The following is a 113659-nucleotide window of genomic DNA, read 5'->3' as shown; positions in this document are numbered from 1 at the left end:
GTAACCGATCTTCGGAGCCAAAGCCGTGACGAGCATCAGCGAGCGCTCGAGACCGGCGCGGATGTTGTCTTCCCTCGGCTCGATGCCGGCGACGCAGTTTTCGGTGAACGATACCGCGGCATCGCTCATCAGGCGGACCGATTGCAGGAAGTTGTAGGCCATTACAGGATTGTAAACGTTCAGCTCGAAATGCCCTTGGCTGCCGGCGAACGATATGGCGGCATTGTTGCCGAAAATCTGAATGCAGACCTGCGTGAGGGCCTCGCACTGCGTCGGGTTAACCTTGCCCGGCATGATCGACGAACCGGGCTCGTTTTCGGGGAGCGATAGTTCGCCGAGGCCGGAACGAGGACCCGAACCCAGCAACCGGATGTCGTTCGCGATCTTGAACAGCGACGCGGCGACGGTGTTGATCGCGCCGTGCGAAAACACCATCGCATCGTGCGCGGCGAGAGCCTCGAACTTGTTGGGCGCCGATTTGAAGGGCAGGTGCGTGATCGACGCGATGCGCTCCGCCACCAGCTCCGCGAAGCCCTTCGGCGCGTTGAGACCGGTACCGACTGCGGTGCCGCCCTGCGCAAGTTCCATAAGGGCCGGGAGAGTCTGTTCGATACGTGCAATGCCGTTCTCAACCTGCTGGGTATAACCCGAGAACTCTTGGCCCAACGTCAACGGCGTCGCGTCCTGCGTGTGCGTGCGGCCGATCTTGATGATGCGCGACCAAGCCTGTGCTTTGTCGTTCAATGCGTTGCGCAACTGCTGAAGCGCCGGAATGAGCCGGTGCACGACCTCTTCCGAGCACGCGATGTGCATCGCCGTCGGATAGGTGTCGTTGGACGACTGGCTCATGTTGACGTGATCGTTGGGATGCACGGGCTTTTTCGAGCCCATCTCGCCGCCCATCATTTCGATCGCGCGGTTCGAGATGACTTCGTTCGCATTCATGTTTGACTGCGTACCCGAACCCGTCTGCCAGACGACGAGCGGGAAATGATCGTCGAGTTTCCCCTCGATGACTTCCTGCGCAGCCTTGACGATCGTATCGCCGATCTTCGGATCGAGCCTGCCGAGCGCCATGTTCGTCTCGGCCGCGGCGCGCTTGACGACGCCGAGCGCGCGAACGATGGGAGCGGGCTGCTTCTCCCAGCCGATCTTGAAATTGCCGAGGCTGCGCTGAGCCTGCGCGCCCCAATAACGATCGGCCGCGACGTCGATCGGGCCAAAGGTGTCGGTTTCGGTGCGCGTCTTGCTCATGGTGTGCTCGGTCCCGTTGATGGTTCGCGGACGAAAATTTTCGTGCTTCGTCGCGCATGGGGCGCGCTTTGTCGAGCGTTTTCATAAGCAACAAGCTGGCAGGGAACGGACCTATGCCATGCCTCAGTCATCCCGGCGCAGGCCGGGATCCCGCCAATGCGCAGCAAATTTGCAATTGCGGTCCGCCTCGGAACAAGCCGCCGCTGCCATTGTGTTGAAGCTTGTCTGGTTGCCGGAATTTGCCGGCATGGCGGAAAGGGCAATTATGTCGCCTCCAACCGAGGGTCTATAGTCTCCGTCGCCAGGAGCTTGAGGAGGAGGAAACGCTATGCCGAAGTATCTCGTGCAGGGTTCCTACACCGACCAGGGTCTGAAGGGCCTGCTAAAGGAGGGCGGCTCGAAACGACGTGCTGCGGTAGATCGACTCGCCAAGGAGATGGGCGGCAAACTCGAAGCATTTTATTTCACTTTTGGCAGCGACGACTTCGTCATCATTCTCGATTTGCCGAGCAACATGGACATGGCAGCCACCGCCATTGTCGCCCAGGCCAGCGGCACGGTGAAGTCGCGGGTCACGGTCCTCATGACTTCCGAAGATGTGGACCAAGCGGTGCAAAGAAAAGTCGATTTCCACCCGCCCGAGTAAAGGGGCGGCGTTCATCATCGAACGCACGAACTCATGCAGGAGTCGTGTCGAAGACGCGCAGCTAAGTCATGCAGTCTGTGCCCCAGTACGCCATTCGCGAGCACGGATGCGATCTCGCGGTCGAGGCTCGCCCCGCCTAACGGCAGAGATGCTCACCGGCACAATTCGACCCTACAGCGGCATTGCCGTGAACTCTTGGCCAACCTGCAATAGTCTCGTGCGGAGCAGATTCGATTCGGGCTTGTCATCGGAGGGGGAGCGGCTATGCGGATCAAACTGACGCTAGCGATCATCGCGAGTTTCGTGGCGCCGCCGGCCGTCGCTGCTGATGGGCAGTTGCCAGGACAAGCCTCACCGGCGCGCGGTGTCTACCTCGGCGCATTCGGCGGCGGAGGCTTCGGCACCGCCACGGACGTCAACCAGCTCGGTACGGCCTTTTTCCCCGAGGTTGCCGGAGGTCCGTTAGCCGTCAATGCTCGGGGGCGGACCGACAGCGGCGGTGTCGGGTTCGTTGGCGGACAGGTCGGTTATGAATTTTCGCACGGCTCGGTGTTGCCTGCCTTCGAGATCGAAGGTCTCTATCTCGCCAACGGGACCCGCCGCGCGACGCTGGAAAACCCCACTGACCGGCTTCCCGAACATACGTTCGACGATGCCTTCCCGATGAGCAGCTCCGTTGTTCTGGCGAATCTGGTTGTCAGCTTTCCAACGTCCTACCCAGGCGTGACGCCCTATATCGGTGGCGGCGTCGGCGGCGCCCGCGTCGCCATCGATGGCGCGAATTCCCTCCAGACCAACCCGGCGGAGGCCGGCATCAACCACTTCAACTCCGGCGCCGATTCATCTGCCTGGACGTTCGCGGCACAAGCCAAGGCCGGTGTTCGCGTCGCCCTTAGCAGCAACGCCTACGTGTTCGGTGAGTATCGCTACCTGTACGTCGGCTCCGTCGATCAGATTTTCGGGCCCACGGTGTACGACACCCATGTTCCCACCAGCTCCTGGACGGAACGCTTCGGCGATACGTCGTATCACCTAGGAACCGCCGGCATCGGGTTCAATTTCTAGTTTGACCGCCATGGACCTGCCGACGGGTCTGGTGTCTCGACGCTGCCCGGCGGCTCGACCACATCGCGCATCATAGCCGGCGCTTGCCGGCGTATCTTCTTTGCCGTTGAGGGCACGAGCTCATGCCCTTCGCGCGTGGAAAGATGAGCGTGAGTATGCGAGCCCCTTCGGGTGCGGGGATAAGTTTGAGGGGACGTTCTGCGGCGATGGTTAGCGGCGCAGACTTACATCTGCTATGGGCCGGAACGGACATCAGTCCGCTTGTGATCCTTCAAGGGCAATAACGCGCCCCGGCAGACGCATTGAAGGGTTTGGCGCAACAGAAGATGGCCCAAGAGGACAGTGTTCCCAATGGGCCGATGGATCCTGTGAAATAGGTTTGAGGTAGCGGCGCCCAACGGGGTGTTGTTGCGTAGGAAATGTCATGATTTCAGAGCAGCTAACGATCGCAGATCGAAGCCTGACGCGTGCCGAAGTTGAAGCCTTGGCGCGAAAAGGCACGCCAATGGCGTTGGCGCGATGTGGACTTGAGGAGGTCGATTTGTCGGGCCTCGATTTGCAGGGGTGGCATTTTGCGAGCTGCAGTCTCAAAGGGACAAGGTTTGTCGGCGCGAAGCTGGAGGCTACACGGTGGACCGGCGGTCGAGGAGGCTTCGCTCAATTTACCGGCGCAGATTTACGAGAAGCGGTGTTCCGCTCGGTCGACTTCAACAATAGTGATTTTCGTGGAGCCAGCATGGGCTCCGCGTCTTTCGTAGGTTGCAAGCTTACCGGCGCTAACCTCAGCGAAGTCAAATCTCTTGATCTTCATTTCGAAGAAACTCTGCTGGCAGGAGCGAAGCTTCACAAGTTCAGCTTCCGCAAAGCTCATTTGAAGCAGCTAGACTTCCAGCAGGCCGATCTGAGGCAATGCGACTTCAGAGACGCAGTCTTCGAACAATGCAGCTTGCGAGATGCAAACCTCGTCGATGCTCGATTTGAAGGCGCGGATCTGAGGGGAGCGGATTTAGGTGGGGTGCGCCTAATGGATGCGAAACGTTTCAAAGGGGCCGTGATTTCGCGTGCGCAGGCGAGCGCCCTATTGGGGGAACTCGGCCTCAAGGTCCAATAGGATCGACTTATCGGAATATCCTGCTGTGCTGAAGTACACTCAGGTCATGAGCAGCCGTGACGCGGGCTTACCCAGGTAACGTCACCACGAGAGGTCCGTTACGCGTTGCGACGACGGTATGCTCGTATTGCACGGTCGGCGCTCTGGGGCTGCTGAAGAGGGTCCACGCATCGCCAGCTTCTGCCCACTCCGCGCCGCGCGAAAGAAGCGGCTCCATAGCGAGCGGTGTTCTCGACCTTCGAATGTCCGAACAAGAGCTGGGCAACGCAAAATCCGTCAAGTCTCCAAGGATTATTCCTCGATCTGGCTGTCCCTCCACTTTTTGACATGTGGGATGCGGGGAACGATCACCGCGTAGATTGAAGCAATCACTGCGATCGCATACCAGCCGATGCCGATGGCCATGCCGATAGCGGCAGCAAACCAGATTGCGGCAGCCGTCGTTAGGTTTCTTATGCTGTTGTTCTCGCTCTTCAAGATCATACCGGCGCCCAGGAAACCAACGCCCGAAACGACTTGAGCGGCGATACGGGCAGGGCTGTTGGGATCGGCGACCGTAGATATGAATGTGAACAAGCAAGCGCCCGCCATCACGAAGCAGTGCGTGCTGATGCCGGCAGGTTTGTTGCGAAGCTCACGCTCCACTCCGATGATGATGCCGAGCGCCAGACACAGGGCGAGCTTGATAGCAAAAACAACCTCAAGGCCAGTTAGCCAACTGGTCATGCTCATTCCCTTTTTTGATGTCGCTGATCGGTCAGATTTGGTTAGCGCTCAGGCCGAGCTTTCGCCCAAGCCGACGTAGATAAGTTTGCTCGCGAGTTCGGCAAGGGGTCAAGTTCTGTGGGTGAGACAGCTTTGATGATCTTTGCTGTGCAAATCAGAACATCAATGCTCTTGCGTGCGTGGAAGGCCCTCGGCGTTGTGCGCCAGGGCCGGCGACCACTGCGCGACGGCAATTCGCGGGATTGCCGCGGCCGATGGAACAGTATTGAAGCAGGCTCTGCCTTAAGCCGAGGTCAAGAGAGGTCGCGAAGAGAGTCCGTGAGCACGAGAACATCCAGCCGTTATGACGCAATCATACTGGGCGCAGGTGCGGCGGGGATGATGTGTGCCCTCACGGCGGGCCAGCGCGGACGCAAGGTGCTCTTGATCGACCATGCTGACGAGCCGGGGAAGAAGATCCTTATCTCGGGCGGCGGCCGCTGCAATTTCACCAATCTCCACACGCCGCCCGAGCGGTATCTGTCAGCCAACCGCCACTTCGCCAAGTCGGCGCTGCGCCGCTATCGCCCCGAAGACTTTATCGCCCTGGTCGAGCGCCATCACATTTCTTGGCATGAGAAAACGCTCGGGCAGCTTTTCTGTGACGGCTCGGCCCGGCAGATCGTCGCCATGCTCCTCGAGGAGTGTGCCAAAGGACAAGTCGAGCTGAGGCTTGGCCACGCTGTGCAGGAGGTCGAGCACGCCGATGGGATCTACCGCGTCAGCTGCGGTGATGAGGCAGCCTGCGCGCCTGCACTCGTGATCGCAACGGGTGGCCCGTCCATACCGAAAATGGGGGCGACCGGGTTTGCCTACGATCTTGCCCGGAAGTTTGGCCTCGCGGTTCTCGCGCCGCGACCGGCGCTTGTGCCGCTGACGCTTGGGAAAGACGAGACGCTGTTCCAGTCGCTGTCGGGTGTCTCGGCCGATGTCGCTACGCGATGTGGCAACGTCGCATTTCGCGAGGCTGCGCTATTTACCCACAAAGGGCTATCGGGCCCGGCTATACTGCAGATCTCGTCGTACTGGACGCCCGGCGAGGAGATCGGGATCGACTTTCTGCCGCAGGTCGGATCGTCCTGGCTTGTCGAGGCAAAGCGCAGCAATCCCCGTTCCGCGCTGCGCTCCGTGCTGGCGCATGCATTGCCTGCGCGCCTCGCCGAAGCTCTGGCCGAGCGCTCCGGCCTCAGCGGAGAACTCGCAAACATTCCCGACCGGACACTCGAACAGACTCAGCGGCGGATTTCCGACTGGCGCTTTCGCCCCACCGGCACGGAAGGGTTCGCCAAAGCCGAGGTGACGGCCGGCGGGATCAGCACCGGCGAACTGTCCTCGCAGACCATGCAAGCCAGGAACGTTAGCGGGCTTTACGCGATCGGCGAAGCGGTCGATGTGACCGGTTGGCTTGGCGGCTATAATTTTCAGTGGGCGTGGGCCAGCGGCTGGGTCGCCGGGCACGCTCTTTAGGTCGCTGCCCATCCGATGCTGTCGCGCCAGAAGTCGGCCTAGGTATCGGAAGCGGTCGTCCATGCGCTCGATCGACGACGATTGTGACGGGCCTTGGCCCTTGCGTCCGCTACTTCTTCCTGAACTGATCCAGGCTCAGGATCTTGGCGCCCTCGGGTGCGGGCTGCTCCGCAGCCTCGCTATCGCCGCCGTCTTTCGGAGCTTCCTCTCCGGCGCGCGACGCGGGCTCCGGATTGGGCGGAACGGAATTCGCGGACTTCACGGCAACGAGCGTCGGAGCGCTGTTCGGCACATCCTTGTCGCCGCGGGCCTTGCGAGGCGCTCGCGGCTTTTTGGTTTGCGTGCGCGGCGCATCCGTTGCGTCGACGACGTCGTAGGTCGCGTCCGCGGTGACCGCACGCGGCACGGGCGGCGCGTCGCGATCGCTCGCTTCCTCATCGAACTGCAGGCCGTAGCGAACGCTCGGATCGATGAAGACCTTGATGGCGGCGAACGGAACGACAAGTCTTTCGGGAATGCCGTCGAACGTGAGCTTGACCTCGAACCGGTCCTCCGAAACGATCAGATCCCAGAACCGGTGCTGGAGCACGATCGTCATTTCGGTCGGATATTTTTCCTTGAGCCGCTTCGACAGGATCACGCCCTGCGCCTGCGTATGGAACGAGATGTAGAAATGGTGCTCGTCGGGCAACCCGGTCTTGACGACCTGCTGCAGAACCGCGCGCACGACGCCTCGCATCGCCTCCTGTTGTAGCTTTGCGTAATCTATGGACGGCCCCGATGCCATGCCTCAGCCTTCAATTCGCTAATTCTTCGTCTGACCTCTGAAATCAGATTTGCCGTCCCGTCAAGTCCCGTCCCGTCCCGTCGAGTCCGAGTGCCAGGGACATTCTGAAGGGACGCAGTAAAGTAGTGGAGGGCTTCTGTTGCCCGGTGCCCTCCGGACCGCGCCTTATCCTGCTACGGATAAGGGCTTCAAGTTCAGGCTATTCGCACTGCATTACGCAGCGAGAGCGGCCTCAGCATAGTTGTCATTGGCAACTATTCTGTAAGACCCGATAACGGTGGTATCATGCCGGGCAAAAGCTAAGTCCTTTACGCCTTCGTCGATCCTATTTCGCCCCCATACCTACCGGGCCTTTCGGCCGGCTCCCCGAAGGGGAGTCGAAAGACCCCAGCGAGAAAATGGTGGAGGCGCCGGGTACCGCCCCCGGGTCCGATCGGCTTATTACGACCGCGTTTATCGCCATAGCTGGCAAGCCAGCAGATCGAATATAGGGTGCAATGCTTTCGAACAAAAGCGTTTCCGCGCCTATGTGCTCGCCGTGACGAAGAAATCTGTGATCGGCGCAGCGACGATTGGACAGAGCGATTGGTGAACAAGTCCCCCGATTTTGGGCGCTGGGAGCCGTGATTGATCGTGACGCGCTCGCGGCCGGGAGAACTTCGGCCCAAGAAATTATAGAGTGAGCGTATCGTCGCAAGATAAGGTCCCGGTCCCGCCGCCCGGTCCCGGCCCGGGTGTCGGGTTGCCTTTCGGCTCGAGCCTAAATCGAGTGCCCCAACGTCGAGGTACAAGATCACGTGCAAAATCGAACTCAGATTTGGAAATGGGTGGCGACCGGTGTCTGCCTGGCGGTCGCGATCGTCGTACTGGCGACGGTTTCGGGCTACGGCGCCGCCGCCGTCTTCGATATCTGGAGCCAGATCAAAGAGCCTCGCGCCTTCGCGGCCGGCGAACCCGAAGCGCTAATGACGGGACGCGTCGCCATATCGCTCTTCGCTTTTCAGGTGGTGACGGTCGCCTCTGTATTTCTGGCCAATGCGCGCCGCAGGCGCGTTGCGGGCACGCCATTTTTGAATTTCGACATGCCGCCGGGCGGCATCAAGACGCTCGCGCTCTCCGTCGTCGTGCTGATGGCGCTCGCGATGCTCTTTGCCTCCTTTGTTTTCGTGTTCAATCCGGACGCACTGCAGCACGATCTCCAGCCCTTCGCCGAGATGATGAAATCGCGGACGTGGTGGCTCATTCTCCTCGCTGCGGGGATCGGAGCGCCGCTCGCTGAGGAATGCCTGTTCCGGGGGTTGCTCTTCGGAGCGCTAAGGCCGTCGCCGTTGGGGTTTACCGGCGCGGCGGTCGTCACCGCGGTGACGTGGGCCCTGCTGCACGCGAATTATTCGCCCTACGGCGTCGCCGCGATTACGCTGATCGGACTTTATCTTGCGTGGCTTCGCGAGCGCACCGGGTCGCTATTGACTCCGATCGTCTGTCATGGCGCCTACAACTCGCTGATCATCCTTTTGATGGCTTTCTCGGCCGCGGGATCGTTCGACTAGGTAGGCGAAAAGCCCCACCGGAATCGATCCCCGCTCCAGAATCGATTAGTGCTCATTGAATGCAACAATACCTCGACCTGCTGCGCCGCGTCAGAACCGAAGGCGCGAAGAAAACCGACCGCACCGGCACCGGCACCCTTTCGGTCTTCGGCCACCAGATGCGCTTCGACCTTTCGGAAGGCTTCCCCCTCGTCACGACGAAGAAGCTTCACCTGAAGTCGATCATCGTCGAGCTGCTATGGTTTCTGTCTGGCGCGACGAACACCCGGTATCTGAAAGAGCATGGCGTCAGCATCTGGGACGAGTGGGCGGACGCGGAAGGCAATCTCGGTCCGGTCTACGGCAAGCAGTGGCGCAGCTGGGAAGCCCCCGATGGCGCGACCATCGATCAAATCACGAACGCCGTCGACGATCTGAAGCGCAATCCGGATTCGCGCCGCATCATCGTGACGGCGTGGAATCCGGGCGACCTGTCGAAAATGGCATTGGCGCCCTGCCATTGCCTTTTCCAGTTCTATGTCACGGACGGTAAGCTTTCCTGCCAGCTCTATCAGCGCTCGGCAGACGTGTTCCTCGGCGTGCCGTTCAACATTGCGAGCTACGCGCTGCTGACGATGATGATGGCCCAGGTGACGGGACTGAAGCCGGGAGATTTCGTCCACACGTTCGGCGACGCGCACCTCTATCTCAATCACCTGGAGCAGGCGGATCTGCAGCTGTCGCGCACACCGCGCGCGCTCCCCGGGATGAAGATAAACCCCGCCGTGTCATCGATCTTCGACTTCAAATACGAAGACTTCGAGCTGACAGGCTACGATCCGCACCCCCACATAAAGGCACCAGTGGCGGTTTAGCGGCGGTTAGTGCGTGCTTGAGGTTTGAATATCGCGGGGCTGCGGTTTGGTATCTTTTTTGGCGTCCGTCATCACCGCCTGAAGTTCCTCCGAGCCCTTGAGAGGCACGACCGCGGTAACGATGTCATTCTGGTCGTAGGTCACCTGAGCGCTCATTGGCGTTCCGTTGAAATAGCCCTCAGTCGGCGTTCCAACCGCTTCCCATAAGCCCATCGTGAAGACGTCAGCTGCGCCGTGCAGAATGGCCCGGCCTGCCTTGGCGCCACCGCTGTAGCCCTGAGTGAAACTGAAGATATCGGTGCGAACGCCTTTGTCTGTCTGGGTGCTGACAGGCGGCCCCAGTTCCGCGATCAATCGCGCCCTCGGCTGACCAGCCGACAGGACGTTGAGGTCCTTCGCGTTGGGTTGGTTCGCAGCCATGTAGACAGCGCATCCGCCCCCTGTGAGGCCGGTCAAAAAACACGCGGCGGTGACCGCAAACCCTAAGACCAAGCGCCGCTGCATTGCCCCACGTTCCCCGATTGTCCCCGTTTTGAGACTAACGCTAGAACGTACTCCGCACAAAGAGCAAGTTGCCGAAAAGATCGTTTCAACGAAAATCTCCTTTCAGCCGTTCATTTCATCGGTTTGCTTCTTGCCGCTGCCGTTGCTATGCGATCCGGATGAATGACATAACAGTTTCCCTAATCGTCGCCGTCTCCGAGAACGGCGTCATCGGACGCGACGGTGGCTTGCCGTGGCGGCTCTCATCCGACCTCAAGACGTTCCGTCGCCTCACGATGGACAAGCCCATCATAATGGGCCGCAAAACATTCCAATCGATCGGTAAGCCGCTCGACGGTCGCGATAACATCGTCGTCACGCGAGATCCCTCATTCGAGGTAGCCGGCGTCTCGACGTGCGAGACCGTGAGCGATGCGCTGACCCTTGGACGCGTTCTCGCGAAGACGCGCGGCGCCGAGGAGATCATGGTTATCGGCGGTGCGGCAATCTATGATGCGGCATTTCCCGTCGCAGATCGGGTCTACTTGACCCGCGTTCATGCGGTAGTTGACGGTGACCGTCATTTCGCGCCGCTCGACGCCGCCCAATGGCAAAAAATCGGCGAGGAGGCGCTGCCAAATGGCCCTCGCGACGACCATGCATCGACGCTAATCGTTTACGATCGCCTGAAAACATCGGCCTAAGAAGCGACACGCCGCACTTGAAGGCCTGCGCAAAGCCACCAAATTGGAATTAGCCAAAAAAAGCGGAATTTGCGATCGATCGGGCCCTGCCTTATAAGCTCCCGCGAAATCTCTTTTAACGACGTGGCTCAACCCTTTGTGGTGCATGTCTAACAATCGGCGACAACGATTTGTTGCCGGCGTATTCAAAGCGGGGGTCGCGATTTCACTCTTCAACTCAAATTCAATGAGGCCCTGAGTTATGCCCTGGACGAGTCAAGGCGGTGGCGGCAACCCCGGTGGGAATGGCGGCCGCAAGGGCGGTGGTGGCCCGTGGGGTCAAGGGCCCTGGGGCCCGTCCGGCGGTGGTGGCGGCGGCGGTGGCAAAGAACCGCCCGATCTCGATGAAATTCTGCGCCGTGGCCAGGATCGCGTGCGCCAAGTGATGCGCGGCGGCGGCGGCAACGGCAACGGCAGCGGCAACTTGGGCGGCGGCGTACCGAAACCTTTCCTTTTCTTGATCGCGATGCTGCTGCTTGCAGGCGTCTCGTTCTACGGCTTCTTCTTCCGCGTCAATCCGGACGAGCAGGGCATCGTCATGCGGTTCGGCAAGTTCGACCGGTGGGAACCGGCGGGCCTGCATTTCCGTTGGCCTTATCCGATTGAGGAAGTTCGTCTCCCGAAAGTTACGCAGCAGCGTACGATCGAAGTCGGCGCCGGCCGCAGCGTTATTGGCGGCCAGGACAGCGGCTTGATGCTGACGGGCGACGGCAGCGTCGTCGACGTTCGCTTCGTCGTTTTCTGGCGCATCAGCCCTGAATCGGATCCGGCAACCGGAGAGACGGGCGTCGAGCAATACATGTTCAACATCGCGCAGCCCGAGACGACCGTTCGTGAGGTCGCCGAGAGCGCCATGCGTGAAGTTGTGGGTCAGTCGGCCCTTCAGCCGCTTCTGACTGGCGGCCGTCAAAAAACGCAGGAAGACGTGCGCAATTTGATGCAGAAGACGCTCGACTACTATCGATCCGGCATCAAGATCGATCAGATCCAGCTCAAAGAGGTCGACCCGCCGCAGGAAGTCATCAGTTCGTTCCGCGAAGTCGCCGCTGCCGGTCAGGAGAAGGAAACCCTGGTCAAGCAGGCTCAGACTTATCAGGACCAGGTGACCCCGCGTGCACGCGGCGATGCCGACCGCATCGTTGCAGCCGCCGAAGGCTACCGCGATCAGACGGTCGCCGAGGCGACGGGTCAGGCGGCCCGCTTCCTGAAGGTCTACGACGAATACAAGAAGGCGCCGGACGTCACGCGCGAACGGCTCTATCTCGAAATGCAGGAACGCGTTCTGTCCGGAGCCGACAAGATCATCCTCGATCAAAAGAGCGGCGGCCAGGGCGTAGTCCCGTTCCTGCCGCTGGAGCAGCTCCAGAAGCGCGACCAGCAACAGCCCGACGGAGCGAAATAATATGCGAGCGTTCTTCGCTTTTATCCTGACCGTTCTCGGTCTCGCGGCGCTGGGGCTTTACGCCTCCGCCTTCATCGTGCACCAGAATGAGCAGGCGCTCGTGCTCCGCTTCGGTAATCCGCAGCAGGCCATCACGACGCCTGGCCTGAAGTGGAAGGTGCCGTTCATCGACACCGTCGAGAAGTTCGACAAGCGCATCCTCGACCTCGACACGACCGAGCAGGAAGTGACGGCGTCCGATCAGCAGCGATTGATCGTCGACGCTTACGCCCGCTATCGCATCACCGACCAGCTCAAGTTCTATCAGAACGTGCGCTACGAGGATCGCGTTCGCGAGGTCGTGGGCCCGCTGATCGAATCTGAAATCCGTCGTGTTCTTGGTTCTGCAACTCTGCAGGAAGTCGTCAAGGACAAGCGCGAAAGCCTGATGAAGCAGATCGCCGTGCAGGTGAACAAGGAAGGCCGCGACTACGGTCTCGAAGTCGTCGACGTGCGCATCAAGCGCGCCGACCTTCCGAAGGAGAACCTCGTTAAGGTCTATGACCGGATGCGGGCGGACCGTGTTCGTGAGGCGACGGAGCTCCGTGCCCAAGGCGAAGCGGAGAGCAACCGCATTCGCGCCAACGCCGACAAGGACGTGACGATCATCAAGGCGACGGCGACGCAGAAATCCGATGAAATCCGCGGCGACGGCGAAGCCGAGCGCAGCCGGATCTTCGCGGATGCCTTCGGCCAGGACCCGGAATTCTTCCGCTTCTACCGGTCGATGCAAGCCTACACGGCCGCCATCAAGCCCGAAGACACCCGCATGCTGTTGACGCCTGACAGCCAGTTCTTCCGGTACTTCCAGGACCCTAACGGCAAGGCGCCCGCCTCGCCGGTTCACGCCGACCAGCGATGAACGATCTCCTCGCGGGGCTAGGCATCGCCCTTGTCCTCGAGGGCCTCCTCTGGGCCGCCGCGCCTCAAAAGGCGCGGCGGGTCCTTGAAGAAATTTCAACTTTCAGCAATGGCCGCATCCAGGCCGTCGCCGTCGCCGCCGTGGCGCTCGGCGTTTTCGTCGTTTGGGTGGCCCGGGGATGATTCAAGGGATGGGGCTGAAACGACCAACTTATCCCCGCGCCTTGACGGTATGCTAAAGTTGCCATGTTGACGCTTGGATGTTGCGCCAATAACGCCTGCCAATCCGGGGAACTGGCCAAAAGCGCCCCACCCCGCCGAATGAGCGTAAGACACGATCAGCCCCTGGAGTTCTCGCGATGATGAAGAAACGTTCGGCGCTTCTTGTCAGTGTTGGCTTCGTCGCGCTGTGGGGCTCCGCTGGTGCAGGACCCGCTCTGGCCGATTTCACGAACGGACCGGCGTCCGTCGCACCCCTCGCCAAGCGCCTTGAGGATGCAGTCGTCAACATCGCGACATCTCAAACCGTCAAAGGCCCGGCCGGCTCCCCGCTGCCGAAGGTTCCGAAGGGTGCACCCTTCGAAGACTTTTTCGATGACTTCTTCAACAAGCGCGGCGGCGTGCCCCACGGCGACCGCAAAGTCTCGTCTCTGGGCTCAGGCTTCGTCATCGACGGCAAGGAAGGCCTGATCGTTACCAACAATCACGTCATCGAAGGTGCCGAGGAAATCGACATCAACTTCCATGACGGCTCCAAGCTCGTCGTCGAGAAGATCATCGGCCGCGACACCAAGGCCGACCTCGCGCTTTTGAAGGTCACGCCGAAGAAGCCGCTCGCGGACGTGAAATTCGGCCCGTCCTCCGGCATCGAAGTCGGCGATTGGGTCATGGCTATCGGCAACCCCTTCGGCCTCGGCGGATCGGTTTCGCTCGGCATCATTTCGGCGAAAAGCCGCGACATCAATTCCGGTCCCTATGACGACTATCTGCAGACCGACGCGGCGATCAACAAGGGCAACTCCGGCGGCCCGCTGTTCAACATGAACGGCGAAGTCATCGGCGTGAATACGGCGATCATCTCGCCCACCGGCGGATCGATCGGCATCGGCTTCGCCGTTCCCTCCGACACCGTTGCGAAAGTCATCGACCAGCTGAAGCAGTACGGCGAAGTGCGGCGCGGCTGGCTCGGTGTCAAAATCCAAACCGTTACCGACGACATCGCCGAGACGCTGGGATTGCCTGAAAACACAGGCGCTCTCGTCGCAGCCGTGACCCCCGGCAGCCCCGCCTCGAAAGCTGGCCTCGAAGCAGGCGATGTCATTTTGCGGTTCGATGGCAAGGAAGTGACGACGATGCGCGGCCTGCCGAAGATGGTCGCCCAGGCTGAGGTCGGCCAAGCCGTCGACCTCGAGCTTCTTCGCAAAGGTCAAAAGCAGAACGCGCAAGTGACGGTCGGCCGCCTCGAAGACGACGACGACAACGCGAGCGACCTCAAAAGCGACTTGGGCAAAGAGGCCGATCCGAAGGGCTCGGCCATCATCGGCCTGATGCTCTCGCCCCTGAACGACGACCTGCGCAAGAAGTACAATCTCGACGACAAGATCAAAGGCGTCGTCGTCGAGCAGGTCGATCCGCAAAGCCCCGCCGCAAGCAAAGGCCTGAAGCCGGGCGACGTCATCGTCGAAGCGGCGCAGGACAGCGTCTCCGAGCCGGACGACGTCGCGAAAAGCGTCGAAAAGGTCAAGAAGGCGGGCCGCAAGGCCGTGCTGCTTCGCGTCGAGGACAGCAAGGGCGATCTCCGCTTCGTCGCAGTGCCGTTGTCGTAACCCGCGTGCTATCGCAACCAGAAATTCTCGGCAGGAGGTAATTCGTGTCCAAAGGTCACGGCATTCTCGATACGATTTTCGACCAGCTATCGCCCGTGCATCCCGATGGACACAAGTTCGTTGGTATCGCCGCGGCGGTGACGTTGCTGTTCTTCTTTCTCTATCCGCCGCTCGGATGGATCTGCGCCGGCATCACCGCGTGGGTCATCTATTTCTTCCGTGATCCGCAGCGCGTGACACCGCTGAGACCTGGCCTCGTCGTCTCCGCCGCCGACGGCAAGATCTCCGGCATCGAGAAAGTCGTGCCACCTGCCGAGATGGGCCTCGGCTCGGAGCCGCGCACCCGCATCTCGACATTCCTCTCGGTGTTCGACGTTCACATTAACCGCGCGCCCATCGCCGGCCGCGTCGTCCGGTCCATCTATATACCGGGCACGTTTTTGAACGCAGCTCTCGACAAGGCGAGCGAAGACAACGAACGCCGGCTTATCGTCATCGAGACCCCAGCCGAAGGCGACGTCGGCGTGGTGCAAATCGCAGGACTTGTGGCGCGCCGCATCGTGACCTTTTGCGAGGTGGGTGACACACTCGGAACCGGCCAGCGCTTCGGTTTGATCCGTTTTGGGTCGCGTGTGGACGTTTATCTGCCACCCGGCAAAAACGCTCTCGTCAGCGTTGGTCAGCGTGCGGTTGCAGGCGAGACGGTTTTGGCAGATCTTCAATCGATCGAGCCGGAACGCGAAGCGCGCCACGCCTGAGGTCGCGCCCCGCTTTGACACTTAAGGCATGGACCATAAGGAGCCTGCCATGGATGCGGATGAGCCATTCATCGAGACCGAAACGCGCCGTCGCAGGCGCCGGTCTCTGTTCCGTCACCGGCGCGTGCCGGTGCGGATGCTCGTGCCGAATTTCTTCACGCTCCTCGGTCTGTGCGCCGGCCTGACATCGATCCGGATGGGGATCGAAGGCCGTTACGATTTGGCGCTGGCGGCGATTGTCTTCGCCGCCTGTCTCGACGGCATCGATGGCCGCATCGCCCGGCTCTTGAAAGCCTCGTCCCGTTTCGGTGCCGAACTCGACAGTCTCGCCGACTTTGTGAACTTCGGCGTCGCTCCGGCTTTTCTGCTTTTCAATTGGGGGCTCGGCGACCTGAAAAGCGCAGGCTGGATCTGCGTGATGATCTTCGCGCTCGCCTCCGCGCTCCGCCTAGCACGCTTCAATGCGGCGCTCGACGATGACAAACCGAAGTGGCAATCGAACTACTTCATGGGCATGCCGACGCCCGCGGCGGCAATCGTCCTGCTGCTGCCGGTCTATCTCGATCAGCTCGGCCTAGCCGACATCAAAACGCAGTGGGCATTGAAGATCGTGCTCGTCTACACGGTATTCGTCGCCTTCATGATGGTGTCGTCGATCCCGACATACTCCGGCAAACTGGTCGGCGAGCGCGTGGGACGGGAATGGGTATTGCCGATATTCGTCGTCGCCATCGGCGTCGTCGCGTTCCTGTTCACCTATCCTTACGAAACGCTGACTGTGTTGACGCTGATTTATCTTGGCTTCATTCCCGTTAGCTGGCGGAACTTCCGCGACAGGAGCGAGGGCGAGAGCGCAGCCGCCGCCGCTGCGCAAGCGGCTTCTCCTCAACCAAGCGAAACGCCCGCGCCACAGCAAGGCACGGGGCGCATCTTCACGTTCCGTCCGACCGATCCGACGAAATAATCATCTCAGCGCTGGCTCACCGCCTTCCGCGAGCTGGCCGCCAGCGCTGGATACTATTTCGTCTCTTCGGGCTGGCGGTGATAGATGTCGTCGGTGCGCATGATGTCGTCCTCGCCGAGGTACGAGCCGATCTGCACTTCGATGATTTCGACCGGCACCTTGCCGGGATTTTGCAGCCGGTGCCATTGCGTCGCGAAAATGTAGACGCTCTCGTTCTCGCGCACGAGCTGCTCCCGGTCGCCGATCGACACCTGCGCCGTCCCCTGCACGACGATCCAATGCTCCGACCGGTGATGATGCATTTGCATTGAAAGCATGCCGCCGGGCTTCACGTGCAAGAGCTTCACCTGAAACCGCGGCCCGATGTTGAGCGTCTCGAAGTACCCCCATGGCCGGTAGTTTCGGAGGTGCTGCTCCTGCTCCTTGCGGTTCGATTGCTTCAGCCGCTGCACGATCTTGGAAACATCCTGCGTGCGGCTCTTGTCGGCGACGAGCAGCGCGTCCGGCGTGTTCACGATGACGAGATCGCTGACACCGATGGTCGACACGATCGAGCGCTCGGAATGGACGTAGCAGTTCGAAGTGTCTTCGAGCACCGCTTCGCCTTTGATGAAGTTGCCCTTGTCGTCCCGGGGCGCGATGTCCCACAGCGACGACCACGAGCCGACGTCGTTCCAGCCGACGTCCATCGGCAGGATTGCCGCTGCCCGCGTCTTCTCCATCACCGCATAATCGATCGAGATGTTGGGCGACGCCGCGAAGCCGGCGCGGTCGAGGCGCAGGAAGCCGAGGTCGTCCGTCGCGCCCGCGAGCGCAGCCCTTGCCGCCTCGAGAATTTTCGGCTCCAGCCGCTCGATTTCAGCCAGATACGTCTTGGCGTTGAGAGCAAAAATTCCGCTGTTCCAGAAATAGCCGCCATCGGCGAGATAGCGCTCCGCCGTGGCGCGGTCGGGCTTTTCCGCAAAGCTCTCGACAGTGAATGCGTGACCGTCAAAGCCTGCGAGCGCCGCGCCCCGCTTGATGTAGCCGTAGCCGGTATGCGGCTCCGTCGGCTTGATGCCGAAGAGGACGAGCTTGCCCGTCGCCGCGACCTCAGCCGCGCGCCGGATGTTCTGCGCGAACGCCGCGCCGTCTTCGATGACGTGATCGGACGGCATGACCGCGAGAACGGCGTCCGGATTGTCGGCAAGCGCAATCAGCGCCGCGACCGCGATGGCCGGTGCCGTGTTGCGCGCGATGGGCTCGAGCACTATGGCGCGCGGCTCGAGACCGGCGCGCTCGACTTCCTCGCGCACCAGAAACCGGTGGTCGTTGTTGCAAAGGAGGATCGGCCGCTCGAAACCCTCAGGTCCCGGCAGCCGCCCGAGCGCCGCGCCGAGAAACGACGAGCTTTGACCGTTGAAGAAGCGAATGAACTGCTTCGGATACATCGCCCGCGACAGCGGCCACAACCGCGTCCCCGAGCCGCCCGACAAAATCACTGGGTAAATATTGCTCATCGAGAAATGGTACCCCCATTATCAAAGGTCAACGTCTATGTAGCGCACAAACGGCCTTCAGGGACATTCGCGCAAATTAATAGGAAATCCGCGCGACGACGAATGCCAATGGGACGCAATGTGTACGGCCCAAATACGACAGCTATGCAGAAGCGGCCCGCGCAAAGCTCGAACCAATCAGCCTAGCGGACGCGTCAGGCGTTCGCGCAGCGACCGCAGCGATTCAGCCGACGTAGATGATTTGGCCCCCTGATGCGATGCCGTGGCAGGGGCCGAGACCGAGGAGGCACCCGAAGGCAGGGCCGGCGGCATATCGCGGCGGGGCAGCGGCACGCTCGGCCGTGGAACGGCGGACGTGGTGCCGTAAGGCGTCGGCGCCATCGGCATTTTATGCCCGGAGACGCTTGCATCGTGACCGGCGTCATGAACCTCCGGCACCGCGCCCGGATGCGCGTTGCCGTGAAAGCCGAGAGCATCCGCCATCATTGCGAGATGCTGCGATCCATCATTGCTCGCCGGTATGCCCGAGGCGCGCCAGCGCTCGACGATTTGATCGAGGAAGCCATCGTCGCCAAGAGACTTCTGCCACCGCTCCGAGAAGTTCGCAGTCGATGACTTCGGCAGGCAGCGCTTCGGCAATTCGTCGAACTTGATCCGCACCGGCAAGGCCATGCCGTCGCCGAACGCGATCGCTTCGCGCTGCCCGAGCGAGGGGAGAAATTCCAAAAGTCCTGCACCGGTGTCGGCCACCGCCGAGGCGACGATCTCCTGGTCGCGGTCGTTCGACATGCGCAGAGCAAAGACCGTGTTGCACTGGGAAAGAATGGTCGGATCGATTTCCGCCGGGCGCTGCGTGACGATGCAAAGCGAGGCGCCGTATTTCCGGCCTTCCTTGGCGATCTTCGCAATCGCGCGCTTGCAAGGCTCGAAGCCGAGCGTCGAGTTTGCGGGCACGTAGCGATGCGCTTCTTCGCAGACGAGCGTCACCGGCACCTGGCCTTCGCTCCATAGCGCGAAGTCGAACGTCATGCGGCACAGAACCGAAACGACGACATTGACGACTTCCGACGGGATGCCGGTAAGCTCGAGGATCGTGATCGGCTTGCGGTTGACGGGAACCCGGAAAATTCGGCCGAGCACCTGGGTCATGCCGTCATAAACGGTGAGCGATCCGAACATGAAGGCGTAGCGGCCGTCTTGCGAGATCGTCTCGATCCGGTGCTTCAGAAGCCGGTAGGGCGCGAGGTCTTTTCTGTTCTCGAGTTTGCCGAGCCGTTCGTCGATCAGCAGCAGCAGATCGGAGATACGATAGGGAACGGGCGTGTCGACCGTGTAGCGGCTGGCGTCCGAGTAGCCGCGACGGAGCTTCGCAGGTTCGTTCGCGCGGCTGCTATTGTAACGCGCCTTGGCAATCGGGATGACTTCCTGAAGGATCTCGATCTCGGCTTTGCGGTCGCTGTCGCCGACGAGAACTTCCTGCAGTTCCTCGAACGTCAGCAGCCAATAGGGCAGCTGCATGTTCCGCGGCGAGATCACTTCGGCCCATTCGCTGAATGCCGTCGCATATTCGTTGTGCGGATCGAGCAGCACGATGTGCGCGTTCGGGTTCTTTTCGACGATCGATCTGAGGATCAGCGCCGTCGTGCACGATTTGCCGGTTCCCGTGGTGCCGAGTATCGCGAAATGCTTGCCGAGCAGCTCGTCGACGCGGACCATTGCGGGGATCGTGCTGTCCTGGCGGATCGAGCCGACACGCACCATCGCTCCGCTATCGCCGCAGAACGTCGCCTCGAGCTCTGTCCGCAAAGCCAGGCGAACCCGGTCGCCGAGCGCCGGATAGCCGGTGACGCCACGGTTGAATTTCGGCGTCTTGCTTTCACTGACCGTCGTCAATTCGCCGACGAGACCAAGTTCTGCGATCCAGACCTCGCTGTCGCCCTCGCGTTGCGATGGGACGGGAACGCTCAGCGCCGAAACAATGGCGAGCACGGTCGTCCGGCTGGTTTCGATCGCGAGCAGGGTTCCCATTTCGGGCCGGCCATCCGGCGAGCGGGAGCGCAGGTCGCCGGCGCCGTCGAGCAAGACGATCGCCTTCGACCCCGTGACCGAAACGATGCGCCCGATCGAGGTATCGAGACCGCCATTCATCTGAGTTGAGGTACTTGAGCCAGGCATACTGATCCGGATCTCGGGCCTATTAAGCGCCGTTGGCAATCATTTGCGTAGAGTCGACCGCGCTCACACTGTCCCGCGCCGGAAGGTTGATGACGACCTCCGTGCCGGTGCCTTTCTTCGAACGGAGTTCGAGTGAACCACCGTGCAGCTCGACGAGCGCTTTGGCGATCGGCAAGCCGAGACCGGCGCCCTCCCGCCAGCGCGAACGGCCGCCGTCCACCTGCCCGAACGGCGTCATGGCGATAGCGATTTCTTCTTCCGTCATGCCGACGCCGCTGTCTCGGATGGCGATGATGACGCCGCCGCTGTTGGTCCGTCGCGTGCTCACGTCCACCGTGCCGTCTGCCGGCGTGAACTTGAGAGCGTTGGCAATGATGTTCGTGAAGATCTGGCGCAACTTCTCGGCGTCGCCGCGGATCGGGCGTAGATCAGGCGCAATGCCGAAGCGCAAATCCACTTGCGCTTCGCTTGCCATCATTCGGAACGATGTGATGCAACCGGCGAGAATTTCGCCGACATTCACCTCGCGCGCGTCGAGCGAATATTTTCCGCTCTGAATTTTGGAGATGTCGAGAATATCGTTGATGACCGAGAGCAGGTGGCCCGCGGCATCATGAATGAGCGTCGCGTATTCGACGATCTCTTTGTCCGGCAAGCGGCGCTGCTGATGCTGCGTCAGGAGCTTCGAAAAGCCGATGACCGTGTTCAACGGTGTCCTGAGCTCATGGCTCATGTTGGCGATGAATTCGGATTTTACTTTGCCGGCAAGCTCCGCTTCGATGCGCGCGGATTGCTCGGCCACGCGCGCGCGATGACGCAGAACGGCGTCGCTCAATAGCGACGCATACTCGTTCATCAGGGAGTTGGATTTGGCGGTTCCAACTGAGCCAAACATCATAATGCAGCCTAACGCAGTGCTGAAAGCCGTTTCAATCTAGGGGCGAGTAGCTAACTCAAGGTTAATCCAAAGCCCCGTCGCTCGCGGGCTGCAGCTGCAACTGGAGTGACTTACGAAAATTAAGAATCCGCTCTGCTGGAGGTTGTCCGCACGGGCGCCCGAAGCGCAGTAAGACTTGTCGCGCGGAAAGCGCGAGCTGTTGCAAGAGCAACAGAAACTATTATCGCATGATGAATTTGAACGGCTGGGTGAACGCCAGCGGCTTTACACTCACTTCCGGCGGGATCGGCGGGAACGGTGCCGCGCGGTCGATAGCCGCCGTGGCAGCGTCGTCGAGAAGCTTCGAGCCCGAGCTTGTCGCAATTTCCTTGGAGAGCAGCGTCCCGTCGACGCCGATCGTGAATTTCATCACGACCGTACCTGCAACCGTCGTACGGGGATTCACCTTTGCACGCTGCACATGGTCGTTGATCTTGCCGAGGTAGAGACCGAACTCCCTGGCATTGCCGCCCGACTTCGCTTCGCCCGAACTCTGCTCGGTCACGATCGCGACCTGCTCTGGCTGCTGCTTCGTCTCGACGACCTGCGGCTCCGGCGGCGGAGTTTCGAGCGGCGGCGGTTCGTCGGTCTTAACGGCGTCCGCTTCGACATCGCTGGCGTCGGACGTGATGACGTCGCGAAGCTCGTCCGGTTTGACTTCTTCGGGAGGCTTCGACTGCTGCTCCTGGACAGGAACGATCTCGGTCGTCTCGATGGTCTCCATCGCGTCGCCGAGCTTTGATATGCCCTCCGTCGCGATGCCTTGCTGGACGAGGACGATGTCCGTGCCCTTCCCGAGGTCGAGAGCCTCGATATTGGAATTTTGCAAATCAGGCAGCATCCCATAGCCGATCGACCCGTGGATCAACAGGGACAGAAGAATGGCGGTCGCTCGCAACACGTTCATTCCGGCGGCTCTGGGCATTAGTTCTTAACAGTTTCTCCGGAGGGCGAAGGCTGAGAGAGAAGGGAAACGCGCGCGTAACCCGACTCACCGACGCGCCCCAGAAGTTCCATCACGTCGCCATAGGCAATTTTTCGATCCGCGCGCACGTAAACGACGCCGTCGCCTTCGCTCGACTTGATCTGCATGAGACGTGACACGAGCGTGTCGCGCGTCACTTCCTCGTCGCGGATGTAGAGCTTGCCATCGGGCGCCAGCGAAACGACCATCGGCTTTTTCTGCGCGCCGAGTTTCGACGCTGATGTCTTCGGCAGATCGAGCGGCACACCCTGAACCATCAGGGGCGCAGCGACCATGAAGATGATCAACAGCACGAGCATCACGTCGACGAACGGCGTGACGTTGATCTCGGCCAAAGGCTTGTAGCTGTCGCCGTCTTCGCCCGACGCGCTGCCAACAGACATTCCCATCAGTTCACACCCTCAACGCCACGGCGGGAAAGCGTCCGCGCCAAACCGACGATGGCAGGCGCAACCCGTTCCGACGCTCTTCCGAGCGCGACCGTGATCTGGTTGTAGAAAATGACGGCCGGGATGGCGGCGGCGAGGCCGACGGCCGTTGCGAACAACGCTTCCGCGATGCCGGGCGCGACGACGGCCAAGCTCGTATCTTTCTGCTGAGCGATCGCCGTGAACGAATTCATGATGCCCCAGACGGTGCCGAACAATCCGATGAACGGCGCGGCAGATCCGAGCGTCGCGAGAAACGGCAAGCCCTGCTCGATGCTCTTGAGCTTCCGCTTGACGGCGGCGCGCATGGCGATTTCGAGGCGGTCGCGCACTTCGCCGGCCGAAGCAGCGTCCGCGCCCTCGGCCCACTCCGTGCGGGCGGCTTCACCCACGGAACCGACCAGGCTGTTGGCACGGCCCGAAGGAATGGTGCCAGATTTGCCGTTGGCTTCGAGAACGCGGATCTCGCGATTGACCAGCCACACGCGAATGAGCTTTTCGAACGCCATCGCCCAGCAAACCACGGAGGCCAGCAACAGACCGACGATAATGGACTTCACGACGATATCGGCATGTTGGAAGAGGCCGAGGATCGACAAGTCTCTTCCGATAATTTCTTCAGTCATCAGGCGGTCACCGCGTTACTTGGAAAGTTGGACGTTCGTGAGAGTCGAGGTCTTCAGGCTTTCGAGACATCCCGAAACGGGCCCGGACTCAGCCTTGCAGTCCATGACGTCGTTGATGAGCAGCGAGCCGATCTTATCGCACTGGATTCCATCGATCTCGAAGAGCTTCACGGATTTCTTTTTGGGCCGGAGCGGCGCCAGATCGATCGAAAAACGCCTGCCGATGACGCCATCGGTTTGAAACAGCACGAGGTCGATCTTGAACGACTGGTACGTCGTCTCGCCCGGGTTGTTGACGACCATATAGGCGCGGCAACCCTTGTCGGAACTCTCGAGCTTGTTCAACTCTACGTGGGTCGCCGGCGCTGTCGAAGCCAGCTCTTTCGAAGGGGGTGTGGCAGTCGGATCGGCAACGGCGTGTGTCGCCACAGCACCGATCGGCAGAACGAGCGCATATGCAAGGCAGTAACGCTTGAAAGCTCTGATCACGCGATGACCTTCTCTTAGCGAAAGAATGTCGGATTTCCGGAAAGGCGTGTAGCGATTTTGCTGTTCGGTTACCAGTGTGAAATTCGTAAGTATTCGCTGTCGGCAGACGCCCATGACGACCTGATTTAGAACCATTTTTAGGTCGCGCGATGGCGAGCGGCAAAAATGGTTTTTTGCGGCCGCGCTGCATCGAGAATTATTCCCTAAGTGTATGGGCAAGAATTCCCGTGCAGGCCTCGAACGCGGTTCGTCTGATGAAACATTTGCCAATATGCCGGGCGACAGCCGACTATCGATACGCAAGAAAAAAGAAGCACAGCGGGAGGTTGTTTCGTGCGGGGCGAGCGTCGTCCCGATAATCAGGCGGCGCGGGGCAACGACGGCATGCGGGCGGCTCGCCGGATCTCATCAAAAATCGCGGCGAAGCTCATGACGCCGACGGATTGGTCCTCGGCGACGTCGGTCAGCACAGCGCCGACGACTTTCTTCTGGTTGGCCTCGAGCAACGTCAGCGCCTTTTTAGCGAGCGATCGGGGCGTCCGGTGCCAGGCGGTGAGAAATACGATTTCGTCGGCGAGTTCCGCGAGCACGCGAGCGTCCGAGATCGGCAGCAAAGGCGGCGCGGACAGCACAATGATGGGAAACCGTGACTTGAGACCGGCGATTGACCTCGAAAATTCCAGTGACCGGATGGCTGTCGCCACCGCGAGGGGGATCGGTGTGGGCCCCGACGCCGGCAGGAAATGCAGCCCCGTCAGATTATCGCGCAAGATCACGTCCTCGATCGGCGCGCGCGCCGCGATCTGATCGAGAAGCCCGCTGGAATTCCGCGGCGTCAGTTCGCGCGTCAGGCCCTTACCTCGAAAATCGCAGTCGACGAGGAGGGTCTCTTGCGTGGAGACCGCGAAGTAATGCGCGATGTTCGACGCGAAACTCTCCGAGCCTTCGTCGGGTAAGGCGGACGCAACCAGGATCACGCGCGAGGCGTCATCGCTTTTGCGCTGTCCAAGCTCACGGCAGACCTTTCGCACAGCTTCCGCGTAGACGCATTGAGGCTCGGCGACGATCATCCGCGCGCCGCGCGCGTTCGCTTTCGGATCGGAATGCGCAGTCACCGCCGGAATGGAGATCATGTGCGGGCAGGCGAGGGTTTGTTCGACTTTCAGCGTTCGCCGCAACGCTTCCCGCTCGAGCCAGAGCGCGAGCAGAAGCGCCATCAACAGTGTCGATCCGGCGGTAATCGCAACGATGCGCGCGCGCCTCGGTCCGGCCGCCCGGTTCGGTGCACCGGCAGCCCCCACGATGCGCGGCCCGGCGAGCGGACTGCTCAGTCCATACTTGCCGATAAGGGATGCAAACATGCGCTCGGAAGCGGTGAGTTCGCCGGACTTGGCGGGAGGTGCGCGATCCGCGGCGACGGGTGATCGCTGTTGCGCAAGGTATTGGGTTGCGATCGCATTCGCGATGCGAGCGGACTTTTCCGCGTTCCTCGTGGTGACCTGCACGGTGACGAGGAACGTGCTGCGGACGCGGCTGATGCTCAGCCTGTCGATTATGGCCTCGCGCAGAGCTTCGCCCGGCGCCGGACGCGTCAGCAATCCGGTGAGGTACGACCATAGCGAACGCTTGTTGAGTTCAGGATCGTTCGAAAGCTGAAGCTCGGCGATAACGCGGTCGATGATCTGCGCCGACCGCATGAAGTCCATTTGCTTTTCGATCTCGCGGCGCTCGGCATCGGACGCGAGCGTATCGGCGGGAGCCGGTATATTAGCGGCTTTGGTCGCAGGCCTCTGCTGCGGGTCCGTCTGGATGAGAGCCGAAGCTGAGTACCGGTCGGGAATGACGGCGACGATGGCCATGGCGAGGAGCGCGGTAATGACCGGCAAAACCGCGACGGCCTTGGCGCGCTTGACGATGGCCGATCGGGCGCCTGGGAAGCCGAGCCCCATGCCGCGCCGTGCTGGTGATGCCGTTTCCTGGCTCATCGTCCCGTAGTGCCCGTGAAGTCCGGGCGCCGTATGCGTTCGCCCGCGTGCCCGGCAATGCCGAATCACTCCCTATTGTCAGGATCAATTATGAACAGGGCTTTATTGGTTAAGTTTTTACCGCCGGCCGGGGCATCTGCACCGAAAACGCGCTAGCGCAGCGAGAGCCGGCTAGCGCAGCGAAAGTTTCGCGCCGCCTTCGTGGACGTCGTAGGCGCACCGCGCGCTGCGGCCGCCGGTTGACGACGTCAGAATGAGATGCGGATCGCGGTAGCGCTGGTTCCACAGCGGGTTCTGCGTATCCCAAATCGCGACAGCGATATCGGGATTGCCGATCACGGCCTCGATTTGCGAAGGGGCGGCCCATTGGGTCGGCGTCTCGTCACGCGCCCCCGCAGCACGCTTCGGAGCATTTCGGCGGCAGACCTCAATGGCGCGCTCGCGATAGGCTTCGACAACCGCTTCGCTCATAGCGGCCCGATAGGCGCGGTCCTGAAACCAGACCTTCGCGCCCGCAAGCACCACCAAACCAAGCAAGATTGTACGCATGACGTTTGCCTAAGGCCCGAAGGCGCGCCAATCGATTGGCCGGCCCATAATAATCCGGCCGGCATTTTGAGCCCGTCTTGGTGAAAAAAGCGTTTCGCTTCGGCCGGTTGCGGTGCAGCGCAGCGGCGTAGCGGGCTTGTCAGACCCCGCTTGGTGAGGCACAAGCGGTGCCTGCGATCAACGTCCGATCTCCCGGAGAACCCTCACCTCATGTCGAAAAAGAAGATCCTGATTACTTGGCCTCTCCCTGAGGCCGCCATGGCCCGCGCCCGGGCCACCTATGATGTTATCGCACACGGGGACAACCCGAAGATCACCGTCGACGAGATGCTCGAGACGGCGAAGTCGGTGGACGCCATTCTGTTGACCCTCAACGAGAAGTGCCCGGCGCCGGTGATCGAAAAGATCCCCGAGAACATCAAGTGCATCTCGACGTTCTCGATCGGTTTCGATCACATCGATCTCGAAGCCTGCAAGAAGCGCGGCATCAAGGTCGGCAACGCGCCGCACGGCGTCACCGTCGCGACCGCTGAAATCGCCATGCTGCTGCTTCTCGGCGCTGCACGGCGCGCGGGCGAGGGCGAGAAGATGATCCGTACGCGCTCGTGGCCCGGCTGGCAGCCATTGCAACTTGTCGGTCAGCGCCTCGACAACAAGAAGCTCGGCATCTACGGCTTCGGCAAGATCGGTCAGGCCCTGGCGCAGCGCGCACGCGGCTTCGACATGGAAATCCATTACTACGACATCTATCGTGCGAAGCCCGAGGTCGAGGCGAAGTACAACGCCACCTATCACGACAGCCTCGACAGCCTCTTGAAGGTCTCGCAGTTCTTCTCGATCAACGCGCCTTCGACGCCGGAGACGCGTTACTTCTTCAACAAGGACGTGATCGAGAAGCTTCCCCAAGGTGCCATCGTCGTGAACACGGCGCGCGGCGACCTCGTCAAGGACGAGGACATGATCGCGGCGCTGAAGTCGGGACGCTTGGGCTACGCCGGCCTCGATGTCTTCGCCGGTGAGCCGAAGATCAACGAAGGCTATTACGACCTGCCGAACACGTTCCTCTTCCCGCATCTGGGTTCCGCCGCCATCGAGGCGCGCAACCAGATGGGCTTCGAAGCGCTCGACAACATCGATGCCTTCTTCGCCGGCAAGGACATGCCGTTCAAGCTGGCCTAAGATCGGTCATCGCGACTTTCAAAATGGCCGGGCTCGCCCCGGCCATTTTTTTTGTCCGCCGCCGGTCGGCCTGCTTGATGGGATGCCGCTTGTCCACCTGCTGTCATCCTCGGGCTTGTCCCGAGGATCCATCAGGCAGCACGAATTGTCCTTGAGGCACGATGGATCCTCGGCCTAAAGCCGAGGATGACAGTGGAGTGGATGCGGATCGTCCCTACTTCCCCTGCTGCATCAGCCACGCAGCCGCGCGCAACAGCCGTGCATCATCGCCGCGCGCGCCGACAAGCTGCACGCCGAGGGGAAGCCCATCGACGTCGAGCAGCGGCAGCGAGATGCAGGGCATTTCGAGGTAAGTCCAAAGACCGTTGAACATCGGACTGCCAGTGCCGCCGAGCCCGACCGGCGCGACGCCCGCCGCCGCAGGCGTGAGGATGGCGTCGTAGGTATCAAGGATCGGCCGCAGCGCCGCGTAGAGAACATTCTGCTTCTTTCGCGCGGCGTCATAGTCCGCCTGTGAAAACGTCCGACCCTCCGCAATGATCTCCTTGAGCTTCGCCGACACGCGATCCGGATTGGCGTCGGCGATCGGGCCGTAATTCCGCGCGATGTCGGAAAACTGCACGATCTGCTGGCGACGCAGGATCTCGTCGAACGCCGCCGGTAATGGCATCTCGACAATTCCAAAGCGCACAGCGAATTGCTCCAACGCCGCGCGCATCGCCTCGTCGCCTTGCGGCCATGCGGGAGATTTGACGAACGCCAGACGGGGAGCCTGCAATTCGGATGATTTGAGCGCGGCTAAAAGCGAAGGCTTCGCGCCGGCCGTCATATCGCCGTCGGCAGCATCGAAGTCGCTCATGCAATCGAAAAGCAGCGCGATGTCTTCGACCGATCGCGCGTAGCCGCCGATTGTATCGAGCGGCGGGGATTGCGCCAGAACGCCGGTGCGGGACGTATATCCGAACGTCGGTTTGAAGCCGATAACGCCGCAATAGGATGCGGGCCGAATGACGGAACCGGCCGTCTGCGTTCCGAGCGCAAGGGGCGCCTGATTGTCGGCGACGGCCGCCGCCGATCCCGACGACGAGCCGCCCGGCGTCCGCTCCGGATCGTGCGGATTATGCGTTTTTCCAGGACCGAAGAATGCAAGCTCCGTCGTCACCGTTTTGCCGAGCACGATGGCGCCTGCGGCCTTGAGCTGCGAAACGACGAATGCGTCATTTGACGGCTGCCGCCCGGTGAAGACCTCCGAGCCGAGCTCCGTCGGATAGTCCTTTGTGTCGATGACGTCCTTTACGCCGACCGGAATTCCCGCGAGCGGCGGCATCGCCTCTCCGCGCGCCCGCGCCGCGTCGCTCGCTTCAGCAGCGTCGAGCGCCTTGCGGGCGTCAATGTGCGCCCACGCGCCGACATCGTTGTCGTGTTCTGCGATGCGTCCGATGTAGGCGCTGACAAGATCCGCCGACGTGATATCGCCCGCGATCAGCAACGCGCGCGCTGCGGAAGCCGTAAGGTGCTCGAGCCTCGTGCTCTTATTCGACGTGCTCACAGGGTGGCCTCTTCGTCTCGGTCGGTTGTGCGGCCATCGCGGCGTGGCAAGGCAGCGCGTGTGTCAATATCGCGGCTTTGACGGGAAAGAAGCTTTTTTTCCCGCGGGCAGCCCTGCCGAGACAAAAAGCGCCGCGGATCGGCCCAAATCGGCGCCCCAAACAATTGTATCTGGAGCGGTTCAGTACTAGGACACCCTCGGAGCTGAATAAAAAGATCCTTGAGGACTATTATAATGACGAGAGAAAATCGCCGGCCTGGCCGCCACTTTTTGCAGATCCCGGGGCCGACGCCCGTGCCGGAGCGCATTTTGGCGGCAATGTCGCGTCAGATTCTCGATCATCGCGGCCTTGAGTTCGGGCAGCTCGGCAGACGCGTCCTGAGCGGCATCAAGGGCCTGTTCAAGACCCAGAGCCACGTCATCATCTATCCGGCGTCGGGATCGGGTGCCTGGGAAGCGAGCCTCACCAACACACTGTCGCCTGGCGACAAGGTGCTGATGTGCGAAACGGGCCAGTTCGCAGTGCTGTGGGAAGCCATGGCGCGCCGCCTCGGTCTCGAAACCGAAGTCATCCCGACCGACTGGCGCATCGCCGCCGACGCCAATCTCATCGAGAAGCGGCTCAAGGCCGACACCGCCCACAAGATCAAGGCCGTTTGCGTTGTCCACAACGAGACGTCGACGGGCTGTCTCTCGCGGCTCGATGAAGTTCGCAAAGCGCTGGATGCCGCCAAGCATCCGGCACTGCTCATGGTTGACGCGATCTCGTCGCTCGGCGCCGCCGATCTCCGCCACGACGAGTGGGGCATCGACGTCACCGTTGCCGGCTCGCAGAAAGGCATGATGTTGCCGCCGGGATTGTCGTTCACGGCAATCAGCGCCAAGGCACTCGAAGCGTCGAAGACGGCTCAGCTCAAGAAGTCGTATTTCGCATGGGACGAAATGCTGGCGCTGAACGCGACGGGCTACTTCCCCTACACCCCGGCGACGGGCCTGCTTTACGGCCTCGCCGAGGCGATCGACATGATCAACGAGGAAGGGCTCGAAAACATCTTTGCGCGTCATGCCCGTCTATCGGAAGCGACACGGCGTGCGGTTCAGGCCTGGGGCTTGGAAATCCAGTGCCGCGATCCGAAGTACTATTCGCCCGCGGTGACGACGGTCATCGTGCCGGAAGGCCACAACGCCGACGCCTATCGCAAGCTCGTGCTCGACAACTTTAACATGTCGCTCGGAACCGGCCTGAACAAGATCGCGGGTAAAGCCTTCCGCATCGCCCATCTGGGCGACACCAACGAGCTGACTGTCCTCGGCGCATTGACCGGGGTCGAGATGGGCTTCGAGCTTGCAGGCGTTCCGCACAAGAAGGGCGGCGTTGCCGCTGCGATGAGCTACATCGCCGAAACGGCGAACGCTCCGAAGGCTGCCGCTGCTTAAGCGGGCCTGATCAAACAAGATCGGATGGTGCCGCTGCCCCGGCGGCGGCACCGCTTCCAACGATCCGCAGCACCGTGTCGAGAGTATCGGCTTCCGCCGCGGGCTTATCCCAGCGGATGCGGTGAATGCGCGGAAACCGCATCGCGACGCCCGATTTATGCCGCGTCGACTCTTGTACAGCGTCGAACGCGACCTCGAAAACGAGTTCCGGCTCGACGGCGCGAACCGGGCCGAACGTCTCGGTCGTATGCCCCCTGATCCACTTGTCGATCTCCAACAGCTCTTCGTCCGTAAATCCGGAATACGCTTTGCCGACAGGCACGAGCTGCCGTTCGCCGTTCTCGTCCGTGCGCCAGACCCCGAACGTGTAATCGGAATAGTAGGACGAGCGCTTGCCGGAGCCGCGCTGCGCGTACATCAGCACGCAGTCGAGTGTTAGCGCTGCGCGTTTCCACTTGAACCATTCGCCTTTGACGCGGCCGGCCTGATAGGGGCTCGCGCGCCGCTTCAGCATGAGCCCTTCGATGCCTTCCGCCCGCGCCGATGACCACAGCACGCCGAGTTCGTCGAACGATTTGAATGGCACGAGCGGCGACACATCCGTCAGCCGCGGATGATGCTTTGCATGCCAGGCTTCGAGGCGAAGGCGCCGCTCGCTGAACGAGAGCCCGCGAAGATCTTCCTCCCCATCGAACAGAAGATCGTAGAGACGCACGTGCGGAGGATACGACGACATCATCTTCGCCGTGACCGACTTGCGATTGAGACGCTGCTGCAAGTCGTTGAACGGCGCGATTTTATCATCGCGCATGATCAGCAACTCGCCATCCACGACGCAGTCGTGCCCGTGGAACGCCGATCGGATTTCCGGGAAGGCGCCGGAAATGTCGTCGCCCTGCCGTGAGAACATCCGCACGTCGCCGCCGCGAGCCGCGACCTGGACGCGGATGCCGTCCCATTTCCATTCGGCGGAGAAGTCTTCCGGAGAGAGGCGGGGCCAGTCTTCCTCCTCGATCGGATGCGCAAGCATGACGGGACGAAAAACCGGCTTCGCGCCGGGATCGGGACGCTCCGCCTTGCCGTCGAGCCACTGGAAGAGTTCGAGATACGGCGGCTCGAGCGCATGCCACACCTCTTCGATCTCGGAAACGTCGCGGCCGTAACTTTCGGCAAGTGCCGTACGCGCAAGACGCGCCGACACGCCGACACGCGGCGCTCCGCCGATGAGTTTCAGAAGCGCCCATCGCCCGGTTGCATCGAGCTGATCGAGGAGACGGCCGAGACGCTCGGTGCGCTCTGCCGTCGTGCCATCCGCCATCGCTTCGATCACCGCGCCGAGCAAGAGTTCAGGCGGCTCTCCAGAATTGTGCCCCAGATCACCCCACCCCGACCCCTCCCCGCAAGGGAGGGGAGAAGTGTCCTGTTCCCTCCCCTTGCGGGGAGGGGTTAGGTGGGGGTAAATTCGAGAGTGAGCTGCTTCGGCTTTTCATTCTCGTCATCACCACGTCCGCTAGGCGGGGAGGGGGCAGGGCGGGGGAAGAACGGATCGATCGTCCGGCCAGAGCAGAGCTACCGTTTCCGCCGTGTCGCCGACGTAATCGCGCGACAGGCGGTAAAGCGTCGGATCGATGAAACGGGTCACGAGATCGCTCAGCATCCGCCTGAGCGGCAAGCGGATCGGCACGCCGTCCGTCAATGCCGCAAGCGCCCAGCCGCGGTCGGGATCGGGCGCCGTGCGGAAGTAATGACCAAGCAGCGCCACTTTCCGATTACGGCTCTGCGTGTAGACGAGGCAGTCGAGGAGACGGGCGAACGCGCGCATCGCTATTCGGCCTCCTCGCCATATCCGACGAGCGCGAGCGCGCGGGCTTTCCGGCCAAGCGTGCCGAGATAATGGACGAGCGCGTCCTCGCGGCCGTGCGTCACCCAGATCTCTTCGGCTTCCGTTTCGATGACCGTCTGGATGAGCTCCGGCCAGTCGACGTGATCGGAGACGACGAGCGGCAACTCAACACCAAGCTGACGGGCGCGGCCGCGCACGCGCATCCAGCCGCTCGCAAAAGCGTTGACCGGATCGCCGAACCGGCGTGACCAGCGGTCGCCGAGTGCAGACGGTGGACACATGACGATGCCGCCGCGCATCGACTTCGGATCGGTGCCCGCAACCGGCAGAAGCTCGCCGAGATCGACGCCGAGCCTCTGATAAAGCTCCGTCAGCGCGACCACCGCGCCGTGCAGGTAGATCGGCTTATCATAGCCCGCATCGCGAACGACGCGGATCATGCGCTGGCACTTGCCGAGATTGTAGGCGCCGATGAGGTGTGTCCGGTCCGGCTCTGCGCGGAGAGAGGAGAGCAACTTCTCGGCTTCGTGCCGGGCCTTCTCGTGGCGGAAAACCGGTAGCGCAAATGTCGCCTCCGTCACGAACACATCGCACGTAACGAGTTCGAAGGACGCGCAGGTCGGATCGCTTGCACGTTTGTAGTCGCCGGAAATGACGGCGCGCCGCCCGGCCCATTCGATGACGACTTGCGCGGACCCCAGGATATGCCCGGCCGGCACCAGCCGCACCTTAACGCCGTTTATGTCGATCGTTTCGCCGATGGCGAGCGCCTGGAACGTGCCGGCACAATCCTCGCCGTAGCGCACCTTCATGATTTCGATGGTTTCGGTCGTTGCGAGCACCGCTCGGTGGCCCGCGCGCGCATGGTCGCTGTGCCCATGCGTAATAACAGCGCGATCAACGGCTCGGCCCGGATCGATATAAAAATCGCCGGGCTCGCAATAGATGCCGGACCCGACAGGGTACAGCCAGCTGTCGACGGGAGGTGCGAGCGAGATCATGAACCATTAAACGCAAGTAACCGCGAAGCGGCTACATGCAGAATGACGTTCACGCGATGATATCGGGAAGCAGCTTATCCTCGATCTGCGTGATCCGGTCCTTCAGAACAAGCTTCTTCTTTTTCAGCCGCTTGATCAGAAGTTGGTCAGCCGAAGCGTCACCTTCAAGAGCGGCGATTTCGCAGTCGAGCTTCCGATGCTCGCCCCGCAAAGTTACCAGCTCTTCCCTGAGCTCGCGTTCGTCGCGCCGCTCCATAACGATTCCCTGCCCACTGCCCAGTCCAATCGCAGCCTTTTGGGTGATTGCCCTCGATATGGCAACAGGGCAAAAGCGCGATCCGGAGCGATCTTTCTAATCCTATGAAATAATTTCACGATTCTCTAATGCCAGTTTTTGGCTCCGCAACAAATTTCAAACATCGCAGCGTCGCCGCGAGACACGTTGGACAAGGCCGAAAACGTGTGGCACGATTTCAACGTCTACAATCTCTTTAGGAGGCAACTGATGACGATTACGGCTCATCTGGCTGAACTCGCGGAGAAGCATCGGGCTCTCGAACAAAAAATCCACCAAACGGCTGCGAGCCCCGGATCTGACGACATCGAAATCCGTAGACTGAAACAAGAAAAACTGAAGCTCAAGGACGAGATAGAGCGGCTGAGACGCGAGACGCGCCACTAGCTCGCGCGCAGAGTCTCTTTACTCAAGCCCTGCCACCGGAGCGGATCTATCAGTCTCCGGGCGGGGCTTTTATATTTTTTAGCCAATTTTCAGCCGCCAAACCTGCCGTCGTCCTCGGACCGCGATCCCGCGAACTCGACCGAGGATGACATCAAACGTTTCCGCGTCGTCATCCCGGCGAAGGCCGGGATCCATGCAAGCTGCAGATCCATCACAATCGGAGGTCTGGACGGATCCCCGCCCTGCGCGGGGATGACGGTGCTTTTCAAATTCCGAAACTCCGACTTCATCGAGCTGCTTGACGCGCTGTTCCATCGCCTGTATTTAACCAAATGGTTACTTAACTGGATGGCTAAATACATGACTGCCGACAGACTGAGTGAAACGTTCGCAGCGCTCGCCGATCCCACGCGTCGGGCGATCCTGGCGCGGCTGGCGCTCGGCGAGACGTCTGTCACCGATCTCGCCGAACCCTTCGAGATGAGCCTTCCGGCCGTTTCGAAGCATCTCAAGGTTCTGGAGCGGGCGGGGCTCATCGCGCGCGGGCGCGAGGCGCAATGGCGGCCCTGCCGGCTGGAGCCGGGGCCGTTGAAGGAAGTCGACGACTGGGTCGAGCACTACCGCCGGTTCTGGGAGCAGAGCTTCGATCGGCTGGACGAGTATCTACGTGTGTTGCAGGCGAAGGAGAAAAAAGGTGGCCGCAAGAAACCAAAATGACGCGAGCGAAGCCGACAGAGAAATTGTCACCACGCGCGTCTTCGATGCCCCGCGCGAACTCGTGTTCGAGGCGTTCAAGGATCCTCATCACATCAGCAACTGGTGGGGACCGAACGGCTTCACCACCACGACGTATGAGATGGACGTTCGCCCCGGCGGCCAATGGCTGTTCACGATGCACGGGCCTGACGGCACGGACTACCCGAACCGTGTTCGCTACACCGAAGTGAAGTCTCCGGAACTTCTCGCCTACGATCACGACGCCGGCGAAGACCGCCCCGACTTCGAGATGTTCAAGGTCTGGGTCACATTCGAAACGGAGAACCGCAAGACGCGCGTCACTCTGCGCCTTCTCGCGGCGACGCGCGAACGGCGGGATTGGATGGCGAAGTTCGGCGCCGTCGAGGGTGGCCACCAGACACTCAGCCGCCTTGATGCGTATCTGCTTCAATCGCGGGAGAAGACGCCATGAACAAAGCTGCGGAAAATGCCAAGGTTGAGCCGTTCGTCATTTCGCGCACTTTCGATGCCCCGCGCGAACTGGTCTTCAAGGTCTTCACCGATCCCGAGCACATGAAGCACTGGTGGGGGCCGAAAGGCTTCAAGGTCATCGCCGCCGAGATGGATCTGCGCCCGGGCGGCACGTTTCACTACGGCATGCAGGCGCCCGACGGCTCGACGATGTGGGGCCGCTTCGTCTATCGCGAAATCTCCGCTCCCGACCGCGTCGTCTTCATCAGTTCGTTTTCGGATGCGGAGGGCGGCCTCACGCGTCACCCGATGGCCCCCGGGTGGCCGATGGAAATGCTGACGGTCTTCGCGTTCGAAGAGATCGATGACGGTCGCACGAAGCTCAACGTGACGTCGTCGGCATACAACGCCAGCGACGAGGAGATCGCGACCTTCGAGAAGGGGTATCCAAGCATGACGCAGGGCTGGGGCGGCACGCTCGAGCAGCTGGGAACTTACCTGGCGAGTGTTCAGAAGCCCTGACATTTCGAATGAATACAAAAAAAACCCTGTCATCCCGGTGTCCACCGGAGAGATGACAGGGCTGTCGTCTGTTGTCTGTTACTGTTGTGGCGCTTCCCGGCGCGAGAACGATACGGCGTAAGCCTGCGAGCGCATCGGGAAGATCGTATCGTTCGCCGGTCCTTCGACGCCATCGACGACGTTGGTTGGATCGAAGATGGCCTCATCGCACGTCTTCGCATCTTCGAAATCGGTGATCGAGATCGTGCCGAGATTGACCGACTTGCGCTTGTCTTCCGGCCAGAACGCCGTCGGATCGTCAAGCGGATCGCCCTCCTCGCCGAGGATCGCCGTCAACGTGTACTGCACCGGCCCCTTGGCGAGACGGTCCTTGAGTTCAGGCCGGTAGAAGTCGGGGTCTTTCTTCTTTGCCTCGTCATCCGAGATGCCGACCTCGCCGCCGACCGGCAGCGCCTTGTACTTGAAGACCTGTTTCTTTCCCTCAGCGTTCGTGAACGTAAACGCATGAACGCCCCAATAGTTGACGGTTCCGTAGCTGGCCGGCACCGGCCGCGCATTGAGCCAATCCGCCTGCCGCGTCGAGTTCGGGTTATCTTTGAAATAGGCGCCGATCTTTTCCTTGTCTTTCGTGGCGACGGTCGTCAGCAGCTTCAAGAATTGATCGGGATCTTTTGCGACGAATACGGGCGCCGAAATCAACAGCAGATCCGTGTTGTTGCCCTTGCCGAGATCGAAGTGCATCGCGATCCCGCGCACGTTGTCTTTCTGGGCGTTGGGTGCATCGGGGTCGCCGCCGCCCATGGAGAACCGGCCGATCACGCCGACCGGCGTCTTCGAATTGAAATGCGGCGCTTTCGTAAGGCTCGCGGCTTCCGCCGATGGCACGAAGTTGCCTTTGACGCAGATGCCGTGCGTGTGCGCGGCGCGAACGCCTGGATGCTTGCCGAAAACGGCATTGAGCGCGTTCACGAGGCTCTCCGCGTCGGCCTCCTCGGCACGCGCACGAGTTATCGGAACAATGGTGAGGGCCGCAACGAGCGCGGCGGCGATGAGCCGGTGGGAAACCATGAAGAGATACTCCGTTGCAGGGGGTGTCGTACGCACGTGCAAACGTCGAAAGACGCTAATCTCTTATCGTTCGGTCCTATGACTTCGAAATGTCGTTATTAGTCCGAGGGCAGGCAGAAGCGGCAGGCATAAATTGTCCCTGAGCAGACGACAATATATCAAGCGAGCCGAGGTGCCCCGCAGTTGGAGCATGCCCCCGCTAAGCCTAGAAGATCTTCCAGAGCTGATCCTTAACGGTTTGCAACACGAAAAAAAACCGCCGAGGGGTCACCCCGGCGGTTTCAACATTTTTCCTGCTGCTTAAAAATCAAGCGACGACGATGATGTCGACGACTTCAAGCGTATCCGGATCGACGATCGCGACGTGATCCTCGTCGATCATGAAATACCGATACTCACGATATTCCGGGACGATCGTCACAATGTCGGCGGGCACCGCATAGACGTGCACCGAGCGCGGTATCACGACGCCGACGTTGACGGAGACGCCGAGGTTATGCGCAGGGGCGACCCGGTGGCTCGCGAAAGCAGACCTGACGCGCGTTTTCTGTTCGGGGCTGACGTTGGTGAGGGAGCCCTTCGCTCCGCCCTTGCCTTCTGTACCCTCGCTCTTGCCTGTGGAAGACCTGTCGTTCTTTGATTTATCATTGTACTTGTCGCCGCGATCGTCCCGGTCCGCCCGGTCGCTCGCTTTGCTCTTCGCGTTGCGATCCTCATCCTTTGCCTGCCGGTCCTTGCCTTGCAAGTCGCGGTCGGACGCCTGCTGATGATGGGATTTCGCGCGGTCGCGAGCGCCCTCATCGGAGGCAGAATTCTTTTTCGCCGAACCAGGACCGAGATCTCGCGAGCTACGGTCTTCCTTCATCTGGCCGCCGAGTTCCTTCGACGATCCGCCGCTTTCTTTCATCGCGCCACCGGGCATCGACGATCCGCCGGAACGCTCCATTGCCGCGCCACCGCCGGCACCAGGCGATGACGGACCTGCGCCGTTGTTTGGATCTGCCAAGGCGAACGTCGACCCCGCAACAAGTGCGAGGGCAGCAATCGAATACTTCAGCATTGTCGTGTCTCTCCTACGTTGATGACTGATCGCGACTGCCCCGCGATTGGGTGATCAACGTATTGAGAGGTGTGCCGTTCCGGCCCATTCGGTCGCGATGCGGGGAGATGTAGCCGGCCAGAAATGTCGTCAGTCGGCAAATCATTCCGTGGAACGACATTATTGCAACGCGAATACTGCGCCGCACAAGAAACGTGCTTGAAAAACGGTCGTCAATTATTGCGACGTTGCTTCGAACTCTTCTTGTATGAGGCGGCCACTCATCATACGATTCTTGTGTGCGAGGTCTTTCAACATGGTGACTGCAATGACAGACGCTGCAACCGCCACTCGTGAAACGGAAACGCCGACCCGCGATCTGACGAAAGCGGAAGTTGACCGTTTTCTTTTCGGAAAACACATCACGTCGTGCCCTGTCTGTGGGCGCTTCCGCTCAAATTGCGACGTCGACATCCATATGCTGACCTGCGAGCGCAAGTCGTCTTCAAGCACGGCGCCGGTCAATGTGCTGATGATCGTCTGTCAGAACTGCGGAGCGATACAATTCCACGACCGCTCGGTCATCGCTCAGTGGCTTGATTGCCAGCACAAGGTCTGGGTGAAATAGAAGGGCGGAGCCACGCTAGCCGCGCCGGCCTGTCGGCGCCGAGCCGCTATTCCATGGATAAAACGAAGTTTCGCACCGCGGGATAGATTTCGGTCTCCCACCGCCGGCCGTTGAACGTGCCGTAGTGCCCGACGTTGGCCTGCAGGTGGTGCCGCTTCAGATGCGGCCGCAGCGATTGACAGAGCTCGTGCGCCGCAGCCGTTTGCCCGAGCGCGCAAATATCGTCCCGCCCGCCTTCGACCGTCAGCAACGCCGTCTTGTGGATCTTGGCGGGATCGACTTTCCGGCCGTGGTAGGTGAAATTCCCCTTCGCCAGATCCGCACGCTGAAAAATCCGGTCGATCGTCTCGAGGTAGAATTCCTCGGTGAGATCCAGGACGGCGAAATATTCGTCATAGAACGTCTTGATCTTCTCGGCTTCGGCGAACTCGCCGTTGGCCAGGTGATCGTAAAGCTTCTGATGCTGCGCGCGGTGACGATCGATGTTCATCGCTAGAAAGCTGAACAGCTGAACGAAGCCCGGATAGACCCGCCGCCCCGCGCCCTTGTAGCGGCTCGGAACGCGCGCGGTGACGTGCGCCTTGAACCAGGAGATCGATTTCTCCATCGCCAGCTTGTTGACGGCGGTCGGGCTTTCGCGCGTGTCGATGGGGCCGGCCATCAGCGTCATCGAGCGCGGCGTCGCCGGATGCTTGTCTTCCGACATGATCGAGACGGCGACGAGCGCCTGCACGCACGGCTGACAGACGGCGAGGAGATGCGCACCCGGACCGATCTCTTCAACGAAGCGGATGATGTAATCGACATACTCGTCGACGCCGAACCGGCCGGCTTCGAGAGGGACGTCGCGGGCGTTGGCCCAGTCGGTAATGTAAACGTCGTGATCGCGGAGCAGTGTCTCGCAGGTCTTGGCGAGCAGCGTCGCGAAATGACCCGAGAGCGGTGCGACGACGAGGACTTTGGGCTGCGCGGTGTCGACGTCTTTCCGGAAATGCAAAAGGTTACCGAACGGCAGGTCCAGCGCCACATCCTCGACGACCGGAACGTCGCGGTTGCCGACGCGAACTGTTGAAATGCCGAAGTCCGGGCGCGAATGGGTCAGCTGGAACCGCGAAACCATCTCGAATCCAGCCGCGAAATGCCCCTTTAAGATATCGAAGTTGGGCGAAAACCGATGCCCCATCGCAGCCATCGAGTACCGGGCGGCCTCCCGGAAAGGCGCCCAAAGGTCATCCTGAAACTGGTAGGCTTGGTACAGCATCGCGTGCGATTTCCCTCTCGCGCCGGCCTGAAAAACCGATGCGACTGAAAAACTTAGTGCATATTCCGCTGCACTGCGAGAGGATTGTGGCCGCAGGCTAAGCACGGAAAAAGGGAGTGCCTTCGTCGATGTCGAACGCCACGTTGACGATCTCGTCGAAGAATTATTCGTCCTGGTCTCTGCGGGGCTGGTTGCTATGCCGCATGGCTGGGCTCGACTTCGATGAGGAGTCGGTTGCGACGGACGATGCCGAAGCCCGGCAGGAGCTGTTGCTGCTTTCACCGTCGGTTCGCAGCGTGCCACGGCTCACGCACGGCAACGTGACCGTATGGGACACGCTCGCCATCGCCGAATACATGGCGGAGATCGCACCGAAAGCGGGACTGCTTCCCGCCGATCAGGCAGCCCGCGCCCATTGCCGCGCCGTGTCGGGCGAAATGCACTCCGGCTTCTATAACCTCCGTTCCGCCCTGCCGATGAATCTCAAGGCGCGCCACGCCTCCTTCAAGATTTTTTCGGGCGCGCGTCCGGATGTCGAGCGCATCAAAACCATATGGACGGAGTGCCTTGAGAAGTACGGCGGCCCATATCTCTTCGGACCAAAGCCGACGGTCGCCGACGCGATGTACGCCCCGGTCTGCACCCGCTTTCGCACGTACGCTGTGCCTCTCGAGCCGGCCCTTTCGGCATATTGCGAAACCATCTTCCATTGGACGCTGATGCAGGAGTGGACGCAAGGCGCCCTCATCGAGCCGGACGAGATCGTCGAGCTCGAAGTCGAATTCTGAATCCCATCCAATTGCCGACGATATTCCCCCTAATTAACAATTGTTGTCCGCACTCGGGTTGAATACCCTCGGGGTTGGGGCATAGTCTCGTGCGGGGTTCACATTCAGGGGAAATTCCACAAATGTCGTCTCGTGCGACGCGCGTCGTGAACGCGCTTGTCTGAGGTCGTCCCTCGCCGGGCTCTCACCTATCGCCGCGATCTGGACGGCCTTAGGGGAATCGCAGTCACAGCGGTCGTCGCCTATCACCTCGGCGTTCCGTTCGCCTCGGGCGGCTTCGTCGGCGTCGACGTTTTCTTCGTGCTGTCCGGATTTCTGATCACGTCCATTATTGCTTCCGAGTTGGAGGCAGGCACGTTCAGCATCGCGAGCTTCTACGATCGCCGCATTCGCAGGATCGTCCCGGCGCTCGTTTTCGTTTGCGCCGCGACGACCGTTTTGGCGCTCGCGTTTCTCCTGCCCGATGAATTGAAAGAGTTCGCGTCGAGCCTGATCGCGACGGCGCTGTCAGTCAGCAATTTCTGGTGCCTTCGTCATTCCGGATATTTCGATTCCGCAGCCGAAACACAGCCCTTGTTCCACACATGGAGCCTCGGCGTCGAAGAGCAGTTCTATATTGTCTTCCCGCTGCTTTTGATGGCCGCCTTCAAATGGTGGAGAGGCCGCATCCGCACAATCATCTGGCTGTTGTTTGCGGGCTCGTTGTTTTTGAGCATGGTTCGTCTCGCCGATCATCCTCAAAGCACGTTCTTCCTGCTCCCGACACGCGCGTGGGAACTGCTGGCAGGAAGCATCCTCGCGCTCGGGTTCGTTCCGAAGCCCGCATCCCGGCTGCTGCGCGACGCGGCCGGTGCGCTGGGGTTGCTCGCCATCGCGATTGCCGTTTTCGGCTACACGTCGAAAACACCTTTTCCGGGATTGGCCGCGCTTCTCCCGTGCCTGGGAGCGGCCGCCGTCATTTGGGCAGGGCAGGGAGAGAACACGTCCGCGCGGCTGCTTGCGGCGGGGCCGCTCGTCGCGCTCGGGCTGATTTCCTACAGCCTCTATCTCTGGCATTGGCCGCTGATCGTGTTCGCGAACCTGCTGAACGTCGAGGCGCTGACCGAACTTCAGAAACTCGCCGTTGCCGGAACGTCGATCGCGTTGGCCGCGCTCACGTGGCGCTTCATCGAGCAGCCGTTCAGACGGCGAGGTGCGGGTGGCTTCACGCGGCCGGCCATCCTTTGGAGCGGTGGCGTTGGCCTCGGAAGCCTCGTCGCTGTCTCGCTCATCCTCATTTCATGGCAAGGCTTCCCGGATCGCTTTTCCCAGCAGGTTCTCGATCTAGCCGCAGCGGAAAGCGACTCCAGTCCGTGGCGCGCCAAATGCCATTTCGATGGAACCGCGAAGGGCAAGTACGAAAATTCATGCGTTTTGGGAGAGGCCGTTCCGCCGAAGATCATCGTTTATGCCGACAGCCACGGCGCCGAATTCAGCGCGGTACTCGGATTGCTCGCGAAAGCGCGCAGGGAAAGCATTCGCGAGATCACCGCTTCGGGATGCCCGCCAGCAGCCCATTTCGCCTATCCAAGGCGCGTTGCGTGCGCGCGCTATAATGAGAACATGCTCGCGAAACTCGTCGCGATCGCACCGGCGACGATCATCATCGCCGCGAATTCCCATGCGTGGACGAATGAGGGCCCCGGGCGATACTGGGAGGGGCTGCGGAACTCACTTACGGCGTTGAGCGCCGCCGGGCATCGGCTGATCGTGTTGGGTCCAATTCCGAATCTTCCCAATCACATGCCGGCCCCGGCGACGGTCGCCCGATGGACCAACCGGGGCAATGATCCGGCAGATTTCAGATTTTCGCCGGACGAGCGCTTCCCCGGCGTCGACGCGAACTTGCGGAGCATCGCCTCGGAGGTAAACGCGACCTATGTGCCGGTCGCGCCCGCACTTTGTAACGACGGGCTCTGCAGCGCTTACCTCGAGGACGCCGTGCTCTATTTCGACGATAACCATTTGTCCGTCAGCGGAGCCAACGTCTTGGCGAAGAAATTACTGGTGCCGATCCTCTGGCCGGAAAACAAAATGGCTGGCGCTCGGCGGCGGTGAAGCCGCAAAGCTCACGCCTCTTTTGCCAACTCGCGCAGTTTGAATTTCTGGATCTTGCCGGTCGACGTTTTCGGAACTTCAGAGAAGACGATATGACGGGGAACCTTGTAGCGCGCGAGACCTGATCTGCACCATTCGATGATCTCGTCGGCCGTCGCCGTCGCGCCCGGCCGAAGCTCGATGAAGGCGCACGGCGTCTCGCCCCACTTGTCGTCGGGCTTCGCAACGACCGCGCAGAATGCGACGGCGGGATGCTTGTAGAGCACCTCCTCGACTTCGATCGAAGAGATGTTCTCGCCACCCGAGATGATGATGTCTTTCGAGCGGTCCTTCAGCTGAATGTAGCCGTCGGGATGCAAGACGCCGATGTCGCCGGAATGGAACCATCCACCCGCGAACGCTTCGTCCGTCGCTTTCGGGTTCTTGAGATAGCCCTTCATCACGATGTTGCCGCGGAACATGACCTCGCCCAGCGTCTCGCCGTCGGCCGGAACTTTCTTCATCGTCTCGGCGTCGAGTACGGTGAGGTCTTCGAGCGCGACGTAGCGAATGCCCTGGCGGATACGCTTGGCGCCACGTTCGAGCGGAGGCAGGTCGTTCCACGACTCGTCCCACTCGTTGATCGTCGCCGGGCCGTACGTCTCGGTCAGTCCGTAAAGATGCGTCAGCTCAAAACCGGCATCCGCCATCGCGGCCATGACCGACGCGGGCGGCGGCGCCGCGGCATGGTTGAATGCAACGACATGCCCGATCTTCTGCCTCTCGTCGTCCGTCGCGTTGAGAAGCGTCGACATGACGATCGGCGCGCCGGACAGGTGCGTAACGTTATGCGTAACGATGGAATCGTACATCGCCTTGGCGCGCACCCATCGGAGGCAAACGTGCGTGCCTTGAAGCATCGTCACGGCCCATGGGAAACACCAGCCGTTGCAATGGAACATCGGCAGCGTCCAGAGGTACACGGGAAAACGTGTCATGCCGGTCGAAATGACGTTCGCGTAGCACATCAGCGCCGCGCCGCGGTGATGATAGACAACGCCTTTCGGGTTGCCCGTCGTGCCGGACGTGTAATTGAGCGAGATCGCTTCCCACTCGTCGGCCGGCCAACGCCATTCGAAATTCGGATCGCCCTTGGAGACGAACGCTTCGTAGTCCTCCGTCGAGAGCGCTTCGCCCGTCTGCGGAAATTCCGGATCGTTGTAGTCGATGACGATCGGCTTCACGGTCGCGAGCTCGAGAGCAGCCTTCACGACGGACGAGAACTCGCGGTCGGTAATCAGCACCTTCGTTCCGGCGTGATCGAGCTGGAACGCGATGATCGCCGGGTCGAGCCGCGTGTTGATCGTGTGAAGAACCGCGCCCGTCATCGGGACACCGTAATGGGCTTCCAGCATCGGCGGCGTATTCGCCAACATCACGGATACGGTATCGCCGGTTCCGATGGAGAGCTGGGCGAGAGCCGAGGCGAGCTGACGGCAGCGGGCGTAGAATTCGGCGTACGTGAGACGCGCGTCGCCGTGAATGATGGCCGTGTGGTTCGGAGCGGCAAGCGCCGAACGGGAAAGGAATGACAGGGGTGTCAGCGGCTGGAAGTTCGCTGCGTTCTTATCGAGATGCTGCTCAAATGGGTTCGTCACGATCGGTGCCCCGGGTTCCTACCTAGCTCCAAGCTCTCAACGGCCGAAAGCATTTTTTGATTGCGGCGACGCTAGCGAAACCGGAAACGGCCGACAATGCCGGATTTGAGACCGGGAACGCCTTCGGCTGTCAAGTTTCAAGCGAGTCATCTCGGCAAACGCCGGCGACCAAAAAATTAGAACGAAAGGCCCGCATAGCCCCCAAACGGGATGAGGGAGGCATCGGCCGGCAGACGCCGGCCGCCGTCCACCAGAGTTTATTCGTCCTCTGGTTCTGCTTCCTTGGGCGTCATGCCCTTGAGCTTCGCGAGAACACGCGCCTGCTCTTGCTCCGGTGTTTCCTCGGCAGCCTCTTCCGGGCCCTTCGGCGCCAGGATCTCGGCGCGCGCGGGCGAAGCGGTGGTCTCCGACGTCGGGAGAAGCGTTCCGGCCTTCTCCTCGTCGCCTGCCTCCTTGCGGTCGCCGCCCGTGCGGCGCGCAGCCTTTTTCACTTCGGCATCGAGGTCGACCTGCGAGCAGAGGCCGAGCGTCACCGGGTCCTGCGGCGTCAGCTGGGCAGAGTTCCAGTGCGTCCGGTCGCGGATCTGAGCGATCGTCGGCTTGGTCGTGCCGACGAGGCGCATGATCTGGCTGTCCTTGAGTTCCGGATGGTTGCGAAGAATCCACAGCACCGCGTTCGGCCGGTCGTGACGGCGAGACACGGGCGTGTAACGAGGACCCTTGCGCGTCTGCGGAAGCGGCGGCAGCTGCACCTTGCTTTCCGCGAGGTGCAGTTTGTATTTCCCGTCCTTTTCGGCCCGCGCAATCTCTTCGCGCGTCAGCTGCCCGTTCGTGACGGGGTCCATGCCTTTGATGCCCTGTGCCACCTCGCCATCGGCGATACCCTTGACCTCGAGCGGATGGAGACCGCAGAACTCAGCGATCTGGTCAAACGAGAGCGCCGTGTTTTCCACCAGCCAAACGGCGGTGGCTTTCGGCATCAGGGGGCGGCGGTCGCTCATGGGTGTCCTCTTTCGGTCTTTCGCCGGGGGTCAGCGAAAGCCAGTAAAACGGTAAATAAAGGGAATACGCCTGTATAACGCTTCGGCAGGGCGTCACGCAAGGCTCAAAGCCAAGGCAACTGCAACAAGGCCGCAGCCAGATCGGCAGCGCCGCGGTTGCGGCCCGTGTTTATGACGGGTTAATGTCCCCGAAAAAAGCCCGTTCGTCGATCGGGCCATAACGTGCAGGGACGCTTAATGCTCGCAACCGCCGGCCGGACAAAGTATTTCGAGGATCTAGAAGTCGGGCAGGAAGCCTCGATGTCGAGGATCGTGGGCGAGGCGGATATCGTCGCCTACGCGGCCCTGTCGGGTGACTACAACCCCGTACATCTCGACGCCGAATACGCCGCCAAGACGATCTTCAAGGAGCGTATCGCTCACGGCATTCTTTCCGCTGGCTACATCTCGGCCATCTTCGGAATGAAACTTCCCGGCCCCGGCGCTATTTACGTTTCCCAGTCGCTGTTCTTCAAAGGCCCGGTCAAGATCGACGATCGCGTCGAAACCCTCGTCAAGCTCGTCGAGCTGATACCCGACAAGAAGCGGGCCCGGTTCGAGTGCCTCTGCACTGTCGCCGGCAAACCGGTTTTGACGGGCGAGGCGGTGCTGATGGTTCCCCGCCGGCCGCGATAATCGAAGGTACGTTCGCAGATCTCGGAGACCGGCGAAGCCGCGCCAGACATGCACGTCATTCATGGTCACAAGCATGTTTCGCCGGAGTTTCGGGGCTCCGCCATCGCCATCGGAAATTTCGATGGCGTTCATCGCGGACATCGCGCGCTGATCGCTGAGGCGAAGGCGCAAGCGCGGAAAGCCAAGGCGTCATCATCCGTGATGATCTTCGAACCGCATCCGCGCGAGTTCTTCCAGCCGAACGAGGCGCACTTCCGTCTGACCCCGTTGAAGCGGAAGCTCGTGCTGCTTGAGACGCTTGGCGTCGACATCGCCGTCGTCGAGCCCTTCAACGCCGAACTCGCCGCGCTGACCGCCGAACATTTCATCGAGCGTGTGCTCGTCGCGGGGCTTGGCGTCGTTCACGTCGTCATCGGCTACGATTTCTATTTCGGCCATAAGCGCGGCGGCAATCCCGAGCTGATGGTTCGCGCCGGAGAAGAACTTGGTTTTGGAGTGACCGTCATGCCCCCGATCGCGGAAGCAGGCGAACCGTTTTCGTCGTCCGCCGTAAGGCTCTACCTCGCCCAGGGCGACGTGAAGGGCGCAGCCCACGTGCTTGGCTCCCCGTGGCGCGTCGCGGGCCGGGTGGTCGGCGGCGCCAAGCGCGGAACGGATATGGGCTATCCGACCGCCAACCTGCCGATGCCGAAAGGCACGACGCTCGGCCACGGCATATACGCTGTCCGAGCGTATTTCGACGGCGTGCCCCACGACGCGGCGGCCTATCTCGGCACGCGCCCGACGTTCGATGACGGAATGCCCGTCCTCGAAGTTTACTTGTTCGACTTCAACGGCGACCTTTACGGCCGCGAAATGGAGGTCGAATTCATCGACTTTATTCGCGGCGACCGCAAATTCCGCTCGGTCGAGGAACTCGTCGCGCAGATGGACGAAGATATCGCCAAGGTGCAGGCGGTTCTGGCTAAGGCCTGATCCTAGCTGCGTCATCCCGGCGAAGGCCGGGATCTGTCCAGGCCGGAAAGTTGGCCGGATGCCCGCCTACGCGGGGATGACGTTATAAAAAATGGTTCCGGCGTGGCGACGGGGCCGCGGGATGACTTGACGGGCGCACCTTGCTAGAACCCGCGCTGATTTTCTTTGGAATTGAAAGTTTACCCGATGTCGAAAGACGCAAAGGCCGCCGGCAAGGCAGGCGCTGCAACACAAGCTCCGGCAGCCGACGGCGGCCGCGACTGGAGCAAGACGCTGTTCCTGCCCGCGACCGATTTCCCGATGCGCGCCGGTTTGCCGGAATTGGAGCCGAAGCTCCTCAAGCGCTGGGACGAGATCGGCCTCTATGAAAAGCTGCGCTCGCAATCCAAAGGCCGCGTGAAGTTCACGCTGCACGACGGCCCGCCGTACGCCAACGGCAACATCCACATCGGCCACGCGCTGAACAAGATCCTGAAGGACCTGGTCGTCAAATCGCAGCAGATGCTCGGCCACGATTCCAACTACGTGCCGGGCTGGGATTGCCACGGCCTCCCGATCGAATGGAAGATCGAGGAGCAGTATCGCGCGAAAGGCAAGGAGAAGCCGAATTTCTCCGATCCGGTCGCCATCAACGCCTTCCGCGACGAATGCCGGAAGTTTGCCGCTCACTGGCTGAACATCCAGCGCGATGAGTTCAAGCGCTTGGGCGTCGTCGGCGACTGGGAGCGGCCGTACTCGACGATGGACTACCGCGCCGAAAGCATCATCGCGCGCGAATTGATGAAGTTCGCAGCGACTGGCCAGCTCTATCGCGGTTCCAAGCCCGTCATGTGGTCGGTCGTCGAAAAGACCGCACTGGCCGAGGCCGAGGTCGAATACCAGGACTATCAGTCCGATATGATCTGGGTGAAGTTCCCCGTGAAGCCCCTGCCGACGGCCGAGGACTTTTCGGCAGCCGAAACCCCGCCCGAGATCCATCCCGAGGTAACGCCGGAGAATTTGCTCGGAGCCTCGGTCGTCATCTGGACGACGACACCGTGGACGATCCCGGGCAACCGCGCGATCAGCTTCTCGTCGCGCATCGAGTATGGCCTCTACGAGGTCACGGAAGCGCCGGAAAACAATTGGGCGAAGAAGGGCGATCGCTACGTCCTCGCCGACAAGCTCGCCGCCGACGTCATGAAGGCGGCGAAGGTCGAGGCTTATGAGCGGCGCTGGCCCGTCAGCGCCTTCGACCTACGGCATCTCGTCTGCGAGCATCCGCTGCGCGACCTCGGCTACGCATTCGACGTGCCGCTGCTCGACGGCGATCACGTGACTGACGATACGGGTACGGGCTTCGTCCACACGGCGCCCGGCCACGGCGCCGACGACTACATTATCTGGACGAAGAACCAGAAAGCGCTGCGCGATCAGGGCATCGATCCGACCGTGCCGTTCACCGTCGACGCCGACGGCGTCATGACGAAGGCAGCGCCCGGCTTCGAAGGCAAGCGGGTGCTGAAGGAGAACGGTGACAAAGGCGACGCCAACGACGCCGTCATCAAGGCGCTGGCGGAAGCCGGCAACATCATCGCTCGCGGCCGCCTGAAGCATCAGTATCCACACTCGTGGCGTTCGAAGAAACCGGTCATCTTCCGCAACACGCCGCAATGGTTCATCGCGATGGATAAGCCTCTTCATCTTGAGGGGCAGCCGCTCGCACCGGAATCTGGGGCTGCCCCTCACCCCAGCCCTCTCCCCGCGAGCGGGGAGAGGGGGATCGGCCACAACGCACCGACCCTTCGCCACCTCGCGCTCGATGAAATCAAACGCGTCAAGTGGGTTCCGGAAACAGGCGAGAACCGCATCAACGGCATGATCGAGAACCGGCCCGACTGGGTCGTCTCCCGTCAGCGCGCGTGGGGCGTGCCGATCACTGTCTTCCGCAATACCGAAACCGATCAGGTCATCCCCGGACCGGGCTTCGAAAAATCGGAAGAACTCTCCGCCCGCATCGAGAAGGCATTCGCCGAAAAGGGCGCGGACGTCTGGTTCGAGGAAGGCGCGAAGGAACGTTTCCTCAAGGGCTTCATTCCCGCGAAAGACATCAAGAAGTGGGAGCAGGTCAAAGACGTGCTCGACGTCTGGTTCGATTCAGGTTCGACGCACGCCTTCACGCTGGAAGACCCGACGGCCTTCCCCGGCTTCAAAGGCTTGAAGCGCAAACGCGACGGCGGCCAGGACCGGGTCATGTACCTCGAGGGTTCCGATCAGCATCGCGGCTGGTTCCATTCGTCGCTTCTCGAAAGCTGCGGCACCCGCGGAGAAGCGCCCTACGACATCGTGGTGACCCACGGCTTCGTCCTCGATGAGAAGGGACAGAAGATGTCGAAGTCGCTCGGCAACGTCGTCGCGCCGCAAGACGTGATGGCGAAGTCCGGCGCCGACATACTGCGGCTCTGGGTGGCGGCATCGGATTATTCCGACGATCTCCGCATCGGCGGCGAAATCCTGAAGACGTTCTCCGAAACGTACCGCAAGCTGAGGAACACGCTGCGCTGGATGCTCGGCGCGCTCGCGCATTTCAAGCCCGAGGACGCCGTTAGCCTGAAGGACATGAAGCCATTCGAACTCGAGCGGCTGATGCTGCATCGTCTCGCCGAACTCGATCACGAAATCCGCAAAGCCTACGAGCATTACGATTACCGCAAGATCGTCGGCCTGCTGTCGCAGTTCATGAACACCGAGCTGTCGGCGTTCTATTTCGACATCCGCAAGGACGCGCTTTATTGCGAAGCGCCGTCGAGTCTGAAACGAAAGGCGGCGCTCACCGTCATCGATAAGCTATGCGATACGCTGATCCGTTGGCTCGCGCCGATCCTGTCGTTCACGGCGGAAGAAGCTTGGCTGCTCTACCGGCCGGATGAAGCGGAAAGCGTGCATCTTGCCTCCTTCCCGAAGATCCCGCGCGAATGGCGCGACGATAATCTCGCGGCGAAGTGGGACCGGGTGCGCGAAGTCAGAAGCGTCTTAACGGGCGCTCTCGAAATCGCGCGCGCGGAAAAGAAAATCGGCTCGTCGCTCGAAGCCGCACCCGAAGTCTACATCACCGATCCCGATCTGATGGCGGGCCTCGACGGTGTCGACATGGCGGAAGTTTCAATCACGTCGGACATCTCGATTTCCACCGAGCCGGCGCCCGAAGGTGCGTTCACGCTTCCGAACGAGCCCGGGGTCGGCGTCGTCGTCAAACGCGCGGAAGGCAAGAAGTGCGCGCGCTCGTGGCGCATCACGAAGGACGTCGGCTCCGATCCAGATTATCCCGACCTGTCGGCGCGCGACGCGGCGGCAATGCGTGAGATCGATTCCGGGGTGACGGCATGAGTGAGCTAGCGGAAACGCGACGCCTCGTCTGGAGCAGATGGGCCGCGCTCGCGCTCACCATTGCGCTCGCGACGATCGCCATCGACCAGGCGCACAAGTTCTGGATGCTGGACGTCTATGGCATCGAGGCGAAGGGCCGCGTCGAGGTCACGCCGTTTCTCGACCTGGTCTTCGTGAAGAACATCGGCGTCAGCTACTCGCTGTTCAATCAGGAAAGCCGCGAGGGCCAATATCTGTTGGTCGCCTTCGCGATCGTGGCGAGCGCTGGCCTCTGGTTGTGGCTCAACTGGTCGCAGGGAAGCCGGCTCATGGCGATCAGCCTCGGCTTGATCATCGGCGGCGCCATCGGCAACGCGATTGACCGGCTGCGCATTGGGGGCGTCGCCGATTTCTTCTCGCTCCACGCCTACGGCTTCCATTGGTACGTCTTCAACATTGCCGATGTGGCCATCGTTGCTGGCGTCATTGGCCTGTTGTATGAGTCTTTCAGGGGCGAGTCGCATTAGCGCCGTAAAGTCGGCTTATCCGGGCTCGGGGGCGTGTCGGTTAAAGGCACGAGCAAATAAGCATGTCGTTGAAATTAGGTCGAAAAATCGGTCTCTGCGTCACGGCTTCGCTATTCTTGGCGGGTTGCGGCGGTTTTGACGGCGTTCAGCTGAACGGCAAAGTCTTCGACGCCATGGGCTTAAATGGCGACAGCGGCCCGAAGGGCGACCCCAAGATGGCGGCCCGGCAGCCGCTGGTGGTGCCGCCCGGCCTCGAGGCGCTACCGCCGCCAGGCAGCGGCAAGGTCGAACAACCGACGCTCGCCGAAATCCAGGATCCCGACAAAAAGCTGAAGGTCTCGCAGGCTGATCTCGAGAGACAGCAGGCCGAGTACTGCAAGAAAAACTATGAAGAAGCGCAGTTCCGTGGCGATTCTTCCGCCGATTCTGCCGCGGGTCCGCTCGGCTCTTGCAAACCGTCGATCTTCAACGCCGTAAAGAAATGGACGACCGGCTCGACCAATGCTGACGATTCGGACGACGATTTCCAAAGTCAGTGAATTCGACTCAACGGCCCCATAACGAAATCTTTTCCGTCGCACAAAAGTGCTGATTGCGCCGCATGTCAACGGCCGCAGATGAACGCCTTGTCATTTGACTTCATTTCCTAACGGCCGCTCACTAGCGGGACATTCCGCACGCTGGCTTCCTATGCCTTTTGCAGATTAATCCCCGGCACTCGGGTTCGGTTTAGGATGAAAAAAGTCGCGGTGCACTCTATCTCTTACGGTTCGAAGGAACGCCATAATGCGTCTTGCGACGTGCTTTCGGTCTAGCCTCTTAACCTCATTGGCAGTGCTCATGCTCGCAGTGAATCCACAAGCTCACGCCGCCGACGGCGCCACTCGCGCCGCCGAATTCAAACTTTCGAACGGCATGGATGTCGTCGTCATTCCAGACCACCGGTCACCCGTCGTGACCCACATGGTCTGGTACAGGGTCGGCGCGGCCGACGAGGTGGGCGGCGTCTCCGGCATCGCGCATTTCCTCGAGCATCTCATGTTCAAGTCGACCGACAAGATTCCCGTCGGCGAGTTCTCCAAGATCGTCGGCCGGCTCGGTGGTCAGGACAACGCCTTCACCGGCAACGATGCGACCGCATACTTTCAGCGCGTCGCCAAGGACCGTCTCGGCAAGATGATGGAGATGGAAGCCGACCGCATGGTCAATCTTCGTCTCGACGAGAAGGAAGTTCTGACCGAGCGCGACGTCATTCTCGAGGAACGCCGTTCGCGCATCGAGAACAACCCGTCATCTATCCTCGATGAGCAGATGAACGCGGCGCTCTACCTGAACCATCCGTACGGCAAGCCGGTGATCGGCTGGTACCACGAGATGGCAAAGCTCTCTCGCCAGAACGCGCTCGATTTCTACAAGCACTACTATGCGCCGAATAACGCCATCCTCGTCGTATCGGGCGATGTGACCGTCGACGAAGTGAAGAAGCTCGCCGACGAAACGTACGGCAAGATTCCGGCGAACCCGAGCGTTCCGTCAACTCGTAACCGTCCGAGCGATCCCCCGCAGCTCGTGGCGCGCCGGTTGACGCTGAAAGATCCGCGCGCAGGCAACTATTCGTTCCAGCGCTACTATCAGGCGCCGAGCTACGTAACGGCGAAGCCGGGCGAAGCCGAAGCGCTCGATATCCTGATGAAGATCGCGGGCTCCGGATCGACGAGCCGCCTGTACAAGAAGCTCGTCGTTGAACAGAAGCTCGCGTCGAGCGCCGGCGGCGACTATTCGGGCTACGGCCTCGACGGCGGAACGATCTCGCTTTACGCGGTCGCAGCCGACGGCGTGCCGCTCGAGAAGATCGAGGCTGCCTCGGACGCTGTTCTGGCCGACATCTTGAAGAACGGCGTGACGGACCAGGAACTGACCCGCGCCAAGAACAGCTATCTCGCCGATTACGTGTACGACAGCGACAACCAGGCGACGCTGGCGCGCCGCTACGGTTGGAATCTCGCCGTCGGCCGCACCGTCGCCGACGTCGAGGCTTGGCCTGCCAATATTTCGAAGGTAACGGCGGACGACGTTAAGAAGGTCGCCGCCAAGTACCTCGATCTCAACGATTCCGTTACGGGTTATCTCGTTCCCGATCAGTCGGGTGTCGCGCAAGTCGAAGATCTTCCCGCCGCATCACCGTCCGGCGAATTGAGGTGACATTGATGATAGGTTCTTATCGTGCGGCTGCTGCGCTTGTTCGCAAGGCAGTCCGTCCCAACATAGCCTTGGCTCTTCCCGCTCTGGCTTTGTTGTTCACCGCATCCGTCAGTCACTCAGCAGCCGCAATGAACATTCAGCAGATAAAATCGCCCGGCGGAATTGAAGCTTGGCTCGTCGAAGAGCACAGCGTTCCGCTGATTTCGTTGCGGTATGCCTTCGACGGCGGCAACAGCCAGGACCCGCCGGGAAAACCCGGCCTCGCCAACTTCCTCACCGCAATGATGGATGAGGGCGCTGGTGACATCAAATCCCAGGACTATCAGGAGCGCATGGAAGATATCGCCATGCGCATGAGCTACGACGACAGCAAGGACTCTCTCTACGGATCGTTCGAGACGCTGTCGGCGAACCGCGACAAGGCCGTCGAGCTTCTGAAGCTTTCCGTACAGAAACCGCGCTTCGACACCGAAGCTGTTGAGCGCATTCGCCAGCAGCTGACAGCCAACCTGATCTACGCTGACAAGGACCCCGAGAAGGTCGCGATGCGCGAATGGTACGCGCAGGCCTTCGCTGGACATCCCTACGCGCGCCCGTCGAACGGCACCGTAGATTCCGTCGCGAAAATCACGCGTGACGATCTCCTCGATTATCACAAGCGCACGTTCGCCCGTGACAACCTGAAGATCGTCGCCGTCGGCGACATCACGGCCGCCGAACTCGGCAAGCTCATCGACGATGTCTTCGGGCCGCTCCCGGCGAAAGCCGATCTCTTCCCCGTCGCACATACGGAGCCGGCGAAGGGCGGAAGCCAGAAGATCGTCGAGATGGGCGTGCCGCAGTCGGTCGCCGTGTTCGGGCTCGGCGCCATGCCGCGCAAGGACCCGGACTTCATCACGGCATTCGTCGTCAATCACATCCTCGGCGGCGGTGGCTTCTCAGCGAAGCTGATGGAAGAGGTGCGCGAGAAACGCGGACTTGCCTATTCCGTGTACACCTACGTCCAGCCCTACCAGCAGACGTCTATTCTCGTCGGCAGCGTCGCGACGAAGAACGCGTCGATGGGTGAAAGCCTCTCGATCATCCGCAACGAGATGAAGAAGATGGCCGAGAACGGTCCGAGCAAAGAGGATCTGCAGGCGGCCAAGGACTATCTCACCGGTTCCTACGCGTTGCGCTTCGACACCAACTCGAAGATCGCCTCTCAGCTCTTGGGGCTGATGCAGGAAGGCTTCGGCCCGGACTACGTCGAAAACCGCAACAAGCTGATCAACGCGGTGACCGTCGAGGACGCCAAGCGGGTCGCCGCGAGGCTGCTGAAGCCGGATGATCTCGTCGTCACGATCGTCGGCAAGCCGACCGGCATGAAGTCGGCGTCGCCCGCAGCGTTACAGCCGGTCCTGGCCGCGCCCGATCGGGGCTGAAGCAATGGACGTCATCCCGGCGGAGGCCGGGATCCGTCCAAGCCTGCCATTCGCGATGAACGCTTGCGTGCATAGATCCCCGCGCGCGGGGATGACGCCTGCGAGACGGTTTCTAGCCGCGCAAAGTCAGCTTCGTTCTGCGCTCTTGGCCGCACATCCGAAATCGGCTAGGCCGGAACGGATTTGAACAAGGAGCGTTGAGCGGCGATGCAGGACGGGCAGCGGCACGACGGACATACATTTCAGCAGAGCATCGAAGGATGCCTCGAAGGCGCGATAGGCGAATACGGCCTCGCGCCTTCAGCGCATTCGGCATGGCTCGATCGCATCGGCCCGCACGTCGAAGCCCTGAAAGATGATTATCGCACCGGCAAGCTCCCGCTTCTTCGCATCGCCGACGAAGACCAGGACATCGCCGACGCAGAGGCGGCATACGCGCGCCTGAGCCAGGGCGCGAAAACGATCGTGTTCTTCGGAACCGGCGGATCGAGCCTCGGCGGCGAATTGTTCGCCCAATTCGCGGGATGGAATATCGCCGGGGTCGCTTTGCCCGGACAGCGCACGAGGCCCCGCACCAGGTTCTACGCCAACCTCGACGGCGGCACGCTGCAAAGCGTCCTCCAGTCGCTCGATCTTCCAACGACGCGGTTCATCGTGACGTCGAAGTCCGGCGGCACGGCGGAGACATTGGCGCAGGCCATCGCGGCGCTGACGGCCGTCAAGGCGGCTGGTCTCGAAGCCGAGATCCCGAAACTCTTCCTCGGCATCACCGAGCCCGACAAACCCGGCAAAGCGAACGGCCTCAGAACGCTGTTCTCGAAGTTCGCCATTCCGATGCTCGAGCATCACACCGGCATCGGCGGCCGCTTCTCATGCTTGACCAACGTCGGCCTGATGCCGGCCATCGCGCGCGGCCTCGATCCCCGCGCCATTCGTGCGGGCGCCAAGGGCGTCGTCGATGCGCTGCTCGCATCCAGCAAGCCGGAAGACTTTGCGCCCGCCGTCGGAGCCGCGACCGCGATTGCGCTTTCGAAGGAGAAGGGCGTCTCGACGCTCGTTATGATGCCGTACGCCGACAGGCTCGGACGCCTCGCCGCTTGGTTCGTACAACTTTGGGCGGAAAGCCTGGGCAAGGGCGGAGAAGGCACGACACCGTTGGGCGCGCTCGGCCCGCTCGATCAGCACAGCCAGCTCCAACTCTTCATGGACGGTCCGCGCGACCATTATCTGACGGTCGTTCGCGTTGCAAGCCAGGGCGTCGGCCCGCGAATCGATCCCGATCTCGCGCGCATTGCGGGCGCCGATATGCTCGGCGGCCACACCGTCGGCGATATCGTTTCCGCCCAATCGCACGCCGTTCCTGAGGCGCTGGCCCGCGCCGGGCGGCCGGTGCGAACAATCGACATTGCAAAACTCGACGAAAAAACCATGGGCACGCTGGCGATGCACTTTATGATCGAAACGATTCTCGCAGGCCGACTGCTGGGCGTCGATCCGTTCGATCAGCCGGCGGTCGAGCTTGCAAAAATCTTGACGAAGGAGCGCCTCGCGACAGGCGCTTGATGAGCGCTTATCGATAGGGGACAGACGGGGTGGCGATCCGGCAGCTTTCGCCAGAGACGGTCAACCGCATCGCGGCGGGCGAAGTCGTCGAACGTCCGGCGAGCGTCGTCAAGGAACTCGTCGAAAACGCGATCGACGCGGGCGCGACGCAGATCGAGATCGTCATATCCGGCGGCGGCCTGTCGCTCATCCGCGTGACGGACGACGGTTCCGGTATGACGCCGGACGATCTCGTCCTCGCCGTCGAACGGCACGCCACGTCGAAGCTCGATGAAGAAGATCTCTTCGACATTCGCTGCCTCGGGTTTCGCGGCGAAGCTCTGCCGTCCATCGGCTCGATAGCCCGCCTCGAGATCAGGTCCCGCCCCGCGGATGCGAACCAGGGTGCGGCCGTCGTCGTCACGCGCGGATCGAAAGCACCGGTCGGCCCTGCCGCCGTCAATCGCGGCACGGTCGTCGAAGTGCGCGATCTCTTTTCCGCGACGCCCGCCCGCCTCAAATTTCTGAAGTCCGAACGCGCCGAAGCCATGGCGGTGACCGACGTCGTGCGCCGCCTCGCGATGGCCCATCCCGATATCGGCTTTACGTTGCAGACGGGCGAAAAGAAACCGTCGGTCTTCGCGCGCGGCGATCGTTCGTCTGCCGCGTGGCTCGAACGCATCGGCGCCATCATGGGCCGCGAGTTCATGGACGATGCGCTCGAAGTATCGGGTGCCGGAAGCGGAGCGTCCGCGCCGATGCGCGTGTTCGGCTTCGCCGGGCTACCGACCCTTCACCGGCAGGACAGCACGCAGCAGTTCCTGTTCGTCAATGGACGCCCGGTGAAGGACAAGCTGCTGATCGGCGCCGTCCGCGCCGCTTACGGCGATCTCATCCCGCGTGGCCGCTCACCGCTACTGGCGCTGTTTCTCGATGTAGCGCCGTCCGACGTCGACGTGAACGTCCATCCCGCCAAGGCCGAGGTTCGCTTTCGCGACGCCGGGCGCGTGCGTGCGCTGATGGTGCGGGCCCTTTCCGACGCCCTCGCGACAGCCGGTCATCGAGCGTCCGCGCAAGGCGGTGTGCTGACGGTTGAAAGCTTTGCCGCAGGCATCTTGCCGAGCGCGGCAGTCTCTCCGCCGCCTTCATCGGGTGCGGCTTACCAGTGGGTGCCGCCTCGCGCCGCGCCAGTCGTCTCCGGAAGCTTTGCTGCAGGGGCGCAGACGCCGTTTGCCGTGTTCGACGCGCCGAGTGCCGACGCTCGGACGTTCGCCGAGCCGGTAGCGGAGCAGACTGTCGACAAGCCGCTCGGCGCGGTACGAGCGCAGGTCCACGAGAACTACATCGTGGCCCAGACCCGCGACGGCCTGGTCATCGTCGATCAGCACGCGGCGCATGAACGACTTGTTTACGAGAAGCTCAAGGCGGCGCTCGCCAATGGTGGCGTCGCGCGACAAGGACTTCTGATCCCGGCCATCGTCGAACTCGACGATGACGACGCGGTCACGCTCGTCGCCCGCAGCGGCGAGCTGACGGAGCTTGGCCTCGTGATCGAAAGCTTTGGGGAAGGTGCAGTCGCGGTTCGCGAAGTTCCGGCACTTCTCGGCGAAACGGACGTCGAGGGCCTCGTCAAGGATCTCGCAGCGGAGCTTCGCAGCGACGGCACGGCGCGGGCGCTGAAGGACCGGCTCGACAGCGTGGCGTCACGCATGGCCTGTCATGGCAGCGTCCGCTCGGGACGTAGGCTGACGGTCGAAGAGATGAACGCGCTGCTTCGCCAGATGGAGGCGACGCCCTATTCGGGCCAGTGCAACCACGGCCGCCCGACATACGTGGCGCTGAAGCTCACCGATATCGAGCGCCTGTTCGGGCGAAGGTAAGAGCCGCCGATCCCTGCAAACGATTCTAATCATCCTCGGCATTATGCCGAGGATTCATTTCGCTATGGGGCTGTAGATCGATGGATCCTCGGGACAAGCCCGAGGATGCCATCAAATACAAACCAATCAGTCCGACTCGTCGCCGCTCTCGGCATTGAGCTGGCTGTAAAGCGCGACGCCGATGGAGTTGAGAAGTTCGAGCTGTGTCTCGAGGAAATCGATGTGGCTCTCTTCGTCCTTCAGCAGTTCGTCGAACAGCATCATCGATACGTAATCGCCGACATTGAAGCAGATTTCACGCGACGTCTTATAGTAGTCGCGGGCGATGTTCTCGCCCTTGAGATCGCATTCGAGAACTTCCTTAATGTTCTCGCCGATCATCAGGGGCGCGACGTACTGAAGGTTCGGATGGCCTTCGAGGAAGATAATCCGATCGATGAGCCGATCGGCGTGGTGCATTTCCTCGATGGATTCCTTGCGCTCTTTCTTGGCGAGCTTTTTGTAGCCCCAGTTATCGAGCAGCCGGAAGTGCAACCAATATTGGTTTACGGCACCCAGTTCGAGTTTCAGCGCCTCGTTCAACCGGGTGATGACTTCGTCGTTGCCCTTCATATGCCGCTCCCAAATACTTGCCTCACACCCCTGGGTTTCGAAGTCCAGAAGCATTCTAAAGTAGACAAGTAGCGGATTAGAACGGGCTTAACTAGAGGCTTTCCGCCAAAGTTGGCCGGAAGAAATAGATAAAGTTTTTCAGAGTTCTACGCGATTGCGCGGCGAGGCTGGCGCCCGCGGCGTGCGATTTCCGCATTGATGCGGTGCTGCCGCTGCACCCGCCGTTCCTCGATGCGGATGAGTTTGGCGCGCGCTTCAGCAAGAATAAACGGGCAAACGCGTGTCGTCTTCTCCAAGCGGTCCATGGCCTGATAAATGACCGCGACCGTTACGGGCGCACACGTGCAGCAGTTCATCTTTTTGTTGAGGTGCCGGAATACGACGCCCGGAGTCGGCAACAGGCCGGGCCCCGCGCTCATGATTTCGGAGACGGCGATATCGATATCGCGGTCAGATATTACGGCGCACGAGCAGACAATCAATTTCGGCTCCAATCATACGGGGTTCAAGGCCCCGGCATCGGACACCCGGTAGGGTTATCGAGCGTAAGTTGGTCCAAAAAGTATACTTTCGTCAAGCACCCTTTTTCCCCTTTGCAGATAGTACGCCGGGCGAGAGGAATCAAAATAATCTGAGTAAAATCGCGCTGTGGAGGTAGGCTTTGCCTGCGACGGGGCGTCGCCGCCATATGGTCCGGGCGATGATTTCCGCGCGAATTCGGCAGTACTCGTGGTTTCCTGATTGGTCCGACTTAGGATTATGCCGTTGCCAGAGCCCGCCTTGAGCTCATCGAGCCTTCGAAGCCCGGCGGATGAAACGGGCGGCGTCATCGCCATCGGCGTGCTTTTCTTCATCTTCGGCTTCGTGACGTGGCTCAACGGACCGTTGATCACCTTCGTCAAGCTCGCCTTCAATCTCGACGACGTGAACGCCTTCCTCGTGCCGATGGCGTTCTATCTCTCGTATTTTTTCTTAGCGCTCCCCGCATCGGCGATTTTGCGTCGAACGGGCATGAAGCACGGCATGGCGATCGGCCTATTCGTGATGGCGGCGGGCTCGGTCCTGTTCGGCGAGTTCACGACGATGCGCGAATATTCGGGCACGCTCGCCGGACTCTTCGTCATCGGCGCGGGGCTTTCGCTTCTGCAGACGGCGTCGAACCCCTACGTATGCATCCTCGGCCCGCACGAGACCGCCGCGCGCCGCGTCGCCCTCATGGGCATCTGTCACAAGTTCGCGGGCTTTCTCGCACCCTTCGTTTTCGCGGCGCTAGTGCTGAAGGGCGTCGATAGCTTCGAAGCTGACGTGGCGAGCGCGCCGACCGCCGAGGCCCGCGAAGCCATCCTCGATGCATTCGCCGCCCGCGTGCACGCGCCCTACATGCTGATGGCGGCATTGCTCGCGATGCTTGGCATATGGATCGTGCGCTCAGGGCTGCCTGACCTCAGCGCCACGCCCGCCGATGGCCGCGATCACATTGACGGTCGTCCGGCATCGAGCATATTCGCGTTTCCGCACCTCTGGCTCGGTGTGCTGTGCCTCTTCCTTTACGTCGGCGTCGAGGTCATGGCCGCCGACGCGATCGGTCTCTACGGAGCGGGCTTCGGCCTGCCGCTCGACGCAACGCGACTGTTCACATCGTGCACGCTCTTCGCCATGCTCCTCGGCTATGTCGCTGGTCTGCTCGTCATTCCGCGGATCTTCTCGCAGCAAACGTATCTCGCCGTCTCGGCGGCACTGGGCGTTGCGCTGACGATCGGCGCTTACCTCACGACGGGATATGCCTCGGTCGCATTCATCGCCGCTCTTGGATTCGCCAATGCAATGATGTGGCCCGCTATCTTTCCACTCGCGATCCGGGGGCTCGGCTCTCATACCGAAACGGGCTCGGCGCTCTTGATCATGGCGATCTGCGGCGGCGCGCTGATGCCGTATGCCTTCGGGCTATTGAAGGAGCACGTCGACTTTCAGCTCGCATATGCGTTGCTGGCAGCGCCGAGTTATCTATACATTTTTTATTATGGAATGAGCGGTTTCAGCCAAATACTCCGGAACAGAACGGCCGACCATTAGGCCTATCCGAGAGGTCCGTATTTAGCGGTCCATCATTGCTCGAAAGCGTTCAAATTCTGAGATATATAGCGATTTTTCAGTGAGATATGCTGGAAAGGGATAATTCATAGATTTCATATAGTGAATGATGTTTATGAATATTCTTATTGTTGATGATAGTCGCGCCAACCTCGCCTTTATGAGCGACTTCGTTCGCGCTGTGGGCGCCACTCCGCTGACCTATGCAGACCCGGCGCGCGCGTTGGCTGACGCGCCAAATCTCGACGTTGATCTGTTTCTGGTCGACTACAACATGCCGCAAATGGATGGCCTCGAAGTCATCGCCGCGCTGCGAAACGCACTGTGGTCCGCCGGCATCCCGATCGTCATGATCACCGCCAGCGAGGAAACGCCGGTCCGACATAGAGCCCTTGAGCTCGGAGCCACCGACTTTCTGCAACGGCCCTTCGATCATATCGATGCGAAATCCCGGCTTAGAAACTTGCTGAAGCTGAGAGAGGCACAAAAGAAGCTCAAGGATCGAGCCGCATGGCTCGCTGCGGAGGTGGAATCCGCCACCCAGCTCATCGTGAAGCGGGAGGAAGAAATCATTCTGCGGCTGGCAAGGGCGGCGGAATTCCGTGACAATGACACGGGCGCTCACATTTTGCGAATGGCCCGATATTCTTTCATCATTGCAAAGAGCCTCGGTCTCGACTCCGAGCTGTGCAGGATCATCTATCGCGCCGCACCGATGCACGATGTCGGAAAGATCGGCGTTAGTGATGCCGTGCTGCTGAAGCCGGCCGCATTGTCGGCTGAAGAGAGGGCGCTGATGGAGAAGCATACGCTTTTCGGCGAAGAGATACTCGCCGGGAGCGGCTCGCGCCTGATCCAGGTCGCGTCGGAGATCGCCGGCTCCCATCACGAGCGCTGGGACGGCTGCGGCTATCCGAGGGGGCTGAAGGGCGCCGAAATTCCAATCGTCGGTCGAATTGCTGCCGTCGCCGACGTATTTGACGCCCTGACGTCAGAGCGGCCTTATAAGCGTGCATGGAGCCTGGAAGAGGCCCGTGCTGCAATCGTCAAGGGCAGCAGCAGCCAGTTTGATCCTGATTGCGTCGATGCTTTCGTCCGCCGCTGGGATGCTATCGTTGAAGTCTATCGCGAGGCTGTCTCACGACAGGAGACGCCAATGAGTCAAGCGCCGCTCGAACCGGCGCCGGCCGCCTAGGCTCCGCCGCGAGAAAATCTAAAAAGCCGAACCTCCGTATCGCCGTAGGTCCGCGTATCGATCAGTTCGAATGCGGGAGGCGCAACAACGCTGGTGCCGGCCCGTTCCTCAAATACGCAGATCGCACCGGGCGTCAGCCAGTTGCCCTGGGCGAGAGCATCCAGCGCCTTTTCACCCAAGCCTTTGCCATAGGGCGGATCGAGAAACGCGAGATCGTACGGCTCCATATTGCCGGCCGGACCGAGGTCCGTCGCGTCGCGGCGGAAGATGCGCGTCTCGCCCGTGAGCCCGAGAGCTTCGACGTTCGTGCGAATGAGCGCGCGGGCGTCAGGTGCCTCTTCGACGAAAAGACAGTAGGCGGCCCCGCGCGACACGGCTTCGATGCCGAGCGCGCCTGTGCCTGCGAAAAGATCGATGACGCGCGCACCGTCGAGCGAGAAATTCTCGATGCCGTGCGCGAGAATATTGAACAGGCTCTCCCGCACGCGATCCGACGTCGGGCGAATTTTCATGTCATCGGGCGCTTGCAGAGGGCGTCCGCGGAACCGTCCGGCAACGACCCTCATCAATCGTCCGCCTCGCTCGCGGCCTTGCCGCGCGCGTGTCGCGCCTTGCGGTCCGCCTGACTTTCGGAAAACCCGAGCGCTTCGGACGCCTTCGGTCCGAGCTGCTGAACGAGGATGCGCCGCCGCACCGCTTCGACCCCGCCGGGGGCAAGATCGAGAAGCTGGAACGGCCCGAACGAAATACGGATGAGGCGGTTCACGACCAGCCCGAGGTGCGCGAGCACATTCCGGACTTCGCGGTTTTTCCCTTCGCGGATCGCGATCGTCAGCCAGGTGTTGGCGCCCTGCACACTATCGATGGTGACTTCGATCGGTCCATAGATGATGCCGTCGATCGTGATGCCGTCCTTGAGATTGGCAAGATCGACCGGCGATACCCGGCCCTTGGCGCGCACACGGTACCGGCGCACCCAGCCGTTCGCGGGCAGCTCCAGATGGCGGGCAAGCGCGCCGTCGTTGGTCAGCAGCAGCAACCCTTCGGTATTATAGTCGAGCCGCCCGACGGAGATCACGCGCGGCATCTCAGGGGGCATCTTGTCGAAAACGGTCGGACGCCCTTCCGGATCGGAATGCGTAGTGACGATGCCTTTCGGCTTATGATAACGCCAGAGCTGCGGTGGCTCGGCCGAAGGCAGCGGCTTGCCGTCGACGAAAACCTTGTCGCTGGGGCTGACTTCGACGGCCGGTGTTCTGAGCAACTTGCCGTTGACGCTGACGCGGCCATCGGCAATCCAGCGCTCGGCCTCGCGGCGGGAGCAAAGCCCGGCGCGCGCCATCGCTTTTGCGATGCGCATCGGCCCGTCCCGCTTTTCAGGCGCGGGAGCAGGTCCGCGAGCGGCGGGTTCGGCGACTTTAGTTCTTGGTGGTCTGGCCATCGGTAACACTGAGCTTTCGGGAGCGAAGCGAGCTTATGACATCGAAGGACGCCGTAAGCCATATGTCCCTTGCGCTCGAAGAGGCGAAAGCGGCGGCAAAGCGCGGGGAAGTGCCTGTCGGCGCCGTCATCGTCTCGCCCGATGGCAAGGTTCTGGCGACAGCGGGAAACCGGACGCGAGAGCTTCGAGACCCCACGGCCCACGCGGAAATTCTGGCGATACGGACGGCCTGCGCCGAGGTCTCGGACGAGCGCCTCGTCGGCTGCAGTCTATATGTCACGCTCGAACCGTGCCCGATGTGCGCGGCCGCAGTCTCCTTCGCCCGCCTGAAACGCCTTTACTATGCCGCGAGCGACCCCAAGGGCGGCGGCGTCGAGCAGGGCGCACGCGTATTCAGTCAGCCGACCTGCCACCACGCCCCCGAAATATATCCCGGCATCGGCGAAGCCGAGGCGAGCTTCCTGCTGAAAGACTTCTTCGAACAGCGTCGCGATTGATCCGCCCTTGCGTCATCCTCGAACGGACGAGCCTGCGAGGCCGTTCGGGGATCCAGCATCAGAAACGCCGAAGGCTCCATATTGCGTCTTCGACGAGCCTTGCGCTGGATCCCCGGCCTTCGACGCGGCCATGCCGCGCTCGGCCGAGGATGACGTCCCGTCGCTTACTCAGCCTCGCGGCTTTTGCGGGGACGCGGAAGCAGCCTGCGCTTCGGCCGCTTAGCGATCGCGACGACCTTCTGGTCGCGATCTGCACCGTCGAGAACAGGCAAAGTCTCGACCGACAAAATGCGCGAAAGCTGCTGCTTCAGCCGTTCTTTCGCAGGTTGCGCGGCCGCGAGAATGTCGTCGTATTTCAGGAAGTCGAGAACTTGAAATTGGCTCGTTCCGGCGCTGATCAGAATGTCCGGCTGACTGATCTTCAGCTTTTCCTTGACGATGGAGCGCTCGAACAAAAACGCGCTGGAAAAGAGCGCCGCAAATGCGGTCGGCGCCAAGCGTCTCGGATCGGGAACGGGCGACCCGGAAACGTCGATGGCAACGACGATATCCGTTTCAGGCAGAAGCAGGTCGAACGGCAACGGGTTTGTAAGCCCGCCGTCGATGAAAGCGTGGCCGTCGATGACGACAGGCTGAAAGAGCACCGGCAGCGCCATGCTCGCGGCCACAGCGGTTCTGAGTGAGCCCTCGGTGAAGACCCTCGGTTCCTGATCGTAGAAATCGGAGGCGACGATCTTCAACGGGATTTTGCAATCGGCGAAAGTCTCCTTCACCTCTTTCGGCAGAATGACGTCGAGGACGACGAAAGGATCGAGAATGGCGTTTCTCGCGCCGAAGATGCTGAGGAGTTTTTGAAAGGGTTGTGCCGTCTTGGTGAACAGATCGCGGATCAGGCCGAAACGCTGCGAAAGAATGAACCGCGTATGATCGCACAGCTCGCGGCCTGATAGTCCTGACGCATAGCCGGCGCCATAGACAGCGCCGATCGAAGTTCCAGCGATCACGTCAGGCTTGATGCCGAGTTCATCGAAGGCCTCGATCATCGCGACATGGGCGAGACCGCGCGCCCCGCCGCCGCCAAGAGCGAGCCCGATCGTCGGCCGCTTGGCCGGAAGGGATCCATTCAACGGCGATGCTTTGGGGGGCTCGACGGTCATGCGTTGCCGGTATCCCGTTGTTCGCTAGAGCATAAGGTTGCTCACGTCTCGTTTCGCTGCAACGCGCGCCAGCCGATGTCCTTGCGGTAGAAGCCGCCCGGCCAATCGATCTTTGCAATCGCCGCGTAGGCGGCGTCGCGCGCCTCCGCGATCGTCTTGCCGCGGCCGGTGACGTTTAGCACGCGGCCGCCGTCCGCAATAAGACGTTGGTCCTCGCGGCGCGTACCGGCGTGGAAGATCTCGACATTCGGGGTCGCCTGAGCAAGCTCCAGACCCTTGATCTCCGTGCCTTTTTGAGGCGTCCCGGGATATCCGTTGGCGGCCATCACGACGGTCAGCGCCGCGTCGTCGCTCCAGCGGAGATCGAAGTTCGAAAGCACGCCGTCGGTCGTCGCGATGAGCGCCGCGAGCAGATCCGATTTGAGGCGCATCATCAAAACCTGCGTCTCGGGATCGCCGAAGCGAACGTTGTATTCGATGAGCTTTGGCCCGGTCGCAGTGATCATCAGTCCGGCGAACAGCACGCCCTTGAACGGCGTACCGCGCGCGGCCATTTCCTTGATCGTCGGCTCGATGATCTCCCGCATCACGCGGTCGCTCATCTCCGGCGTGACGACGGGCGCTGGCGAATAGGCGCCCATGCCGCCGGTGTTCGGTCCCGTATCGCCGTCGCCGACGCGCTTGTGATCTTGAGCCGACGCGAGCGCCAACGCGGTGACGCCGTCGCACAGCGCAAAGAAGCTCGCTTCCTCGCCGTGCATGAATTCTTCGATGACGACTTCGGCTCCGGCCGAGCCGAATGCGCCGGACAGGCACGCATCGACGGCGGCCTCGGCTTCTTCACGCGTCGTCGCGATGATGACGCCTTTGCCCGCCGCCAGACCGTCCGCCTTCACGACGATCGGAAGGCTCTGGGCGGCGAGATAGGTCTTTGCCGCCGCCGGGTCCATGAAACGGCCATAGGCGGCTGTCGGAATGCCGGCGGTGCGGCAAAGGTCTTTGGTGAAGCCCTTCGATCCTTCGAGCTGCGCGGCGCTCTTCGTCGGCCCGAAATAACGAATCCCGGCTGCACCGAGGGCATCTCCGAGACCGGCGACGAGCGGCGCTTCGGGGCCGATAACGACGAGTTGGATGCGCTCATCGCGGCAGAATTGAATGATGCCGTCTTGGTTGGTCGGATCGATGGGGATACATTGCGCCACGTCCGCGATGCCGGCATTGCCGGGAGCGCAGAAAAGTTTTGTCAGAAGTGGACTCGCGCTAAGGGTCCAGGCGAGAGCATGCTCGCGGCCGCCCGAGCCGAGGAGTAAGACGTTCATCAGGTCGCCTGTTGCAATCCGTGCCTTGGTGTAGCATCCGGGTGTAGCATCCAACGTGAAACAAGCAAGACCGCGAAACAGAACAGTAAGCTATTGAATTCAATTCCCAACACCAGCGAAGCCCGCCCCGGCGCCAATGCCCCGGAGTTCTCTGTGTCCGAACTTTCGGGCGCGATAAAGCGCGCCCTCGAGGACGGCTTCGGCTATGTCCGCCTCAAGGGCGAGATCTCGGGTTATCGCGGGCCGCACGCATCGGGACACTGCTATTTCGCGCTGAAGGACGACAAGGCGAAGATAGAGGCCGTGATCTGGAAAGGATCGTTCGGCCGGCTCCGCTTCAAGCCCGAAGAGGGCATGGAAGTCATCGCCCAGGGAAAGATCACGACGTTCCCTGGCTCGTCGAAATATCAAATCGTCATCGAAGCTCTGGAGCCCGCGGGCGCCGGCGCGCTGATGGCGCTGCTCGAAGAGCGCAAGCGCAAATTCGCGGCCGAAGGCCTGTTCGACGAAGCCCGCAAGAAGCCGCGTCCGTTTCTGCCGAAAGTCGTCGGCATCGTCACGTCGCCGACGGGCGCCGTTATTCGCGACATGCTGCACGGCTTCAACGAGCGCTATCCGGCGCGCGTTCTTCTCTGGCCGGTGCGCGTGCAAGGCGAGGGAAGCGCGGCTGAAGTCGCCGCAGCGATCCGCGGCTTCAACGCGCTCGAAACCGGCGGCAAAATTCCCCGGCCCGACGTTCTGATCGTCGCGCGCGGCGGCGGCAGTCTCGAAGACCTCTGGAGTTTCAACGAAGAGATCGTGGTAAGAGCGGCAGCCGAGAGCCGCATTCCGCTGATTTCCGCCGTCGGCCACGAGACGGATTGGACGCTCATCGATCTCGTCGCTGATGCCCGCGCGCCGACGCCGACGAAAGCCGCCGAATGGGCCGTGCCGAAGTATTCCGAGCTGATCGACGGGCTCGAAAAGCTCATGCTGCGCAAGCGAACAGCGGTTCGCCGCTCGCTTGAGGGCGCGAAAACACACCTGAAGGCATCGTCGCGCGGCCTGCCGAAACTGCAGGATCTCGTCGCGCTGCCGCGCCAACGCTTCGACGAGGCCGATCGCCGCCTCTCGCGGGCGCTTCTCGCCAACACACGAGCACATGCAACACGGCTCGCGCGCATCAGCGGACGTTTGTCTCCCGCGCCGATACTTCAGAAACATTCCCGCTGCGGCGAGCGGCTTCAGACACTCGAACGGCGCGCCGGCCGCGCACTTCTCAACCGCGTGGCGGTCAGTCGCAGGGTTCTTGATGGTAAAGCGGCGCTGCTCAACTCATTGGGCTATCACAGCATCCTGTCTCGCGGCTTTGCACTCGTCAGGAACGAGGCCGGGCAGACGATCCGGCAAGCGGCGTCCGTCGTCGCCGGGGCGATGCTGAACATCGAGTTGTCCGACGGGCAGATTGCGGCGAGAGCCGAAGGCCCGCTAAAATCAGGACCCGCTAAAGCCGATCCAGGAGCGGGTAAAACGCCGCGCCAAAAGCCCGGCGGACGCGGCGGACAAGGCTCACTTTTTTGATACGCTTAGGCTAAATTGGAAATTGGCGCGCCGCCTGAAATGCGTCATTCATAATGCGGCATTCCATCTGATGTCGGATGATGTCCGGCAGTAAAAGAACAGCACGGCTTGGAAGCTGATGAATCGAATTGAGAAATTTTTTGGTCTGCGTAACGAAGCCAAGATTCGCTATCTGGATGGCGAGTTCGAAGTGATGTCTCCGGGGGATTTCGTGCGCTGCGCGGTAACGGGCCAGCCCATCGCGCTTCCCGATCTTCGTTATTGGAGCGTCGACGCGCAGGAGGCATATGCCTCGGCGGAAATCTCCGTGCAGCGTTACCTCGAGCTTAATGCCATCGAACGTTCGAACGCGCCCGCTCGCTGAGCGAGCCAGCAGTACTAGCGAGCGATTGCATCACGGATCAGCCCGCGCATCACGTCGAGATCCCCGCCTTCGAGAGACGTTTTGATCGCGACGGTTTCTGCACGCTCTTTGAGCGCCCCGCGCGCGCCTGATGCTCCGGAAAGCCGCGCGATATCTTTTTCCGTAGTCACGAGAGCCGCGTTGCCGCGTTCGGCCGCTTCGATCAGATCGCGGGCCTCCGCCTCGCTGAACATGTGGTGATCGGCGAATGCCCTTCGCGCGATGATGTCGGCTCCGAGTGAAGCGAGAGTCGCAAAAAAGCGGTCGGGATTGGCGATGCCTGCAAAAGCATGCACGCGCCGGCCGCGAAACTTCGCGTTGTCGTCTTCAGCGCGCGTCTGAGCGGAAATGATCGGCGCGCGCGTCATCCCTTTGAGCCGATCAACGAAGGAACGGTCGTCCGCATCATCACTTCCGGTGAGCACGATCAGGTTTGCAAGCGCCGTTTGAACATCGAGTGGTGCGCGCAGGGGGCCTGCAGGAATGACGAGCCCGTTGCCAACGCCGCGTTTCGCATCGACGAGCGCGATAGCAAGATCCTTCGCGAGCGCCGGATTTTGCAAGCCGTCGTCCATGATGATGACGGCGCGTTTCGAAGCCATGCTCTCGATCACTTCCGCGCCTTTGCGGCGATCGCGCGAGACGACCGTCGGCGCAGCACGGGCAAGAAGCAGCGGCTCGTCCCCGACGTCGCGCGCCGTATGGAGATCGGCACTGACGCGCACCGGACCCTCGAGACTTCCACCGTAACCGCGCGAAAGAAACCATGGCTCGCGATCGTCTTCCGCGACGAGCTTGGCAATGAACAAAGCGAGCGGAGTCTTGCCCGAGCCGCCGGCCGTGAAGTTTCCGGCGCAGATAACGGGAAGCGCCGAGCGATAGGGATTTGCGTTCTCAATGCGGCGGCTTGCGATCCGGCCGACGATGCTGCCGATTGGAGAGAGAAGTGCAGTCTGCCATCCGCTGCCCGGCCCGTACCACCAGCTCGGTTCAGAGATGGGCACGCATCACGCTCGCTGTTTTTCAAGCAATGGCTGAATGGCGCCGAGCGTCTTGGCGAGCGCGCCGCCCATGGACTGAAGCGCCAAGTCTGCGCCCTGCCGCATGCGCTTGGCCGCGGCTTGATCGGCTAGCAGCAGCGTAACCTGCCGCGCGATGTCGTCGGACGACCTGACTTCGACGGCGCCGCCCTCGCGGAAGAGCGCGGCATACGCATCGCGAAAATTGTGCGTGAACGGACCGGTTAAAACGCACGAGCCGAGACGAACGGCTTCGATCGGGTTTTGACCGCCATGCTCGACCAGAGATCCGCCGACGAGCGCAACGGGCGAGATCGAATAGAATGTTCCAAGCTCGCCAATCGTGTCGGCGACGTAGATCTCGGTATCGGTCTCGGGTGCGGAGGAGCGCGAGCGCAGTTGCGTTCTGAGCCCGAGGCCGCCGAGTGACGCCGCAAGGCCGCCGCCGCGTTCCGGATGACGAGGAACGATGATCGTCAGCAGTCCTTCGATATCGCGCCTCATCAGCGAATGCGCCGCGGCGATCACCGTGTCTTCGCCGGGATGGGTGCTGGCCGCGAGGAACAGCGGACGCTGGCCAACGGCGTTCTTCAGCGACGCCAGCAGATCCGCGTTGACCGGAGGTGGCGGTGAATCGATTTTCAGGTTGCCGGCCGTGATGACGTTCGGGGCACCGAGACGCTTCATCGCCCGCGTAATCTGCGAATTCTGCGAGAGCACGGCCGCGAAGCGCGAAAACAGCGGCCGGCCGACGGCCGCATATTTGCGCCAGCGGCTGATGCTGCGTGGTGACATGCGCGCGTTGACGAGCACGAGAGGAATTCCCCGCTCCGCCGTTCCGAGAATGAGATTCGGCCAGATGTCGGATTCCGTAAAGATCGATATCGACGGCTTCCAGTGATCGAGAAAGCGAGCGACGTAGTGGGGAACGTCGAGAGGCACGTACTGATGCAATGCCCGTGGCGGCAAGCGATGCGCCGCAATCTCCGCTGATGTTTTCGTTCCCGTCGTCAGCAGAATGTGAATGTGCGGATTGGCGTCGAGCAGACTGTCGATGAGCGGAAGGATCGCGTTCGTCTCGCCGACGCTCGCCGCATGAACCCACACCACCTGTCCCGCGGGACGCGGCCGGCCCGCAAAGCCCAATCGTTCGCCGCGGCGGTTCGGATCTTCCTTACCCTGCTGTCCGCGCATGTTGAGAAGCAGCGGCACCGCTGGCCGCAACGCTGCTGTTCCGGCGCGATAAGCCTTGAGCACGAGGCCTGGCGTCGGCGCCGAGGCCGCCGCAAGGACATCGAGCGGCGTCGCTCGCTTGATATCGGCACCGGCAAGTTCGTACGCCCGGAGCGTCGCGGTGTTGAGCGCGGTCTCGAGCTCGACGCGTTTTGATTCGAGCAACTCCGCGTCCGCCTCGCTCGGAACATGAATTGGTTCGCCGACGACGGCTGCAAGTTTCGAGTACGGCAGATTGATCGTCAGCCGGCTCCAGGTATCGAACGACGCGAAACGTTTCGTGGCGAGCGCGACGGGAACGATAGGCCGACCCGACATGCGCGCGATCGTGACGATGCCCGCGCCCGCAACCCGCGCCGGCCCCGGCGGGACGTCGGCCGTCATCACGAGTGACGAGCCTTCGGAAAGTGCCTGCAGCGATGCGCGAAGAGCCGCCGCGCCGCCGCGATCCTTCTTGCGCCAGCCGGCCCCCGCGCCGCGAATGAGTTGAACGTCGATGGCTTGTAATGTTTCGCTGATGATCTCGGCGTCGCCGTGCCGCGCGACCATCGCTGAAATCCTGACGTTTTCAGGACGAAGCGTCGCGATCATCATGAACTGGCCGTGCCAGCACGCGACGATACAGGGGTGGGTATCGCTAAGCCGGTCCATCAGGTCCGGCGGTTCGTGAATAACCTGAGACGAATTGGCCACGTGGCGGATAAGGCGCGCCAGCGTCGAGCCGCCAAGTCGCACGAGCCTCTTCTTGATTTCTGCCATGCGGCAATGGCTGCCTTATCGTTGTAACGCGAGAAAGTGCAGGACGAAGCTTGATTGTGTTTAGCCCCTTGCGGGTCGTTGCTATAGCTAATAACTAGCAAGTTCAATCACGATGGACCGCGGCTTCTTGTGAACAACGAGTAGGATTAAAGCTGGCCCTATCCGCAAGGCTGCCCGCGAATCGGGAGCATCGAGACAACTCCTGATGGCAAGCCCTCTCAAAGAAGCAAAGCGTGGATTACGCCGTACAAGCGGTGCACTTTTGCACAGTGCAGTGCATTCCCCCCCGTCCTGGCTTGGGACGCGATTCGCATCGGCCCTTTGCTACGCCGAAATGCTGCTGATCGATTATGGCCTCGTGCGGACCATTTACAATAATCGCCATCGCGTGGGCAGGGATGCGTGGCGCTCGGCGCAGCCCGCGCCCCATCACATCGCCTGGGCAGCCAGGCGCGGTATAAAGACGATCATCAATCTGCGCGGCGAGCAGTCCTATGGCACACGCTGGCTCGAGCAGCAGGCGTGCGCTCGCCATGGCCTCACGCTCGTCGATCTGACCTTGCGATCGCGCGCCGCGCCCTCACTCGCCGAATTTCAGGCAATGAAAGATGTGCTGGCAAAAGCTGAATATCCCATCCTCGTTCACTGCAAATCGGGCGCCGACCGCGCGGGCTTGATGAGCGTGATGATCAGTCATCTGCACGATGGGCAGCCGATCCGAGAGGCGGTGAAGCAGCTTTCCTTGCGCTACGGTCACGTCCGCAGCGCCGACACAGGCGTGCTGGATGCCGTCTTCCACCGCTATCTCGCTGACGAGGCCCGCACCGGGATCGCGTTCTGGGATTGGATCGAAACGGTTTACGATTCCCGCGAAGTGAACTCGACGTTCAAGGCGCGCGGTTGGGCGAACAGGCTCGTGAACAACATCCTTAACCGCGAATAGCCGAAGCCGGGCGAGCGTCGGCCGGATTGTCACTCGGCGATCATCGCCTGAGGCCCGTGCGCAGACCGGTTCAGCCGGGCATAAGCGCCGTTGCGGTCGATCAGCTCGAAATGTTTCCCGCGCTCAACGATGCGGCCCCCATCCATCACGCAAATCATGTCCGCGTTCTGGATCGTCGAAAGCCGATGCGCGATGACGAGGGTCGTGCGTGTGCGCGTGAACTTGGCAAGCGCCTCCTGAACCAGTTGCTCGCTTTCGTTGTCGAGCGCGCTCGTCGCCTCGTCGAGCAGCAGGATCGGCGCGTCCTTCAAGATGGCCCGCGCGAGCGCGACGCGCTGGCGCTGCCCGCCCGAAAGGCGGCTGCCGCGATCGCCGATCATCGTCTGATAGCCGCCAGGCAACGCCATGATGAAGTCGTGAGCCGCCGCCGCTTTCGCAGCCTCGATGATGTCTTCCGAGCTCGCACCGAGGCGCCCAAGCGCGATATTCGCTTCGATCGTGTCGTCGAACAGCGTGATGTCCTGGCTGACGATCGCGATCTGATCGCGCAGCGACGAGAGCGTGACGTCCCGAACATCCTGGCCATCGATCAGGATCTGGCCTTCGGTAACATCGAAAAGCCTGGGCACGAGATTGATGATGGTCGATTTGCCCGCGCCCGACCGGCCGACGAGGGCGACGGTCGATCCGCCCGGAACGTCGAGCGTGACGTCGTGCACGGCCCGTTCTTCCGACGCCGCGTCGTAAGCGAACCCGACCCCGCGGAAAGAGATCTGGCCTTTCGAAACACTGAGACGCTTCGCGTCCGGCTTGTCGCCGATCGTCGGCATCTCGTCGATCAAGCCGTAGAAACTTTCAGCTGCAGCAAGGCCCTCTTGAAGCCGGCCGGCGAGGTTTCCAAGCGCGCGAATGGGCTGCGCCGCCATGAGCAACGCGGTGATGAACCCCATGAAATCGCCAACGGTCGAAATGCCGTTCGAAATGCGCAAGTAGGCAAATCCGACGACGCCGGCGATGGCAATGCCGCCGAGCACTTCGAGGATCGGATCCATCCGCGCCCGAGTCCGCACCGACTTCATCTTCAGCCCGTAGATCTGCTCGAAGCTGTTGTCGAGGCGGTCGGCCGCGTAATTCTCGAGCTGAAACGACTTGATCAAGCGCGCGCCCGCGAGCTTTTCCGAGAGGAGCGAGGTCATATCGCCGAGGCCGCTCTGCGTCTGCTTGGCGACACGGCGGAGTCGTTGACTGATTGCGGCGACTGGCAAAGCCGCGAGCGGATAGACGCTCAAGACAACGAGCGTCATCGCCCAGTCCAGATAGAGCATCGCGATCACGAGCGCGATGACCGAGAAGGTGTCGCGGAAAATCGAGTTCAGCGCCGCCATCATCGCGCCTTGCACGAAGCCGATGTCGTTCGTCAGTCGCGACATCAGCCGGCCGGGTGTCTCCCGCGACAGCCGCGCGAAATCGGCGCTGATCAGATGCCGGAACGCGAGCTTCTGCATGTCGGACGTCAGGCGCAGAATGAAGCGGTTCGTCGCGACGGATTGCGCAAAAAGCAATGTCGCGCGCGCAATCGTAATGCCGACGATCGCCGTGAGCACGAACGGTAGCGCGCCATGCTGGTTGCCCATCAGCATGTCGAATGATTTCTTGATGACGGCCGGATAGCCGCCGGTCACCGCGGCAAGACACGCCGTCAGAAAAAGTGTCCAGCCAAGCTCCAATCGACGCGGCCAGACCCAGTCGACGACGAAACGGCGAAGCAGCGCGCGCGAAGCCGCATCGAGCCGAAGAGTCGGCCGCGGCTTCTTTTCGGGTTTGAGACGATTGGCCGTCACGTGGTGGATGTTGCCGGCTGAGCAGACTTCAGGCCATTCGGCTCGAGCAGCCTGTGCAGATGGACGATGAAATACCGCATCATCGCATTGTCGACCGAGCGCTGGGCTGCGTTCTTCCAAGCCGCATAAGCTGACTGATAGTCCGGATAGATGCCGACGATATCAAGCCCCTCGAGATCGCGAAATTCGTGGCCCTCGAGCGTTTCGAGTTCGCCCCCGAAAACGAGATGCAGGAGCTGCGGTTTTGAATCGGATGAAGATGAGGTCTGGGACATGGACGACTGTTCGTCTCCTGAACAAATGCTCCGGCGATTTTTTAAAAAACCGCGTGTGTGACGGCCGTCAACGGCGCAAAGCGTCCTCTGGCCAATCAGCAATCGCATAACTTCCGCGTAAGCATTTGTTTACGCTATTTCTTAAGCTCATCGGAAGAGAATTCTGCCAAGATTACATACAAAGCCGCGGAAAGCGGCTCGGAAGTTCGACGGTGAGACGGAACAGCGCGGCACGGGACCTCTCGGGCCGCGTTCTCGTCTGTGCTGTGCCGCGCGTCTCAACTGAGCCCGGCAAACCACGACAGCGCCATATCCGCCACAAGGCCCGCGAAGACGGCGAGGCCGACGTCCCGGTTCGACTTGAATCGCCAGAGACAGTTGGCGGAATTGTGAATATCGAGCGTCGCGACCTGCCACGACATCTGCAGGAACACCAGGACGACCGCGAGGAAATAGACGAGGTGGGCGCCGGCAAGTGCGCCGGCGGCGAGCCACAGAATTCCGGCGAGCCCGTACATCGCGCCGACGAATGAGACGGTGTCTTCGCCGAAATGCAGCGCCGTCGAGCCGAGCCCCAGAAGCGCATCGTCCTCTTTGTCCTGGTGCGCGTAGATCGTGTCGTAGCCGACCGTCCAGAACACGCAGCCCGCATAAAGGGCGAGCGCCGGAAGGCCGATCGATCCCTTGATCGCGGCCCATCCGACGAGCGCGCCCCAGTTGAACGCGAGGCCCAGCACCAGCTGCGGATACGATGTGAAGCGCTTCGCAAAAGGGTAAGCCGCGACGATGAAAAGCGAAGCGATGGCCAGCCAGATCGTGAAGCTGTTGAAGTTCAGGAGGACGACCAACCCGACGAGCGCCGTCGCGACGACGAAGCCAAGTGCGGCTTCCGGCGAAACTTGCCCCGAGGGCAGAGGACGATTGGCCGTCCGCTCGACGCGGCCGTCGATGTCGCGGTCGACCCAGTCGTTATAGGCGCAACCGCAGGCGCGCATCGCGAGGGCGCCGATGGCGAAAAGCACGAGATAGCCGATATTCGGCAGGTGATCGCCGGAGTTGACCTGGGCGAGGGTCTGAGACCACCAGCACGGAAACAGCAACAGCCAGGCGCCAATGGGCCGGTCAAATCGCCCGAGCCGAAGGTACGGCTGCCACGATGCCGGCGCCCATCGATCGACCCAGTTCGAGGGCAGTGCATCCGCAACACGCAATGTCGGCTTGGGCGAAATCTCGGCACCCGTCGTCAATTGATGTTTCTCCGGCAACTTTGGCAAAGACCTATCCGGCCCGTCGCCCAGACGCAATATGGTGGGAGACGCAATACGGGCCCATGGGTGCGACATACGTTTGACTGCAAGCGCGGCTTCGATAAGACCGCATCATGGCTATCCGCGACCTGACTTCAGAACGACTATTTGTCGACGACGATCTTGCCCCCGCCAAGCTCTTGGAGCTTGAGCCGCCGCAGGCACACTACCTGACGGGCGTCCTGCGTCTGCGGCCGGGGGCAAAGCTGTTGGTATTCAACGGCCGGGATGGCGAGTGGGTTGCGACCCTCGCCGAGGCGCACAAGCGGCGCGTCACGCTCCAAGTCGAGGAACAAACACGTCCCCAGGAAAGTGGCCCCGACATCGACTATTTGTTCGCGCCGCTCAAACGGTCGCGGCTCGATTACATGGTGCAGAAGGCGACTGAAATGGGCGCCGCGCGCCTCAGGCCCGTAATCACCGAAAGAACGGTCGCGGAAAGAGTTAACAGCGAGCGGATGCGCGCAAACGTGATCGAGGCGGCGGAGCAGTGCGGGATTCTGCAAGTGCCGGATGTCGACCCACCGGCCAAACTCGATGACGTTCTTGACGATTGGGACGAAGCGCGAAGCCTGATCTACTGCGATGAGCACGAGCAACTGTCTGACCCGATCAGGGCTTTGGAGAAGCTCTCAGCCGGGCCCCTGGCTGTCCTTATCGGACCCGAAGGTGGCTTTTCCCCGCGCGAGCGCCAGCGCCTCATCGGCAAGCCGTATGTCGTGCCGCTGTCGCTCGGGCCCCGAATCATGCGCGCCGATACCGCAGCCGTTGCCGCGCTCGCGATCGTCAACGCTGTTCTGGGCGATTGGCGCCGCCGTTAGCCCCGGTTGTTGGGGACGCTTGCCGTTCCCGCCGGTCCTCGCCATAAGGCTCAAGCCGCGGGGCGCACCCGCGCCGGTTAAGCAAGGCTGGGTCGCTCGGTAATGTCCACGCGAGAACAAGGCGCTGCGAGCGCGACGATCGAGACACGAGATGATCTCGTGCGCTGGATCGCGGCTGGCGAGAAGCCGAAAGCGGATTGGCGTATCGGCACCGAGCACGAAAAGTTCGTCTTTCGCACCGTCACGTTGGATCCCGTGCCGTACGGCGGCACCGATGGCATTCGCGCCTTGATGGAAGAGCTGATCCGCCGCTACGGATGGGTCGCGATCAAGGAAGGCGACAACGTCATCGCCCTGAAGCGCCCCGACGGCCAGAAGGGCGGCACGATCAGCCTCGAGCCCGGCGGCCAGTTCGAGCTTTCGGGTGCGCCACTCGAAACGCTGCACGAAACGGCAGCCGAAACCGACGAGCATCTGCGCGAAGTCATCGACGTCGGCGAAGATCTCGCCATCGGTTTTCTGGGCGTCGGATTTTCGCCGAAGTGGCGACTCGACCAGATCCCGCACATGCCGAAGAAGCGCTATCAGGTGATGACGCGCTATATGCCGACCGTCGGCAGCCGCGGTCTCGACATGATGTACCGGACCGCGACGATCCAGGTGAACCTCGATTTTTCGAGCGAAGCCGACATGGTGAAGAAGCTCCGCGTCTCGCTCGCGCTGCAGCCGATCGCGACTGCGCTGTTCGCGTCGTCGCCGTTCGCCGAGGATCGCCCCAACGGCTTTCAGTCGATGCGGAGCGAAGTCTGGCTCGACACCGACAAGCGCCGGACCGGCATGTTGCCGTTCGCGTTCGAAGACGGCATGGGCTACGAGCGCTACGTCGATTACGCGCTCGATGTGCCGATGTATTTCGTCTACCGGGACGGCAATTACATCGACGTCGCTGGTTCGTCGTTTCGCGATTTTCTGGCAGGCCGCCTGCCGGGGCTGAAAGGCGAGCTGCCGACCGCCGATGATTGGTCGGACCACCTCACCACGCTCTTCCCCGAAGTCCGGCTCAAACGGTTTCTGGAGATGCGCGGCGCCGACGCGGGGCGCTGGGGAACGATCACGGCGCTCTCGGCTTTCTGGACCGGAATTCTTTACGACGAGGCCGCGCTGGATCAGGCTTGGACGCTGGTCCGCGACTGGACCACCGAAGAGCGTGAAAATCTGCGGGCGGCGGTTCCGAAAACGGCGCTCGCGACGCCTTTCCGCACGACGACGGTCGCCAGCATCGCCCGCCAAGCGTTGCGCATTTCGCGGCACGGTCTCAAGAACCGGGCCCGCATCAACACCAAGAACCAGGACGAGACGGTATTTCTGGCCCCGCTCGAGAAGATCGCAGGCAACGGCCAGACCGTGGCGGACGAATTGCTGCGGCGTTATTCCGGGGAGTGGGAAGGCAACGTTGATCGGATCTTCGAGGAGTTTGCATTCTGATGGCGCCCGTTGGCAGGCGAGCCCGTTGCCTCAGGTTCAACCACCGGTTCAGGCCGTGTTCATGGTCGCGCGAGTAGCTTCCGCCGCTTGCCTAGGCTCAGCCGCCCAGCACGGCCCGGGGATGAGGAGGCGGTAGTTGTTTCAGGCTGCATCAGTGTCGATAAAATCGTTTAGAATGGCCGTGCTGGCTGTTCTGGCGGTGTTGGCTTTTGCTGCCGGTGACGCGAGCGCTGATCCCTGTGCCGATTCCTGCCGGTCCCAGCACAATTCCTGCCGGATGGCCGCAAAACTCCTCTATTCCGCACATTGCGACGCTCAGTTGCAGAGCTGCATCACCCAATGCTTCTCGGGAGCGCGGTCCCGGGACCGTGATCGGGACCGCGACCGCGTCAACCGCAGTCCGCGCGAGGTGCGACCAGACACCCGAGGCATGAACGAGCCGCGAGGCGGAGGCGCTGGCATGGGCGACCCTCGCGATATGCGCGGACCCCCGCCCCGTGAGTTTCACGATCCTCGTGATCAGGGCGGCCAGCGCGGGCTCGGCGGCGGCGACGGCCGTTGAAGGGGCGCGCTTTCTTCACATGTGCAACGACGGCGCCCATATTGCCGGTCACCGGCGCACGTGCGAGGATGATTAACGCCCGTGGCTACGCGCCGAGGTTGCCGCAGGCGGGATCGAATTTGGGATGCCCCGCCGTAAGCTGACGTAAGCTGACGGCCAGAGAGCGAACCCAAGAGCGAAACAGCCGACATGACTATTGGCTTGGAGACTGAAGACGATGCCGCATATCGAGCTGCCTGAGCCCGATGTTGGCGTCTTGCGGCGGCTACCCATTCTGATCGAAGGCCTCAAAAGCCGTGTCGGTCAGGATCTTCTGATCGTCGACGAAGATGGACGCCGGGCCTACGAGACGGACGCATTCACGGCTTACCGCCGCGTGCCCATGCTGGTCGTGCTGCCGCGCACGACCGAAGAAGTCTCCAAGATCTTGAAGTATTGCCACGAGAACGACGTCAAAGTCATTCCGCGGGGCGCAGGCACGTCTCTGTGCGGCGGGTCGTTGCCGACCGAGGACGCGATCGTCCTCTGCATCTCGAAAATGAACCGCGTCATCGAGATCGATTATGCCAACCGCTTGGCGCGGCTCGAAGCCGGGATAACAAATCTCCAGATCACGGCGGAGGTCGCTGCGGGCGGCTTTTTCTATGCGCCCGATCCCTCATCGCAACTTGCGTGCACGCTCGCAGGCAATCTCGCGATGAATTCCGGCGGCGCGCACTGCCTTAAATACGGAGTGACGACGCACAACGTCTTGGGCGTCAAAATGGTGCTGATCGACGGCACGGTCGTCGAGATCGGCGGCTCGGCGCTGGAACGCAACGGCTACGATCTCTTGAGCCTCGTCATCGGTTCCGAAGGCCAGCTCGGCGTCATCACTGAAGCAACAGTGAAGCTCGTCCCGGCGCCGGAAGGCGCGCGGCCGATGATGATCGGATTTCGTTCGCCGGAGGCAGCGGGCAGCTGCGTCTCCGCGATCATAGCAGCCGGTATTATCCCTGTAGCGATCGAATACATGGATCACGCGGCGGTCGAAGTCTGCGAGGCATTTGCCGGCGCAGGCTATCCGCTCGATGCGGAAGCATTGCTGATCGTCGAGGTCGAAGGCTCCGAAAGCGAAATAGGCATTCTGCTCGGACGCATTGCCGAAATCGCCGCTCGCTTCGATCCGAAAACAGTGCAGATCAGTTCGGACGCCGACCAGAGCGCGCGGATCTGGGCGGGTCGCAAGGCGGCGTTCGGCGCGATTGGGCGCATCTCCGATTACCTCTGCATGGACGGCACCATCCCGCTCGCACAGTTGCCTCACGCATTGACCCGGATCAGCCAGATCTGCGCCGAGTACGGTCTGAAGGTCGCCAACATCTTCCACGCCGGCGACGGCAACCTGCATCCGCTCATCCTCTACGATGCGAACAGCCCCGAAGAGGCCGAACGCGCCGAGCTTGCGGGCGAAACTATTCTGAAGCTGTGCGTCGAACTCGGCGGCTGTCTCACCGGCGAGCACGGTGTCGGCATCGAAAAGCGCGAGCTGATGACGACGCAGTTCTCGCCGACTGATCTCGCCGTCCAGATGCGGATAAAAACCGTTTTCGATCCGACGTGGAGGCTGAACCCTGCGAAGGTATTTCCCCTCGCCATTACCGAAGTCATGCGCGCTGGCGACGCCGCCAGCACACCGGAGGCTGCCTAGCAGATGGTGCGATCATGACTGAGCTTTTTCGCCCCGCCGCCGAGTGGGAATTGCAGTCCATGATTGCGAGGCTTGCGCGCGAGAAGCGTGGCATCGAGGTCGTGGGGCATGGCGCCCTTCGCAACACGGGCCGGGTCGCAACTGCGGACGTCGTGTTGACGACTTCCGGCCTCAAGGGCGTGACGCTCTATGAGCCGACGGAACTCGTCATGTCGGCCAGGTCCGGCACGCCCGTCTACGAAATCGAGGCGATGCTCGCGGCGCGCGGTCAGATGCTGAGCTTTGAGCCTGTCGATCTCGGACCGGCGACCGGCGCGCCGGGCGGCGCACTCTCCATCGGCGGCGTTTTTGCGACGAATTTTTCGGGCTCCCGGCGCATTTCGGCAGGAAGCGCGCGCGATAATCTCTTGGGCGTTCGCGCCGTCAACGGCCGCGGCGAGCTTTTCAAATCCGGCGGCCGCGTGATGAAGAATGTCGCCGGCCTCGACGTCGCCCGCGGATTGACCGGCAGCTGGGGAACGCTTGCCGTCATGACCGAAGTGACGTTCAAGGTCGCGCCGCTCCCGCAGACCATGCAGACGCTGGCCTTCGTCGGCTTGCCTGACGATTTGGCGATCGAAGCGCTCAATATCGCGATGGCGACCCCGCTCGAAATTTCGGGCGCGGTCCATCTCCCGAAGAATTGCGTCGACAGGCTCAAAGTGCCGAAGCTCAAAGGCGTCGGACAATCGCTGACGCTTCTACGTCTCGAGACGTTTGAAACCTCGATCGACGAGCGCAGGGAGAAGCTCAAGACGGCGCTCAAGGTTTACGGCAAGCCGATCGAACTCGATGCGGAAGACACCTTCAGTCTGTGGAGCGAATTCCGGACGCTTTCGATGATGCCGTTCTCGACCGAGACGAGCCTGTGGCGGATTTCCACCCTTCCGACGAAGGCGCCTGAAATCGTCGCCGCGATCCAAAAGTTCATGGATGTGGTTGCGTTGTACGATTGGTCGGGAGCGCTCATCTGGCTCGAAGTTCCGGCAGCAGCCGATGCCGGTGCAGCCGACGTGCGCCGCGCCGTTGCCGTTCGTGGCGGCCACGCGACGTTGATCCGCGCAGAGCCGGAAATCCGCAACACCGTCGAAGTCTTCGAACCCTTGAAGCCCGAGATCGAAAGATTGACACGCGGCATCAAGTCGGCCTTCGATCCGAGCGGCCTGCTCAATCGCGGGCGCATGTACGCCAATTTCTAGACACGTCAGTTCGATATAAGGCGCAATGCAAACCAATTTTTCGAAATCGCAGCTCGACGATCCGGAGGTCAGGGAAGCCGAGCGCATCCTTCGACGCTGCGTACACTGCGGGTTCTGCACCGCGACGTGCCCGACATACGTCGTTCTCGGCGATGAGCGCGATAGTCCGCGCGGACGGATCTACGCCATAAAGGACATGCTCGAGAAAGGGCTCGATGCGAAGCCCGAGGTCTCGGTTCACATCGACCGTTGCCTGTCGTGCTTCTCATGCATGACGACCTGCCCCTCCGGCGTCGACTATATGCATCTCGTCGAGATCGCGCGGAAGCACATCGAAAAAACGGGAAGCCGCAGTCTGAAGGATCGGCTGATCCGGCGCGCCTTGGCGGAAATCGTGCCTTATCCGCGCCGCTTCCGGTGGGCGATGAAGGCCGCACCGCTCGGTCGGCGGATGGCTGGCGCATTCAAAGCACTCAATCTTCCCGAGCTTGCCGCGATGGTCGATCTGGCGCCCCCCGAGGCGCCTCGCGCGGGCCGCTTCCGCGGACCGGGCCGAGCTTCACCGACGGGCGTTCGAACTGGCCGGGTTATCATGCTTGCGGGCTGTGCCCAGCAAGTGCTGCGGCCCGAGATCAACGACGCGACGATCCGGCTTTTCGCGCGCGGCGGCATCGATGTGATCGTGTCGTCCGGCGCCGCCTGCTGCGGAGCCTTGAGCCAGCACATCGGCCGCGAGGAAGAAGCGATCAAAGCCGCCAAGATCAACGTCGATGCCTGGAGCAAGGAAATCGCCAAGGGCGGCGTCGATGCGATCATCATCAATACGTCCGGTTGCGGCACGACGGTGAAGGACTACGGCCATCTTCTGAAACACGAGACCGAGTACGCCAAGCGCGCCAAGGACATCGCGGCGATGACGAAGGATGTCAGCGAGTTCCTCGACCAGTACGACATCGGCGCGCCGAAACGCTGGTCGAGCCTCAAGGTCGCCTATCATTCGGCGTGCTCGCTGCAGCATGGCCAGCGCGTCACGAGTCAGCCGAAGTCGTTGCTGAAGAAAGCCGGCTTCACCGTCATGGATGTGCCGGAAGCCCACCTCTGCTGCGGTTCGGCGGGCGTCTATAATATTCTTCAGCCCGAAATCTCGGGCGCGCTGCGCGATCGCAAGGCCGCAAACATCAAATCATTGCGGCCGGATATCGTGGCGGCTGGCAACATCGGCTGTATCAATCAGCTCCAGCGGGCGCTCGATGTGCCGGTCGTCCATACGGTCGAGTTGCTCGATTGGGCGCATGGTGGTCCAATTCCTCCGGGTCTCGAAAACTACGCTCAATATTCGACAAACGTGCCGCAACCGAAACACAGCGTTGAGGACTACATAGGCGCATGACAGTTCAATCCGGCGTCAAACAATCCCAGACTTTGCTCGCTGACGAACTTCGCGCCCGCCTTCGCGGCAAGGCAAAGCCGGTCGGCTCGCTTGGGCGGCTCGAGGATCTCGCGGTTCAGATCGGCTTGATCGCAGGCTCGACGAACCCCGATCTCGGCCTCGCGAAAATTCTCGTCTTCGCGGGCGATCACGGCATCACCGCCGAAGGCGTCACGGCCTACCCGTCCGTCGTAACGCGCGAGATCGCCAAATTCGTTTTGGCAGGCACCGCGGGCGTTAACGTGCTGGCGCGCGCCGCAGGTGTCGGCGTTGAACTCGTCGACGCCGGAATGCTCGAGCCGTTGCCGCCGCACGATCTCCTTCTCGACCGCCGCATAGCGAACGGCACGAGGAACGCCCGGCGCGAGCCCGCCATGTCGATCGAGGAATGCGCCGCTGCGCTCGAAGCCGGCCGGGCCATCGATGCGCACCTGGGCGCTGAAAACGTCGGTATCGTCGGCTATGGCGAAATCGGCATCGGCAACACGAGCGCTGCCGCCTTGGTCGCTCATGCGTTGACGGGCCTCGATCTCAAATCGCTCGTCGGTCCGGGAGCGGGCGCGCCGGCCCTCGGCCTCGAACATAAATATCAGATCCTCAGCGATACGATTTCCCGCGCCGCGATTGCGCCGTCGACCTCGGCGGAGCGCACGTTCGAAGTGCTTCGCCAGTTCGGCGGTTTCGAGATCGTGATGATGGCGGGCGCGATGACGGCCGCGGCCGCCGCGGGACGTGTGATCGTCGTCGATGGCTTCATTTCAACCGCCGGAGCTATCGCCGCGGAAGCGCTCGTTCCGGGAACCATCGATAACTGCGTTTTCGCACATTGCTCGGCCGAACCGGGACACGCGGCTTTGCTGCAGCATCTGAGCGTCAAGCCGCTGCTCGAATTGGAAATGCGGTTGGGTGAAGGCACCGGTGCCGCGCTCGCGATGCCCATCATTCGAGCGGCCGAACTCATGCTCCGCGAAATGGCGGACCTGCCGGGCGAACATCCCGAATGATCTCGCTTGAATGGATGCGCTTCTTCGTTGCGTTGCAATTCCTGACGCGCATTCCACTGAAGCACATCGATCCCTTGCCGGGCGATTGGCTTGTGCGCGCCGCGAAATATTTGCCGCTCGTCGGCGGTCTCGTCGGGATCTTCACGGGCGGTGTCATTTTGCTGACGTCGTTCGTCTTCCCCGAGCCGCTACCGGTCATATTGGGCTTAGCGTTCGCTATTCTGCTGACCGGCGGGCTGCACGAGGATGGGTTGGCCGACACCGCCGACGCATTCGGCGGCGGATACACCCGCGAACGCTGCCTTGAAATCATGAAAGATAGCCGCATCGGCACATACGGCCTTCTCGCCCTGGTCGTCACTCTGGCGCTCAAGGCGACGGCGCTCGCTGAGGTCGATCCGCTCTCTGCCGCGAAGGTCGTCATCGCCGGGTTCGCGGGCGCGCGCGCGGCCGCGGTACTGGCGCTGGCAAATCTGTCCTATGCAGGCGGCGAAGCGGCAAAGGTCAGCCGAACGACGTCGGAAATGACCGGAAACGAGATCGCGGTGACGGTCATAACCGCCTTGGTCTTCGGTTTTCTTTTTATGAGCCCCGTCGCCTTCTTGGCGTCGACCCTGTTCGCCGGCGTAGCGGCAGCCATCGTCGCGTTGATTGCCCATCAGAAAATCGGGGGCTACACGGGCGACGTCCTGGGCGCGGTCGAACAGATTTATGAAACGGCGTTCTTTATAATCGCCGTGGCCATAATCGCCGGTCCAGGATAATATTCCCGAAAACAAGAAGCTCGCCGCAGAGTGTATTGCGTATGGCGACGGTGGAAACAGGGGGCGGCGCGATATTGCGCGCCGGGGGCGGTTGGTCGCGAGTGCTCAACTCGCGTGGTGGCCGTTTCATTACCGAAATCTTCGAAGGCGCCGACGAAGCGCTCGCGGCATTCGAAGCCGTTGAACCCGGCCTCGTCTCCAACGGTTTTCAAACGCTCGATTGGTTGACGGTCCTCTACGAGGAACTGGCGCCCGCGCGCAAAGCAATGCCGCGTCTCGTGGTCGTGACCGAACAGGCCAGCGGCGACGTCGCGCTCCTTCTGCCCCTCGTTGTCGCGAAAGAAGGAATGCTCCGCATCGCGAGCTTCGCCGACCTCGGCGTATCCGATTACGGCGGCCCGATTTTGGGACCGGTACGCCTCACGGATCGAAGAGCCATCCGCTGCGTCTGGCGTTCGGTGCGGAGCGCCATGCACGATATCGATCTTATCCGCTTCGAACGCATGCCAGCCGAAATCGGCGGCCGCCCGAATCCGCTCATCACGCGTTTAGGCGTTTCGCCCGCGTTGAGATCCGGAACCGAGCTATTCCTGACGGACGCTCCGGATGCGTTCCCGCGCGGCATCGGCAAGAAATACCGGAAGGAAGTCGAACGCTGCCATCGCCTCTGGCAGAAAGAACCAACGCCGCGCTTTTATCGGGCGACGACAGCGGAGGAAATCGCCCATGTCTACCTGGCGCTCGAAGAACAGCGGGCGCGCCGGTTCGCGGCACTCCACGGCAAAAACATCCTCGACGAACCGGCTTACGGCTCCTTTTACGAACGGTTAGCGATCGACGGCTCCGATGCAGGCTTGAGCACCCTCTTTGCGCTCGAAGCAAACGGCGAGATTGTCGCCACGCTTTTCGGCATCGTCCACGACGGCGCCTTCACGCGCCTCGCCATTTCAACGGGCGGCGAAGAGTGGAGCCACCTCTCGCCGGGCCGGCTCGTCGTGATCGAAGCCATGAAATATTTCGCCGCCCGGGGCGTGCGCCGGTTCGACATGGGCATCGGTGAGCATCCCCTCGCGCGCGGCTTCGGCGCGAAGCCCGTGCCGCTCTACGATCTGGTCGTTCCGATGGACGGGATTGCCCTCCCGAGGGCCCTGTTGCACGCCCTCAAAGGACACTTCCGGGGCAAACGGGCTCGCGGGCCGCAGCCCGTATAGACCAAGTGGCTGAGCTACGTTGATTTTAGGGATTTTAGGGCGACTTTCCTGATGCCGGTCCATCCGATATAAGGCGGGCTCGCGCGCCGGACGCCTGTAAGGTGTCACGGCAACTTTTTTATTTGCGGTCTGGTCCCCAACATCCTCATGTCCAAAGTGAATACAAGCACGCGCCCTGAAGCGCGCCTCGCCAAAGGCTTCCGCGATATCGAGGCGGCGGAGCTCCGGGGCCTCAACGACATGATCGGGAAGATCCGCGAGGTCTACGAGCGCTATGGCTTCGAAGCGCTTGAGACGCCCGCGATCGAGTACACCGACGCGCTCGGTAAATTCCTCCCCGACCAGGACCGCCCCAACGCCGGCGTCTTCTCGTTCCAGGACGAGGACGAGCAGTGGATGAGCCTGCGCTACGATCTGACAGCGCCGCTCGCCCGCTACGTCGCGCAGAATTTTCAAGGCTTGCCGAAACCGTTCCGCCGCTATGCGTTCGGGAATGTCTATCGCAACGAGAAGCCGGGTCCGGGCCGCTTCCGCCAATTCATGCAGTTCGACGCCGATACGGTCGGAGCGGAAGGCGTGGCGGCGGATGCCGAGATGTGCATGCTCGCCGCCGACACGCTCGAAGCGCTGGGCGTGAAACGCGGCGACTACGTGATCAAGGTCAATAATCGAAAAGTGCTCGATGGGGTGCTGGAACTGGCTGGGGTCGACTTATCTGATCAATCGCAGAGCGGCAAACGCCTTACGGTGCTCCGCGCCATGGACAAGTTCGACAAGTTCGGCTTGGAGGGGGTGGTGCAGCTTCTTGGCAAAGGCCGAAAGGACGAAAGCGGCGACTTTACTAAGGGCGCTGAACTCAGCGACGTGCAGATGCAGCCAATTTTGAACCTACTCTCACTCGACGACTTGCTGTCGTCGGTGACGCGGCCGAACTCTTTGATCCGCATGCAGCACGAGGATGGATCAACGACTCCGTGGCCGGCAGGCAAGCTCCCTTCCAAGTTTGATATGCTTGAACCGGCGTGTCGCGATAGCAAAATTGCGTCAGAAGGTCTGGCAGAACTTCGTCAATTAATCGATTTATGCACTGGGGCCGACTATGGATCAGACCGTATCAAATTTGATCCCTCTGTCGTCCGCGGCCTCGAGTACTACACCGGCCCCGTATTCGAAGCCGAGCTGACGTTCGAGGTCAAAGACGATGACGGCAAGCCCGTGCGCTTCGGCTCGGTCGGTGGTGGTGGCCGCTATGACGATCTAGTCGCGCGCTTCACCGGCGAAAAAGTGCCCGCAACGGGCTTCTCCATCGGCGTCTCGCGCCTGCAGGCGGCGCTGTCACTGATCGGCGACAAAAAAGCCAAAGCTCTCGGCCCCGTCGTCGTCCTCGTCATGGACAAGGGCGAGATCGCGACCTACCAGAAAATGACGCAAGCGCTCCGCAATGCCGGCATCCGCGCCGAAATGTACCTCGGCTCGTCCGGCATGAAGGCGCAGATGAAATACGCCGACAAGCGCAACAGCCCGTGTGTCATCATCCAAGGCTCCGACGAGCGCGCCAAAGGCGAGGTGACGATCAAGGACCTGATCGAAGGCGCGAAAGCCGCCGCCGCGATCAAGGACAACAAAGAGTGGAAGGAGGCGCGTCCGGCGCAGTTCTCCGTCTCCGAGGCAAACCTCATCCAGGAAGTCCACAAGCTCATCAAGCGGCATGAGGCCTAGATCATGACCGTCGAGACGACGCGGAACCTCGAGGCGCTGGCAGCGCAAGCGCAGACGTTGATGTCGGTTTTCACCAAAGCCGGCTACGAGGCCGTTGCGCCCTCCATCATTCAGCCGGCTGACGTGTTCCTCGACGTCATCGGCGAAGGCCTGCGCGCGCGGACGTATGTCTTCACCGACCAGGACGGCGCCGAGCTATGCCTCCGGCCGGACATCACGGTGCCGACGTGCCGCCTCCACTTGGAACGCCACGCCGATCCGGTGACGCCGGCGCGCTATTGCTATAACGGCCCCGCATTCCGCTTTCAGCCGCAAGGCGCGACGGCTTCGCATCCGCGCGAATTTCGCCAGGCCGGCATCGAGCGTTTCGGCGACAAGTCGCGCGAAGCAGCCGAAGCGGAAACGGTCGCCATCGTCCTCAAGGCAATCGAAAAAGTCGGCCTCAGGGACTGGACGCTGAAGCTCGGCGACCTCGGATTGTTCTCGAGTGTTCTCGACGCGGCCGACGTCTCCCCGAATTGGAAAAAGCGGCTCGACGATGCGTTCCTGAAGCCGCTCTCGTTTCGCAAAGCCCTGAAAGACTTCGCGTCGTCTGCGCGCGTCGCGTCTCCTGGCGTTCCGGAAGAACTGCTTTCCGCCATGCGGCGCGACGAATGGGAAAAGAGCGAAGCCGCAGTCGCCGTCTACCTGGAAGAAAATGCGATCGAGCTGCTCGGCACGCGCTCGCTGGCTGACATCACGGAACACCTCATGGTCATCGCCGAGGATCGCAAGGAAAAGCCTCTCGACGCGAGCGCCATCGAGCTGATCGAACGCTATGTCGGCGTCACGGGTCCGGCGACGACGGCCGGCGAAAAGATTGCAGCTCTCCTCGAAGGGGCGGCCAATGGTGCGGGCGCCGCTTTGGAAACGTACGACCGGCGTCTGGCCCTCCTCGCCAACGCGGGCATCGATCTCGAGCGCGTGACATTCTCGGCCGAATTCGGCAGGACGCTCGCCTATTACTCGGGGTTGGTTTTCGAAGTGAATTCATCGTGCCTTGACGCGAAGAGCCCGATCGCCAACGGTGGCCGGTACGACGGGCTGATGCGCGCCGCTGGAGCGCAAGGCGAAGTTCCGGCCGTCGGCGCAGCCATCCATTCCGAGCGTCTGCTCGCAGCGACCGTCAAGGGGGCGCAATGAGCAAGCTCACACTCGCGATACCCTCGAAGGGCCGCTTGATGGAGCAGACGACCGATATGTTTGCGCGCGCCGGATTGGTCGTGCGCAAAGTCGGTCACGTGCGGGGCTATCGCGGCGAGATCGACGGCCTTCCGGAGATCGACGTCGCCTACGTTTCGTCGGGCGAGATCGCAGCAGCCCTGAAGGCCGGAAGCGTGCACCTCGGCATCACCGGCGAAGATCTGATCCGCGAGAACATTTCTGACGCAGCGACCCGCATACGGTTCTTGCAGGCACTCGGTTTCGGCTTCGCCGACGTGATCGTGGCGGTGCCGGCGTGTTGGGTTGACGTTGCGACGGTGCACGACCTCGAGGCCATTGCGCTGCCGTTCCGCCGCTTGCATGGACGGTGGCCGCGCGTTGCCACGAAGTACGTGAACCTGACAAGGCGGTTTTTCGGATCCAAAGGCTTCGGCGACTATCGCATCATCGAGAGCGCGGGCGCGACCGAAGGCGCACCGGCGGCGGGCATGGCCGAGCTGATCGTCGACATCACGACGACAGGCGAAACGCTGCGCGCCAACGGCCTCAAAATCCTCGACGACGGTGTCATTCTGAAATCGCAGGCGAACCTGTGCGCCTCGAACGCCGCCGCTTGGACGCCGGAATTCGAGAAGATCTGCGCCGAGCTCGCGGCGAAACTATCGGCATCCGTTCCGGCGAAAGCAACGTCGCGCGTTTAGCTATACGCTATCGGCGAGATGACACTTCAGGATGCCGTAATCGTAGCGTCCGCCAAGCGCCGAGAATGCTGGGCCGAGCTTTCCCGTCTCGCGGGTCTGGCATCGCTCGAACGCCTCTTCAATTTCGTCGTAATCCGCAGCATCGAGCTTCAACGCGTCCTCAGCCGTGATCAGTCCGGCTTCGATCGCCTCGGCGAGGTGCCCATAGACGGTCGATATTTCGAGGCTTCTCTCCGCGGCGATCGCCTCGGCATCGAGACCACGTAAGTGCGCTGCGAGCGTGGCATTCACGGTCGCAGACAGCCGGTTGTTGAGCGCCGGATGCTTCTTGAATTGCCCGATGACGTCGAGGAATGCCACGCCGTAGCGCGCGATCTTGCTGGCGCCGAGGCCGAGAATGTCGTGCAGCGCGCTTTCCGTCGTCGGCTGCTTTTCAGCAAGCTCGATCAGCGTTTTGTCCTGAGCGACAACGTAGGGAGGAAGCTTCGCCGAGGCCGCGAGCTTCTGCCGGAGCGCCCGAAGCGCGTCGAACAGCGGCTGGTTCTCGCGCGCCACCCGCGATGCCGCCGAGGACGCCGTGCGCTTCGAGCCCTTCGAAACCTGCCGCGTCACGCGCAAAAGGAAGCGCTCTTCGCCGCGGAGCAGCGGCCGCGCCCGCTCCGTCAAAACGAGAGAGCCCATGCCCTCGTCATCGATGCTGAGATACCCTTGCGCGGTGAGCTGGCGGAAAAGCCCCTTCCACGTCGCCTGCGGAACGTCTTTGCCGATGCCGTAGACGGTGAGCCTGTCATGACCGTTGCGGATGATCCGTTCGTCGGCGCTGCCGCCCAAGACGTCAGCGAGATACGTCACGCCGAAGCGCTGGCCCGTGCGATAGACGGCCGAGAGCGCCTTCTGCGCGAGGACCGAGCCGTCTTCCGTATGTGGCGGGTTGAGGCAGTTATCGCAGTTGCCGCAAGGCTCGGGCCGCGTTTCGCCGAAATACGCGAGCAGAGCCTGCCGCCGGCAACCGGGCATCTCGGCAAGCCCGATCAACGCATCGAGCTTTTGACGCTGAACTTTCTTGAACGCCTCCGCGCCGTCAGATTGCGAAATCCATTGCCGGAGCTGCACGATGTCCTGAAAGCCGTAAGCCATCCAGGCGTTGGCGGGTTCGCCATCGCGCCCCGCGCGGCCCGTCTCCTGATAGTAGGACTCGATCGACTTCGGCAGATTGAGATGCGCGACGAAGCGCACATCCGGCTTGTCGATGCCCATGCCGAAGGCAATCGTCGCGACGATAATAAGTCCGTCATCGGACAGAAATTTCGTCTGTGCCGCCGCGCGGATATGAGCGTCGAGGCCTGCGTGATAGGCGAGCGCTTTACGCCCCTTCGAAGATAGCCAAGCAGCTGTTTCCTCGACCGACTTGCGCGAAAGACAATAGACGATCCCCGCGTCCGTTGGATGTTCGGTTTCGATGAACTGCCAGAGCTTCTCTTTCGCGCTCAAGCTGCCGAGTTCCGCGATGGTGTAGCGGATGTTCGGCCGGTCGAAGCTCGCAATGAAGCAAGCCGCATTTTCAAGCGACAGCTCCGAAATGATATCCTGGCGCGTGCGTTCATCCGCCGTGGCCGTCAGCGCGACGCGCGGCACGTTCGGGAACCGTTTCGCGAGGACCTTGAGCTGGCGATACTCCGGCCGGAAATCATGTCCCCATTGCGAGACGCAGTGCGCCTCGTCGATCGCGAAAATTGCAATATCGCTGCGCTCGAAGAGATTGAGCGTGCGCTCCTGCACGAGGCGTTCCGGCGCGACGTACAGAAGATCGAGCGCGCCGGCTGCGAACTGACGCTCGATTTTGTCCTGCGTCGCCCGATCCTGCGTCGAGTTGAGAAAGGCCGCTTTGACGCCGAGGTCGAGCAGCGCATCGACCTGATCCTGCATCAACGCGATAAGCGGCGAGACGACGATGCCGGTGCCGCGGCGAATGAGAGCCGGGATCTGATAGCAGAGCGATTTACCGCCGCCGGTCGGCATCAGCGCCAGGCAGTCGCGGCCGGAAAGCAGCGTGGCGATAATGTCGCTCTGAAGCGACCGAAAGCCCTTGTATCCGAACACCTCTTCGAGCGTCGCGCGCGCCGTCGCCATGTCGTTATCTGCAACTGGCGAAAAGGGCAGGGAAAGCGGCTCGGCAGTGGCCGGCATCGGGAAAACCTGTGCTCAGAACGTCGATGCCGGGACGCTAGCCTGATTCGACCGTGGCTTTTGCAGCTTCCGCCGCTGCAACACGAAAAACCCGTTGATTCAATTGGGAGGTTTCAAACAACTGAACGTTGCGACTTTTTAATCCCACGTTCAGAATGAGTTCATCTTTGTTGGTCTAGTGTGTCCTCAAGCTGGTGATGACACTTCCCCCCGTGCAACACCAGAACCTGCTGAGCCCGGCCAAGCCCCAAGACATCCCCCCGTCTTCCCCTTGGCCGGGCCAGCCCTAAGTAGAAATCCAGTCAAAAATCGTTCGGAACTCCGCTGCGCGCTTTTCCGCCGCCTGTCGCCATTACACGGCGATGTTGCCCGCGAGCTGCACGCGATTGCTGGCGCCCTGCCGATCGATGAGATCCGGCCCCGTCATCTTGCCGAATTCCATTTCGCGGATGGCGCCGTCCTGGGCGTTGGAAATCAGATTGTTCGCGATGAGGCATTTCCCGGCGTCGCCCGCGCCGGTGACCGATATGCCGACGCGCGCATGTCGAATGACGTTTCCGGTCGCCGCGACGTCGCGCATGAACGAGCCCCAGCCGATCTGAATGCCGACGGTCGGAGCATTCTCGATGGTATTGCCCGAGACCACAGCATCGGCCTCGACACCGATGCCCTCGCCGCGCTTGTCTTGCGGTTCCTGTTCGCGCCGGAAGAGGTTCCGAATGAGATTGCCTTGAATGACCGCAAGGCGGCCGCCCTCGTTGAAGTTCGTCACCGAAATGCCCGTCGCGGCGGTATCGACGACGTTGTTGGCAATGATGGCGCCCTGGAACCCGAATTCGGCGTAGAGCGCGACCTCGCCGAGCCGCTCGCAACTGTTGGCGATGATCTGGATATTCGAGGCGGAATTGCCTCGGACGGCCGTGTACGCGCAATCCGAAATGCGGTTGCCGCTGACAAGCACGCTGCCGGCGCGAAATACGTTGATGCCGTTCCCGTATTCGCCCGTGCCGCCGGAAGCGCTGCGAATTTTCGAGATGCGATTGCCGGAGACGATGGAGCCGTCTTCGCCCGGAGCGGACCGCCAGACGAGAATGCCGTTATTCCCGCAGTCCGAGATCGTGTTGCCTTTGATGTCGAGCCCAAGAGCGTCGAGGCTCTTCAACCCAGCGTCGAGGGCGCCCGTTATCGTGACGTCGTTGATATGTCCGCTGCACGCGAAGAGCGAAAGCCCGTTGCCGGCACTGTTGCGGATTTCGAGTTCGCTCAGCCGGAGTTCCTTCGAACGCGAGATCGTGACCGCGCCATCCGCGCGCGTTCTGTCGAACGTTTTATACGCGCAGTCGAAGACGATGCCCTTGATAGCGAGACCGTCTGCGTTGTCCGCCGTCACGAAGGCGTCGCCGCCGCCGTAGGCGAGGATCGTCGCCCGCGCGCTGCCGATGAGCCGCGTTCCCATGCGAAGTTTGAGATCGCTGACGATGAAGGTGCCGGACGGCAGGATAACCGGCGTATCCGTGTTGGCCGCAGCGTCGATGACAGCCTGCAGAGCGGCTGTCTGATCCTGAAAGTCATTGGGTACGAGGCGAGGCGCAACATCGCTCGTGTTAGCAGGTGGCGTGCCGGGAGACGTAACTCGGCGCTTGTCTGCGGCGTGAACGGCTGTCGCCGCCGCACCCAATCCAAGGCCGGCTCCCAAGACGGAACGACGATCGAAGGTCATAGGCGGCTCCCCGTTCCGGCTTTGCCTAGTTTCCCTGCAGCGCAGCTGGTAAAGTAACGAAATGAGCGAGCCGTGAGAGTCGTTAAACCAGGGTTAACGAACTCTCGGCCGAGGCCATATCCAGCGCGATTTTGATGATCTCGAGCGCGGCCGCCGACACGGCCGTCATGTCGAGCGGCGGCTCGGAAAGATCCTGAGGGATATGCACGAATCCGACGAGCAGATCTCCTCGCGCTTCCGCCGCCGCCAGTGAGTGATAGAGGACGGCATTACAGAGATAGCCGCCGGCGTCGTTCGAAATGGAGGAGGGATAGCCCTTGGCGTTTAGCGCCGCAGTTATTGCCGGAGCCGCGATCGACGATCGGCGTACCGCAGGACCATCCTCCGTCAATTGCGCTGAGGCGGGGAGCGTGCCTGCGGCGTCCGGAGCCACTCTGCAAATGTTCGCCGCTTCTGTCTCGAGCCGAATAGTCTTGGCCGTACCGGCGACTCCGAAGTGCAAGGCAAGGAGAGGCCGGTGGCGCTCATGCAGGTTGGCGATGAGCCGTGGCGCTCTATTCCACTCGGTCGGAAGGATTGCGACGGCGAAGCGAAATTCTGGAAGAGCCCTGCGCGCAGTCCGCGCGAGCTTCCGGACGAGTTCGCCCGAAGCATTAGTCGGAACGCCCGGAAAAGGGCCGAACCCGGTCAGCAGTACGGTCGGACGTGAACCCATTTCTCTCGGCATCGGCCTATTATAGGCGGCCGATGCCGACGACCCAACGGGGAGGGAGCGGCGTGATGCTACAAGCTCGCCTGACGTTGACGCAGCTGTTCTCGTTTGTCGAAGACGAGACGGCCTTCCTCAGCCTTATGGAAATATTGGCTATTGATAAGCCAGCCCTTCAACGGCCGCAGCGGCGGAATGCACGTCAGCAGGATGATGGGTAAGCTGGTCAGCAAGTGCATCCAGAATGGAGGCCCGAAGGCGACCTCGAACCAGCAGGCAAAAGCCGCGCTCGGGATGCAACCGAAACAGATCACGAAAAACGCAGGCCCATCCGCCGGATCGGCGAATGAGAAACTCAGTCCGCAAGCCGGGCATTCCTTCTTGAGCGTCAGAAAGCCGTCGAAGATCTTGCCCTTGCCGCATCGGGGGCAGAGGCCGCGTATCCCCGTCTTCAGCGGAGATAGTTTCGGCCACTTATGTTCCCCGCACATGATGTTTCCTTTCATTAATCGATGTCTGGTCATTGTATGGCAATATTGCAGGCAGGAAAAGCATTGTATGCGTCCTGCGCCATAATGGCGATTTTCGCGCTATTATCGTGAAATATCATTGTGTTAAGACTATTAATTCTATGGGCGTGTAGCCGCGGGAAAAATCTCCCTATCCATGCATGGCCATACATGTTATTTAATGTATGGATCATTGAAGGAGAACCCTCCAGCTATGTCATCTTGGGAGCCCTGGTTGGCGGAGGGCGGGCAGCTCAAATACCGCGGCATCGTCGAAGCGATCGAAATCGACCTTAAGTCAGGGCGCATTCAGCCCGGTGACCGGCTGCCGCCGCAGCGAATGATTGCGGAAATCCTCGGTGTCGACCTGACGACCGTCACGCGCGCATTCAACGAGGCGCGGCGCCGGGGCCTCGTCGAGGCAAATGCTGGACGTGGCACCTTCATTCGACGGCGCATCGACGACGGCCGTATGCTGGGCGCCGCCTCTGCGCCCGCCGTCGATCTCAGCATGAATATCCCGCCGCAGCCGGCGGCCGCTAATCTCAAACGCCTCATTCCCGAAACCATCGCCAATCTCCTCTCTGAGGAGGGCGGGATGCTGAACCTTCATTATCAGGAGAGCACGGGCAGCGAGTCCGATCGCGCTGCGGCCGCGGTGTGGCTGAGACAGCGTATTCCCGACCTGAGGCCGGCGTCGATCGTTCTAACCAACGGCGCTCAAAACGCGCTTTTCGCGATCTGTGAATGTCTCGCGTCGCCGGGAGATTCCATTGCTGCTGGCTTTGTGACCTATCCCGGCCTGAAAGCCATCGCGCGGCAACGCGGGTTCGCGCTGAGGCCATTGGAGATGGACGAGCAAGGCATCGATCCGCGGTCGTTCGAAGCATGCTGCGTGACTGCGCCGCCAAAACTTCTCTACGTCATACCCGCGATAGACAATCCGACAACGGCGACGCTGTCGGAAGAGCGGCGGCACGAAATCATCGCGATCGCACGCAGGCACAACGTAACGATCATCGAAGATGATCCCTATTCGTCGCTGCAAAGCGATCCGTTGATGCCGATTGCGGCTTTGGCGCCGGACATCACTTGGCACATCGCGACGTTATCGAAATGCGCAAGTCCTGCTTTGCGCATCGCCTATGTCGTTGCGCCAGGGGCGGCTGCCGCGACGCGGCTTGCTGGCGTCATCAGGGCCGTCAACCTCATGGTGCCGCCGTTGAATGCGGCGCTTGCATCGCGTTGGATCGTGACCGGCATCCTCGATGATGTCGCCCTCGCAATCCGCGAAGAAAACATCGCCCGTCAAAAGCTCGCAATGTCGGCGCTGGGCGGTGCGCACGTTGCTTCGGATAAATGCGCGTCACACATCTGGATGTGCATGCCCCCTCAATGGCGTGCCACCGATTTTGTTGAACATGCGGGCCGCCTGGGGATCTCGGTTGTCCCGGGATCCGCTTTCGCCATCGGCTCCAAGGAGCCCGAAGCTCTGCGCCTGTCGCTCGGCGTCGCCCCCGATCGCGACGCGCTTCTTCATGCTTTGAAGCAGCTTGCCGAACTTCTCTCCCAGCCTCCGGTCGCCGCGAAGGCAATCGTCTAACGACGGCAACGCGAGTTCATCTCCGCGATAACAGTCACGGGCGCGTATGGGCGAGGCCGGAGCGGCTGCGCCGGCCGTCGGATGTCGTCTTCCCGCCAATGTGTCACGCGCGGCCGTCGTCCGGCCTTCAAACAGGCCGTTGCAAACGGTTTCAAGCTAGATATCCTGTCGGCTATATCGCATCCGATAAAGGAACCGATCGCAATGCACGCAGCGGCCAATTTTTCGCGGCTATCTCTCAAGATCGCGCTGGCAGGAATGATGCTGGTCTCGGCGCTTTTCATCGAGGCTCAGGCCCAGAAGACAGACACGACCACAGTCACGATCTTTGCGGCGGCCAGCCTCAAGAACGCCTTGGACGGCGCGGCCGCAGCGTATGAAAAAAGCACGGGCAATAAAGTCGTAATCTCCTACGCCGCGTCGTCCGCGCTCGCGAAGCAGATCGAGCAGGGCGCGCCTGCCGACATCTTCGTTTCGGCAGACCTCGACTGGATGGACTACGTTCAAAAGGCGAAGCTCATCAAGGACGACACGCGTAGCAATCTCTTAGGCAATCGTCTCGTCTTGATCGCGCCGCAGTCGAGCACGGTTTCCCTGAAGATCGGCAAGGATTTCCCGCTCGCCGCAGCGCTCGGCGATAATCATCTTGCTATGGCGAATGTGAAGTCGGTTCCGGCCGGAAAATATGGCTCGGCCGCACTCGAGAAGCTCGGCGTATGGAGCGCCGTTGAATCGAAAGTCGCTCAGGCCGACAACGTGCGTGCAGCGCTCGCTCTGGTCGCGACGGGCGAAGCGCCGCTTGGCATCGTCTACGAGACGGACGCAACCGCCGAACCCAAAGTTAAGATTGTCGACGTGTTCCCCGAAGACACGCACCCGCCGATCATCTATCCCGTTGCCGTTATCGGCGCGACCAAGAATGGCGATGCGGCCAAGGCTTTCCTTGACTATCTGAAGTCTCCCGAGGCGCAGGCATTCTTCACCAAGCAAGGGTTCACGATCGTCAAGTAGCGACGTCGAACCACGAGGCGGCGAACGGCGGGCAGCGCCGAACCGAAAGGCAGATCAGTGTTCGAATTTTCTCCCGAGGCGTGGATGGCGATAGAGCTCAGTCTACGCGTCGCCACGGTCGGGACGCTGGTCGGCCTTCCGATCGCGCTTGTCGCCGCCTATGCGCTGGCGCGCTGGCGCTTTCCAGGGAAGATCATCCTTGACGGCATCCTGCACTTGCCCCTCGTTTTGCCGCCCGTCGTAACGGGCTACTTCCTGTTGCTGACGTTCGGACGCCAGGGGACCCTCGGAAAGTTTTTTTACGACATCTTCGGCATTACGTTCTCGTTTCGGTGGACGGGTGCAGCGCTCGCTTGCGGTGTCATGGGCTTCCCGCTGATGCTGCGAGCGATACGGCTTTCATTCGAAGCGATTGACCGCCGGCTCGAGACGGCCTCCGGTACGCTGGGCGCCAACCCGTACTGGACGTTCCTTCTCGTGACGTTGCCGTTGGCTCTTCCAGGCGTTCTGGTTGGCGCAATTCTGTGTTTTGCTAAAGCGTTGGGCGAATTCGGCGCGACGATCACGTTCGTCTCGAACATCCCCGGCGAAACGCAGACGATCCCGTCGGCGATCTACACCTACACGCAAGTTCCGGGCGGCGAGACGGAAGCACTTCGGCTATCGTTGGTTTCGGTCGCCATCGCGATGGTGGCGCTCATCCTGTCGGAAGTATTGAACCGCCGCATTCAAAAGCGCATCGCCGTATTCGAATGAAGGAAAAGTCCCCACTGCTCAGTTTCCGGGCTTTGCAAAAGCGGCCGGATTTCACCCTCGACGTTGCCTTCGAAAGCAACAGCACTCTGACTGCGTTGTTCGGCCCCTCGGGCTCGGGCAAGACGAGCATTCTCAATTTGATTGCCGGCGTCCAGCGCCCCGCTCGCGGGCGCATCGTCGTTGCGGGCAACGTGTTGACGGATACGGATGCCGGGATCTTCATCCCGATGCACCGGCGCCGCGTCGGAGTGGTTTTTCAGGACGCGCAACTCTTTCCGCATTTGACTGTCCAGCAGAACATCAAGTTCGGGCAATGGTTCACCCGCACGCACGATCAAGGCCTTCCGCTTGATGTGATTGTCGAAGTTCTCGGCATCGGATCACTGATGAAGCGGCGCCCGGCGACGCTCTCGGGCGGCGAAAGGCATCGGGTCGCGTTGGCGCGAGCCCTGTTATCCTCGCCGCGCATCCTGCTGATGGACGAACCGCTGGCCGCACTCGACGATGCGCGCCGAGCCGAGATCATGAGCCTGATCGAACGAATCCGGGACGAGTTCAAAGTGCCGATCGTTTACGTCACCCACAATGTCGAAGAAGTGCGCCGCCTCGCATTGCGCGTTGTGCGGATCAATGCCGGGCGTGTCGTCTCCACCGGAACCGCCGGCGAGGTGCTGGGCTCATAGCTCCGCGATAATCTGAGCGCGCGATCATGCGCGTGCGGATTGAGGCGGTTTCTTGGCCGGCTTGGGATCGCTCTTGCCGGGACGGGCAAGATGCTTCTCGATCGACGCCAGCGGCTTGGCGAAAACGCTGAGTGCCTGAGCCTCCATGTTGCGATACTGTCGAACGAGGTCGGCGCCGAACGGTGTCAGCTTCGCAGCGCCGCCGCCGCGGCCGCCATGCTGGCGTTCGATCAGCGGATCGGTGAACATCGCGCCGAACTCGTCCATCAAATACCAGGCACGTTTGTAGGACATGCCCATGGCCTTGGCGGCCTGTGCGATGGATCCATGCTCTCCGATCAATTCGAGAAGTTGGATCCGGCCGTGACCGATGTAGCGTTCGCCTTCAAAGTCGATGCGGATTTTGATGACCGTCATTCGTTCCCGCTCCGCTTTTTCAAAAACCAGTTTTGGCGGTCCCTTGCGCCGGGTGCTCTCTCAGGGACGTTTCCGCCTGCCGGCCGGTATTGGTAAAGCCTTCGGTTCAAACCAATCGCGACCGGTGACCAATCTGCTGTTCCCCTTTACGAATTGAGACCGGAAATGCAAACCCCTAGACCCCGTGCCGATCAAACTCTGTGCATCTGGTCCGGCACGTCGCTTGCTCCGGCGCCATTTGAACGAACCGATCATGCTTCCCTAGCGTGTCGCCCATTCCTGAACTAACATCAACAAAGTATCCGTGACGGGGCGCGAGGGGTGCATCTCCGAGCCTTCGCCGTGGGGTGGCAATCGGAGGAGTAAGCACACATGATGCCCAGTCGGAAGACACTTGTTACGGCCGGAGCGCTTCTTTTTATAGGCAGCTTCGCCGTCTCGGGCGATCCGCTCAAGTCCGTCGGCGAAGGCGAGGGACAGCTCGATATCGTAGCTTGGCCTGGATACATCGAGCGGGGAGAGTCCGACAAGAATTACGACTGGGTGACGGGCTTCGAAAAAGAGACGGGCTGCAAGGTCACCGTCAAAACGGCGGCGACCTCCGATGAGATGGTCACGCTGATGAACCAGGGTGGCTTCGACCTCGTCACCGCATCGGGCGACGCATCACTGCGGCTCGTTGCCGGCAAGAAGGTTCAGCCGATCAACATTGCGCTGATCCCGAGCTGGCAGAAGATCGATCCGAGGCTGCAGGAAGCGCCTTGGCATACCGTTGACGGCGTCCATTACGGCGTTCCCTATCAGTGGGGACCGAACGTGCTCGCCTATAACACGAACGTCTTCAAGGAAGCCCCGAAGAGCTGGGCGGTGGTGTTCGAGGAACAGAACCTTCCCGACGGCAAGAGCAACAAAGGCCGTGTACAGGCTTATGACGGCCCGATCTACATTGCGGACGCAGCGCTCTACCTCAGCAAGAAGAGGCCGGAACTCGGCATTAAGAATCCTTATGAGCTGAACAAGGAGCAGTATGCCGCAGCCGTCGCGCTGCTACAGGCGCAACGCGCCCTCATCGGCCGTTATTGGCACGATGCGACCGTGCAGGTCGATGACTTCAAAAACGAGGGTGTCGTCGCATCCTCTTCGTGGCCCTATCAGGTAAACCTGCTGCAGGCCGACAAGAAGCCCATCGCCTCGACGATTCCCGAAGAAGGCGCGACCGGTTGGGCCGATACGACGATGATGCACGTCGACGCCAAGCATCCGAACTGCGCGTACAAGTGGCTCGAGCACTCCTTGAACCCGAAGCTCCAGGGCGATCTGGCCTCGTGGTTTGGTTCGGTACCGACGGTACCGGCCGCCTGCAAGGGGAACGAACTGCTGACGGAGACGGGCTGTGCGACGAACGGCTTCGAAAACTTCGACAAAATATGGTTCTGGCGCACGCCGACGGCAAAGTGCGAGAAGGAAAGCTCTTGCGTGCCCTATTCGCAATGGGCGAAAGACTACATCGCCATTCTCGGCAAGTAATCGACACTCCCTGCGGTCGGCCGGCCAGCCGGTCGGCCGCAGGCATCCGATGAGTTTCATGTCTCCAGCAGTTCGCTTTCAAAACGTATCGCGTCGCTTCGGCTCTGTGCGCGCCGTCGACAACGTGTCTCTCGACATTGAGCCGGGAGAATTCTTCGCCCTTCTCGGTCCATCGGGCTCCGGAAAGACGACGTGCCTCCGCCTCATCGCCGGCTTCGAGCAGCCGGACGAGGGCCACATCGAAATATTCGGCGAGACGGCCGACGGCGTGCCGCCCTACCGGCGCAACGTCAACACGGTGTTCCAGGACTACGCTCTGTTCCCGCACATGACGGTCGGCGAAAACGTCGCCTACGGTCTGATGATCAAGGGCGTCGGCAAAGCCGAGCGTGAAGAAAAAGCAAAAGACGCGCTCGCCATGGTCAAGCTCGCGGGCTACGAAAGCCGCCGGACGGCGCAGCTTTCGGGCGGTCAGCGCCAGCGCGTTGCACTCGCCCGTGCCCTGGTCAACGGGCCAAAAGTGCTTTTGCTCGACGAGCCGCTCGGCGCGCTCGACCTGAAGCTCCGCGAGCAGATGCAGGAAGAATTGAAATCGCTGCAGGTGAGCCTCGGCATCACATTCGTTTTTGTGACGCACGATCAGGGCGAGGCGCTGTCGATGGCCAACAGGGTCGCGATCTTCAACGACGGCAAGATCGTCCAGGTCGGCACGCCATCCGACGTTTACGAACGTCCGACCTCGCGCTTTGTCGCCGATTTCGTCGGCTCGTCGAACGTGCTGCCACCTGAATTTGCAGCCGCTCACGGCGGCAGCAGCACGTGGACGAGTCTCCGGCCCGAGAAAATCCAGATCGCGTCGCAAAATGCCCTGGTGCCAGCCGCCTGCGCGCACGCCAAAGGAATAGTCACCGCAATCAGCTATCAAGGTGCGGTTACGCGCATCACGGTCGCGACGGAAAAACTGGCGCTCATCGCGTCGACGCCCGCAGGTACTGATGTGCGCAAGGGCGACAGCGTTTCTCTAATCTGGCCGAAGTCCGCGATGGTGGCGATGGGAGAGGGCGCGTGACCGCGGCCGTAGCAGAAAGGCAGAGAGGGATCGGCGGCGCGATCTCGGACCTATTCTTCGCGCGCCCGCAGCTCGTGACGTTCCTGTTGCTGACGCCGCCGCTGCTCTGGATCGGCGTCGTCTACATCGGCTCGCTGTTCGCGCTTCTGCTTCAGAGCTTCTATTCGCTCGACGATTTCTCCGGCCTCGTCGTTCACGAGTTCACGCTCGCAACCTACGAGCAGCTTTTCGAAGCGTCGAACGCCCAGATCATTCTGCGCACCGTCACCATGGCGGCACTCGTGACCGTCGCGAGCGCGATCATCGCGTTCCCCATCGCGTACTACGCGGCGCGATACGCGCGCGGCTGGACGAAGGCTCTGTTCTATCTCGCCGTCATGATGCCGCTCTGGTCGAGCTACCTGGTGAAGGTCTATGCCTGGAAGCTGATCCTCGCCAAGGAGGGGATCGTAACTTGGTTCGCGAACGAACTGCATCTCAGTTGGCTGCTTGACGGCATTCTGGCGTTGCCCGTCGTGGGCGGCCCGTCGCTTTCATTCAGCTATATCGGCACGTTTCTCGTCTTCGTCTATATCTGGCTGCCGTACATGATCCTGCCGACGCAAGCAGCGCTCGAGCGTGTTCCGGCGAACTTCATCGAGGCGTCGGCCGACCTCGGCGCCGATCCACGCCAGACGTTCCGAACAGTGATCTTTCCGCTCGCGCTTCCCGGGATCGTCGCCGGATCGATCTTCACGTTTTCCCTGACGCTCGGCGATTACATCATCCCGCAGATCGTCGGCAATTCGCGCCTGATGATCGGGCAGGCCGTCTACACGCTTCAGGGAACCGCCGGAAACATCCCGCTCGCCGCGGCCTTTACAGTCGTGCCGATGCTGATCATGGCCGTTTATCTCTGGATGGCGAAACGCATGGGGGCGTTCGATGTCCTCTAATGCGAACAGCAAGACCCCGCTTGGCTTACGGATCTCGGCGATTGCTGGACTGCTATTCCTTCATCTGCCGCTGGCGTTGATCTTCCTCTACGCCTTCACGACGGAGGAAAAGAGCTTCGAGTTTCCGCCCCCAGGGCTCACCACGAAGTGGTTTGGAGTGGCGTGGTCGTCGCGGCCGGATATTTGGGGCCCGCTCTATTTATCCCTGCAGGTCGCGGCAATCGCGACAGCGCTGGCTCTCATATTCGGAACGCTGGCCGCGGCCGCACTGTCCCGAACGCGCTTTTTCGGCCGCGAAACAATCTCGCTTCTTTTCATCCTGCCGATAGCGCTGCCCGGCATCATCACGGGCATCGCGCTTCGTTCCGCCTTCGACATCATGACCATACCGTTCTCGGTCTGGACGATCATTCTCGGCCACGCGACGTTCTGCATCGTCGTCGTCTACAACAACGCGGTCGCACGATTTCGCAGGCTGAACGGCAATCTCGTCGAGGCCTCGATGGACCTTGGCGCCAACTCGTTTCAGACCTTCCGCCACGTCATCCTTCCGCAAATCGGAACGGCGTTGCTCGCCGGCGGAATGCTCGCATTTGCGCTCTCATTCGACGAGGTGATCGTCACCACGTTCACCGCCGGTCAGCAAACGACTCTGCCGATCTGGATGCTTTCCGAACTCATCCGGCCACGTCAAAGGCCGGTGACGAACGTCGTCGCCGTATTCGTGTTCATCGTAACGCTGTTGCCGATCCTCGCAGCCTATTATCTGACGCGAGAAGGCGAACACACCGGCGGCTCTTCAAAGTAACGACTCAAATGCTGGAGGATAAGATGCTCGACACCAACATGCTGATCGGCTCTGACTTCGTTGCCGGTACAGACGCGCCGGAGCCAGTCGTCAACCCGAAGACGGAAGACGTCATCACCAATCTGCCGGACGCGTCCGCAGCCCAGGTCGATGCGGCAGTCAATGCTGCCGACAAGGCATTTAAGACTTGGTCGCAAACGACTGTCGGTGAACGCTCGACGCTGCTCTTGAAGCTCGCCGACGCAATCGAACGTGACGCTGAAAGCTTCGCCACGCTCGAGGCCTTGAATACCGGCAAGCCGCGCATTCGTGTTCTGCAGGATGAAATGCCCGCGATCGTCGATTGCTTCCGTTTCTTCGCAGGCGCCGTTCGCAACATGCACGGCCCCGTCGCCGGTGAATACATGGCCGGCCACACGTCGATGATCCGCCGTGATCCTGTCGGCGTCGTCGGCTCCATCGCACCGTGGAACTATCCGCTGATGATGGCGGCGTGGAAGCTTGCCCCGGCGCTCGCGGGCGGCAACACGATCGTGCTGAAGCCGTCCGAGCAGACTCCGCTGACGCTTCTGAAGCTCGGCAAGATCATCGCCGATATTTTCCCCGAAGGCGTCGTCAACATCGTCGTCGGCAAGGGCGCGACGACAGGTTCCGCGCTGATCAACCATCCGAAGGTTTCCATGGTGTCGCTCACGGGCAGCATCGGCACCGGTCAGAAGGTCCTGCAGGCAGCAGCCACGAACATCAAGCGCACGCATCTTGAACTCGGCGGCAAAGCGCCTGTCATCGTTTTCGACGACGCCGACATCGCGTCCGTCGTCGAGGGCGTGAAGATCTTCGGCTTCTACAACGCGGGCCAGGATTGCACCGCGGCGTGCCGCATCTATGCCGGTAAGAAAGTCTACGACAATCTCGTTGCCGATCTTTCGAGCGCGGTGAAGGAGCTCAAGTACAACCAGGCCAACGACGACGACAACGACCTCGGGCCGTTGATTTCTTCGACGCACAAGGGCCGCGTGCAATCCTTCGTCGAACGCGCAAGCAAGCAGAGCCACATCACGATGACGGCAGGCGGCAAAGCGCCGGCCGGGAAAGGCTTCTTCTTCGAGCCGACGGTCGTCGCGGGCGCCACGCAGAACGATGAGATCGTCCGCAAGGAAGTTTTCGGTCCCGTCGTCTCGATCACTCCGTTCGACGACACGGATGAAGCGATCGCCTGGGCCAACGACAGCGATTACGGGCTCGCGTCCTCGGTTTGGACGCAGGACATCGCCCGGGGCATGAAGGTCGCGTCGCGGCTGCAGTACGGCTGCACGTGGGTTAACACCCATTTCATGCTCGTCAGCGAGATGCCCCACGGCGGTCTCAAGATGTCGGGCTACGGCAAGGATCTCTCGATGTATGCGCTCGAGGATTACACCGTACCGCGTCACGTGATGGTGAAGCTCTAGTCCGAGTTGCGAAGAGCACCGCCAAGGCGCGTGGCTCGCCCTGTCAACTGACACGGCGGCGAGGTCAAGTTCGCTTTCCCGTCGCCCCGTAGTGTTTGCAAAAAAGAGAGAAGCGGTCGAAAGGCCGCCTCTCAATGAAGCGCACGGGAGTCAAGGCAGCAGGCATGACGGGTACCGATGAGGCGACACACGAAGAGCTGTTGCAGCGATTGCAGCTTCTGGCCGAACGCGCGGTAAGGCGCTACGGGCTTCCGGGCGACTGCACGGTCAAGCTCATAAACGTCTCCGAGAATGCAACGTATCGCGTCGATAGCAGCACCGGGCAAAGGTGGGCGCTGCGCGTCCATCGCGAAAACTATCATTCGCGCACCGCGATAGCCTCAGAACTCGCATGGCTTTCGGCTCTCCGCGAAAATGGCGGCGTTGCCACGCCGACGGCGCTGAGAGGTCTGGACGGCGAATATATCCAGACGGTTGCGGTCGCGGGGCTGCAAAACCCGCGCAACGTCGTGCTGTTCCAATGGGAGAATGGCTCGGAGCCATCGAGTACCGACGTCGCCGGCTTCGAGCTGCTTGGCGAAACGGCGGCCCGCATGCACGCCCATGTTCGCAAGTGGCAGCGGCCGGCCTGGTTCGAACGCTTCACCTGGGACTTCGAGACCAGCCTCGGCAGTCGTCCCCATTGGGGCTACTGGAAGGACGGCATGGGGATGACGCCGGAGGCGACGGCAGCCATCACCGAAGCCGTCGCGCTGATCGGACGGCGTCTCGAGAACTTCGGCAAATCGCCCGATCGCTTCAATCTCGTGCACGGCGATATGCGTCTCGCCAACCTGCTGATGGACGGGTCTACCGTTAAGGCCATCGATTTCGACGACTGCGGTTTTTCCTGGCTCCTTTACGATTGCGCGACGACGGTGTCGTTCTTCGAGCATATGCCCGAGGTGCCGGATCTGCTCAAAGCCTGGGTCCGCGGCTATCGCCGCATCGGCAATTTGAGCGAGGCAGAAGAAAGCGAAATCGCGACGTTCGTCATGCTGCGAAGACTTCTCCTCGTTGCGTGGATCGGATCGCATTCGGAAACCGAACTGGCGAAATCGATGGGTGTCGAGTACACGCAGACTTCCATCCCGCTGTGCGAGCAGTACCTCTCTTCGTACGGTGGCGCCGCCGGAAAAGACGTTGCTGCACCGCCGAAGAAGGGTCTTCTGAAACGTCTGTTCGGCTGAATGCTGCACCGCAATTATGCCGGTATTTTCGGCGGCTGCCGAATAATTCATCGCGCATGACGGGTTGACCCGTGGGACGCTTCTGCTAGCCTTTTTTCTCTGGAATATTGGCATCTGCTCACCAGGAAACGATGGCACTCGGCATTATCGACTTCGGAGCGAGCGGCGCTGGTACCTCTATCGGCCGGGGAACCGACCCGTCTGTTCTAGCCTCCGCCGCCACCGGGATAGTGAAGTTCATCGAGCGCCAGCGCGGCGACGTCGATCGTATTTTTGGCAGCGTCGGCATCTCGCCTGAAATGGCCGGTTCTCCGACTCTGCAGTTGAGCCTCAGCTCCTACTGCCGCCTGTTCGAGGAAAGCGCTCGCATAACCCGAAACGACAATTTCGGCTTGTGGTTCGGCAATGCGTTCGATCCGCGTGACCTCGGTCTTTGGGGATATGCCTCGCTCTCCGCTCCATCACTGGGCGTCGCTCTCGAAACGCTCGTGGAACTCTTTCCGCTGCACCAGCAATCGTCCTCGATGGGGCTCAGGACGACGCCCGATGGCCTCGCGCGGCTCGAATATCGCATCGACGCGCCGCAAATCATCGAACGCCGGCAAGACGCGGAACTGTCGCTCGGCATGTTCCTCAACCTCATTCGCGAAGCGATGGGCCAGAGCTGGGCCCCCGAGGAAGTTCATTTCGAGCATCCAAAGCCCGAAGGCTGGCGCGAGCATGAGCGCGCATTCGCGGCACCGGCTTTCTTCTCGCAGCCGACCAACGCGATCGTGTTCCGGCCGCAAATCCTGAAGCATGCAATGCCCTCAGCCGATCCACGCCTCATGTGCGCAATGAAGCTTTGTCTCGATAGGCTCTCCGAGCGTCGCGATGTGCGCTTCAGCATTACCGATCGCGTTCGCAGCGCCGTGCGCGCGAGACTGCCTGAAGGCTTTCCGCAAATCGAATGCGTGGCGGCCGAGCTGCGGCTTCCACTCAGCGCCATTCAGCGCGAGCTTCATTACGACGGACTGAGCTACAGCACCCTCGTCGAAAGCACCCGCCGCGACTTGGCGTTGTCCTATGTGCGCCAGCGCCAGCTGTCGTTCTCTGAAATAGCCTTCCTCGTCGGCTATTCCGAGCTCTCGGCTTTCAGCCGCGCCGTCCGGCGATGGACCGGCCTTTCTCCGCGCGCGCTGCGCGCGGAGGTATTGCACAACCAAAGCTGACCGGAATTCGCCTCGCTAGCCAAATGCGTCAGGCCTGCGCCAGCGCATCCGTGCTTTCGGGCAGGATCTGACCGCCGTCGACGATGATCGTCTGCCCGGTGACGTAGGCGGCTTCCTTGGACGCGAAGAACAGCGCCGCGTAACCGATATCCTCGACCTTGCCGAGCTTCTGCAGCGGGATGCAAGCCGCAGCGGCCTTCTCATACTCAGGCCCGAGCGCCGCGAGGCCTTCAGTTGCGATGTTGCCCGGTAGAACCGCGTTGACGGTAATGCCGTACTTCGCGAACTCCATGCAGGCCGTACGCATGAAGCCGAGCTGCCCTGCCTTCGTCGCACCGTAGTGAGACCAGCCCGGGAAGGCCGTGATCGGGCCCGTGATCGACGACGTGATCACGATGCGCCCCTGATCCGATTTCTTCAAATACGGCAGGCAGGCTTTGACAGACAGGAACGTTCCCTTGAGGTTCGTATCGGAAACGAAGTCCCAATCTTCCGGCGACAATTCCTCGATCTTTGTCTGAGGAAAAATACCGGCGTTGGCGCATAGGATATCGATGCCGCCGTAAGCCGTGGCAGTGGCCTCCGCCAGAACCTGCAAGTCGCCCATGCTCGTGATGTCGGCGGCGAGGCCCATCGCCGTGCCGCCGTCGCGGCACAACTCTTCCGCCGTAGCCTTTGCTTCAGCGAGATTCCGCGAGACCACGACGACCTTTGCGCCGCTCTTTGCAAAGACGCGCGCGATACCCTTGCCGATCCCCTTGCTTCCACCGGTGACGATGACGGACCGGCCTGCGATAGACGTGAACATGGACATAACCTCCCTAGGGGCCGCGTTGTTGCTCTTGTTCGAATTCAGAGATTGAGAGTTTGTTCTAGGCTGCCGCGTTCCGCTTCCGTGTCAGAAAGAGCATTGCCGCGTAGCCGCCAAAGAGGAGGACGGCGGCGGCCGCCGTCGAAATCGTGCCGAGGACGGGGACGCCCGGTGTGTAGCCCGCGACCATCTTTGCATAGAGATACTTGGGCAAAGTGTTGTCCGCGCCCGTTGTGTAGAGCGACAGCGGGAAGTTGCCCCACGACAATAGGAACGCGAACAGACTTCCCGAAAAAATCCCGGGCATGAGGACAGGCAGCGTCACCTCGCGGAAAGTCTGCCATCGCGATGCGCCGAGATCTGTCGCCGCTTCCTCGAGAGACGGATCGAAGGAATAGACCTGAATGGCCATGACGAGCGTTACGACCGGCGCAATCCAGACGAGGTGCGCGAGCACGGCCGTCTTCCAGGACAGGGTGAAGCCCAAGGCGTTGAACCAAAGCAGAAGGGCGAGACCAAGTACCGACTGAGGAAAGAAGATCGGTAGCAGAATGAACTTTTGGTAGAGCTTACGGCCCTTCCAATCGTAACGGGCGAAGGCCAGCGCACCGAAGAAGCCAAGCACGACTGCGATGACGGTTACCGTCAGCGCAATCGACAGAGACGTGTAGGCCAGTGCCCTGACTTCGAGCGAGTTGAAGACCTTGGACCACCAATCGAACCCGAAGGACGTAATCGGGAAGGTGAAGTAGCGGCTGGAGGTCATCGACGCGAGGAAGATCGTCGCGCTGGGAAGAAACACGAAGAGCAGGACCGCTGCCGTCCAGACGCCGATTAGGATGTGGCGAATGCTGCCATTGTTCTCAGACATTACGTCACCGCTTTCCAAGTATGTGATCGAGATCGAACCGCCTAAGCACGATGAGGACGAGCACGCTGACGACGAGCATCAGCAGCACCGCGAGCGCCGCCCCGAGAGGCCAGTTCTGCGCATACGTGAAGGCAATTTCGATATCGTGCGTGATCGGGATGATGCGTTGGCCGCCAAGAACCTTTGCCTCGGCGATGGCGCCGACCGCGAGCACGAATGTCAGCAACGAGCCGATCATCAAACCCGGTGTCGATAGCGGCAGTTCAACCTCGCGGAAAACCTGCCAGCGCGAAGCGCCGAGGTCCCTCGCGGCTTCGCGCATCTGGTTCGGAACCATCGCGATTCCGAGCGTCATGGGAAAGAGCATGAACGGCAGATAGACGTAGACCATGCCGAACAAAACGGCGGCCGGAGTGAAGAGGAAATCTCCCATCTCCACGCCAAAGAGCGTTCGCAAGGTTCCGGGAAGGATACCGCCCTTGATGAAGAAGAGCACCCAGCCGTAGAGGCGGATGTTCTCCGAAACCACCAGCGGGATGGTGAAGAGCAGCGTCAAAACCGTCGACCATCGGCCAAAGACGCGAACGAGACCGTACGCGACCGGATAGCAGATGAGAGCGAGAATTACGACGGTGGCAGACGCCAGCCCCAGCGACCACAACAACGAGACATAGGTGTTGTCGCTGAAGATTCTTTCGTAATTTTCGAGAGTGGGTTCGTGCCAAAGCCCGAAGGTTCGAGGCGGCATGAAGCTGAAGCCCACCACCGCGAGCAGAGGTGCAACGAACCCGAGCGTCAGCAATACCATGATCGGTATTGCCGAGCGCCTTCCTGGTTCGGCGAGGACGGAGGTCTTTTCGATCATTCGTCGGCCACCAGAATTGAGTTTTCCGGATCCCAACCAATCAGCACTTCATCGTCGAGCTTGCCCTTGAAGGGCTGCTGGCGAAGCTTTTCGATGAGGAACACTTTTTCGCCGACGCGGACTTGATATTGAATGCGCGATCCGAGTGCGTACTCGTTATAGAGAACGCCTTTGAGGCTGTTCTGCGCGTCGCTCGGAGAGTTGAGGAAGTGCAGGAACTCGGGCCGGACGACCAGGCACAGCGCTTTGCTGTCGATGGCTGCCGGTGGAACCTTGAAGCTTGCGCCGAGCGACTGGGAGCGTACTGAGCCCGGGCCGTTGGTCTCCACGGGTATCACGTTGACGTCGCCCATGAACTCGGAGACGAAGCGCGAGCGCGGCGTCGAATAGATCTCGTTCGGGGATCCGACCTGAATGAGCTTGCCGCGCCGCATGACGCCGATCCGGTCGCTCATCACCATTGCCTCTTCGAGGCTGTGCGTGATGTAGACGAACGTCTTGCCGGTTTCGCGGTGAATGTCCTTCAGCTCTTTCTCGAGCGTCTTGCGGAGCTTGTAGTCGATCGCCGAAAGCGGTTCGTCGAAAAACAGGATCTGTGGATCGAATGCGAGCGCACGGGCAAGGGCGACGCGCTGGCGCTCGCCGCCCGAACACAACGTGACGTTCTTCGAATAGTAGTCGGCGGGGAGTCGCAATTTCTCCATCAGCTCACGCGCGCGCTTTTCGCGCGTCGCCGGATCGACATTTCGAATTTTTAAGGCGAACTCGATGTTCTGCCCGACCGTCCGGTGCGGAAAGAGTGCGAGCGACTGAAACACCATGCATGTCGGCCGTTCGTTGGCCGGAGTGTCGTTGATGCGCTTGTCGCGCAGCAGGATGTCACCCGAGGTCGGACGTTCCATCCCGGCGAGCATGCGGATCAATGTCGTCTTACCGCTGCCGGAAGGTCCGACGATCGTGAAGAATTCGCCTTCGCCGATGGAAAGGTTGAGATCGTCGACGGCGGCTAGATTGCCGAACGCTTTTCGAACGTTCTTCAACCGTAGGATAGGTTCGGAAGTTCCGGTCACGTAGGAGTTCCAACTTCTTTGAAAGCTAATGAGAAACGCGTCGGGCCTTCCGCCTATCGAGCGGCGGAAGGCCGAAGCGTTACATGCCGTTTACTGAGGTCACGACGCAAACGTCATGTGGCTCAAGATTTCTTCGCTGCGTTCCAGATGTCGAGCAGTTTGTCGTAGTCGGGAACGATGTCGTACTCGGCCGAGCGCGCCATCTCTTCTTCGAGGCTGTCCCACTGAATGGCCTCGAGCTGGTCTTTGCTGAAGAGCTTGAAGCAATCGGGGTTACCCATCTGAGCGACCGGGTTGAATGTGCCTTCGGCGAACGCCACTGTGTGCGCGACCTCGGGAGTCTGCACGTATTCCAGGAACTGCTCAGCGAGCGGAGAGCCCTGCGGGTTGTTGACGACCGAGGTGATCTCGATCCAGGCGATGCCGCCCTTGCCGCCGGCAAGAGGACCCTTGTTTGGCGTGATGCCACGCAAATTCAAATGGCCGTCCGCGCGCGCGGGAGACGCGGAGTACGTTCCGCCCGTGAGGTGGCAATCGATTTCGCCGGAAATCATGGCTTGGTTCATGGTGGCGATGTCGCCCACGACCTTCTTGTTCTTCAGAACGCGCTTTGCGGTTTCCTCGAACTTGGCGACTTCTTCGGCGGTGTGCGCCTTGTACGGATCGAAGCCGGCGATGCAGCAGATGCCGAACACGTTCCAGTCGTCGGACTCCAGAATGCCGAAGCGGCCTGCGAGCTTCGGATCATTGAAGAGATCCCAGCCCTGGTCTTCTGCGGTTTTGCGGCTGATCTTGTCGGTGTTGACGACGAACGAGTAGGGCCCGAACCGCTGGGCCATGCCGAGCAGATCTTTGCCCGAGTCGTCCATCGCCCATTTGTAGGGCGGCTTGAACTGCGGCATCATCTTCTCGAAGTATGGCTCGAACTTCGCGCGATCAAGCGGCTTGATCAGTTTCTCGGGCAGCATGATTTTGCGCGCCCAGGGATTGTTGACGTTGATGAGATCCCAAACGTTGATCTCGCCTGCGCGCAGACGGTTGATCATCGTCGGATCGTTGGTCAGGCTTTCGGCCTTGACCGTCGCGCCCTTGCTCGAACGGAAGGGATCGAGAACCTGAGCCGAGTTGTAACCTTCCCAACAGAGGATGTTCAGTTCCTTGTCACGGGCCGCGTGGGCGGGGCCTGCGAACGGGCCCATTTGGGTGGCGGCCAGCGTCGCCGCCGCGGACGCCGAGGTTTTCAAGAAGTCGCGGCGTGAGAATTTGCTATCGAACATGCCTGTCACTCCTGGTGAGCGGATGATGAGGTTGTTGCCCGTAAACAATCAGGGCGAAACGAAAGCGATGGACGGGACTCGTCCGCGGAAGAGGGCGAGTAAGAAGGAGCGGTGCAGCCTGTTGTCCACGGTAACGGAAGATCCCCCTCTATGATGGCATCAGTGTATGCTGGGGCCGCCAAGTCGATTTGACCCTCCTGTATGGAAACTTGACCTTCTGGACGCCGTCAAGCCGGTTTAGGTCAGCTTCATCAGGGCGTTGAGTTCAGCGCTCGACATGACGTGCCCATAGATCATGTTCATGATCTCGAGTTCTTTGTGATGAAGCTCGTCTGACCCGGCGGCGCAGCAATCTTCTACCACGACCACTGCGAAACTCTCGTCGGCGAGGCTCCGGACAGTCGACGAGACGCACTGGTCCGTGAAAATCCCGCAGCAGACCACGGTTTTGATGCCGAGATTGGTCAGGATCAGCCGCAGGTTGGTACCCGTCAGTGCACTGTCTGTCGTCTTGGTAACGACGATCTCGTCCCCGATGGGCTGAAGCTCCGGGACGATCTGGGACGGCAATTCGTCTTTTGGCAGAAGGAGGTTGTTCCAGCCCGGCATCTTCTGCGATAGCGAGCGGTCGCGGCCGTCCTTGGTATGGCAGGCGATGCGCGCGAACAGGCATTCAATTCCGTTCCGCCGAAACCTCTCGAGAAGGTCCTTCGTTCTCGGCAGAACGATTTCATGCATACGCTTGTGAAAGGGCGTCCAAGCGTCATAACGCCGTTGATCCTCCGGCGAAAGCGACGCGCGGTCCGGCCGAGAAAGGTAGGTGTTCTGGACGTCGATGATGAGGAGGGCGGTGTGGGGCTTGGAGAGATCCGGGTCGTCTGGTTCCGGAGCGCCGTCGTAATAGATGGATCGATAACCCGTCTTCCAGCTCATGCCCGTCCTTTCAGAAACGCTTTTTGTAGAGAGAGCGGCGCTCGTAGACGTCCGCCGCCTCCTCGATGAAGGCCGCGACGCCCTCGGCGCCGTAAGTTTCGCGAAGTTCGCTCGCGGCCGCGATCAATTCTTGCTTGGAACTGGCCCGGCCCGGCCGCAGCAGCTCGTAGATCCGCATGATCACGTCCTGGGGAACATCCACCAGCTCCGCCCCGCGCTCGAAATTCGCAGCGAGCGTCGGCCGCCCCGCTGCCGTCGAGATTTCAGCCTGCTGGCGAAGCGCGCGGTCCGTGATGCGAAGATCTTCGAGCGACACGCGGTCGGACAGCACGCCCTCGAGCGTAATGTCATCGAGCTTCTTGCCGGCCTTTGTCTCGACGACATCGGGCCGGTTCTCGGCGAGCGGGTAATCGGCGACTGTGAGAGGCTTGCCCGTCATGCGGCGGCTCCGAGGAACATTACATCGATCTCTTCTGGTTCGGCGCCTTCAGACGTCATCTCCGTCTCGATCGCATAGATGAGCGAAACCCTCGCATGGTAGCGTGAGCCCATGGCCTCGCCGCGCGTCGGCACGATGACGGGCTCGGGCATTTCGCCGAGCGCATAGGCGGCCGCGTTGAGCCCCATCCGCTTGTAATGTTCGATCTTGGTGATCGGCGAATTCGAGAAGAGCTCGAGATTGTTGTGCGGCAGCCTGTCTTTCTGATGAATGACGGCGGTGCCCTTTGCCTGGATGCCGATCCCGATGCCGGAGCCGGCGAGCCGCGCCGCGCTGAGCCCGAGGAACGAG

104 protein-coding genes, 1 other RNA gene and 3 pseudogenes (2 of these 108 only partly in view) are annotated in these 113659 nt (G+C 61.3%); 60 read left to right on the top strand and 48 right to left on the bottom strand.

What is annotated here, in order from left to right; all coding sequences use genetic code 11:
• A protein-coding gene (gene fumC / locus AACL53_RS16685) for a class II fumarate hydratase (RefSeq protein ID WP_339085667.1) crosses the window boundary here: on the bottom strand, positions 1 to 1254 show its 5' portion. Its footprint begins 138 nt before the window's first position; the window shows 1254 of its 1392 coding nt (coding positions 1-1254); it begins with the start codon at positions 1252 to 1254; its stop codon lies beyond the left edge, outside the window.
• Positions 1255 to 1582: 328 nt separating this feature from the next.
• Here fumC and AACL53_RS16680 point away from each other — a divergent pair, with 328 nt between their 5' ends.
• From AACL53_RS16680 to AACL53_RS16670, 3 genes are all read left to right on the top strand, one after another.
• Complete coding sequence (locus AACL53_RS16680; RefSeq protein ID WP_339085666.1) at positions 1583 to 1900, top strand: GYD domain-containing protein; 318 nt, start codon at positions 1583 to 1585, stop codon at positions 1898 to 1900.
• A 264-nt stretch (positions 1901 to 2164) separates the two neighbouring features.
• Complete coding sequence (locus AACL53_RS16675) at positions 2165 to 2965, top strand: outer membrane protein (RefSeq protein ID WP_339085665.1); 801 nt, start codon at positions 2165 to 2167, stop codon at positions 2963 to 2965.
• 424 nt (positions 2966 to 3389) lie between these two features.
• The gene (locus AACL53_RS16670; RefSeq protein WP_339085664.1) at positions 3390 to 4076 is read left to right on the top strand and encodes a pentapeptide repeat-containing protein; all 687 of its coding nucleotides are present in this window, start codon (positions 3390 to 3392) and stop codon (positions 4074 to 4076) included.
• Between the two features lie 67 nt (positions 4077 to 4143).
• On the opposite strand, the pseudogene AACL53_RS16665 reads toward AACL53_RS16670, so the two are convergent.
• Together AACL53_RS16665 and AACL53_RS16660 are read right to left on the bottom strand one after the other, a co-directional pair.
• A pseudogene (locus tag AACL53_RS16665) lies at positions 4144 to 4293 on the bottom strand (type I methionyl aminopeptidase); the annotation flags it as partial.
• A 74-nt stretch (positions 4294 to 4367) separates the two neighbouring features.
• Complete coding sequence (locus tag AACL53_RS16660) at positions 4368 to 4802, bottom strand: MgtC/SapB family protein (protein ID WP_339085663.1); 435 nt, start codon at positions 4800 to 4802, stop codon at positions 4368 to 4370.
• A 318-nt stretch (positions 4803 to 5120) separates the two neighbouring features.
• Between AACL53_RS16660 and AACL53_RS16655 the strand changes: the two genes are divergently transcribed.
• Entirely contained in the window at positions 5121 to 6308 is a 1188-nt protein-coding gene (locus AACL53_RS16655; RefSeq protein ID WP_339085662.1) for an NAD(P)/FAD-dependent oxidoreductase, read from the top strand.
• A gap of 109 nt (positions 6309 to 6417) precedes the next feature.
• On the opposite strand, the gene AACL53_RS16650 is transcribed toward AACL53_RS16655, so the two are convergent.
• Positions 6418 to 7095 carry an SspB family protein gene (locus tag AACL53_RS16650; RefSeq protein WP_339085661.1) on the bottom strand — a complete coding sequence of 226 codons (678 nt, stop codon included), beginning with the start codon at positions 7093 to 7095 and terminating at the stop codon, positions 6418 to 6420.
• Positions 7096 to 7219: 124 nt separating this feature from the next.
• Positions 7220 to 7612: a transfer-messenger RNA gene (ssrA, locus tag AACL53_RS16645) on the bottom strand.
• Positions 7613 to 7892: 280 nt separating this feature from the next.
• On the opposite strand from ssrA, the gene AACL53_RS16640 reads away from it, so the two are divergent.
• Together AACL53_RS16640 and AACL53_RS16635 are read left to right on the top strand one after the other, a co-directional pair.
• Entirely contained in the window at positions 7893 to 8645 is a 753-nt protein-coding gene (locus AACL53_RS16640) for a CPBP family intramembrane glutamic endopeptidase (RefSeq protein ID WP_339085660.1), read from the top strand.
• 59 nt (positions 8646 to 8704) lie between these two features.
• Entirely contained in the window at positions 8705 to 9499 is a 795-nt protein-coding gene (locus tag AACL53_RS16635; protein WP_339085658.1) for a thymidylate synthase, read from the top strand.
• A 6-nt stretch (positions 9500 to 9505) separates the two neighbouring features.
• Here AACL53_RS16635 and AACL53_RS16630 read toward each other — a convergent pair whose 3' ends face one another.
• Complete coding sequence (locus AACL53_RS16630) at positions 9506 to 9919, bottom strand: hypothetical protein (RefSeq protein ID WP_339085657.1); 414 nt, start codon at positions 9917 to 9919, stop codon at positions 9506 to 9508.
• Positions 9920 to 10161: 242 nt separating this feature from the next.
• Between AACL53_RS16630 and AACL53_RS16625 the strand changes: the two genes are divergently transcribed.
• From AACL53_RS16625 to pssA, 7 genes are all read left to right on the top strand, one after another.
• Positions 10162 to 10686, top strand: coding sequence for a dihydrofolate reductase (locus AACL53_RS16625; RefSeq protein ID WP_339085656.1), 525 nt, complete (start codon positions 10162 to 10164; stop codon positions 10684 to 10686).
• 241 nt (positions 10687 to 10927) lie between these two features.
• Positions 10928 to 12127 (top strand): FtsH protease activity modulator HflK, encoded by a 1200-nt coding sequence (gene hflK / locus AACL53_RS16620; RefSeq protein ID WP_339085655.1) that lies wholly within the window; start codon positions 10928 to 10930, stop codon positions 12125 to 12127.
• Between the two features lies 1 nt (position 12128).
• Positions 12129 to 13028: a protease modulator HflC gene (locus AACL53_RS16615; RefSeq protein WP_339085654.1), complete on the top strand. Its 900-nt coding sequence runs from the start codon at positions 12129 to 12131 to the stop codon at positions 13026 to 13028.
• Positions 13025 to 13210 (top strand): DUF2065 domain-containing protein, encoded by a 186-nt coding sequence (locus AACL53_RS16610; RefSeq protein ID WP_339085653.1) that lies wholly within the window; start codon positions 13025 to 13027, stop codon positions 13208 to 13210. Before AACL53_RS16615 ends, AACL53_RS16610 begins: the two co-directional genes overlap by 4 nt.
• A 176-nt stretch (positions 13211 to 13386) precedes the next feature.
• A complete protein-coding gene (locus AACL53_RS16605) occupies positions 13387 to 14853 on the top strand; it encodes a Do family serine endopeptidase (RefSeq protein ID WP_339085652.1) in 1467 nt (488 codons plus the stop codon).
• 44 nt (positions 14854 to 14897) lie between these two features.
• Complete coding sequence (locus AACL53_RS16600) at positions 14898 to 15611, top strand: phosphatidylserine decarboxylase (RefSeq protein WP_339085651.1); 714 nt, start codon at positions 14898 to 14900, stop codon at positions 15609 to 15611.
• 49 nt (positions 15612 to 15660) lie between these two features.
• Complete coding sequence (pssA, locus tag AACL53_RS16595; protein WP_339085650.1) at positions 15661 to 16575, top strand: CDP-diacylglycerol--serine O-phosphatidyltransferase; 915 nt, start codon at positions 15661 to 15663, stop codon at positions 16573 to 16575.
• A gap of 53 nt (positions 16576 to 16628) precedes the next feature.
• Here pssA and AACL53_RS16590 read toward each other — a convergent pair whose 3' ends face one another.
• The 9 genes from AACL53_RS16590 to AACL53_RS16550 form a co-directional block, all read right to left on the bottom strand.
• The gene (locus tag AACL53_RS16590; RefSeq protein ID WP_339085649.1) at positions 16629 to 18074 is read right to left on the bottom strand and encodes a mannose-1-phosphate guanylyltransferase/mannose-6-phosphate isomerase; all 1446 of its coding nucleotides are present in this window, start codon (positions 18072 to 18074) and stop codon (positions 16629 to 16631) included.
• 177 nt (positions 18075 to 18251) lie between these two features.
• Positions 18252 to 20249 (bottom strand): ATP-binding protein, encoded by a 1998-nt coding sequence (locus AACL53_RS16585; protein ID WP_339085647.1) that lies wholly within the window; start codon positions 20247 to 20249, stop codon positions 18252 to 18254.
• 22 nt (positions 20250 to 20271) lie between these two features.
• Complete coding sequence (locus AACL53_RS16580; RefSeq protein WP_339085645.1) at positions 20272 to 21105, bottom strand: HAMP domain-containing sensor histidine kinase; 834 nt, start codon at positions 21103 to 21105, stop codon at positions 20272 to 20274.
• A gap of 262 nt (positions 21106 to 21367) precedes the next feature.
• The gene (locus AACL53_RS16575; protein WP_339085644.1) at positions 21368 to 22093 is read right to left on the bottom strand and encodes an energy transducer TonB; all 726 of its coding nucleotides are present in this window, start codon (positions 22091 to 22093) and stop codon (positions 21368 to 21370) included.
• A 17-nt stretch (positions 22094 to 22110) separates the two neighbouring features.
• Positions 22111 to 22560, bottom strand: a complete 450-nt coding sequence (locus AACL53_RS16570) for a biopolymer transporter ExbD (RefSeq protein ID WP_339085643.1) — start codon at positions 22558 to 22560, stop codon at positions 22111 to 22113.
• Positions 22560 to 23225: a MotA/TolQ/ExbB proton channel family protein gene (locus tag AACL53_RS16565; RefSeq protein WP_339085641.1), complete on the bottom strand. Its 666-nt coding sequence runs from the start codon at positions 23223 to 23225 to the stop codon at positions 22560 to 22562. The genes AACL53_RS16570 and AACL53_RS16565 overlap by 1 nt, the downstream gene beginning before the upstream one ends.
• A 15-nt stretch (positions 23226 to 23240) precedes the next feature.
• A complete protein-coding gene (locus AACL53_RS16560) occupies positions 23241 to 23849 on the bottom strand; it encodes a hypothetical protein (RefSeq protein WP_339085640.1) in 609 nt (202 codons plus the stop codon).
• Positions 23850 to 24073: 224 nt separating this feature from the next.
• Positions 24074 to 25699: a tyrosine-protein kinase domain-containing protein gene (locus AACL53_RS16555; protein ID WP_339085638.1), complete on the bottom strand. Its 1626-nt coding sequence runs from the start codon at positions 25697 to 25699 to the stop codon at positions 24074 to 24076.
• A 171-nt stretch (positions 25700 to 25870) separates the two neighbouring features.
• A complete protein-coding gene (locus AACL53_RS16550) occupies positions 25871 to 26248 on the bottom strand; it encodes a hypothetical protein (protein ID WP_339085637.1) in 378 nt (125 codons plus the stop codon).
• Positions 26249 to 26458: 210 nt separating this feature from the next.
• On the opposite strand from AACL53_RS16550, the gene AACL53_RS16545 reads away from it, so the two are divergent.
• On the top strand, positions 26459 to 27427 hold the full coding sequence (locus AACL53_RS16545) for a D-glycerate dehydrogenase (protein ID WP_339085636.1): 969 nt from the start codon (positions 26459 to 26461) through the stop codon (positions 27425 to 27427).
• A gap of 214 nt (positions 27428 to 27641) precedes the next feature.
• Here AACL53_RS16545 and AACL53_RS16540 read toward each other — a convergent pair whose 3' ends face one another.
• Positions 27642 to 28976 carry an amidase gene (locus tag AACL53_RS16540; RefSeq protein ID WP_339085635.1) on the bottom strand — a complete coding sequence of 445 codons (1335 nt, stop codon included), beginning with the start codon at positions 28974 to 28976 and terminating at the stop codon, positions 27642 to 27644.
• A gap of 234 nt (positions 28977 to 29210) precedes the next feature.
• On the opposite strand from AACL53_RS16540, the gene AACL53_RS16535 reads away from it, so the two are divergent.
• The gene (locus tag AACL53_RS16535) at positions 29211 to 30413 is read left to right on the top strand and encodes an alanine--glyoxylate aminotransferase family protein (RefSeq protein ID WP_339085634.1); all 1203 of its coding nucleotides are present in this window, start codon (positions 29211 to 29213) and stop codon (positions 30411 to 30413) included.
• Positions 30414 to 30423: 10 nt separating this feature from the next.
• Here AACL53_RS16535 and AACL53_RS16530 read toward each other — a convergent pair.
• From AACL53_RS16530 to AACL53_RS16520, 3 genes and pseudogenes are all read right to left on the bottom strand, one after another.
• A pseudogene (locus AACL53_RS16530) lies at positions 30424 to 32235 on the bottom strand (cisplatin damage response ATP-dependent DNA ligase).
• Positions 32236 to 32237: 2 nt separating this feature from the next.
• Positions 32238 to 33257 carry a ligase-associated DNA damage response exonuclease gene (locus AACL53_RS16525; protein ID WP_339085632.1) on the bottom strand — a complete coding sequence of 340 codons (1020 nt, stop codon included), beginning with the start codon at positions 33255 to 33257 and terminating at the stop codon, positions 32238 to 32240.
• A 49-nt stretch (positions 33258 to 33306) separates the two neighbouring features.
• Positions 33307 to 33513, bottom strand: a complete 207-nt coding sequence (locus AACL53_RS16520; protein WP_092868080.1) for a DUF465 domain-containing protein — start codon at positions 33511 to 33513, stop codon at positions 33307 to 33309.
• Between the two features lie 249 nt (positions 33514 to 33762).
• Here AACL53_RS16520 and AACL53_RS16515 point away from each other — a divergent pair, with 249 nt between their 5' ends.
• From AACL53_RS16515 to AACL53_RS16500, 4 genes are all read left to right on the top strand, one after another.
• On the top strand, positions 33763 to 33939 hold the full coding sequence (locus AACL53_RS16515; RefSeq protein WP_339085631.1) for a DUF465 domain-containing protein: 177 nt from the start codon (positions 33763 to 33765) through the stop codon (positions 33937 to 33939).
• A gap of 360 nt (positions 33940 to 34299) precedes the next feature.
• Positions 34300 to 34656: a metalloregulator ArsR/SmtB family transcription factor gene (locus AACL53_RS16510; RefSeq protein ID WP_339086968.1), complete on the top strand. Its 357-nt coding sequence runs from the start codon at positions 34300 to 34302 to the stop codon at positions 34654 to 34656.
• The gene (locus AACL53_RS16505) at positions 34634 to 35128 is read left to right on the top strand and encodes an SRPBCC family protein (protein ID WP_339085630.1); all 495 of its coding nucleotides are present in this window, start codon (positions 34634 to 34636) and stop codon (positions 35126 to 35128) included. The genes AACL53_RS16510 and AACL53_RS16505 overlap by 23 nt, the downstream gene beginning before the upstream one ends.
• A complete protein-coding gene (locus AACL53_RS16500; protein WP_339085629.1) occupies positions 35125 to 35649 on the top strand; it encodes an SRPBCC domain-containing protein in 525 nt (174 codons plus the stop codon). The genes AACL53_RS16505 and AACL53_RS16500 overlap by 4 nt, the downstream gene beginning before the upstream one ends.
• A gap of 78 nt (positions 35650 to 35727) precedes the next feature.
• Here the strand turns inward: AACL53_RS16500 and AACL53_RS16495 are convergent, their stop codons facing one another.
• The gene (locus AACL53_RS16495; protein ID WP_339085628.1) at positions 35728 to 36717 is read right to left on the bottom strand and encodes a catalase family peroxidase; all 990 of its coding nucleotides are present in this window, start codon (positions 36715 to 36717) and stop codon (positions 35728 to 35730) included.
• A 307-nt stretch (positions 36718 to 37024) separates the two neighbouring features.
• On the bottom strand, positions 37025 to 37777 hold the full coding sequence (locus tag AACL53_RS16490) for a DUF1236 domain-containing protein (RefSeq protein ID WP_339085627.1): 753 nt from the start codon (positions 37775 to 37777) through the stop codon (positions 37025 to 37027).
• A gap of 307 nt (positions 37778 to 38084) precedes the next feature.
• Between AACL53_RS16490 and AACL53_RS16485 the strand changes: the two genes are divergently transcribed.
• The gene (locus AACL53_RS16485; RefSeq protein ID WP_339085626.1) at positions 38085 to 38384 is read left to right on the top strand and encodes a hypothetical protein; all 300 of its coding nucleotides are present in this window, start codon (positions 38085 to 38087) and stop codon (positions 38382 to 38384) included.
• A gap of 46 nt (positions 38385 to 38430) precedes the next feature.
• Here the strand turns inward: AACL53_RS16485 and phaZ are convergent, their stop codons facing one another.
• Positions 38431 to 39645 carry a polyhydroxyalkanoate depolymerase gene (phaZ, locus tag AACL53_RS16480; RefSeq protein ID WP_339085625.1) on the bottom strand — a complete coding sequence of 405 codons (1215 nt, stop codon included), beginning with the start codon at positions 39643 to 39645 and terminating at the stop codon, positions 38431 to 38433.
• 128 nt (positions 39646 to 39773) lie between these two features.
• Between phaZ and AACL53_RS16475 the strand changes: the two genes are divergently transcribed.
• Positions 39774 to 40433: a glutathione S-transferase family protein gene (locus tag AACL53_RS16475; protein WP_339085624.1), complete on the top strand. Its 660-nt coding sequence runs from the start codon at positions 39774 to 39776 to the stop codon at positions 40431 to 40433.
• A 156-nt stretch (positions 40434 to 40589) separates the two neighbouring features.
• Complete coding sequence (locus tag AACL53_RS16470) at positions 40590 to 42530, top strand: acyltransferase family protein (protein ID WP_339085623.1); 1941 nt, start codon at positions 40590 to 40592, stop codon at positions 42528 to 42530.
• Between the two features lie 11 nt (positions 42531 to 42541).
• On the opposite strand, the gene AACL53_RS16465 is transcribed toward AACL53_RS16470, so the two are convergent.
• Complete coding sequence (locus AACL53_RS16465) at positions 42542 to 44167, bottom strand: acyl-CoA synthetase (protein WP_339085622.1); 1626 nt, start codon at positions 44165 to 44167, stop codon at positions 42542 to 42544.
• 257 nt (positions 44168 to 44424) lie between these two features.
• Entirely contained in the window at positions 44425 to 45168 is a 744-nt protein-coding gene (locus tag AACL53_RS16460) for a DUF1013 domain-containing protein (protein WP_339085620.1), read from the bottom strand.
• A 237-nt stretch (positions 45169 to 45405) separates the two neighbouring features.
• On the opposite strand from AACL53_RS16460, the gene AACL53_RS16455 reads away from it, so the two are divergent.
• From AACL53_RS16455 to mutL, 9 genes are all read left to right on the top strand, one after another.
• Entirely contained in the window at positions 45406 to 45843 is a 438-nt protein-coding gene (locus tag AACL53_RS16455) for a MaoC family dehydratase (protein WP_339085618.1), read from the top strand.
• A 48-nt stretch (positions 45844 to 45891) separates the two neighbouring features.
• Positions 45892 to 46818: a bifunctional riboflavin kinase/FAD synthetase gene (locus AACL53_RS16450; RefSeq protein ID WP_339085617.1), complete on the top strand. Its 927-nt coding sequence runs from the start codon at positions 45892 to 45894 to the stop codon at positions 46816 to 46818.
• Positions 46819 to 47004: 186 nt separating this feature from the next.
• Complete coding sequence (ileS, locus tag AACL53_RS16445; protein WP_339085615.1) at positions 47005 to 50184, top strand: isoleucine--tRNA ligase; 3180 nt, start codon at positions 47005 to 47007, stop codon at positions 50182 to 50184.
• Positions 50181 to 50690, top strand: a complete 510-nt coding sequence (lspA, locus tag AACL53_RS16440) for a signal peptidase II (protein ID WP_339085614.1) — start codon at positions 50181 to 50183, stop codon at positions 50688 to 50690. Before ileS ends, lspA begins: the two co-directional genes overlap by 4 nt.
• 62 nt (positions 50691 to 50752) lie before the next feature.
• Complete coding sequence (locus AACL53_RS16435; RefSeq protein WP_339085613.1) at positions 50753 to 51229, top strand: hypothetical protein; 477 nt, start codon at positions 50753 to 50755, stop codon at positions 51227 to 51229.
• A 301-nt stretch (positions 51230 to 51530) separates the two neighbouring features.
• Positions 51531 to 52892 (top strand): pitrilysin family protein, encoded by a 1362-nt coding sequence (locus AACL53_RS16430; protein WP_339085612.1) that lies wholly within the window; start codon positions 51531 to 51533, stop codon positions 52890 to 52892.
• A gap of 5 nt (positions 52893 to 52897) precedes the next feature.
• Complete coding sequence (locus AACL53_RS16425; RefSeq protein ID WP_339085611.1) at positions 52898 to 54316, top strand: pitrilysin family protein; 1419 nt, start codon at positions 52898 to 52900, stop codon at positions 54314 to 54316.
• 207 nt (positions 54317 to 54523) lie between these two features.
• Positions 54524 to 55879 carry a glucose-6-phosphate isomerase gene (locus AACL53_RS16420; protein ID WP_339085610.1) on the top strand — a complete coding sequence of 452 codons (1356 nt, stop codon included), beginning with the start codon at positions 54524 to 54526 and terminating at the stop codon, positions 55877 to 55879.
• A 29-nt stretch (positions 55880 to 55908) separates the two neighbouring features.
• Complete coding sequence (mutL, locus tag AACL53_RS16415) at positions 55909 to 57738, top strand: DNA mismatch repair endonuclease MutL (protein WP_339085609.1); 1830 nt, start codon at positions 55909 to 55911, stop codon at positions 57736 to 57738.
• A 126-nt stretch (positions 57739 to 57864) separates the two neighbouring features.
• Here the strand turns inward: mutL and bfr are convergent, their stop codons facing one another.
• Positions 57865 to 58350, bottom strand: coding sequence for a bacterioferritin (gene bfr / locus AACL53_RS16410; protein WP_339085608.1), 486 nt, complete (start codon positions 58348 to 58350; stop codon positions 57865 to 57867).
• Positions 58351 to 58496: 146 nt separating this feature from the next.
• A complete protein-coding gene (locus AACL53_RS16405) occupies positions 58497 to 58832 on the bottom strand; it encodes a bacterioferritin-associated ferredoxin (protein WP_339085607.1) in 336 nt (111 codons plus the stop codon).
• Between the two features lie 298 nt (positions 58833 to 59130).
• On the opposite strand from AACL53_RS16405, the gene AACL53_RS16400 reads away from it, so the two are divergent.
• Positions 59131 to 60423, top strand: coding sequence for a sugar MFS transporter (locus AACL53_RS16400; protein WP_339085606.1), 1293 nt, complete (start codon positions 59131 to 59133; stop codon positions 60421 to 60423).
• 133 nt (positions 60424 to 60556) lie between these two features.
• Complete coding sequence (locus tag AACL53_RS16395; RefSeq protein ID WP_339085605.1) at positions 60557 to 61636, top strand: HD domain-containing phosphohydrolase; 1080 nt, start codon at positions 60557 to 60559, stop codon at positions 61634 to 61636.
• Here the strand turns inward: AACL53_RS16395 and rsmD are convergent.
• A complete protein-coding gene (gene rsmD / locus AACL53_RS16390; protein ID WP_339085604.1) occupies positions 61633 to 62202 on the bottom strand; it encodes a 16S rRNA (guanine(966)-N(2))-methyltransferase RsmD in 570 nt (189 codons plus the stop codon). The genes AACL53_RS16395 and rsmD overlap by 4 nt on opposite strands.
• Positions 62202 to 62996 (bottom strand): pseudouridine synthase, encoded by a 795-nt coding sequence (locus tag AACL53_RS16385; protein ID WP_339085603.1) that lies wholly within the window; start codon positions 62994 to 62996, stop codon positions 62202 to 62204. Before AACL53_RS16385 ends, rsmD begins: the two co-directional genes overlap by 1 nt.
• Positions 62997 to 63112: 116 nt before the next feature.
• On the opposite strand from AACL53_RS16385, the gene AACL53_RS16380 reads away from it, so the two are divergent.
• Entirely contained in the window at positions 63113 to 63574 is a 462-nt protein-coding gene (locus tag AACL53_RS16380) for a nucleoside deaminase (RefSeq protein WP_339085602.1), read from the top strand.
• Between the two features lie 164 nt (positions 63575 to 63738).
• Here AACL53_RS16380 and AACL53_RS16375 read toward each other — a convergent pair whose 3' ends face one another.
• Together AACL53_RS16375 and purD are read right to left on the bottom strand one after the other, a co-directional pair.
• Positions 63739 to 64731, bottom strand: coding sequence for a patatin-like phospholipase family protein (locus tag AACL53_RS16375; protein ID WP_339085601.1), 993 nt, complete (start codon positions 64729 to 64731; stop codon positions 63739 to 63741).
• A gap of 41 nt (positions 64732 to 64772) precedes the next feature.
• Positions 64773 to 66050, bottom strand: a complete 1278-nt coding sequence (gene purD, locus AACL53_RS16370) for a phosphoribosylamine--glycine ligase (RefSeq protein ID WP_339085600.1) — start codon at positions 66048 to 66050, stop codon at positions 64773 to 64775.
• 93 nt (positions 66051 to 66143) lie between these two features.
• On the opposite strand from purD, the gene xseA reads away from it, so the two are divergent.
• Together xseA and AACL53_RS16360 are read left to right on the top strand one after the other, a co-directional pair.
• Positions 66144 to 67610, top strand: coding sequence for an exodeoxyribonuclease VII large subunit (gene xseA, locus AACL53_RS16365; RefSeq protein ID WP_339085599.1), 1467 nt, complete (start codon positions 66144 to 66146; stop codon positions 67608 to 67610).
• Positions 67611 to 67728: 118 nt separating this feature from the next.
• The gene (locus AACL53_RS16360) at positions 67729 to 67974 is read left to right on the top strand and encodes a DUF2093 domain-containing protein (RefSeq protein ID WP_339085598.1); all 246 of its coding nucleotides are present in this window, start codon (positions 67729 to 67731) and stop codon (positions 67972 to 67974) included.
• A 14-nt stretch (positions 67975 to 67988) separates the two neighbouring features.
• On the opposite strand, the gene lpxK is transcribed toward AACL53_RS16360, so the two are convergent.
• Together lpxK and AACL53_RS16350 are read right to left on the bottom strand one after the other, a co-directional pair.
• Entirely contained in the window at positions 67989 to 69017 is a 1029-nt protein-coding gene (gene lpxK / locus AACL53_RS16355; protein WP_339085597.1) for a tetraacyldisaccharide 4'-kinase, read from the bottom strand.
• Between the two features lie 3 nt (positions 69018 to 69020).
• Positions 69021 to 71024 carry a glycosyltransferase N-terminal domain-containing protein gene (locus AACL53_RS16350; RefSeq protein WP_339085596.1) on the bottom strand — a complete coding sequence of 668 codons (2004 nt, stop codon included), beginning with the start codon at positions 71022 to 71024 and terminating at the stop codon, positions 69021 to 69023.
• A gap of 334 nt (positions 71025 to 71358) precedes the next feature.
• On the opposite strand from AACL53_RS16350, the gene AACL53_RS16345 reads away from it, so the two are divergent.
• The gene (locus AACL53_RS16345) at positions 71359 to 71967 is read left to right on the top strand and encodes a fused DSP-PTPase phosphatase/NAD kinase-like protein (RefSeq protein WP_339085595.1); all 609 of its coding nucleotides are present in this window, start codon (positions 71359 to 71361) and stop codon (positions 71965 to 71967) included.
• A 29-nt stretch (positions 71968 to 71996) separates the two neighbouring features.
• On the opposite strand, the gene AACL53_RS16340 is transcribed toward AACL53_RS16345, so the two are convergent.
• From AACL53_RS16340 to ubiA, 3 genes are all read right to left on the bottom strand, one after another.
• A complete protein-coding gene (locus tag AACL53_RS16340) occupies positions 71997 to 73808 on the bottom strand; it encodes an ABC transporter ATP-binding protein (RefSeq protein WP_339085594.1) in 1812 nt (603 codons plus the stop codon).
• Positions 73805 to 74083 carry a DUF4170 domain-containing protein gene (locus AACL53_RS16335; protein WP_339085593.1) on the bottom strand — a complete coding sequence of 93 codons (279 nt, stop codon included), beginning with the start codon at positions 74081 to 74083 and terminating at the stop codon, positions 73805 to 73807. The genes AACL53_RS16340 and AACL53_RS16335 overlap by 4 nt, the downstream gene beginning before the upstream one ends.
• 278 nt (positions 74084 to 74361) lie before the next feature.
• Positions 74362 to 75330 carry a 4-hydroxybenzoate octaprenyltransferase gene (gene ubiA / locus AACL53_RS16330; RefSeq protein ID WP_339085592.1) on the bottom strand — a complete coding sequence of 323 codons (969 nt, stop codon included), beginning with the start codon at positions 75328 to 75330 and terminating at the stop codon, positions 74362 to 74364.
• A 134-nt stretch (positions 75331 to 75464) separates the two neighbouring features.
• On the opposite strand from ubiA, the gene AACL53_RS16325 reads away from it, so the two are divergent.
• The 11 genes from AACL53_RS16325 (at position 75465) to hisG (ending at position 89217) form a co-directional block, all read left to right on the top strand.
• Positions 75465 to 76211 (top strand): 16S rRNA (uracil(1498)-N(3))-methyltransferase, encoded by a 747-nt coding sequence (locus AACL53_RS16325; RefSeq protein ID WP_339085591.1) that lies wholly within the window; start codon positions 75465 to 75467, stop codon positions 76209 to 76211.
• A gap of 102 nt (positions 76212 to 76313) precedes the next feature.
• Entirely contained in the window at positions 76314 to 77696 is a 1383-nt protein-coding gene (locus AACL53_RS16320) for a glutamate--cysteine ligase (protein WP_339085590.1), read from the top strand.
• Between the two features lie 779 nt (positions 77697 to 78475).
• Positions 78476 to 79948: an FAD-binding oxidoreductase gene (locus AACL53_RS16315; RefSeq protein ID WP_339085589.1), complete on the top strand. Its 1473-nt coding sequence runs from the start codon at positions 78476 to 78478 to the stop codon at positions 79946 to 79948.
• A 14-nt stretch (positions 79949 to 79962) separates the two neighbouring features.
• A complete protein-coding gene (locus AACL53_RS16310; RefSeq protein WP_339085588.1) occupies positions 79963 to 81186 on the top strand; it encodes an FAD-binding protein in 1224 nt (407 codons plus the stop codon).
• Positions 81187 to 81211: 25 nt separating this feature from the next.
• Positions 81212 to 82576, top strand: coding sequence for a glycolate oxidase subunit GlcF (glcF, locus tag AACL53_RS16305; RefSeq protein WP_339085587.1), 1365 nt, complete (start codon positions 81212 to 81214; stop codon positions 82574 to 82576).
• A complete protein-coding gene (gene cobT / locus AACL53_RS16300; RefSeq protein WP_339085586.1) occupies positions 82573 to 83619 on the top strand; it encodes a nicotinate-nucleotide--dimethylbenzimidazole phosphoribosyltransferase in 1047 nt (348 codons plus the stop codon). Before glcF ends, cobT begins: the two co-directional genes overlap by 4 nt.
• A complete protein-coding gene (gene cobS / locus AACL53_RS16295; protein WP_339085585.1) occupies positions 83616 to 84383 on the top strand; it encodes an adenosylcobinamide-GDP ribazoletransferase in 768 nt (255 codons plus the stop codon). Before cobT ends, cobS begins: the two co-directional genes overlap by 4 nt.
• Positions 84384 to 84424: 41 nt before the next feature.
• Positions 84425 to 85594, top strand: a complete 1170-nt coding sequence (locus AACL53_RS16290; RefSeq protein ID WP_339085584.1) for a GNAT family N-acetyltransferase — start codon at positions 84425 to 84427, stop codon at positions 85592 to 85594.
• Positions 85595 to 85741: 147 nt separating this feature from the next.
• Complete coding sequence (gene hisS / locus AACL53_RS16285) at positions 85742 to 87313, top strand: histidine--tRNA ligase (RefSeq protein WP_339085583.1); 1572 nt, start codon at positions 85742 to 85744, stop codon at positions 87311 to 87313.
• A gap of 3 nt (positions 87314 to 87316) precedes the next feature.
• Positions 87317 to 88495: an ATP phosphoribosyltransferase regulatory subunit gene (locus tag AACL53_RS16280; protein ID WP_339085582.1), complete on the top strand. Its 1179-nt coding sequence runs from the start codon at positions 87317 to 87319 to the stop codon at positions 88493 to 88495.
• A complete protein-coding gene (hisG, locus tag AACL53_RS16275) occupies positions 88492 to 89217 on the top strand; it encodes an ATP phosphoribosyltransferase (RefSeq protein ID WP_339085581.1) in 726 nt (241 codons plus the stop codon). Before AACL53_RS16280 ends, hisG begins: the two co-directional genes overlap by 4 nt.
• Here the strand turns inward: hisG and recQ are convergent, their stop codons facing one another.
• From recQ to AACL53_RS16255, 4 genes are all read right to left on the bottom strand, one after another.
• On the bottom strand, positions 89218 to 91347 hold the full coding sequence (gene recQ, locus AACL53_RS16270; protein WP_339085580.1) for a DNA helicase RecQ: 2130 nt from the start codon (positions 91345 to 91347) through the stop codon (positions 89218 to 89220). It lies immediately after the preceding gene.
• Between the two features lie 409 nt (positions 91348 to 91756).
• Positions 91757 to 93124: a TIGR03808 family TAT-translocated repetitive protein gene (locus tag AACL53_RS16265; protein ID WP_339085579.1), complete on the bottom strand. Its 1368-nt coding sequence runs from the start codon at positions 93122 to 93124 to the stop codon at positions 91757 to 91759.
• Between the two features lie 82 nt (positions 93125 to 93206).
• Positions 93207 to 93839: a pyroglutamyl-peptidase I gene (locus AACL53_RS16260; protein WP_339085578.1), complete on the bottom strand. Its 633-nt coding sequence runs from the start codon at positions 93837 to 93839 to the stop codon at positions 93207 to 93209.
• 68 nt (positions 93840 to 93907) lie between these two features.
• Positions 93908 to 94324, bottom strand: coding sequence for a DUF983 domain-containing protein (locus tag AACL53_RS16255; protein WP_339085577.1), 417 nt, complete (start codon positions 94322 to 94324; stop codon positions 93908 to 93910).
• Positions 94325 to 94556: 232 nt separating this feature from the next.
• Between AACL53_RS16255 and AACL53_RS16250 the strand changes: the two genes are divergently transcribed.
• The 4 genes and pseudogenes from AACL53_RS16250 to modC all read left to right on the top strand — a co-directional run.
• Complete coding sequence (locus AACL53_RS16250; RefSeq protein WP_339085576.1) at positions 94557 to 95945, top strand: PLP-dependent aminotransferase family protein; 1389 nt, start codon at positions 94557 to 94559, stop codon at positions 95943 to 95945.
• 258 nt (positions 95946 to 96203) lie between these two features.
• The gene (modA, locus tag AACL53_RS16245) at positions 96204 to 96956 is read left to right on the top strand and encodes a molybdate ABC transporter substrate-binding protein (RefSeq protein ID WP_339086967.1); all 753 of its coding nucleotides are present in this window, start codon (positions 96204 to 96206) and stop codon (positions 96954 to 96956) included.
• 57 nt (positions 96957 to 97013) lie between these two features.
• The gene (gene modB / locus AACL53_RS16240; protein WP_339085575.1) at positions 97014 to 97712 is read left to right on the top strand and encodes a molybdate ABC transporter permease subunit; all 699 of its coding nucleotides are present in this window, start codon (positions 97014 to 97016) and stop codon (positions 97710 to 97712) included.
• Positions 97709 to 98386: pseudogene (modC, locus tag AACL53_RS16235) on the top strand (molybdenum ABC transporter ATP-binding protein); the annotation flags it as partial. The gene modB and the pseudogene modC, both read left to right, overlap by 4 nt.
• Before the next feature lie 33 nt (positions 98387 to 98419).
• Here the strand turns inward: modC and AACL53_RS16230 are convergent.
• The gene (locus AACL53_RS16230) at positions 98420 to 98812 is read right to left on the bottom strand and encodes a winged helix-turn-helix domain-containing protein (protein ID WP_339085574.1); all 393 of its coding nucleotides are present in this window, start codon (positions 98810 to 98812) and stop codon (positions 98420 to 98422) included.
• On the opposite strand from AACL53_RS16230, the gene AACL53_RS16225 reads away from it, so the two are divergent.
• From AACL53_RS16225 to AACL53_RS16190, 8 genes are all read left to right on the top strand, one after another.
• Positions 98802 to 98969 (top strand): hypothetical protein, encoded by a 168-nt coding sequence (locus tag AACL53_RS16225; RefSeq protein ID WP_339085573.1) that lies wholly within the window; start codon positions 98802 to 98804, stop codon positions 98967 to 98969. The genes AACL53_RS16230 and AACL53_RS16225 overlap by 11 nt on opposite strands.
• 218 nt (positions 98970 to 99187) lie before the next feature.
• A complete protein-coding gene (locus tag AACL53_RS16220; RefSeq protein ID WP_339086966.1) occupies positions 99188 to 100339 on the top strand; it encodes an ABC transporter substrate-binding protein in 1152 nt (383 codons plus the stop codon).
• Between the two features lie 58 nt (positions 100340 to 100397).
• Positions 100398 to 101408 (top strand): ABC transporter ATP-binding protein, encoded by a 1011-nt coding sequence (locus tag AACL53_RS16215; RefSeq protein WP_339085572.1) that lies wholly within the window; start codon positions 100398 to 100400, stop codon positions 101406 to 101408.
• Positions 101405 to 102343, top strand: coding sequence for an ABC transporter permease (locus AACL53_RS16210; protein WP_339085571.1), 939 nt, complete (start codon positions 101405 to 101407; stop codon positions 102341 to 102343). Before AACL53_RS16215 ends, AACL53_RS16210 begins: the two co-directional genes overlap by 4 nt.
• Positions 102333 to 103151, top strand: a complete 819-nt coding sequence (locus AACL53_RS16205; RefSeq protein ID WP_339085570.1) for an ABC transporter permease — start codon at positions 102333 to 102335, stop codon at positions 103149 to 103151. The genes AACL53_RS16210 and AACL53_RS16205 overlap by 11 nt, the downstream gene beginning before the upstream one ends.
• Positions 103152 to 103174: 23 nt before the next feature.
• On the top strand, positions 103175 to 104602 hold the full coding sequence (locus AACL53_RS16200; protein ID WP_339085569.1) for a gamma-aminobutyraldehyde dehydrogenase: 1428 nt from the start codon (positions 103175 to 103177) through the stop codon (positions 104600 to 104602).
• Between the two features lie 134 nt (positions 104603 to 104736).
• Positions 104737 to 105831 (top strand): phosphotransferase enzyme family protein, encoded by a 1095-nt coding sequence (locus AACL53_RS16195; RefSeq protein WP_339085568.1) that lies wholly within the window; start codon positions 104737 to 104739, stop codon positions 105829 to 105831.
• 131 nt (positions 105832 to 105962) lie between these two features.
• A complete protein-coding gene (locus AACL53_RS16190) occupies positions 105963 to 107042 on the top strand; it encodes an AraC family transcriptional regulator (RefSeq protein WP_339085567.1) in 1080 nt (359 codons plus the stop codon).
• Between the two features lie 28 nt (positions 107043 to 107070).
• Here the strand turns inward: AACL53_RS16190 and fabG are convergent, their stop codons facing one another.
• The 8 genes from fabG to AACL53_RS16150 form a co-directional block, all read right to left on the bottom strand.
• Complete coding sequence (fabG, locus tag AACL53_RS16185; RefSeq protein WP_339085566.1) at positions 107071 to 107850, bottom strand: 3-oxoacyl-ACP reductase FabG; 780 nt, start codon at positions 107848 to 107850, stop codon at positions 107071 to 107073.
• A gap of 64 nt (positions 107851 to 107914) precedes the next feature.
• Positions 107915 to 108724 carry an ABC transporter permease gene (locus AACL53_RS16180; RefSeq protein ID WP_339085565.1) on the bottom strand — a complete coding sequence of 270 codons (810 nt, stop codon included), beginning with the start codon at positions 108722 to 108724 and terminating at the stop codon, positions 107915 to 107917.
• Positions 108725 to 108728: 4 nt separating this feature from the next.
• Positions 108729 to 109589, bottom strand: a complete 861-nt coding sequence (locus AACL53_RS16175) for an ABC transporter permease (protein ID WP_339085564.1) — start codon at positions 109587 to 109589, stop codon at positions 108729 to 108731.
• Positions 109586 to 110659: an ABC transporter ATP-binding protein gene (locus AACL53_RS16170; RefSeq protein WP_339085563.1), complete on the bottom strand. Its 1074-nt coding sequence runs from the start codon at positions 110657 to 110659 to the stop codon at positions 109586 to 109588. The genes AACL53_RS16175 and AACL53_RS16170 overlap by 4 nt, the downstream gene beginning before the upstream one ends.
• Positions 110660 to 110781: 122 nt before the next feature.
• Complete coding sequence (locus AACL53_RS16165) at positions 110782 to 111936, bottom strand: PotD/PotF family extracellular solute-binding protein (protein ID WP_339085562.1); 1155 nt, start codon at positions 111934 to 111936, stop codon at positions 110782 to 110784.
• A 237-nt stretch (positions 111937 to 112173) separates the two neighbouring features.
• A complete protein-coding gene (locus AACL53_RS16160) occupies positions 112174 to 112869 on the bottom strand; it encodes a cysteine hydrolase family protein (protein WP_339085561.1) in 696 nt (231 codons plus the stop codon).
• Positions 112870 to 112879: 10 nt separating this feature from the next.
• Positions 112880 to 113308, bottom strand: coding sequence for a diol dehydratase small subunit (locus AACL53_RS16155; protein WP_339085560.1), 429 nt, complete (start codon positions 113306 to 113308; stop codon positions 112880 to 112882).
• Positions 113305 to 113659, bottom strand: the 3' end of a protein-coding gene (locus tag AACL53_RS16150; RefSeq protein WP_339085559.1) for a propanediol/glycerol family dehydratase large subunit. Its footprint extends 1928 nt past the window's final position; 355 of the gene's 2283 nt are visible here — the last part of the coding sequence; its start codon lies off the right edge, out of view — the gene reads right to left on this strand; its stop codon occupies positions 113305 to 113307. The genes AACL53_RS16155 and AACL53_RS16150 overlap by 4 nt, the downstream gene beginning before the upstream one ends.

The sequence above is a fragment of the Hyphomicrobium sp. ghe19 genome (assembly GCF_902712875.1).
Classification (GTDB): domain Bacteria; phylum Pseudomonadota; class Alphaproteobacteria; order Rhizobiales; family Hyphomicrobiaceae; genus Hyphomicrobium_B.
Note: the sequence above shows the minus strand (reverse complement) of the source record. Positions and strands in the feature narration are given on the sequence as shown.

What these genes read in the sequence shown, in the direction of transcription:
- AACL53_RS16680 (WP_339085666.1), top strand. Translation starts at nt 1,583, where the DNA reads ATGCCGAAGTATCTCGTGCAGGGTTCCTACACCGACCAGGGTCTGAAG.
- AACL53_RS16675 (WP_339085665.1), top strand. Translation starts at nt 2,165, where the DNA reads ATGCGGATCAAACTGACGCTAGCGATCATCGCGAGTTTCGTGGCGCCG.
- AACL53_RS16670 (WP_339085664.1), top strand. Translation starts at nt 3,390, where the DNA reads ATGATTTCAGAGCAGCTAACGATCGCAGATCGAAGCCTGACGCGTGCC.
- AACL53_RS16660 (WP_339085663.1), bottom strand. Translation starts at nt 4,802, where the DNA reads ATGACCAGTTGGCTAACTGGCCTTGAGGTTGTTTTTGCTATCAAGCTC.
- AACL53_RS16650 (WP_339085661.1), bottom strand. Translation starts at nt 7,095, where the DNA reads ATGGCATCGGGGCCGTCCATAGATTACGCAAAGCTACAACAGGAGGCG.
- AACL53_RS16635 (WP_339085658.1), top strand. Translation starts at nt 8,705, where the DNA reads ATGCAACAATACCTCGACCTGCTGCGCCGCGTCAGAACCGAAGGCGCG.
- AACL53_RS16630 (WP_339085657.1), bottom strand. Translation starts at nt 9,919, where the DNA reads ATGGCTGCGAACCAACCCAACGCGAAGGACCTCAACGTCCTGTCGGCT.
- AACL53_RS16625 (WP_339085656.1), top strand. Translation starts at nt 10,162, where the DNA reads ATGAATGACATAACAGTTTCCCTAATCGTCGCCGTCTCCGAGAACGGC.
- hflK (WP_339085655.1), top strand. Translation starts at nt 10,928, where the DNA reads ATGCCCTGGACGAGTCAAGGCGGTGGCGGCAACCCCGGTGGGAATGGC.
- AACL53_RS16615 (WP_339085654.1), top strand. Translation starts at nt 12,129, where the DNA reads ATGCGAGCGTTCTTCGCTTTTATCCTGACCGTTCTCGGTCTCGCGGCG.
- AACL53_RS16610 (WP_339085653.1), top strand. Translation starts at nt 13,025, where the DNA reads ATGAACGATCTCCTCGCGGGGCTAGGCATCGCCCTTGTCCTCGAGGGC.
- AACL53_RS16605 (WP_339085652.1), top strand. Translation starts at nt 13,387, where the DNA reads ATGATGAAGAAACGTTCGGCGCTTCTTGTCAGTGTTGGCTTCGTCGCG.
- pssA (WP_339085650.1), top strand. Translation starts at nt 15,661, where the DNA reads ATGGATGCGGATGAGCCATTCATCGAGACCGAAACGCGCCGTCGCAGG.
- AACL53_RS16590 (WP_339085649.1), bottom strand. Translation starts at nt 18,074, where the DNA reads ATGAGCAATATTTACCCAGTGATTTTGTCGGGCGGCTCGGGGACGCGG.
- AACL53_RS16585 (WP_339085647.1), bottom strand. Translation starts at nt 20,249, where the DNA reads ATGCCTGGCTCAAGTACCTCAACTCAGATGAATGGCGGTCTCGATACC.
- AACL53_RS16580 (WP_339085645.1), bottom strand. Translation starts at nt 21,105, where the DNA reads ATGAACGAGTATGCGTCGCTATTGAGCGACGCCGTTCTGCGTCATCGC.
- AACL53_RS16575 (WP_339085644.1), bottom strand. Translation starts at nt 22,093, where the DNA reads ATGAACGTGTTGCGAGCGACCGCCATTCTTCTGTCCCTGTTGATCCAC.
- AACL53_RS16570 (WP_339085643.1), bottom strand. Translation starts at nt 22,560, where the DNA reads ATGGGAATGTCTGTTGGCAGCGCGTCGGGCGAAGACGGCGACAGCTAC.
- AACL53_RS16565 (WP_339085641.1), bottom strand. Translation starts at nt 23,225, where the DNA reads ATGACTGAAGAAATTATCGGAAGAGACTTGTCGATCCTCGGCCTCTTC.
- AACL53_RS16560 (WP_339085640.1), bottom strand. Translation starts at nt 23,849, where the DNA reads ATGGTTCTAAATCAGGTCGTCATGGGCGTCTGCCGACAGCGAATACTT.
- AACL53_RS16555 (WP_339085638.1), bottom strand. Translation starts at nt 25,699, where the DNA reads ATGAGCCAGGAAACGGCATCACCAGCACGGCGCGGCATGGGGCTCGGC.
- AACL53_RS16550 (WP_339085637.1), bottom strand. Translation starts at nt 26,248, where the DNA reads ATGCGTACAATCTTGCTTGGTTTGGTGGTGCTTGCGGGCGCGAAGGTC.
- AACL53_RS16545 (WP_339085636.1), top strand. Translation starts at nt 26,459, where the DNA reads ATGTCGAAAAAGAAGATCCTGATTACTTGGCCTCTCCCTGAGGCCGCC.
- AACL53_RS16535 (WP_339085634.1), top strand. Translation starts at nt 29,211, where the DNA reads ATGACGAGAGAAAATCGCCGGCCTGGCCGCCACTTTTTGCAGATCCCG.
- AACL53_RS16525 (WP_339085632.1), bottom strand. Translation starts at nt 33,257, where the DNA reads ATGATCTCGCTCGCACCTCCCGTCGACAGCTGGCTGTACCCTGTCGGG.
- AACL53_RS16520 (WP_092868080.1), bottom strand. Translation starts at nt 33,513, where the DNA reads ATGGAGCGGCGCGACGAACGCGAGCTCAGGGAAGAGCTGGTAACTTTG.
- AACL53_RS16515 (WP_339085631.1), top strand. Translation starts at nt 33,763, where the DNA reads ATGACGATTACGGCTCATCTGGCTGAACTCGCGGAGAAGCATCGGGCT.
- AACL53_RS16510 (WP_339086968.1), top strand. Translation starts at nt 34,300, where the DNA reads ATGACTGCCGACAGACTGAGTGAAACGTTCGCAGCGCTCGCCGATCCC.
- AACL53_RS16500 (WP_339085629.1), top strand. Translation starts at nt 35,125, where the DNA reads ATGAACAAAGCTGCGGAAAATGCCAAGGTTGAGCCGTTCGTCATTTCG.
- AACL53_RS16495 (WP_339085628.1), bottom strand. Translation starts at nt 36,717, where the DNA reads ATGGTTTCCCACCGGCTCATCGCCGCCGCGCTCGTTGCGGCCCTCACC.
- AACL53_RS16490 (WP_339085627.1), bottom strand. Translation starts at nt 37,777, where the DNA reads ATGCTGAAGTATTCGATTGCTGCCCTCGCACTTGTTGCGGGGTCGACG.
- AACL53_RS16485 (WP_339085626.1), top strand. Translation starts at nt 38,085, where the DNA reads ATGACAGACGCTGCAACCGCCACTCGTGAAACGGAAACGCCGACCCGC.
- phaZ (WP_339085625.1), bottom strand. Translation starts at nt 39,645, where the DNA reads ATGCTGTACCAAGCCTACCAGTTTCAGGATGACCTTTGGGCGCCTTTC.
- AACL53_RS16475 (WP_339085624.1), top strand. Translation starts at nt 39,774, where the DNA reads ATGTCGAACGCCACGTTGACGATCTCGTCGAAGAATTATTCGTCCTGG.
- AACL53_RS16460 (WP_339085620.1), bottom strand. Translation starts at nt 45,168, where the DNA reads ATGAGCGACCGCCGCCCCCTGATGCCGAAAGCCACCGCCGTTTGGCTG.
- AACL53_RS16455 (WP_339085618.1), top strand. Translation starts at nt 45,406, where the DNA reads ATGCTCGCAACCGCCGGCCGGACAAAGTATTTCGAGGATCTAGAAGTC.
- AACL53_RS16450 (WP_339085617.1), top strand. Translation starts at nt 45,892, where the DNA reads ATGCACGTCATTCATGGTCACAAGCATGTTTCGCCGGAGTTTCGGGGC.
- ileS (WP_339085615.1), top strand. Translation starts at nt 47,005, where the DNA reads ATGTCGAAAGACGCAAAGGCCGCCGGCAAGGCAGGCGCTGCAACACAA.
- lspA (WP_339085614.1), top strand. Translation starts at nt 50,181, where the DNA reads ATGAGTGAGCTAGCGGAAACGCGACGCCTCGTCTGGAGCAGATGGGCC.
- AACL53_RS16435 (WP_339085613.1), top strand. Translation starts at nt 50,753, where the DNA reads ATGTCGTTGAAATTAGGTCGAAAAATCGGTCTCTGCGTCACGGCTTCG.
- AACL53_RS16430 (WP_339085612.1), top strand. Translation starts at nt 51,531, where the DNA reads ATGCTCGCAGTGAATCCACAAGCTCACGCCGCCGACGGCGCCACTCGC.
- AACL53_RS16425 (WP_339085611.1), top strand. Translation starts at nt 52,898, where the DNA reads ATGATAGGTTCTTATCGTGCGGCTGCTGCGCTTGTTCGCAAGGCAGTC.
- AACL53_RS16420 (WP_339085610.1), top strand. Translation starts at nt 54,524, where the DNA reads ATGCAGGACGGGCAGCGGCACGACGGACATACATTTCAGCAGAGCATC.
- bfr (WP_339085608.1), bottom strand. Translation starts at nt 58,350, where the DNA reads ATGAAGGGCAACGACGAAGTCATCACCCGGTTGAACGAGGCGCTGAAA.
- AACL53_RS16395 (WP_339085605.1), top strand. Translation starts at nt 60,557, where the DNA reads ATGAATATTCTTATTGTTGATGATAGTCGCGCCAACCTCGCCTTTATG.
- rsmD (WP_339085604.1), bottom strand. Translation starts at nt 62,202, where the DNA reads ATGAGGGTCGTTGCCGGACGGTTCCGCGGACGCCCTCTGCAAGCGCCC.
- AACL53_RS16385 (WP_339085603.1), bottom strand. Translation starts at nt 62,996, where the DNA reads ATGCGCATCGCAAAAGCGATGGCGCGCGCCGGGCTTTGCTCCCGCCGC.
- AACL53_RS16380 (WP_339085602.1), top strand. Translation starts at nt 63,113, where the DNA reads ATGACATCGAAGGACGCCGTAAGCCATATGTCCCTTGCGCTCGAAGAG.
- AACL53_RS16375 (WP_339085601.1), bottom strand. Translation starts at nt 64,731, where the DNA reads ATGACCGTCGAGCCCCCCAAAGCATCGCCGTTGAATGGATCCCTTCCG.
- purD (WP_339085600.1), bottom strand. Translation starts at nt 66,050, where the DNA reads ATGAACGTCTTACTCCTCGGCTCGGGCGGCCGCGAGCATGCTCTCGCC.
- AACL53_RS16360 (WP_339085598.1), top strand. Translation starts at nt 67,729, where the DNA reads ATGAATCGAATTGAGAAATTTTTTGGTCTGCGTAACGAAGCCAAGATT.
- AACL53_RS16350 (WP_339085596.1), bottom strand. Translation starts at nt 71,024, where the DNA reads ATGGCAGAAATCAAGAAGAGGCTCGTGCGACTTGGCGGCTCGACGCTG.
- AACL53_RS16345 (WP_339085595.1), top strand. Translation starts at nt 71,359, where the DNA reads ATGCTGCTGATCGATTATGGCCTCGTGCGGACCATTTACAATAATCGC.
- AACL53_RS16335 (WP_339085593.1), bottom strand. Translation starts at nt 74,083, where the DNA reads ATGTCCCAGACCTCATCTTCATCCGATTCAAAACCGCAGCTCCTGCAT.
- AACL53_RS16325 (WP_339085591.1), top strand. Translation starts at nt 75,465, where the DNA reads ATGGCTATCCGCGACCTGACTTCAGAACGACTATTTGTCGACGACGAT.
- AACL53_RS16320 (WP_339085590.1), top strand. Translation starts at nt 76,314, where the DNA reads ATGTCCACGCGAGAACAAGGCGCTGCGAGCGCGACGATCGAGACACGA.
- AACL53_RS16315 (WP_339085589.1), top strand. Translation starts at nt 78,476, where the DNA reads ATGCCGCATATCGAGCTGCCTGAGCCCGATGTTGGCGTCTTGCGGCGG.
- AACL53_RS16310 (WP_339085588.1), top strand. Translation starts at nt 79,963, where the DNA reads ATGACTGAGCTTTTTCGCCCCGCCGCCGAGTGGGAATTGCAGTCCATG.
- glcF (WP_339085587.1), top strand. Translation starts at nt 81,212, where the DNA reads ATGCAAACCAATTTTTCGAAATCGCAGCTCGACGATCCGGAGGTCAGG.
- cobT (WP_339085586.1), top strand. Translation starts at nt 82,573, where the DNA reads ATGACAGTTCAATCCGGCGTCAAACAATCCCAGACTTTGCTCGCTGAC.
- cobS (WP_339085585.1), top strand. Translation starts at nt 83,616, where the DNA reads ATGATCTCGCTTGAATGGATGCGCTTCTTCGTTGCGTTGCAATTCCTG.
- AACL53_RS16290 (WP_339085584.1), top strand. Translation starts at nt 84,425, where the DNA reads ATGGCGACGGTGGAAACAGGGGGCGGCGCGATATTGCGCGCCGGGGGC.
- hisS (WP_339085583.1), top strand. Translation starts at nt 85,742, where the DNA reads ATGTCCAAAGTGAATACAAGCACGCGCCCTGAAGCGCGCCTCGCCAAA.
- AACL53_RS16280 (WP_339085582.1), top strand. Translation starts at nt 87,317, where the DNA reads ATGACCGTCGAGACGACGCGGAACCTCGAGGCGCTGGCAGCGCAAGCG.
- hisG (WP_339085581.1), top strand. Translation starts at nt 88,492, where the DNA reads ATGAGCAAGCTCACACTCGCGATACCCTCGAAGGGCCGCTTGATGGAG.
- recQ (WP_339085580.1), bottom strand. Translation starts at nt 91,347, where the DNA reads ATGGCGACGGCGCGCGCGACGCTCGAAGAGGTGTTCGGATACAAGGGC.
- AACL53_RS16265 (WP_339085579.1), bottom strand. Translation starts at nt 93,124, where the DNA reads ATGACCTTCGATCGTCGTTCCGTCTTGGGAGCCGGCCTTGGATTGGGT.
- AACL53_RS16260 (WP_339085578.1), bottom strand. Translation starts at nt 93,839, where the DNA reads ATGGGTTCACGTCCGACCGTACTGCTGACCGGGTTCGGCCCTTTTCCG.
- AACL53_RS16255 (WP_339085577.1), bottom strand. Translation starts at nt 94,324, where the DNA reads ATGTGCGGGGAACATAAGTGGCCGAAACTATCTCCGCTGAAGACGGGG.
- AACL53_RS16250 (WP_339085576.1), top strand. Translation starts at nt 94,557, where the DNA reads ATGTCATCTTGGGAGCCCTGGTTGGCGGAGGGCGGGCAGCTCAAATAC.
- modA (WP_339086967.1), top strand. Translation starts at nt 96,204, where the DNA reads ATGATGCTGGTCTCGGCGCTTTTCATCGAGGCTCAGGCCCAGAAGACA.
- AACL53_RS16225 (WP_339085573.1), top strand. Translation starts at nt 98,802, where the DNA reads ATGACCGTCATTCGTTCCCGCTCCGCTTTTTCAAAAACCAGTTTTGGC.
- AACL53_RS16230 (WP_339085574.1), bottom strand. Translation starts at nt 98,812, where the DNA reads ATGACGGTCATCAAAATCCGCATCGACTTTGAAGGCGAACGCTACATC.
- AACL53_RS16220 (WP_339086966.1), top strand. Translation starts at nt 99,188, where the DNA reads ATGCCCAGTCGGAAGACACTTGTTACGGCCGGAGCGCTTCTTTTTATA.
- AACL53_RS16215 (WP_339085572.1), top strand. Translation starts at nt 100,398, where the DNA reads ATGTCTCCAGCAGTTCGCTTTCAAAACGTATCGCGTCGCTTCGGCTCT.
- AACL53_RS16205 (WP_339085570.1), top strand. Translation starts at nt 102,333, where the DNA reads ATGTCCTCTAATGCGAACAGCAAGACCCCGCTTGGCTTACGGATCTCG.
- AACL53_RS16200 (WP_339085569.1), top strand. Translation starts at nt 103,175, where the DNA reads ATGCTCGACACCAACATGCTGATCGGCTCTGACTTCGTTGCCGGTACA.
- AACL53_RS16195 (WP_339085568.1), top strand. Translation starts at nt 104,737, where the DNA reads ATGAAGCGCACGGGAGTCAAGGCAGCAGGCATGACGGGTACCGATGAG.
- AACL53_RS16190 (WP_339085567.1), top strand. Translation starts at nt 105,963, where the DNA reads ATGGCACTCGGCATTATCGACTTCGGAGCGAGCGGCGCTGGTACCTCT.
- fabG (WP_339085566.1), bottom strand. Translation starts at nt 107,850, where the DNA reads ATGTTCACGTCTATCGCAGGCCGGTCCGTCATCGTCACCGGTGGAAGC.
- AACL53_RS16180 (WP_339085565.1), bottom strand. Translation starts at nt 108,724, where the DNA reads ATGTCTGAGAACAATGGCAGCATTCGCCACATCCTAATCGGCGTCTGG.
- AACL53_RS16175 (WP_339085564.1), bottom strand. Translation starts at nt 109,589, where the DNA reads ATGATCGAAAAGACCTCCGTCCTCGCCGAACCAGGAAGGCGCTCGGCA.
- AACL53_RS16165 (WP_339085562.1), bottom strand. Translation starts at nt 111,936, where the DNA reads ATGTTCGATAGCAAATTCTCACGCCGCGACTTCTTGAAAACCTCGGCG.
- AACL53_RS16160 (WP_339085561.1), bottom strand. Translation starts at nt 112,869, where the DNA reads ATGAGCTGGAAGACGGGTTATCGATCCATCTATTACGACGGCGCTCCG.
- AACL53_RS16155 (WP_339085560.1), bottom strand. Translation starts at nt 113,308, where the DNA reads ATGACGGGCAAGCCTCTCACAGTCGCCGATTACCCGCTCGCCGAGAAC.